The sequence below is a fragment of the Streptomyces sp. NPDC001709 genome (genome assembly GCF_053596375.1).
In genome coordinates this window covers 113,116-226,228 of the sequence record NZ_JBSFGB010000013.1, presented here as the reverse complement: position 1 = coordinate 226,228, position 113,113 = coordinate 113,116, and the positions used below count along the sequence as shown (strand labels likewise).

Genomic DNA, 113,113 nt, shown 5'->3' with positions numbered 1-113,113 from the left:
TGGCCGTCGGCACCCTGGTCTTCGACAAGTCGTCGTACGAGAACGTCGTCTGCCTGGGTCACATCCTCGCCGAGGACGGCCGCAAGATGTCCAAGCACCTGGGCAACATCCTGCAGCCGATCCCGCTCATGGACCAGCACGGCGCGGACGCGGTGCGCTGGTTCATGGCGGCCGGCGGCTCCCCGTGGGCGGCCCGCCGGGTCGGCCACGGCACCATCCAGGAGGTCGTCCGCAAGACCCTGCTGACGTACTGGAACACGGTCGCCTTCCAGGCGCTGTACGCCCGTACGTCGAACTGGGCGCCCAGCGCGGCGGACCCGGCCCCGGCGGAGCGTCCGCTGCTGGACCGCTGGCTGCTGTCCGAGCTGCACGCGCTGACCGACCAGGTGACGCAGTCCCTGGAGGCGTACGACACCCAGCGCGCCGGCAAGCTGCTGTCCGCCTTCGTCGACGACCTGTCCAACTGGTACGTCCGCCGCTCCCGCCGCCGCTTCTGGCAGGGCGACAAGGCCGCGCTGCGCACGCTGCACGAGGTGCTGGAGACGGTCACCAAGCTGATGGCGCCGATCACCCCGTTCATCACCGAGCGGGTGTGGCAGGACCTGGTCGTGCCGGTCGCCCCGGGCGCGCCGGAGTCGGTGCACCTGACCGCGTGGCCGGAGGCGGACCTGTCCGCGATCGACCCGGAGCTGTCCAGGCAGATGGTCCTGGTCCGCCGGCTGGTCGAGCTGGGCCGGGCCACGCGCGCGGAGTCGGGCGTCAAGACCCGTCAGCCGCTGTCCCGTGCGCTGATCGCCGCGACCGGTTTCGAGTCCCTGGACCCCGAGCTGCACACCCAGATCACCGAGGAGCTGAACGTCTCGTCGCTGGCGTCGCTGTCCGAGGTGGGCGGCAGCCTGGTGGACACCACCGCCAAGGCGAACTTCCGTGCGCTGGGCAAGCGGTTCGGCAAGCGGGTGCAGGACGTGGCCAAGGCGATCGCCGGTGCCGACGCGGCGGCCCTCTCCCTCGCCCTGCGTGCGGGCACGGCCACGGTGGAGGTCGACGGGGAGACGGTCACGCTCGCTCCCGACGAGGTGATCATCACCGAAACCCCGCGCGAGGGCTGGTCGGTGGCCTCCGACTCCGGTGCCACGGTCGCCCTGGACCTGGAGATCACCGAGGAGCTGCGGCAGGCCGGTCTGGCCCGTGACGCGATCCGGCTGATCCAGGAGGCGCGCAAGAACAGCGGGCTGGACGTGGCCGATCGGATCGCCCTGCGCTGGGCGTCGACCGACCCTGCGGTGATCGCTGCGCTGGCTGAGCACAGTGAGTTGATCGCCGACGAGGTTTTGGCCACCGACTTCGGGCAGGGTGAGGGCGACGACAGCTTTGGTGACACGTTCACCGAGGAAGGGCTGTCCCTCACGTTCCGGCTGCGGAAGGTGTAGGCGCCGAGTGGTGTGAGGAGGGCCCGGTCTCCGGTGGGAGGTCGGGCCCTCCTCATAGGGGTGCCGGTCGGTCACCCCGTCCGGCACCAGCAGGCTCAACACGCGTAAAAAGGGCGGGCCCCCGGACCGAAGTCCGGGGGCCCGCCCTATTGAACGCTGCCGACGCCGTTGTCGTACTAGTGTCCGCGGCCCGTCAGTTGTCGTCCTCGTCGATCAGGAACCCGCGCATCGGCGAGGGTGCCTGGCCCATCGGGGACGGACCCTGCGGACGAACCGGGGCCATGGGCTGGGTCATGGCCGGGGTCATCTGCTGCTGGCCACCGTACGACGGGGCGGACGGAGCGGGGTTGCCGCCCATCGTCTGGTTGCCGCCGTAGGACGGGGCGCCGGCGCCGGCCGGAGCCATGGAGGGCGCCGGGGACGGCGGCAGGGACGCGGTGGCCGGGGTACGCGGCGGGGCCAGGGAGTCGTCGGCCTGGGTCTCCAGCTGGCGCAGCTGGGACTCGAGGTACGACTTCAGGCGCGTGCGGTACTCGCGCTCGAAGCCGCGCAGGTCCTCGACCTTGCGCTCCAGCGTGGCGCGGGCGGACTCCAGGGAGCCCATCGCGACGCGGTGCTTCTCCTGCGCGTCCCGCTCCAGGGCGTCGGCCTTGGCACGGGCGTCACGCTCCAGACCCTCGGCGCGGCTGCGGGCCTCGCCGACGATCTTGTTGGCCTCGGAGCGGGCCTCGGCGATCGCCTGGTCGGCGGTCTGCTGGGCCAGCGAGAGGACTCGGGCGGCGCTGTCGCCACCAGGGCCCTGACCGGGCATGCCGGGTCCACCCATGGGACCACCCATGCCCATCGGCTGCTGCATGGGCGGCTGACCGCCCATCGGGCCCTGACCCATCGGACCCTGGCCCATCGGGCCGGGACCCTGCGGGCCGCCCTGACCGCCGGGGCCGGCGGGCAGCTGCGGGGCGCCGCTGGGCAGCTGGGGCGGGCCTCCCATGGGGCCGCCCATCTGCTGCTGCGGCGGGCCCGATATTCCGGCGGGCACCGGCGCGCCGGGTCCTCGCATGCCCTGCTGCTGCGGGTGCTGCTGCTGGTCCTGCTCCGGCGGACCCTTGCGCATGTTCTGCTGGTTCTGCGCGGCCGCACGGGTCGCCGCGGCCAGCTTGGCACGCAGGTCCTCGTTCTCGCGGAGCAGACGGGTCAGCTCGGCTTCGACCTCGTCGAGGAAGGCATCGACCTCGTCCTCGTCATAGCCTTCTCGGAGGCGGACGGTCGTGAACTGCTTGTTCCGCACGTCCTCGGGGGTCAACGGCATCTCTTCACCTCAACGTAGTCATCGGCAGTCGGCAAGACCGTATCGTCCATGCTCATCCTCCAAAGTTCCCCGTGATGGTGAGGAGGATGTAGACGATGATCATCAGCACGAAGAAGGACAGGTCGAGCGCCACGCCCCCGAGACGCAGCGGCGGGATGAACCGCCGCAGAAGCTTCAGCGGTGGATCGGTGACAGTGTAGGTGGCCTCCAGTACGACCACCATCGCCTTGCCGGGTTGCCACGAGCGGGCGAACTGGAACACGTAATCCATGACCAGCCGGAAGATGAGCACGGCGAGGAATGCCAGCAGCGCGGTGTGCACCACCAGAACGAACACGCTCATGGCCTGCGCTTCCCTCTCCCCTGTTCCGTGTCTTCCGAACTTCGATCCGGTTCTTGTGTCTCAGCTCTGGTTGAAGAACCCGCCCTCTGCGATGCGGGCCTTGTCCTCCGCCGTGACATCGACGTTAGCAGGAGACAACAGAAACACCTTCTGCGTCACCCGCTCGATGCTGCCGTGAAGACCAAACACCAAACCGGCCGCAAAGTCGACAAGTCGCTTCGCATCTGTGTCGTCCATCTCAGTCAAATTCATGATCACCGGGGTGCCCTCACGGAAGTGTTCCCCGATGGTACGGGCCTCGTTGTAGGTCCGGGGGTGAAGCGTGGTGATCCGGTAAGGCTCTCGCTCGGACACAACCTTGGGCATGATCACCGGTGCGTTCTTCTCGAGGGACTGACGTTCTTGTGTGATGGATGCCACGGGCGCGATGCGCGCCGGACGTCCGGATTCCGCGGCGAGCGAAGTCGAACGGGCCACCGGCTCGCGCGGCGCAGGCGGTTGCACGATTCGCACCTCTTCGTCCCTTTGGGACTGATGTGCGCCGTGCGATTGGTGTGAAGATTCATGCCGTCGGTGGTCCCGCTCGGGCTCCGGGTCCAGCTCCGGCTCGAAGTCGTCGTCGGGGTCGAAACCGCGGCCGTCGTACCCATCGTCCTCCACGAGGCCGAGGTAGACCGCCATCTTGCGCATCGCGCCGGCCATTCTCTGAGTCCTCCGCTCTGTGGTGGATCGGCTGACGACTGCCAAGTGCCCGCGATCCACGAGGTCGTTGCGCCCGCCTTGACAGGCACTGACCATATTTTCTGCTGTGGTCCGACTTCCTGGCGACGTTACCCGAGCCTGGGGCGGACTCCGAGTACCGCAGTGCCGACGCGCACATGTGTCGCACCGGCGGCCACGGCCTGTTCGAGGTCCGCACTCATCCCTGCCGACACCATGGTTGCAGCCGGATGGGCCCGGCGCAGGTCAGTCGACAAATCCATGAGCCGCTCGAACGCCGCCTGTTCGCGTCCCGCGTACTGCCCGGTGAGCGGAGCGACGGTCATCAGCCCGTCGAGCCGTAGTCCCGGCGCCCGGCCGACGAGGTCGGCCAACTCTTCGATTCCGCCCGGGGCCACGCCTCCGCGTTCGCCCCGGCCGCTCACGCCCGCGTCGAGCGCCACCTGGATCAGGCAGCCCACCTCACGCTCCGCCCGCACCGCTTCGTTCGACAGCGCGGTGACGAGCCGGGCGCGGTCCACGGACTGCACGACATCGGCGTAACCGACCACGGAACGGACCTTGTTGGTCTGCAATTGACCGACAAAGTGCCATTTCAGCGGCAGATCCGCACACGCGGCGGCCTTCGGCGCCGCGTCCTGGTCACGGTTCTCGGCGACATGACGCACACCGAGTTCCGACAGGATCCGCACATCGCTCGCCGGGTAGGTCTTGGTGACCACGATCAGGGTCACCTCCTCCCGCTTGCGCCCGGCCGCCACACACGCGGCGGTGATGCGCTCCTCCACTTTCGCCAGATTTCCGGCGAGTTCGGTCTTACGGTCCGTCATGCCTCATCAGTCCAGCCACACATAGCCCGCGAGCCGCCCCGTCGTGCGGTCCCGGCGGTACGAGAAGTGATCGTCCGACTCCAGCGTGCACTCCGGCGCCTGCGCCCGGTCGCGCACCCCGAGCCGGTCGAGCTGCGCGTGCACCCCGGCGCTCACGTCGAGCGCCGGCGTGCCCCAGCTCGTTTCAGCGTGCGCCGCCGGCTCTACGGCCGCCACCTCGGCGCGCATCGTCTCCGGCACCTCGTAGCACCGCCCGCACACGGCCGGTCCGGTGCGGGCGACGATCCGGCCCGGTTCGGCGCCGAGTTCGGTCATGGCCCGTACGGCCGCCGGGACGACCCCCTTGACCATGCCCGGCCGGCCCGCGTGCGCCGCCGCAACGACCCCGGCGACGGGATCGGCCAGCAGCACCGGCACACAGTCGGCGGTGAGGACGGCGAGGGCGAGCCCCCGGCGGGCGGTGACGATCGCGTCGACCTCCGGTACCGGGCTCCCCGTGCCCCAGGGGGCGTCCACCACGGCCACGTCGGCACCGTGCACCTGGTTCATCCAGACGACCTGGCCCGGGTCCAGGCCGAGCGACTTGGCCGCGATGTCCCGGTTGGCCCGTACGGCCTCGGGGGCGTCGCCGACCGCGCCGCCGAGGTTGAGCTCCTCATACGGAGCGGCGCTCACCCCACCCCACCGGTCGGTGAAGGCGAAGTGCGCGCCGCTCACGCTCTCGCGCCGTCCTATCACTTCAGGAAGTCCGGGACGTCCAGCTCTTCGGCCGCGCTGTCCGAGTAGGTCCGCGGCGACGGCGTCACCGGCGGGGCGGTCGGGACGTCGGCCACCGGCTCGGGCGCCGGCTCCGGCTCCTCCTTCGGCGTCACGCTGCCGAGCGAGCCGAAGGTCGGCCGGCTGGGCTCGGTCTGCCGCGCCGCAGGCTCCTCGCGGCGGGAGGACGTCGAAGTCGAGGCCGAGCCGAGGACGTTGTCCCGGCGGGCGGGTGGCTGGCCGCCGTCGAAGCCGGCCGCGATCACGGTGACCCGCACCTCGTCACCGAGGGCGTCGTCGATGACCGCGCCGAAGATGATGTTGGCCTCGGGGTGGGCGGCCTCGCTGACCAGCTGGGCGGCCTCGTTGATCTCGAACAGGCCGAGGTCGGATCCGCCGGAGATGGAGAGCAGCACACCGCGGGCACCGTCGATGGAGGCCTCCAGCAGCGGCGAGGAGATCGCCATCTCGGCCGCGGCCACCGCGCGGTCGTCGCCGCGGGCGGAACCGATGCCCATGAGGGCCGAACCGGCCTCGGACATGACCGACTTCACGTCGGCGAAGTCGAGGTTGATCAGGCCGGGGGTGGTGATGAGGTCCGTGATGCCCTGGACACCGGAGAGCAGGACCTGGTCGGCGGACTTGAAGGCGTCAAGGACCGAGACCTGGCGGTCCGAGATGGACAGCAGCCGGTCGTTGGGGATCACGATGAGGGTGTCGACCTCTTCGCGCAGCTCGGCGATGCCGTCCTCGGCCTGGTTCGCGCGGCGCCGTCCCTCGAAGGTGAACGGGCGCGTGACCACGCCGATGGTGAGGGCACCGAGGGAACGCGCGATGTTGGCCACGACGGGTGCGCCGCCGGTGCCGGTGCCGCCGCCTTCACCGGCCGTCACGAAGACCATGTCGGCCCCCTTGAGGACCTCCTCGATCTCCTCGCGGTGGTCCTCGGCGGCCTTGCGGCCGACGGCCGGGTTCGCTCCTGCGCCGAGTCCTCGGGTGAGTTCCCGGCCGACGTCGAGCTTGACGTCGGCGTCGCTCATCAACAGCGCCTGCGCGTCGGTGTTGATGGCGATGAACTCGACGCCCTTGAGACCGACCTCGATCATCCGGTTGATGGCATTGACACCACCGCCGCCGACACCGATGACCTTGATGACTGCGAGGTAGTTCTGCGGTGCTGCCACGTCGAAGGCCTCTCGCCTCGAATTACGTTGTCGCCGCCGGGCGGTGCCCCGCGCCGGGACGACGGATGCCGAATGGGACGGTCCGTAGCGCCGACCCGAACCCTAACCCTGAAGTTTAGGGTTACCAGTGTGTCTGTTCCCTGGAGTTCTCTGAACAGGACACTAAGTCGACAAGTGGCGCCCGTTCAACGAACACGCCGAACCTCCCGTTTTTCTTTTCACCCTATGTGATCAGCCGTAGCAGTGCCCAACCAGGGTGCTGGCCTGCGCTGATGTGCGTCAACTCCCCGATGACGCCGGGGCGGTGGGAACGCCGACGTCGAAGTGCCGCGCGCCGGGAGCTGCTTTCATGAGTGCCGTGAGGGCCCGTGCCTTGGCGCGGCCGTTTTCGGCACTGCCCCATGCCACCGTGCGGCCGTCGGCCAACTCCAGCGAGATGGCGTCGTAGGAACGGACTTGAACGCTCCGGGTGGCCTTCGCCACGGCGCCCGGGAGATCGCCGGCGACCCGGACCGCCTCGCGCACCAGCCGGTCGGCACCGAAGCGCCGGTTGCTCGCGGCACCCGAACCCGACCGGGAAAGGGACAATTCCAGCAAAGGAACGCCGTTCGGCGCCTGCGGGACCGTGGCGAAACGGACACCGTCGTCATCGACTTCGACGAAGCCCTCATCGTCTCGGACCAGCAGCACCGGGGTGCGCTCGGTCACTTTCAGACCGATTCCATGCGGCCAGGCGCGGACGACGTCAACGGTGTCAATTCTGGGCAATTTCCGGCGAAGTCGGGCTTCGATGGCATCCGTGTCGACGGAAATCATGGGTGCCCCGACCGGTACGTCGGCCGCCTCGCGGACCTCTGCCGGAGTCAGCACCCGCGTGCCGGACACCGAGACATGCCCGACGCGCAGCCATGCCGAGCCGTACAACACCCAAGTGGTACCGGCCCCGAGGAGCACGAGAACGACGGCCAGGATGACCATCGCACGAAGGCGGGGTCGTCCCAACCGGCGGGCGGACGGCGGGCCGGACGACTCCTGCTTGCGTTCACCGCGCTCGGCGGTGGAGGGTCCGGCCACGCTCACTGCCCTTTCGTCATACGGTCCTAACGGCGCGAGGCGATCGCCTCGTACACCATGCCGACGAGCAGCTCGTCGGCGTCCCGGCGGCCGAACTCGCTTGCCGCGCGGGACATCTCGTACAGCCGGTGCGGGTCGGCGAGCACGGGCAGGACGTTCTGCTGCACCCACTCGGGCGTCAGCTCCGCGTCGTCGACGAGGAGTCCGCCGCCGGCCTTCACCACCGGCTGGGCGTTGAGCCGCTGTTCGCCGTTGCCGATGGGCAGCGGGACGTAGGCGGCCGGGAGTCCGACGGCGGAGAGTTCGGCGACGGTCATCGCGCCCGCGCGGCAGAGCATCATGTCGGCCGCGGCGTACGCGAGGTCCATCCGGTCCAGGTAACTTACCGGGATATAGGGGGGCATTCCCGGCATCTGCTGCACCCGCGGCAGTTCGTTCTTCGGGCCGACCGCGTGCAGGATCTGAATGCCGGCCTGCTGGAGCCACGGCGCGACCTGCTGGACGACCTCGTTGAGGCGCCGGGCCCCCTGCGAGCCGCCGGTGACGAGCAGCGTCGGCAGGTTCGGGTCGAGCCCGAACATCGCGCGGGCCTCGGGACGGGCGGCGGCGCGGTCCAGGGTGGCGATGGACCGACGCAGCGGGATGCCGATGTAGCGGGCGTCGCGCAGCTTGCTGTCCGGAGTGGAGACGGCGACCCGGGCCGCGTACCGCGAGCCGATCTTGTTGGCCAGGCCGGGACGGGCGTTGGCCTCGTGGATCACGATGGGCACACCGAGGCGCTTGGCAGCCAGATAGCCGGGTAGGGCGACATAACCGCCGAAACCGACCACCACGTCCGCCTTGGTGCGTTCCAGGATCTGCTCGGCGGCCTTGATCGTGCCGCGCAGCCGGCCGGGAACGGTGATCAGCTCTGGGGTGGGCTTGCGGGGCAGCGGCACCGCCGGGATCAGCGCCAGCTCGTAGCCGCGCTCCGGGACGAGCCGGGTCTCCAGGCCGCGCTCCGTGCCCAGGGCCGTGATCCCCACGGTCGGGTCCTGCCTGCGCAGGGCGTCCGCGAGGGCGAGCGCGGGCTCGATGTGGCCGGCGGTCCCCCCACCGGCGAGTACGACATGCACCGAAATTCACCGCTCTCCGGACGAACGCGCCACCGAGGCACGCCGTCGCATCGTGTTCCATCTCCGGGGACTCCGACCGGACCCGGAGCCCCCAGTACCCCGCTTTCTACCAAAGCGGGGTTGCCGCATCGCAAGCGCCGCCCGCGCAGCGGGCTCGTCGCGCGCGAAAGCGATCAGCAGCCCGATGGCGAACATGGTCGGCAGCAGGGCGGACCCTCCGTAGGAGAACAGCGGGAGGGGGACGCCGGCGATCGGCAGCAGGCCGAGCACCGCACCGATGTTGATCACCGCCTGGGCGGTGATCCAGGTGGTCACGCCTCCCGCGGCGTACCTCACGAAGGGGTCCTCCGTGCGTCCGGCCACGCGGATACCCGCATAGCCTAGAGCCGCGAACAGGGCCAGTACCGACAGCGTCCCCGCCAGGCCCAGTTCCTCACCGGTGACCGCGAAGATGAAGTCGGTGTGGGCTTCCGGGAGTTGCCCCCATTTTTCCACACTTGCGCCGAGACCGGAGCCGAAGAGTCCGCCGGAGGCGAGAGCATAGATGCCGTGCACGGCCTGCCAGCAGTCGGCGCCGCCCGTCCTGGGCTGCGTGGCGCCGATGCAGGCGAGCCGGGCCATCCGGTTGGGGCTGGTCTTGATCAGGACGAAACCGATCAGAACGGCGATCTGGAGGACCCCGACGAACAGTCTCGTCGGCGCCCCGGCGAGCCACAGCAGGCCGAACAGGATCGCCGTGAGAATGATCGCGGTGCCCATGTCGCCGCCGAGCATGATCAGCCCGAGCAGCAGGAAGGTGACCGGCACCAGCGGCACCAGCATGTGCTTCCACTGGGTCAGCAGCTTCCGCTCCTGCTTGCGCGCGATCAGGTCCGCACCCCACAGCACCAGGGCCAGCTTGCCGAACTCGCTCGGCTGGATCTGGAAGGAGCCGCCGAGGGAGATCCAGTTCTGGTTGCCGTTGACCGCCATCCCTATCCCCGGCACCTGCACCAGGGCCATCAGGAAGACGGCACCGGCCAGCATCGGGTAGGCCAGCGCGCGGTGCAGCTTCACCGGCATGCGGGAGGCCACGAACAGCAGTACGCCGCCCATCACGGCGGCCAGCAGCTGCTTGCGGAAGAAGTACGACCCCGGCAGCGACATCTGCAGCGCGGTGACCTGGGAGGCCGAGTAGACCATGACCAGGCCCAGCACGGTGATCAGCACGCTGCCGCCGAGGATCAGGTAGTAGGCGGTCAGCGGGCGGTCCCAGGCCTTGCGGGCACGGTCGTAGAGCCGTTGGACGGCACTCTCGCGCGGGGGGACGGCGGGACGCGGACGGGACGCCCCCCGTGCGGGCGGCTTTCCGGTACGGCTACTGGGCATCGGCGCCTCCACCGAACGTCGACCGTCCCACGCGTCCCTCCCAAGATCCGCCCGGCAGGCGGCCGGGGTCAGGCTCCGAGTTCGCGGACCGCCGCCGCGAACGCGTCACCGCGCTGGTTGTAGTTGGTGAACATGTCCATGGAGGCGCAGGCCGGGGCGAGCAGCACCGTGTCACCGGGCTGCGCGAGCCGCTTGGCTTCCGTCACCGCCTGCAGCATCGCCCCAGTGTCGGTCCGGTCGAGGTCCACGACGGGTACTTCCGGGGCGTGTCGCGCGAGGGCCTCGCGGATCAGGGCACGATCGGCGCCGATCAGGACGGCGCCGCGAAGTCGCTTCGCCGACTTGGCGACCAGCTCGTCGAAGGCCGCGCCCTTCGCCAGACCGCCCGCAATCCATACAATCGACTCATATGTCGCCAACGAGGCTTCGGCGGCATGTGTGTTGGTGGCCTTGGAGTCGTCCACGTATGCCACGGAGTCGATGTCGGCGACGTGCGCGATGCGGTGGGCGTCCGGCCGGAAGGCCCTGAGGCCCTCGCGTACGGCCTTGGCCGGTACCCCGAAGGCGCGCGCGAGGGCCGCCGCGGCAAGGGCGTTGGCGATGTTGTGCGGGGCCGGCGGGTTGATGTCGGAGACCTCGGCCAGCTCCTGGGCGTTCTTCTGCCGGTTCTCCACGAAGGCGCGGTCGACCAGGATCCCGTCCACGACGCCGAGTTGGGAGGGCGCGGGGGCGCCGAGGGTGAAGCCGATCGCCCGGCAGCCCTCCTCGACATCGGCCTCGCGCACCAGCTCCTCGGTGAGCTTGTCGGCCACGTTGTAGACGCAGGCGACCCGATTGCCTTCGTAGATACGGCCCTTGTCGGCGGCGTAGGCCTCCATGGAGCCGTGCCAGTCGAGGTGGTCCGGGGCGAGGTTGAGGACGACCGCCGAGTGGGCGCGCAGCGAGGGCGCCCAGTGCAGCTGGTAGCTGGAGAGCTCGACCGCGAGAACGTCGTACCGCTCCTCGCCGAGGACCACGTCCAGCAGGGAGACGCCGATGTTGCCGACGGCGGCCGTGCGCAGGCCCGCGGCCTTCAGGATGGACGCGAGCATCTGCACGGTCGTGGTCTTGCCGTTGGTGCCCGTCACGGCCAGCCAGGGCGCCGCGTCGGGGCCGCGCAGGCGCCAGGCCAGCTCGACGTCGCCCCAGACCGGCACGCCCGCCTCGGCCGCCGCGGTGAACAGGGGCTTGCCGGGCTTCCAGCCGGGCGCGGTGACGATCAGCTCGGTGCCCTCCGGCAGGGTCGCCCCGTCGCCGAGGCGCACGGTGATCCCGAGCGCCTCCAGCTCCGCGGCCTGCTCACGCGCGCGTGCGTCGTCGCCGTCGTTGACGACCGTGACGATCGCCCCGCGCGCGTGCAGCACCTTGGCCGCCGGGACGCCGGAGACACCGAGCCCGGCGACGGTGACGTGCTTGCCCTGGAAGTCGAAGAGCTCCGAGGTGGAGGTCACTTGTCCGCTGCCCATCCTGCATAGAAGAGGCCCAGTCCGACAATCACACAGATGCCCTGGATGATCCAGAATCGGACCACCACCAGGACTTCGGACCAGCCCTTGAGTTCGAAGTGGTGCTGGAGTGGCGCCATCCGGAAGACGCGCTTGCCGGTGAGCCGGAAGGAGCCGACCTGGATGACGACCGACATGGTGATCAGGACGAACAGGCCGCCCATGATGGCCAGCAGCAGCTCCGTGCGGGAGAGGATGGCCAGACCGGTCAGGACACCGCCGAGCGCGAGCGAACCGGTGTCGCCCATGAAGATCTTCGCCGGCGAGGTGTTCCACCACAGGAAGCCCAGGCAGGCGCCCATCAGCGCGGAGGCGATCACCGCGAGGTCGAGCGGGTCGCGCACCTCGTAGCAGGCGGCCGGGTTGGTCAGCGTCTGCGCGTTGGCGCAGGACTCCTGGAACTGCCACACGCCGATGAACGTGTAGGCGCCGAAGACCAGCACGGAGGCTCCGGTGGCCAGACCGTCCAGACCGTCGGTGAGGTTCACGCCGTTCGACATCGCGAGGATCATGAACAGCGCCCAGACGACGAACAGCACCGGGCCGATCGTCCAGCCGAAGTCGGTGATGAAGGACAGCTTGGTGGAGGCCGGGGTGTGGCCGCGCGCGTCGGCGAACATCAGCGACAGCACGGCGAAACTGATGCCGACGATCAGCTGGCCGGCCATCTTCGCCTTGGCCCGCAGGCCCAGCGAACGCCGCTTGACGATCTTGATGTAGTCGTCGAGGAAGCCGACCAGGCCCATGCCGAACATCAGGCCGAGGACCAGGATGCCGGAGTAGGTGGGCGGGTAACCCGTGATGAGCTTGCTCAGGAAGTACGCGGCGATCGTCGCCAGGATGAAGGCGATGCCGCCCATGGTCGGCGTACCGCGCTTGCTGGCGTGCTCGCGCGGGCCGTCGTCACGGATGTACTGGCCGTAGCCCTTGCGGGCGAGGAGCTTGATCAGCAGCGGCGTGCCGATCAGCGTCAGGAAGAGGCCAATGACTCCTGAGAACAGGATCTGCTTCATCATCGGGCGGCAACCTCGCCCTCGGCACCGGTCTCGACGAGCGCCTGGGCAACGCTCTCCAGACCCACCGAACGGGACGCCTTCACGAGCACGACGTCCCCCGGGCGCAACTCGCTGCGCAACAGGTCGATCGCCGCCTGTGCGTCGGACACGTGCACCGACTCCTCACCCCACGAACCCTCGTTATATGCGCCCAGTTGCAGCCAGGAGGCCTCAATCCCCCCGACGGCGACGAGCTTGCTGACGTTGAGCCGGACGGCGAGCCGTCCGACGGCGTCGTGCTCGGCGAGCGCCTCGTCCCCCAGCTCGGCCATCTTGCCGAGCACCGCCCACGTGCGGCGCCCCTTGCCCATGGCCGCGAGCGCCCGGAGGGCGGCCCGCATGGACTCGGGGTTGGCGTTGTAGGCGTCGTTGACGATGGTCACGCCGTCCGGCCGCTCGGTGACCTCCATGCGCCAGCGGGAGAGGGAGCCCGCCTCGGAGAGCGCGGTGGCGATCTCTTCCGCGGACATGCCCAGCTCATGGGCGACGGCGGCCGCGGCGAGCGCGTTCGACACGTGGTGCTCACCGTACAGGCGCATGGTCACATCGCATGCACCGGAGGGTGTGAGAAGCCTGAAGGAGGGCTGTCCGCTGTCCGTGAGTCGCACGTTCTCGGCGCGTACGTCCGCTTCGGCCGACTCTCCGAAAAGGACCACCTTCGCCTTGGTACGGGAGGCCATGGCCCGGACCAGCGGGTCGTCGGCGTTGAGGATCGCCGCACCGCCGTCCTCGGCCGGAGGCAGCGCCTCGACCAGCTCCCCCTTCGCCTGGGCGATCTGCTCCCGGCCGCCGAACTCGCCGATGTGGGCGGTGCCCACGTTGAGGACCAGGCCGATCCTCGGCGGGGTCAGGTCGGTCAGGTAGCGGATGTGCCCGATGCCCCGGGCGCCCATCTCCAGCACGAGGAACTGCGTCTCCTCGGTGGCCGACAGGGCGGTCAGCGGCAGGCCGATCTCGTTGTTGAGCGAGCCGGGCGTGAAGACCGTCGGCGCCTTGCGCCGGAGCACCTGCGCGATCAGGTCCTTGGTGCTGGTCTTGCCCGCCGAGCCGGTCAGGGCGACCAGGGCCGCGCCGAGCCGCCGTACGACGTGCCGGGCGAGGGCACCGAGGGCGGTCTGGACGTCCTCGACCACGATCGCGGGCACGCCGACGGGGCGCGACGCCAGTACGGCGACCGCGCCCGCCTCGACGACCTGCGGTGCGAAGTCGTGGCCGTCCACGCGCTCGCCGGCGAAGGCGGCGAACAGGCTGCCGGGCACCACCTCGCGGGAGTCCCGGACGACCGGTCCCGTGACCTGGACGGACGGATCAGGTATGTCGTGCGTCTGCCCGCCGACGACTGCTGCGATCTCGGCGAGGGAGAGGGCGATCACAAGTTCATCCCCTGGGTCTTCTGGATTTTCATCCCTGGGTCTTCTGGATGGCTTCGCGGAGCACCTGGCGGTCGTCGAAGGGACGGACCACGCCGGCGATGTCCTGGCCCTGCTCGTGGCCCTTGCCCGCGACCAGCAGGGTGTCGCCGGCCTGGGCGCGGCCCACGGCGGCGGCGATCGCCGCGGCCCGGTCCTCGAAGAGGAGCACCTCGCCGCGCTCGTGCGCGGGCACGGAGGCGGCGCCCTGGAGCATGGTCGCGAGGATCGCGAGCGGGTCCTCGGAGCGGGGATTGTCGGAGGTCAGTACGGCCGTGTCGGCGAGCCGGGCCGCGGCGGCACCCATCGGTGCGCGCTTGGTCTGGTCACGGTCGCCGCCGCAGCCGAGGACCACGTGCAACCGGCCCTTGGTGACCTTGCGCAGCGCCTTGAGCACGGACTCGACGGCGTCGGTCTTGTGGGCGTAGTCCACGACGGCGAGGTAGGGCTGCCCGGCGTCCACGCGCTCCAGACGGCCGGGGACGCCCGGGACGGCGGCGATGCCGTCGGCGGCGGTCTGCGGGTCGAGACCGGCCGCGGCGAGGGCGACGACGGCGGCGAGGGTGTTCGCCACGTTGAAGGGTCCCGGCAGCGGCGACTTGGCGTGGATCCGCTCGCCGTTCGGGCCGAGGACGGTGAACGTCGAGTCCATGGGGCCGACCCGGACGTCCTCGGCGCGCCAGTCGGCGTCGGGGTGGCCCTCGGCGGAGAAGGTGACGACGGGGACCGTGGCCTCCTTCGCGAGCCGACGGCCGTACTCGTCGTCGGCGTTGATCACGCCCAGCCTGCTGCGTTCCGGGGTGAACAGCTGCGCCTTGGCCCGGAAGTAGTCCTCCATGTCGGAGTGGAACTCCATGTGCTCCGGGCTGAGGTTGGTGAAGACGGCGATGTCGAAGACACAGCCGTCGACCCGGCCGAGGACCAGGGCGTGGCTGGAGACCTCCATGGCGACCGCCTCGACACCGCGTTCGCGCATGACGGCGAAGAGTGCCTGGAGGTCGGTGGCCTCGGGGGTGGTGCGCTCGGACTTGATGCGCTCGTCGCCGATGCGCATCTCGACCGTGCCGACCAGGCCGGTCGACCTGACCGTCTTCAGGCCGCCCTCGACGAGGTAGGCCGTGGTGGTCTTGCCGGAGGTGCCGGTGATGCCGATCTGGAGCAGGTCGCGGCCGGGGCGGCCGTAGATCGTCGCCGCCAGTTCGCCCATCCGCGCGCGCGGGTCGTCCACGACGAGGACCGGCAGCCCGGTCGCGGCGGCGCGCTCGGCGCCCGTCGGGTCGGTGAGCACGGCGGCCGCGCCGAGGCCGGCGGCCTGGGTGACGAAGTCCGCGCCGTGCAGGCGGGCGCCCGGGAGGGCGGCGTACAGGTCGCCGGGGCGGACGGCGCGCGAGTCGTGGGTGATCCCCGTGATCTCGGCGGCGGCCCCCGCAGCGGCGGCACCCAGCTGATCGGCCAGTTCCGCGAGGGGTGTGGCGGAGACCTGAGCCGGTCGCGGCGGTCCCGGATATGTCACGGAAGCGCCCTTCTGGGTGGTTTGGGACTGATCAGCGTGTGGCACGGCGGTGAGCGTACCGGGCGCAGCCGCTCCGGGGCGAAGCGAGGGGCTGTCGGCCCCTTGGTTCCCGGCGTCGGGGGTGATCGTTGTCACGAGTTCGTTCCTGGTGTTCCGGTGCTGATCAGGGCTTGTAGTCGACGGGCAGGGCGGCGGCCGGCCCCCCGGTCGGCGGGACCTGGAGAGTCTTCAGGGCGAACTCCATCACCTGCTTGTAGATGGGACCGCAGATCTGGCCGCCGTAGTAGTTGCCCGAGGTGGCGTTCTGGATGGCGCAGTAGACGGTGATCCGGGGGTTGTCGGCGGGGGCGAAGCCGGCGAAGGACGAGGTGAAGCCGCGGTACTTGCCGGTGGCCGGATCCACGCGGTTGGCCGTGCCGGTCTTACCGGCGACGTTGTAGCCGGGGATACGCGCCTTGGCGCCGGTGCCCTGCTCGTCGTCCACGACGGACTCCAGCATCTGGGCGAGCGTCTTGGCGGTCTTCTCGCTGACGACCCGCGTCTCCTTGGCCTTGGGCGCCGGGGTGAAGCGCCCGTCGGCGCCCTTGGTGCCGCGCACCAGGGTCGGCTGGATCCGGACCCCGCCGTTGGCGATGGTCGAGTACACGGAGGCGGCCTGCATCGCGTTGAGGGAGAAGCCCTGGCCGAAAGGAATCGTGTACTGCTGCGAGGTGGACCACTTCTGGTACGGCGCGAGGATGCCCGGCGTCTCTCCCGGGAAACCGAGCCCGGTGGAGCTGCCGATGCCGAACTTGCGCAGATACGAGTAGAGGACCTTGTTGGCCTCGGGCTGGGTCTTGCCGAGCTGGCCGGTGGCGAGGATGGTGCCGATGTTGCTGGACTTCGCGAGGACGCCGTTGAGCGTGAGGTACCAGGTGCCGTGGTCGACGTCGTCCGAGAAGAGCCGGTCGCCGCGGTGCAGCCGGTTGGGTACGACGACGTGGGTGAGCGGGGTCGCCGCGTTCTCCTCCAGCACGGCTGCCATGGACATGACCTTGGCGGTGGAGCCGGGTTCGTAGGCGTCCTGGAGGGCCGCGTTGCCCATGGCCGCGCCGTCGGCCTTCGACAGGTCGTTGGGGTTGAAGCCCGGCGAGTTGGCCATGGCCAGGATCTGCCCGGTGCGGGTGTCCTGGACGACCACGTAACCGCGGTCGGCCCTGGACTTCTGCACCTGCTCGGTGATCGCGTTCTGCGCGGCCCACTGGATGTCGCGGTCGATGGTCAGCTCGACGTCGGAGCCGGGCACGGCGGGGGTCTCCGCCGATCCCGCGGTGGGCACCTCACGCCCGCCGGACTGGGCATAACGGATCTTGCCGTCCTTCCCGGCCAGCTGCCTGTTCAGCTGCTGCTCGACGCCGCCGCCGCCCTGGCCGTCGGCGTTGACCCAGCCCAGTATCCCGGCGGCGAGATCGCCGTTCGGATACACCCGCTGGCTGCTGGGGTCGGCGAAAACACCGGCGAGCACGTTGGCGGTGTTGTTGTCCGTCCCCGCCTTCTTGGCGAGGGCGTTCTTCAGGTCCTTGATCTGCTTCCAGACCTGCGGGGTCTGCCGGGTGGCGAGCCGGGCGTACCGGGAGTTCTTGTTCTCGGGCCGCAGCTTCTTCACGATCGCGGCCTGGTCCTGCCCGAGGATCGGCGCGAGCAGCGCGGCGGCCTGCTCGGGCCCGTCGTCGATCTTCAGCTGCTTCCTGCCGAACATCGTCGGATCGGCCGTGATGTCGTACGCGTCCTCGCTGATGGCGAGGGCCACGCCGTTGCGGTCGGTGATCCCGCCGCGCTCGGCGGCCAGCGTGTGCACGACATACCGGTTCTGCTCGGCCCGCGCGGCGTACGCGCTGGCGTCGACGGCCTGCACCTGGAGCAGCCGTACCACGAAGGCGAGCAGCACCAGGGTCAGCGTGAGGCTGACCATGCGCAGCCGGGGCCGCGGGCTGCCGAGCCGGAGGGGCCGGTAGGCCGGCGGCCGCGCACCGCTCGGCCGCCGCACCGGACGCGCACCGGGCCCCGGCTGCCGGCGCACGGCAGCACTCCTGGGCCGCGGCGGCCTGGCAGGCCCGGGCACCCGGCGGCGCGGCGGTTCCCTGTCGGACACTTCCGTCACCTGCCGGGGGTCGGGGTCGGAATGGACTGGACGATCGAACGCGGCACCACAGCACCCGCCGGAGCACAGCACCGGACCGGCCGGCACCACCTCACGCGCACCTCACGGCCACGGCCACCGCTCCCCGCACCCGAGTCACTCGAGCAGAGCGCAGACGCAGGCCCGGGCACCCGGCGGCGCGGCGGTTCCCTGTCGGACACTTCCGTCACCTGCCGGGGGTCGGGGTGGGAGTGGGGGTGAGCTGGAGGTTGGCCGGTGGCGGGGGGACGGCCACGGCCGGATCGGGGGTCGCGGGGGCGGGCTGGGGTGTTGTGGCGGCGGGCTGCGGCTGGGGGGTTACGGCGGCGGGCTGCGGCTGGGGCTGGCCCTGGGCCGCCGGGACGGGCGCGGGGGTCGCGGGGAGGGCGGTGGGCGGAGTCGGGGTCCCGGTCGCGACCGAGGCGGTGAGGGCGGCGGGCTCGGGGCTCGCGGCGCTCGGGACGCCCTTGATCTTGCCGTCGGAGCCGAGGAAGGCCGGGTCGCCACCGGGGACCATGCCGAGTTCGCGGGCGCGGCGCTGGAGGGCGTCGGGGGACGAGTAGGCGTCGATGTCCCGCTGGAGGGCCTGCTCCTCGTCGGTGAGGCTCTTCGTCTGCTTCTGCAGGTCGGCGAGTTTGAACGAGCCTTCGCTGAGCGCGGAGTTCAGCACCAGCAGACCGATGAGGCCGCCGCTGAGGAGCAGGACGACCAGGAGCACGAACGGCGCGCGGGCGGCCCGCGCACGGCCTGCCGGGAAGAGCCGGGCGAGCCGCGCGGCCCGCCCCCTCAGTACGGGTTTCCTACTCACGGCTCCCCCGATGAACTCGGAAATCCGCACGACCCCCTACGTGAGTCCGGGAATCCAACCGACCCGTCTCCCTCACTCGGCGTCCTCCCTGATGCGCTCGGCACCGCGCAGCCGGGCCGGTGCGGCCCGGCGGTTCTCGGCGACCTCTTCCTCGGTGGGAAGTTCGGCACCCCGGGTGAGCAGCTTGAGCCGCGGCTGGTAGCGCTCGGGCACCACCGGCAGCCCGGGCGGCGCGGTGGACGCGGCACCGGCCGCGAACACCTGTTTGACCAGCCGGTCTTCGAGCGAGTGATACGACAGCACGGCGATCCGCCCGCCGACGGCGAGGGACTTCACCGCCGCCGGGATCGCCCGCTCCAGGACGGCCAGTTCACCGTTGACCTCGATACGCAGCGCCTGGAAGGTGCGCTTGGCGGGGTTGCCGCCGGTGCGCTTGGCGGCCTGCGGGAGGGCGTCCCGGATCAGCTCGACCAGGCGCGCGCTGTTGCTGAACGGCTCCTTCTCGCGCTCCCGGACGATCGCGGCCACGATCCGCTTGGCCTGCTTCTCCTCGCCGTACGCGCGCAGGATGCGCACGAGTTCGCCCGCCGGATAGGTGTTGAGGACCTCGGCGGCGCTGATGCCGGTCGTCTGGTCCATGCGCATGTCCAGGGGCGCGTCCTGGGCGTAGGCGAAGCCGCGGTCGGCCTCGTCCAGCTGCATGGAGGAGACCCCGAGGTCGAACAGAACGCCCTGCACGCGCGCGATGCGCAGCCGGTGCAGTACCTCGGGCAGTTCGTCGTAGACGGCGTGCACCAGCGTGGCGCGCTCACCGAAGGGCGCCAGCCGCTCGCCGGACAGCCGCAGCGCCTCCTTGTCCCGGTCGAGTCCGATCAGCCGCGCCTCGGGGAACCGGGCGAGCAGCGCCTCGCTGTGTCCGCCGAGGCCGAGGGTGCAGTCGACGACCACCGCTCCCGGGCGCTCCAGGGCGGGCGCCAGCAGGTCCAGGCACCGCTGGAGCATCACCGGGACGTGTCGACTCTGGCTCAAGGGGGCCTCTCATCTTCCGGCAGGGCCGTACGCACCGCCGGGTCCCCGCCAGCTCGTGAGGGGGAGGCCTGCCGGCGCCGGAAGCGTCTGCCGGACCGGGAGCGGGAGGAGGCCGAGCCGTACGTACGCGCCGCGCACGTGGGGAGACGGTCCGGATGCGGTCCGGGGTCTCCGGGGGTTTCACCAGCAGGGAGAGCCGCGTCTCCCGCTTCGCGCCACTTTAGTCCACCCTGTCTCGCGGTCAATCAACCGGCCTGCGCGTCGCCTACCGCATCGCGGCGGGGACCGCAATTCGGCGGGATTCACCCGCCCGGAGCAGGTTTGCCCTCCCTGTGGGTTAGCTCACAACAAGCCGCGATGACGTTCTTTGTCCCCTCTCACAGAGAGCCAGGACCGGGCGTGACCAGTAACGTCATGAGTATGACGACTTCCGCAGCAGTTCCCACTGGATCCGAAGGCGCCATACCCGACAGCGGCACCGTGACGGATCGCCTGGTGGAGTCCAACCAGACGTACGCCGCCGAGTTCACCGACCCGGGCATGGACGCCCGTCCCGTCCTGAGGGTCGCCGTCGTGGCGTGCATGGACGCCCGCCTCGACCTGCACGCCGCGCTCGGCCTGGAGCTCGGTGACTGTCACACCATCCGCAACGCCGGTGGTGTCGTCACCGACGACGTGATCCGCTCCCTGACCATCAGCCAGCGGGCGCTCGGCACCCGCAGCGTCGTGCTCATCCACCACACCGGCTGCGGCATGGAGTCCATCACCGAGGACTTCCGGCACGACCTGGAGATGGAGGTCGGCCAGCGGCCGGCCTGGGCGGTGGAGGCCTTCCGGGACGTCGACCAGGACGTCCGCCAGTCCATGCAGCGCGTGCGCACCTCGCCGTTCCTGCTGCACACCGACGACGTGCGCGGTTTCGTGTTCGACGTGCGCACCGGTCTGCTGCGCGAGGTCGACCCGGCCTGACCGGGCGAACCGGCCGGCCACCCCGAAAGCATCCCGCCACCCCCGTATCGAAAATGCGGTCGAAAAAGACGTAAGACCGACATCGTGCGGGCAGTTGTCCACAGGCGAGTGACACGAATCGGTAACGGCGGCAAGAATGCGGGTGTGACGTCACGCGGAACCTTTCCGGCGTGGTGTCCGTGTTTCGGGGTGGGCCGGTTTCGCAAGCAGCGTCGGCCCGGAAAGAACGGGCCGAGGAGGGCCGGGTGACGACCTATGACGATCGAGCGAGCCTCACTGATCTGACCGCCACGGTGGAGCGGGTGCGCGGTTCGGTGGAAGGCGTGATCGAGGGCAAGCCCGAGGTCGTACGGCTCGCGCTGACCGTGCTGCTCGCCGAGGGCCACCTGCTGATCGAGGACGTCCCCGGCGTGGGCAAGACGATGCTGGCCAAGGCGCTGGCACGGTCCATCGACTGCTCTGTGCGGCGCATCCAGTTCACGCCCGACCTGCTGCCCTCGGACATCACCGGTGTGTCCATCTGGGACCAGCAGCGCCGGGACTTCGAGTTCAAGCCGGGCGCCATCTTCGCGCAGATCGTGATCGGCGACGAGATCAACCGCGCCTCGCCCAAGACCCAGTCGGCGCTGCTGGAGTCCATGGAGGAGCGGCAGGTCACCATCGACGGGCAGACGTACGAACTGCCCAGCCCGTTCATGGTGGTGGCCACGCAGAACCCCGTCGAGATGGAGGGCACCTACCCGCTGCCCGAGGCCCAGCGCGACCGTTTCATGGCCCGCGTCTCCGTCGGCTACCCGAGTGTGGAGGCCGAGCTGCAGATGCTCGACATCCACGGCGGAGCGAGCCCGCTGGAGGACCTGCAGCCGGTGGCGCACGCGCACGAGATCGTGAAGCTGATCGAGGCGGTGCGCGGGGTGCACGTCTCCGAGCCGGTCCGGCGGTACGCGGTGGAGCTGGTCGCCGCCACGCGCACCCACCCCGACCTCAGACTCGGCGCCTCCCCGCGCGCGACGCTGCATCTGCTGCGCGCGGCGAAAGCCTCCGCGGCCCTGGCCGGCCGGGAGTACGCCCTGCCGGACGACGTCCAGGCGCTCGCCGTCGCCGTCCTCGCGCACCGCCTGCTGCCCACGGCCCAGGCCCAGCTGAACCGCCGTACGGCCGAGCAGGTCGTGCGGGAGATCCTCCAGCACACCCCGGTGCCCGCGGCTCCGGGACAGCAGTCACCGGGCTTCGGCGGCCTCGGCCGGAACGTCCCGGCGTATCCCCAGCAGCCCCCGCGGAGTCTGTGATGAGTGCCGGGGGGACCGGGCAGGCGGAGTCCGACCGCGGGGAGACGGGCGGCGTCCGTACGGCCCTGGAGGGCCTGACGACCCGTGGCCGTTCCTTCCTGGCGGCCGGTATCGCAGCCGCGATCTGCGCGTACGTCCTGGGCCAGAGCGATCTGCTGCGGGTCGGCCTGCTGCTGGCCTCGCTGCCCCTGATCTGCGCGACGGTGGTGTACCGCACGCGTTACCGGGTGGCCGGCACCCGCCGCCTCGCCCCCGCGCGCGTGCCGGCCGGCAGCGAGGCCCGGGTGCACCTGCGGATGGACAACGTCTCCCGGCTGCCCACCGGCCTGCTGATGCTCCAGGACCGGGTGCCGTACGTCCTCGGGCCCCGTCCCCGGTTCGTGCTGGACCGGGTGGAGCCGGGCGGCCGCCGCGAGGTGTCCTACCGGGTCCGCTCCGACCTGCGCGGCCGCTACCCGCTGGGCCCGCTCCAGCTGCGGCTGACGGACCCGTTCGGGATGTGCGAACTCACCCGTTCCTTCTCGACGTTCGATACCCTCACAGTCATCCCGCGCGTGGAGCCGCTCACACCGGTCCGCTTCAGCGGCGAGGCGAAGGGGTACGGCGACGGGCGGCAACGCTCGCTCGCCCTGGCGGGCGAGGACGACGTGATCCCGCGCGGCTACCGCTACGGCGACGACCTGCGCCGGGTGCACTGGCGGTCCACCGCGCGCTACGGCGAGTTGATGGTGCGGCGCGAGGAGCAGCCCCGGCGCTCCAGGTGCACCGTCCTGCTGGACACCCGGGGCGGCGCCTACGAGGGCGCGGGCCCCGACTCGGCCTTCGAGTGGGCCGTCTCCGGCGCCGCCTCGGTGCTGGTGCACATGCTCGAACGGGGCTTCTCGGTACGGCTGTTGACCGACAGCGGCAGCATGGTGCCCGGCGAGGGTGCCGACGGGTTCGCCGGCACCGGCCAGGAGAGCGCGGAGGCGGCCGGGCTGATGATGGACACCCTCGCGGTGATCGACCACTCCGACGGCACGGGCCTGTCCCGGGCGTACGACGTGCTGCGCGGCGGCAACGAGGGGCTGCTGGTGGCCTTCCTGGGCGACCTGGACGAGGAACAGGCCGCGAGCGTCGCCAAGATGAGCCGGCGCAGCGGCGGTGCCGTCGCCTTCGTGCTGGACCCGGACACCTGGGTGCGGGAGGCCACCGACGTGCCCCGGCCGGGCGACCGGCACGCCGAGCGGCTGCGCATGCTGCGCGAGGCGGGCTGGACGGCGCTGAGCGTGCCGCGCGGCGCCGCACTGAACGCGCTGTGGCTGCAGGCGGACCGGGAGCGGTCGGGTCTGGCCGCCGTGAGCGGGGAGGCGACGGGATGAGCGGGCGGGCACGACTGGCACTGTGCGCGGCCGCGGCCACGCTGATGGCCTCCTGCTCGCTGCTGCCCCTGGTGGCCGAGCCGACCTGGCTGCTGCAGCTGGTCCCGCTGGTGGCCGTGCAGACCGGGGTGGGCGCGGCGGCCCGCCGGGTGCCGCTGGGCCGGCCGCTGACCGTGGCGGCACAGGCGCTGGTCACCCTGGTGCTGCTGACCCTGGTCTTCGCGCGGGAGTACGCGATCATCGGGCTGGTCCCCGGCCCGAACGCCATCCGGCACTTCGCCGACCTGCTCCAGCAGGGTTCCAACGACGTCAGCGAGTACGCGATACCCGCGCCGCTCACCGATGGCATCAAGCTGATGCTGATCGGCGGCGTCCTGCTGATCGGCCTGCTGGTGGACACCCTTGCCGTCACGTTCCGCAGCGCGGCCCCGGCCGGACTGCCGCTGCTCGCGCTGTACTCGGTGGCCGCCGGGCTGTCCGACGGCGGGGCCGACTGGCTGTGGTTCCTGGTGGCTTCGGCCGGCTATCTGATGCTGCTGCTCGCGGAGGGCCGGGACCGGCTGGCGCAGTGGGGCCGGGTCTTCGGCGGCGCCGCCCGTTCCCCGGGCTCCCCGGAGGCGGGGGCGGTGGCCCCGGTGCGCACCGGACGCCGGATCGGCGCGGTCGCGCTCGGCGCGGCCCTGGTCGTGCCGCTCGCTCTGCCCGCGATGCAGGGCGGCCTGCTCGACGGCGCCGGCACGGGCATAGGAACGGGCAACGGCAACGGCGGCACGATCTCCGCAGTCAACCCGCTGGTGTCGCTGCGCGACAGCCTGAACACGGACAACGACCGCCAGGTGCTGTCCCTGAAGACCAGCACGAACGACATCTCGGACCTGTATCTGCGGATCGTCTCCCTGGACGACTTCGACGGCACCAGCTGGAAACCGGCCCAGCGGCACATCGTCGGCGTACCGGACAAGTTCCCCACACCCATCGGCCTCGCCGCGGACGTCAAGCGCGGCGCGGTGACGACCACGGTCTCGGCGTCGGACTGGTACGCCCAGGACTGGCTGCCGATGCCGTACCCGCCGAGCGAAGTGAGGATCGGCGGCCGCTGGCGCTACGAGCCGGTCGGCATGACCCTCGTCGGCGACCGCGGCCAGACCACGCGCGGTGCGACCTACCAGGTCACCAGCCTGGACGTGCGACCCACGGCCGAGCAGCTGGCCACGGCGCCGGAGCCGCCGGCGGCCCTGAAGCGCGAGTACACGAAGGTGCCGTCCGCGCTGCCGCAGGTGGTGGCCAAGACCGCCAAGGAGATCACGGCGGGCGCCCGCAACCACTACGAGGAGGCGGTCAAGCTCCAGGACTACTTCGCCGTCTCGGGCGGCTTCCAGTACGACACCCAGGTGGAGGTCGGCCGCGGTCCGAACGCCATCGCGAACTTCCTGAAGAAGAAGCAGGGCTTCTGCGTCCACTTCTCCTTCTCCATGGCGGCGATGGCCCGCACCCTCGGCATCCCGGCCCGGGTCGCGGTGGGCTTCGCGCCCGGCACCCCGCAGGCCGACGGCACGGTCGCGGTGAACCAGAAGGACGCGCACGCCTGGCCCGAGCTGTACTTCGAGGGCGTGGGCTGGACCCGCTTCGAGCCGACCCCGACCCGCGGCACCACGCCGTCGTACACCGTTTCGAACACGCCCGGCACCTCGCTGCCCGATCAGGGCCTGCCGTCGCACCAGTCGTCCACGGCACCCTCGGCGGCGGCCTCGCCGAGCCAGAGCTGCACGCCCCAGCTGATCAAGGTGCAGGGCTGCGACACCGCCTCCGCCGTGGCGGCCCCGCACAGCGGCGGCGGTGGCACGGGCCCGTGGTGGTATCTGCTGATCGGCCTGACCGCGCTGGTGGTACTGGCGATTCCGCTGTCGCCGCTGCTGTGGCGGATGCGGGTGCGGTCGGTACGGCTGGGCGCGCACGCCCGGACCGAGCAGGGCGCGGCGGCGCACACCCTGGCGGCCTGGCGGGAGCTGACGGACAGCGCCTGGGACCACAGCATCACGCCGGACGACTCGCTGACCCCGCGCAGGGCGGCCGCCCGGATCGTCGACCTCGGGCGGTTGGATCCGGCGGCGGGTGCCGCGGTGCACCGGGTCGCGGACGCGGTGGAGCAGGTGCTGTACGCGCCTCGGCCGCGCCCGGCGGCGGGTGCGGCGGAGGATGTGCGCAGGGTGATCGAGGGGCTGCGCGGCACGGTGGGCACCGGCACACGGTTGCGGGCACTGTTCCTGCCGCGCTCGTCGGTGCGGGTGCTGTGGGCGGTGTCGGGTCGCTGGTCGGCCCTCAGGACCCGGGTGACGGCGACCAGGCCCAGCCTGCGCCGCCCGTCGCAACAGCAGGGCTGAGACAACGTGTGAGGGGCGACCACCTGGTGGTGGTCGCCCCTCACACGTTGTCTGTCGGCGTCCGCGGAAACCGCCGGACGGCTACCGGCCTTGTTCGTCCCGGCGGCGCTGCCAGCGCTCTTCGATCCGGTCCATCATGGAGCGCTTCGGTCGCGCCGGGCGGCGGACGGCGCCCGCGGGCTGCTCGCCCGGCTTCGGGGCCTTGCGCCAGCCGGTGACGGCGAGTACGGCACAGCCCAGCATGACGAGGAAACCCACCACGCTGACCCAGATCAGCTGCGCGACCATTCCGGCCATGAGGAGCGCGATACCCACGAGGAAGCCTGCGACCGCCTGGTAGACCCGCCGCCGGGTGTACGTACGCAGCCCGCTTCCCTCAAGCGCCGACGCGAACTTGGGATCTTCGGCGTACAGCGCTCGCTCCATCTGCTCGAGCATGCGCTGCTCGTGCTCCGAGAGCGGCACGGAGTCCTCCTCATCGTGCAGTCGCCGGGGCGACCCGGGGGGTCCCTTCAGGATAGGCAGGGAATCGCCCCCGTGAAACCCGCCCCTCTACGCCAATTGGCCAACCGGAGTCCGTCATGGCCGTCCCGGCTCGCTGAGGCTTCCATTCCCCGGCGGCCGACCCGTCATGCCGGGTGGTGTACCTCGATCATACGGCGCAAACCCCTCGATCGGGGGTCTTGTGGCGTACTCCATCCGCTGCCAAGGCCCTGATCAGCGGCGGGTCACGGCAATGCGCTCAGGCCTCGCCGGCACCCGGCGTCTCGCCGAGGACATGCAGCTGGGTGGCGACGGAGTGGAAGGCGGGCAGCTCGGCCGCGGCGGCCTCCAGCTTGAGCAGCGCGTCGAGGGCGCCGGGCTCGGTGTCCACGAGGACGCCGGGGACGAGGTCGGCGAAGACCCGCACGCCGTGCACGGCGCCGACCTTCAGGCCCGCGCCCTCGACCAGCGCGGTGAGCTGCTCGGCGGTGAACCGGCGCGGCATCGGGTCGCCCGTGCCCCAGCGGCCGTCGGGGTCCTGCAGCGCCTGCCGGGCCTCGGTGAAGTGACCGGCGAGGGCGCGGGCGAGCACGGCACCGCCGAGACCGGCGGCGAGCAGGCTGAGGAGACCCTCGGAGCGCAGCGCGGCGACGGCGTTGCGGACGCCCTCGGCCGGGTCGTCCACGTACTCCAGGACGCCATGGCACAGCACCGCGTCGTAGCCACCGCGCTCGACCACGTCGAACAGGCCGTGCGCATCGCCCTGGACGCCGCGGACCCGCTCGGCGACACCGGCCTCGGCGACCCGGCGCTCCAGCGCGAACAGGGCGTTGGGGCTGGGGTCGACGACCGTGACGCGGTGGCCGAGCCGGGCGACGGGCACGGCGAAGTGGCCGCTGCCGCCTCCGGTGTCGAGGACGTCCAGCGACTCCCGCCCCGTGGCCTTGACCCGGCGGTCGAGGGCGTCCTGAAGGACCTCCCAGACGACGGCGGTACGGAGAGAGGCGCGGGGTCGCATCGGGTCCGACACGGCAGTTGACTCCTCGGCAGAGCGGAAGGCTGAAGGCTTCAGTCGTCCTCCACCCTATTGCCTCCGCTGCCCTACCCGGTCACCGCGGGCGGGTGCGGTCGACGCGTCTCGCACGGCGGACTCGCCCGCGCTCAGCCCGCGTCCGGCAGGTCACCGCGCGCTCTGGGGCCGTCCTGGTCACGGGTGTCCTGGCGGGGCTGGGGCAGGACCGGCTGGAGGACGAGCATCCGCTCGACGATGCGCAGGAACATCGCCACGTCCCGTATCAGGTCGTCGGCGTCCCGCCGGCTCGCCGCGCCCTGGATGCCGGCCTCGGCGCGGGCGCGGCGGGCGGCGCCGGAGGCGAACAGCGCGCTCCACTCGGTCAGTTCGGGGGCGATCTCGGGCAGTACGTCCCAGGCGCTGCGGATCCGGGCGCGGCGGCGCGGGGAGGTCTCGGGGCGCCCCAGGGCGGCGAGCACGGCGGCGGCGGTGCGCAGGGCGGCGAGGTGGGCCGTCGCATAGCGCTCGTTCGGCGTGTCCAGGACGGTGGCCTCCTCCAGCCCGGCGCGGGCCTGGGCGAGCAGGTCGAGGGCGGCGGGCGGGGCCGTGGCCCGGCGGAGCACGGGGTGCACATCGCTCGCCGGGCCGGTCAGTGAGGGGGCAGGGCCGGTGGCGCGGCGCCGGCGTGCGGCGGCTGCGGACGGGTTGGCCATGACGAACCTCCTGTCGTCTGGGTGACGGCACGGGTGCCGTATGTGCCCATCGTGAGGTATGGCACTGACAATCCGTTCTGACCTGGGGCTTTGCCTCGATCGTAGGTTCGGGCGTATTTTTGCACTGACCAGTCAGTTCAAAAATACGGTTCGAACACCGAAGGGGCAGGGGGGCTTGTGGACGGCGTGGACGGCGTCGGCGTCAGGGCCGAGGGTCTCGGGCTCAAGGGGCCTCGGGGGTGGGCTTTCCGCGGCGTCACCCTCGACGCGGAGCCGGGCTCGCTCATCGCGATCGAGGGACCGTCCGGCTCCGGCCGCACGTGCCTGCTGCTCGCGCTCACGGGACGGATGAAGCCCACCGAGGGCGCGGCCACCGTCGGCGGGTTCGGACTGCCCCGGCACATGGCCCGGCTGCGCCGCGTCAGCGCGGTGGCCAACATGGCGGGGGTGACCGACCTGGAGCCGGCCCTGACCGTGGGCGAGCACCTGCGTGAACGCGCCCTGCTCCAGAGCCGCTTCGGCGACTCCCTGCGCGAACTGCTGCGCCCCCGCACCCAGCGCACGCACGAGGCACGGCTGCGGGTCGACGCGGCCCTGGCCGCCGCCGGACTCGACCTGGAGACGCTGCCCAAGGGCTCCCGGACGGCCGTCCGCGACCTGGAGCGGCCGCAGGAGCTGCGCCTGTCCATCGCCCTGGCCCTGCTCGGCCGGCCCGGACTGCTCGGCGTCGACGACCTCGACACGAAGCTCTCGGACGCCGAACGCGCCGAGTTGTGGGACCTGCTGCGCTCGCTCACGCGCGCGGGGACGACGGTGGCCGTCGTCTGCCGCACCGCCCCCGGTGACTGCGTGGTCGTACCGACCGGCCCCGAGGACACCGCGGCGGGGGCCGGCCGGGGCGACAGCCGGAGCAACGACGAGAAGAGCGACCCCAAGGAGGACGTCGATGCGCTCGCCTAGGCTGGCCGCGCTCGAGCTGAGGCGCTTCGGGCGGGGGAGGCTGCCGCGCGCCGCCCTGGTCGCGCTGCTCGTGCTGCCGCTGCTCTACGGCGCCCTGTACCTGTGGTCGTTCTGGGACCCGTACGGCCGTCTGGACCGCATCCCGGTGGCCCTGGTGAACGACGACAAGGGCGCGACCGCGGCCGGCAAGAAGATCACCGCCGGCGACGACATCGTCGACGGGCTGCGCGACAGCCGGACCTTCGAGTGGCACGAGGTGAGCGACGAGGAGGCCCGCAAGGGCGTCGAGGACGGCACGTACTACCTGTCGCTGACCATGCCGGACGACTTCAGCCGGCGGATCGCCTCCAGTTCCGGCGGCTCCCCGGAGACCGGCGCCCTTCAGGTGCGCACCAACGACGCGAACAACTACATCGTCGGGCAGATCTCGCGGACCGTGTTCAACGAGGTCCGCTCGGCCGCCTCCACCAAGGCCTCGCGCACCTTCCTGGACAAGATCTTCGTGTCGTTCTCCGACATCCACGACAAGACGGTCACGGCCGCCAAGGGTGCCGACAGGCTGAACACCGGCATCGGGAAGGCGGAGAAGGGCTCCAAGGACCTCGCCGACGGGCTGAAGGACGCCAAGAGCGGCAGCGGCAAGCTGGCCGACGGCCTGAAGAAGCTGAACACGGGCGCCGGTGATCTCCAGGACGGCTCCCGGCAGGTCGCCGACGGCACCCAGGCGCTCGCCGACAAGGTCGACGGCGTCTACGGCAAGGCCGGCTCGTTCCTGAAGGACAACGAGAAGACCATCGGGGACACCGCCCGGCTGGTCGCCGACTCGGCCAAAACCGTCAAGGACAATCTCGACGAACTGGTGAAGCTCGCCCCCGGCACCGCGAAGATCGCCCACGCGAACTCCGCCGTCCTGGAGGAGATCTACAAGACGCGCTGCGAGAACGCCACGATCCCCGACGCGATCTGCCCCGACCTCAAGCGGGCCAAGACGGCCGCCGCCGAGGTCGCCACCGTCGCCGACGACCTCAACACGCTGATCGCCGACCAGGACGGCGACCTGAAGACGATGCGGGACAACCTCGGCACCCTCCAGAAGCAGGCCGACGCCCTCGAAGCGCGCGCACCGCACCTGTACGAGGACGTCGACGACGCCGTCAAGAAGATCGACAAGCTGAACACGGGCGCGCAGAAGGTCGCCGCCGGAGCCAAGAAGCTGCACGCCGGGCTCGGCACCGCCAAGACCGGCGCCGACACGCTCGACACGGGCATCGGCACGGCCGCGTCGGGCGCCCAGACCCTGAACGGCGGCCTGTACAAGCTGTCCGACGGCTCCGGGAAGCTCGCCGGCGGACTGCACGACGGCGCCGGGAAGATCCCGGACTACGACAAGAAGGACCGCGACCAGCGCACCGGCGTGATGGCCGACCCGGTCCAGCTGGCCTCCCGTGATCTGCACAAGGCGCCGAACTACGGCACCGGCTTCGCCCCGTACTTCATCCCGCTGTCCCTGTGGGTGGGCGCGATGGTCGCCTACATGCTGATCCCGCCGCTCAACCGGCGTGCCCTGGCGGCCGGTTCGCCGGCCTGGCGGATCGCGCTCGCGGGCTGGCTGCCGGTGGCCGCGGTGGGCGTGCTCCAGGTGGGCGCGCTGATGGCCGTACTGCACTGGGCGATCGGTCTGCAGATGCTGCGCGCGGCCGGCACGATCGGGTTCCTGTGCCTGGTCACGGCGTGCTTCGCGGCGATCGTGCAGTGGCTGAACGCCCGCTTCGGCGCGGCGGGCCGGATCCTCGTGCTCGCGCTGCTGATGCTCCAGCTGACCTCGGCGGGCGGCACCTATCCCGTGCAGACCAGCCCGGGCTTCTTCAACGCCATCCACCCGTTCCTGCCGATGAGCTACATCGTGGGGGCGCTGCGCCGGCTGATCACCGGCGGCGGGCTCGGCCCGGTCTGGCAGGCGTGCGCCGTGCTGGCCGCGTTCACCGCGGGCGCGCTCGCGCTGACCGCCCTCGCGGCCCGGCGCCGCCAGGTGTGGACGCTCGACCGGCTGCACCCGGAGCTGAGTCTGTGATCCCCGCGCGGCCACCGCACGCGCGCGTACCTGTGAGAATCGGGGCCATGGAAAGCAGCAGCGCCAGGTCAGGCGGCAGCACACGCCGGGAGGCCACCCGGCAGAAGCTCTACGAGGCGGCCGTCACGCTCATCGCCGAACAGGGCTTCTCCGCCACCACGGTGGACGAGATCGCCGAGCGGGCCGGAGTCGCGAAGGGCACGGTCTACTACAACTTCGCGAGCAAGTCGGTCCTCTTCGAGGAACTGCTGCGGCACGGCGTGGGCCTGCTCACCGCCTCGCTGAAGGAAGCGGCGGAGCACACCGCGCGCGCGGGCGGCAGCAAGGTGGACGCGCTGGACGCGATGATCCGCGCGGGCCTGGTCTTCATCGACCGCTACCCGGCCTTCACCCAGCTGTACGTGGCCGAGCTGTGGCGCACCAACCGGGCCTGGCAGTCCACGCTGATGGTGGTCCGGCAGGAGGCGGTCGCGGTGGTCGAGGGGGTGCTGCGCGAGGGCGTCGCGGCCGGCGAGTTCAGCGACGAGATCGATGTCCAGCTGACGGCGGCCGCACTGGTCGGCATGGTCCTGGTGGCCGCGCTGGACTGGAAGTCCTTCCAGCCGGAGCGCTCCCTGGACGACGTCCACGCGGCCCTGTCCCGGCTGCTCCAGGGACGTGTGAGCGGAAAGGGCTGAGCGCATGGGGAAGGCGCCGGTCCGCTGCCGGACCGGCGCCTTCCCACTCCCCGTACTCCCCCGTACGGTCCTCCCCCTGTGGTCCCCCGCGGGTGGTCGTCCCCCCGGGTCCCCCGACTCGCTTCCGCCGACGGATCGGCGGAAGGAGCGGCCTGGTGACGGGCGCCGTTCCGCCGCCCCGTGCCGGCGGTGCCGGGCCGCGCCCCCTTGCCGTGCCTCCACTCTCCCGTTCACCCGGGTCGCGGCCCATCCGCGCAGGTACTCATCTCGCGGCCTAGGTACGGATACTCAGCCATACGCACGCGTGCCCACGCCGGCCGGGGTCGTGCCCCGCCCGCCGGGCCGGACTGTCAGTGGCGGTCGATAAAGTCGCAGGCATGGCACGGATTGCGGTGATCGGCGCCGGGATGGGCGCGATGGCGGCCGCTGCCCGGCTGGCCGTCGCGGGCCACCGGGTGGCGGTGTACGAGCGTACGGACACATACGGCGGCGCGGTGCGCCGCTTCGAGCGGGACGGGTTCGGTTTCGACACCGGCCCGGGGTTGCTGACGCTGCCCGCCGTGTACCGCGATCTGTTCCTCAAGACCGGCAAGGAGCCCCTGGAGGACTGCGTCGAGCTGGTCCAGGTCGACCCGTCCGCGCGGCATGTCTTCGCGGACGGCACGGAGGTGTCGCTGCCGAACGCCTCGCGCGCGGGTGTGGTCGCGGCGCTGGACGAGGCGCTGGGCACGGGCGCGGGCGAGCGCTGGGGCGCGTTCCTGGTGCGGGCCCGGGAGGCCTGGGACCGCACCCGCAGACCGCTGCTGGAGGAACCGTTGTGGCCCAACTGGCAGGTGCTGGCCGAGAAGGAGCCGTATCCGGGCGTCCCGCACAAGCGGATGCTGCGCACGCGGCGCGCGAGCACGCTGGCCGAGATCGGCGCCTGGGAGCTGTGCGACGAGCGCCTCACGGCCCTGCTGGAGAGTTCCGCGCTCGCCCACGGCCTCGATCCGCGGACCGCTCCGGCGAGCGCGGCCGTGCTGCCCTACATGGAGCACGCCTTCGGCACCTGGTATGTGCGCGGCGGCATCCGGGAATTGGCACGCGCGCTGTACGAGCGGTGTCTGCAGCGGAAGGTCGAGTTCGTATTCGACGCGGAGGTCCTGCGCATCCTGGACAAGGACGGCCGGGCCGTGGGCGTGGAGTTGACGGACGGCACGGTGGCCGAGGCGGACCATGTCGTGGCGGACGTGGACCCGGCGCGGTTGAAGGCGCTGACCGACCGGCCACTGGACAGGAACGGGGATGTGCGGGCCGATCCGTTCATGACCCGTCCGGGGCGGTTCGTCGTGCTGCTGGCCCTGCGCGGCGGGCGCGAGGCCGGTGCCGCACATCGTACGGTCGTGCACGCGCCGGACCCGGAGTCCGAGCTGGACTTCCTGGCCTCGGCGGACGGAGCGGAGCCGCCACCGCCCACGGTGACCGTGCTGCGCCCGGACGACCCCGCGCTCAGACCGGACGACGGGCACGAGTCCGTGGTGCTGTCCGCGGTGGTGCCGAGCGCCGCCGACTGGGACGAGGAGGGCATGGTCCGGCAGTACACGGAGCATCTCCTCGAAGCCGCCGAGGCCGCGGTACCGGGGCTGCGGGACCGCGTCCTGTGGCACGAGGTGCGCACACCCGACGACACCGACGACGAGACGAGTGCCTTCCTCGGCGCGGTGCCGGCCCCCGCACTGGCCGCCGGCCGCGGCCGTTTCCTGCACCCGGCGAACACCACGCGGCTGCCCGGTCTGTACCGGGTCGGCGGCTGGTCCCACCCCGGTGGCGGTCTGCCGCACGCGGGCATGTCGGGCGCGCTGGTGGCGGGGCTGATCGTGGAGGGCCCGGAGTTCCGCGGCTCCCAGTGAGCCGGCCTCGGGCCCCGGAACCGGAAGCGGTCAGGCCTCAGAAACGGTACTGCTCGTCGTATCCGGAGCCGGGCTGCGGTTGCTGGGCCTGGCCGTGCCCCTGGCTCTGGTACGGGTAGGGCTGCTCCTGCGGGAGTTCGCCGCCGTAGGTCTCGTCGGTGCGCTGCTGCGGCACCCACACCCCGCCCGCCGGGGTCTCGCCGTAGCCGCCGGCGTACGGGTCCTGGGCGTAGCCCTGCTGGCCGTACTGCCCGGCATAGCCGGTGTCGTACGAGCCGCCGCCGTAGGGCTGGCTGCCGATGTACGGGTCGGAGTAGTTGGCGTAGGCCTGCTGGCCGGCGGCGTCGTAGCCGTAGCCCTGCTGGGCGTAGCCCGAGTAGTCGTAGGCGTAGGCCTGCTGTCCGGTGTCCTGGTGCTGGGCCGCGGCCGCGTGGGTGGCGGTGTCGCCGTAGACGCCGTAGGAGCCGGTGTCCTCGGGCATGGGCTGCGGCTCGTAGACGGCGGTGGTCTCGGCGGCGGTCGGGTCGGCGGGGCGGGCCGGGGTGAAGACGTCGTCGCGGTCGTAGTCGTCGTAGGAGCCCTGGCCCTGGTGGTAGACGGACTGGTCGGCGTCCCGGTCGTCGGCGGTGCCGTCGAGCTCCGGGGCCGCGTCGTCCAGCTCGGGGTCGCGCCGGTCCGCCCTGCCGCGGCGGCGCTTGCTGCCGCCGCCGGTCTCGGCCCCGGCATCGGGGCGCTTGACCGCCCATCCGGCGGCGAAGCCACGGCGGAACGAGAGCGTGACATACGTCTGGCCCACCGCGAAGGCGATGGCTCCGACGCCGATCACGATCACGGACGGCATCAGCACGCCGAGGACGACGCCGAGGAAGCCGGCGAACGCGAGCAGCCGCCAGCGCAGCCGCGCCTTGTACTGCAGCAGCACCTCGCCCAGCAACCACAGTGCGACGATGCCGAACGCGATGTAGAGGACCGTCCAGCCCATGTACGCCCCTCTCCCAGTGGCCGCTACGCAGTGTGTCGTATCGCGGTGCGGCCGGTCTAGGCCTGCGGGGGGTGGTGCAGGCCCAGGTTTTCGTAGATTTCCAGGGTCGCCGTGGAGTTGTTGAGCGTGATGAAGTGCAGTCCTGGCACCCCCTCGGCGAGCAGCCGAGCGCAGAACTCCGTGGCGAAGTCGATACCGATGGAGCGTACCGCCGCCGGATCGTCCTTCGCTGTGAGGATCCGCTCTTTCAGGGCGTCCGGGAAGACGGCGTTGCTGAGTCTGGGCAACCGTTCCAGCATCTTCACGCTGGTGACAGGCAGGACCTCGGGGATCACGGGGGTGTCACACCCCGCGGCCACCACGCGGTCGCGCAGCCGGAGATACGACTCCGGCTGGAAGAACATCTGTGTGATGGCGTAGTCGGCGCCCGCGCGGCACTTGTCCACGAAGTGGGACACGTCGGTGTCCCAGTCCAGGGAACGGGGGTGCATCTCCGGGAACGCGGCGACACCCACACAGAAGTCGCCCGACTCCTTGATGAGCCGGACGAGTTCGGCCGCGTAGGTCAGGCCCTTGGGGTGCCGGACCCACTCGCCCATCGGGTCGCCGGGCGGGTCGCCGCGCACGGCGAGCATGTTACGGATACCGGCGTCCGCATACTGGCCGATGATGTTCCGCAGTTCGGCGATGGAGTGGTCGACCGCGGTGAGGTGGGCGACCGGGGTGAGCGTGGTGTCGGCGACGATCTGCTCGGTCTCCTTGACCGTGCCGGCCCGGGTGGACCCGCCGGCGCCATAGGTCACGGAGACGAAGTCGGGCGCGACCGCCTCGACCCGCCGGAGCGCGCTCCACAGGTTCCGCTCGCCCTTGGGGGTCTTCGGCGCCGAGAACTCGAACGAGTACGTCGTCTTGCCAGTGGCGAGCATGTCGCGCACGGTGCGTGCGCGATCAGTCCTGGTGGATGGGGTTCCGAGGGCCATACCCGCAGGTTAGCCAGGGGTGGGCGGTCACCCAACCGGAGGACGGAGATTTGCCTGATTTGCCGGGTTCCTGTCCACCCCTTGGACAAAAACCTGGACGACAGGGCCTAGCCCTGCCGCAGCCGCTTCGCGAGCTCGGCCGCGGCCGCACCCGGATCGTCGGCCTCGGTGATCGCGCGGACCACGACCACCCGGCGGGCACCCGCCTCCAGCACCTCGTCCAGGTTGGAGAGGTCGATACCGCCGATCGCGAACCAGGGGCGGTCGGTGCCCAGGCCGGCGGTGTACCGCACCAGGTCCAGGCCGGGCGCGTGCCGGCCGGGCTTGGTGGGGGTGGGCCAGCAGGGGCCCGTGCAGAAGTAGTCCACGCCGTCCTGCACGGCGGCCGCGGCGGCCTCGGACTCGGCGTGCGTGGACCGGCCGATCAGCACCCCGTCGCCGAGGACGGCACGGGCCGCGGGCACCGGCAGGTCGCCCTGGCCGAGGTGCAGCACATCGGCGCGGGCGGCGTGGGCGACGTCCGCGCGGTCGTTCACCGCGAGGAGCTTGCCGTGCCGGGCGCAGGCGTCCGCGAAGACCTCCAGGTGCGCCAGCTCCTCGGCGGCCTCCATGCCCTTGTCGCGCAGCTGCACGATGTCGACACCGCCGGCCAGGACCGCGTCCAGGAACTCGGGGAGGTCCCCCTGGCGCGTGCGCGCGTCCACGCAGAGGTACAGGCGGGCGTCGGCGAGCGCGGCGCGTGCGGTGTCGGACATACGTGGGTCCCCCTGGTCGGTGTCCCTGGCGGCTGCAGCGGGTGGCGTACGGGCCGCCACGGCCCGTACGCCATCCCTGGTGGTGCGGTTGGGTTCAGACGGCGAGCGCCTGGGCGCGGCGCTTCACCTCCGTGCCGCGATTCTCGCTCAGGGCCTGCGCGGGGGTGCCGGGCAGGGTGTCGTCGGGGGTGAAGAGCCACTCGATCATCTCTTCGACCGTGAAGCCGTCGTCCCGCAGGAGCGTCAGGGTGCCGGACAGGCCCTTGACGACCTTGTCCCCGTCGATGAAGGCGGCGGGGACGTGCAGCGCGCGGTTCTCACCTCGGCGTACGGCGATGAGCTGGCCCTCCTTGACCAGCTGCCGCACGCGCGTCACCTCGACGCCGAGCTGTTCGGCGATGTCGGGGAGGGTGAGCCAGGCGGGGACGAGAGCATCAATCTTTGCGTCAATCTCGGTCACGTCACCAAGAGTAGGCGCTCCGTCGGTTCGGCCGCGATGTGGACGGTGCCGGGTTGTGTCGTCCGTCGGGTGCGGGTTCGTCGTGGCTGCCCGCGCCCACGCGGCGGTAGCCGCATAGTCAGACACAGCCCCGCGCCCCTTGGGGGCGCTGCTCCTGAGCCCCCCGACTAGGCGATCGCGGCATCCTTCAGGGGCTTTCCAGGGTCGGCCACAGCCTCCGGGTCCATGGCGCGGCCCGCCTCGATCAGGCGGCGGCCCTGGGCCAGGTCACGCGGGCGGCCTACCGCCAGCAGGGCCACCAGGCGGTCCTCGCGCAGCCAGCACACCGTCCAGGCCGGGCTCGTCGGGTCGCCGCGCCAGATCATGTGGTCGGCCGTGGCGTGGTGGCCGGCGTACTGGACGAAGCGGCCGAACTGCTCGGACCAGAAGTAGGGGACCGGGTCGTAGGCCGCGGGGGCCGCGCCGAGGATGTTCGCGGCGACCGTGCGCGGGCCCTGCAGGGCGTTGTCCCAGTGGTGGACGAGCAGCCGTTCGCCGTAGCGGGCCGAGGGGAAGGAGGCGCAGTCGCCGACGGCGTACACGTCCGCGACGGAGGTGCGCAGGTGGGCGTCGGCCAGGACGTCCCCGTGCGGCCCCAGCTCGACGCCGGAGCCGGCCAGCCAGGCGGTGGCGGGGCGGGCGCCGATGCCGACGACGACCGCGCCCGCGGGCAGCCGGGTGCCGTCGGCGAGGACCACCGCGCCGGGCTCGACGCGCTCCACGCGCGCGTGCGTGCGCAGCTCGGCACCCGCGTCGGCGTACCAGGCGGCCATGGGGGCCGCGACCTCGGCGGGCAGGGCGCCGGGCAGCGGCCGGTCGGCGGCCTCCACGACGGTCACCGCGCAGCCCGCCTCGCGGGCGGCCGTGGCGAACTCGGCGCCGATCCAGCCGGCCCCGACGACCACGATGTCGTGCTGCCGGGCGAGCACGGGCCGCAGCCGCTCGGCGTCGTCCAGGGTGCGCAGCAGATGCACCCCGGGCACGCCCTCGGTGCCGGGCAGGGTGATCGGCTCGGCGCCGGTGGCGAGGACCAGGACGTCGTACGGCACCGGGCCCGCCTCGGTGTCCAGCTCGTGCTCGGCGGGGCGCAGGCCCAGCACCTCGCAGCCGAGCCGCAGGTCGACGCCGAGGGATTCGAAGTCCACGTCGAAGGCGGAGTCCTCGGCCTTGCCGAGCAGTACGGCCTTCGACAGCGGCGGCCGGTCGTACGGCTGGTGCGGTTCCGCGCCGATCACGGTGACGGGGCCCTTGAAGCCCTGTTCCCGCAGCGCGACCGCGGTCTGCACCCCGGCCATGCCCGCACCGACGACGACCACGCGCCGCGCCGCCGACGTGCCCCCTTGCGCTGTCTGCTCGCTCACCCGATCACCATAGACACGTGACGGCGCGTCAGTCAGCGGGCGGGCCCGGTGACCTGTTCCACAACGCTCGTACCGGCGCCCGCCTGGGACTCCCACTCCCAGGTCTCCTCCAGCCGCACCCGCCCGTCCGGCAGTTCCACGACCGTGGACACACAGTGCCCCGAGGAGGTCGTCCCGTCGGTCTTCAGCTGCACGTAACGGAAGTCCAGCCGGTCGCCCTCCCGGGTGCCGACCAGATGACCGCGTACGACATCGCCGCCCGCGTACTCGGCCCAGATCTCGCCGTCCTTCTCGTGGTAGGCGAACCGGGTGCGGGTACCCACCTGGCCTGGGGCTTGGTCCGCCACCGGGGCGAGGATCAGTCCGTCGAGCGACCGGGCCATGGGCAGGGGCTCCCTTACGGGTGACGAGCGCGGCGGGCTAGGGTGGCCACCGTACAAGCACTCGCGGGAGCCCGGACGCACCGGGCTGAGAGGGAGGCTGGCGGCCTCCGACCGTACGAACCTGATCCGGGTCATGCCGGCGAAGGGAGGGGCTGGACGCCCATGTCGTCACGTACGTCCGACGTCCTCGTCATCGGGGGCGGAATCATCGGCCTGGTCACGGCCTGGCGCGCGGCCGGGCGCGGGCTCACCACGGCCGTGGTGGACCCCGAGCCCGGCGGCGGGGCCGCGCGGGTCGCGGCGGGGATGCTGGCCGCGGTCACCGAACTGCACTACGGCGAGGAGACCCTGCTCGCCCTGAACCTGGAGTCGGCCCGCCGCTACCCGGACTTCGCGGCCGAGCTGACCGAGCTGACCGGGCACGACCTCGGCTACCGCCGCTGCGGCACCCTCCAGGTCGCGCTCGACGCCGACGACCGCGCGTATCTGCGTGAGCTGCACGCCCTTCAGCGGCGCTGCGGCCTGGAGTCCGAGTGGCTGTCCGGGCGGGAGTGCCGGCGCCTGGAGCCGATGCTGGCGCCCGGGGTGCGCGGCGGGCTGCGGGTCGACGGCGACCACCAGATCGACCCGCGGCGGCTCGCCGCGGCCCTGGTGGCCGCGTGCGAGCGGGCCGGCGTGGTGTTCCACCGCGCCTGGGCCGAGCGGCTGGACGTCGCGGGTGACCGGGCCGCCGGGGTCACCACGGCGGACGGCACCGAGCTGCGCGCCGGGCAGGTGGTGCTCGCCGCCGGCAGCCTGAGCGGTCGGCTCGCGGGGGTGCCGGAGGCGCTGCTGCCGCCGGTGCGGCCGGTGAAGGGGCAGGTGCTGCGGCTGACGGTGCCGCGCCGGTACGCGCCGTTCCTGAGCCGTACCGTACGGGCCGTGGTCCGCGGCGGCCATGTCTACCTGGTGCCCCGGGAGAACGGCGAACTGGTCGTCGGCGCCACCAGCGAGGAGCTGGGCTGGGACACCACCGTCACCGCGGGCGGGGTGTACGAACTGCTGCGCGACGCCCATGAGCTGGTGCCGGGCATCACCGAACTGCCGCTCACCGAGACCCGGGCCGGGGTGCGCCCCGGCTCCCCCGACAACGCGCCGCTGCTCGGCCCGTCCGGGCTCGACGGGCTGCTGCTGGCCACCGGGCACTACCGCAACGGCGTGCTGCTCACGCCGGTCACCGGGGATGTGCTGGCCGAGGTGCTGTCGAGTGGCCAACTGCCGGAAGAGGCCCGTCCGTTCACGCCGCAGCGCTTCGGCGCCGTCCTCCTGGAGCAGCCCGCATGAGCATCTCCGTCACTCTTTCGATCTCCGTCAACGGCGAGCGCCGGGAGGTCGCGGCGGGCACCGCGCTCGACGCCGTCGTACGGTCGCTGGTCGCCGCGCCCTCCGGCGTGGCCGCCGCCCTCAACGAGACCGTCGTCCCGCGCGCCCAGTGGGCGAGTACGGCGCTGGCCGAGGGCGACCGGGTCGAAGTCCTCACCGCCGTCCAGGGAGGCTGAGCCATGGCCGACGATCCCTTGGCCCTCGGGGGTACGACCTTCTCGTCACGGCTGATCATGGGTACGGGCGGTGCGCCCAGCCTGGAGGTGCTGGAGCGGGCGCTGGTCGCCTCCGGCACGGAGCTGACGACGGTCGCGATGCGGCGGGTGGACCCCTCCGTGCACGGTTCGGTGCTGTCGGTGCTGGAGAAGCTGGGCATCCGGGTGCTGCCGAACACGGCGGGCTGTTTCACCGCCGGCGAGGCCGTGCTGACCGCGCGGCTGGCCCGGGAGGCGCTGGGTACGGACCTGATCAAGCTGGAGGTCATCGCCGACGAGCGGACGCTGCTGCCGGATCCGGTGGAGCTGCTGGAGGCGGCGGAGACGCTGGTCGACGACGGGTTCACGGTGCTGCCGTACACCAATGACGATCCTGTGCTGGCGCGGAAGCTGGAGGACGTGGGCTGTGCCGCGGTCATGCCGCTGGGGTCGCCCATCGGATCCGGGCTCGGGATTCGCAATCCCCACAACTTCCAGCTGATCGTCGAGCACGCGCGCGTGCCGGTGATTCTGGATGCGGGGGCCGGTACGGCGTCGGATGTGGCGCTGGCCATGGAGCTGGGGTGTGCGGGGGTGATGCTGGCCTCTGCGGTGACGCGGGCGCAGGAGCCGGAGGTGATGGCCGCCGCGATGAGGCATGCCGTGGAGGGGGGTCGGCTGGCTCGGCTGGCCGGGCGGATTCCACGGCGGTATCTCGCGCAGGCGTCGTCTCCTGCGGAGGGCTTGGCGGTGCTGGATCCCGAGCGTCCGGCGTTCTGAGCCTGTGCTGCGGTTGCCCGCCGTCGGCGGCCACCGGTGCGTGGGTGGTGTGGGAAGCGTTACAGGTCGGCTTCAGTGCCCGGCGGAAAGCGGTCTCGGCGGGGGACGTGTCGGTCCGTCCTCGTAGACTCCCCTGCGTGGATACGACCCTTCAGGACCCCCTCGTCGGGCAGGTGCTCGACGGCCGTTATCGCGTCGACGCGCGGATCGCGGTCGGCGGGATGGCCACGGTCTACCGGGCCCTGGACACCCGTCTGGACCGCGTGCTCGCGCTGAAGGTGATGCACCCGACGCTCGCCGCCGACGGATCCTTCGTGGAGCGGTTCATCCGGGAGGCGAAGTCCGTCGCCCGGCTCGCGCACCCGAATGTGGTGCAGGTCTTCGACCAGGGGACCGACGGGTCGTACGTGTACCTGGCGATGGAGTACATCGCCGGGTGCACCCTGCGGGACGTGCTGCGCGAGCGCAGGGCGCTGCAGCCCCGCGCCGCCCTCGACATCCTCGAGCCCGTCCTCGCCGCGCTCGGCGCCGCGCACCGGGCCGGTTTCGTGCACCGGGACATGAAGCCCGAAAACGTGCTGATAGGCGACGACGGGCGGGTCAAGGTCGCCGACTTCGGGCTTGTGCGGTCCGTGGACACGGTGACCAGTACGACCGGTGCCGTCCTCGGGACCGTGTCGTATCTCGCGCCCGAGCAGATCGAGCAGGGCACCGCCGATCCGCGCGTCGACGTGTACGCCTGCGGTGTCGTTCTGTACGAGATGCTGACGGGTGGGAAGCCCCACTGCGGGGACTCCCCCGCCCAGGTGCTCTACAAGCACATCCACGAAGACGTGCCGCCGCCCTCGGCGTTGGTGCCGGGGCTGCCGTACGAGCTGGACGAACTGGTCGCGTCGGCCACCGCGCGCAACCCGGACCTGCGGCCCCACGACGCCGTGGCGCTGCTCGCCCAGGTGCGCGAGGCGCGCCAGGGGCTGAGCGACGAGCAGCTGGACACGGTGCCGCCGCAGGCGCTGTCCGCGGAGCACGACAACGCCGAGGACCGCACGAGCGTGATACCGCGCTCGCTGACGGTGCCCCGCCCGCTGCCCGTGAACGAGGACGAGCCCGCCGTCCGGCACACCAGCCGGCTGCAGGCGCCCCCGGTGCCACCCCGGCGGCCGAGGCGCCTGGTGCTGACGATCGTCGCCGCCGTGCTGGTGGTGTTCGGTGTGGGCGCCGGGGTCTGGTACATCAACTCGGGCCAGTTCACGAAGGTCCCGCCGCTGCTGTCGAAGACCGAGGCCCAGGCGCGGGACCGGCTGAAGTCGGCCGGGCTGGAGGTCGGGCAGGTCAAGCGCGAGTACAACGACGCCGTCGCCCGGGGCACGGTCATCGGCACCGACCCCCGGCCGGGCGCGCGGATCCGCGACCACGACTCGGTGACGCTGACCATCTCGCTGGGCCCGGAGACGGTGAACGTGCCGGATGTGACGGGCCGGACGCTGGCCGAGGCGCGGGCGCGGCTGAAGGCGGACGGGCTGGAGCCGGGCATGGTCACCCAGGAGTTCAGCGAGGACGTCGCCAAGGGCTCCGTGATCGCCACGGCACCGCAGGCCGGCACCAAGCGGCACGCGGGCTCGGCCATCGCGCTGACCGTCAGCAAGGGCAGCCCGATCGACGTGCCGGACGTGACCGGTGACGATCCGGTGGATGCCAAGCAGGAGCTGACGGACGCCGGGCTGAAGGTGAAGATCGCCCCCGAGCAGGTCAACTCCGAGTACGACAAGGGCAAGGTGGCCCGGCAGAGCCCCGGCGACGGCAGCCGGGCCGCCGAGGGCGACACGGTGACTCTGACGCTGTCCAAGGGCCCGGAGATGGTCGAGGTGCCGGACGTGGTCGGCGACAGTGTCGACGACGCCCACAAGGCGCTGGAGGGCGCCGGGTTCAAGGTGGAGGAGGACCGCGGGATCCTCGGGCTGTTCGGTGACACGGTGAAGAAGCAGTCGGTGCGGGGCGGCGACAAGGCGCCCAAGGGGGCGACCATCACGATCACCATCCGGTGACCGGGGTCACCGGGACCGTGGTCCGGCGACCGGTGCGGGCATGACACCCTGAACGGGTGAGTCCCGATCCCTCGCTGTCCCGTCCGCGCAATCCCGTCGGCGGTCATGTCCCCGTGGCCGGCGGCCTGCATTCGGTGGGGCTGTCGTACGCCCGTGACCTGAAGGCGGAGACCGTGCAGGTCTTCGTGGCCAACCCGCGTGGCTGGGCCACGCCCGCCGGGAACCCGCGGCAGGACGAGGCGTTCCGGGAGGCCTGTGCGCAGGAGTCCGTCCCGGCGTACGTCCATGCGCCCTATCTGATCAACTTCGGCTCGCACACCGAGGCGACCGTGGAGCGGTCGGTGGAGTCGCTGCGGCACTCGCTGCGGCGGGGGCGGGAGATCGGTGCGCTGGGTGTGGTGGTGCACACCGGGAGCGCGACCGGCGGGCGAGCCCGGGCGGTGGCGCTGAAGCAGGTGCGGGAGCACATGCTGCCGCTGCTGGACGAGCTGACCCACGACGACGATCCGTTTCTGCTGCTGGAGTCGACGGCGGGCCAGGGTGCCTCGCTGTGCTCACGCACCTGGGACTTCGGCCCGTACTTCGAGGCGCTGGACGCGCACCCGAAGCTCGGGATCTGCCTGGACACCTGCCACGTCTTCGCCGCCGGGCACGATCTGACCGGGCCGAGCGGGATGCACCAGACGCTGGACCTGCTGGTGGACACGGTCGGCGAGGGCCGACTGAAGCTGATCCACGCCAACGACTCCAAGGACGTGGTCGGCGCACACAAGGACCGCCACGAGAACATCGGCGCCGGCCACATCGGCGAGGACCCGTTCCGCGCCCTCATGACCCACCCCGCGACCGCGGGCGTCCCGCTGATCATCGAGACGCCGGGCGGCAAGGAGGGACACGCGGCGGACGTGGAGCGGCTGAAGAAGCTCAGGGACGGCTGACACCCGGTCCGTCGCCGGAGGGCTACAGCTCCGGCCCCTCCCCGGGCTGCTCCTGGTAGGAGTAGCGCTGTTCCTTCCACGGGTCGCCGATGTTGTGGTAGCCGCGCTCCTCCCAGAAGCCGCGGCGGTCGGCGGTCATGTACTCGACGCCGCGGACCCATTTGGGCCCCTTCCAGGCGTAGAGGTGGGGGACGATCAGGCGGACCGGGAAGCCGTGCTCGGCGGTGAGGAGTTCGCCGTCCTTGTGGGTGGCGAAGATCGTGCGGTCGGAGGCGAAGTCGGACAGGCGGAGGTTCGAGCTGAAGCCGTACTCCGCCCAGACCATCACATGGGTGACGTCCGGCGCCGGCGGGGCGAGGTCGAGGATGGCGCGGGCGGGGATGCCGCCCCACTCCGCGCCGACCATGCTGAACTTGGTCACGCAGTGCAGATCGGCCACCACGGTGGTGTACGGCAGGGCCGTGAACTCCTCGTGGCCCCAGGTGTGCTTGTCACCGTCGGCGGTGGCGCCGAAGACCCGGAACTCCCAGCGCTCGGGGCGGAACTTCGGGACGGGCCCGTAGTGCGTGACCGGCCAGCCGCGCTGGAGCCGCTGCCCCGGCGGGAGCTCGGACCCTGCCGTTGCTCCAGACTCGCGCTCCACCGGATGACCCATGTATCCATCCTGACAGACCTCGGGCAGTGCCCTTGACCACGAGTCCGCGAACCGGACACATCACATCAAGCAAGCACTTACTTACTAAGTGCCCACTTACTGGACGATCTTTGTCGCCGATGCAATCATGCGGCCGCAACCTCTCCCGTTTCCCGTGTGGAAGGAGCCGCTGCGATGCAGGGCGACCCCGAGGTCATCGAGTTCCTCAACGAGCAGCTCACCGGCGAGCTGACCGCGATCAACCAGTACTTCCTGCACGCGAAGATGCAGGAGAACTTCGGCTGGTACAAGCTCGCCAAGTACACGCGGCACGAGTCGTTCGACGAGATGAAGCACGCGGAGGTGCTCACCGACCGGATCCTGTTCCTGGAGGGGCTGCCGAACTACCAGCGGCTGTTCCACGTCCGCATCGGGCAGACCGTGAAGGAGATGTTCGAGGCCGACCGGCAGATCGAGGTCGAGGCGATCGACCGGCTGCGGCGGGGCATCAAGGTGATGCGCGAGAAGGGCGACATCACGTCCGCCACCATCTTCGAGGACATCCTCGCCGACGAGGAGCACCACATCGACTATCTCGACACCCAGCTGGAGCTGGTGGAGAAGCTGGGCGAGGCGCTCTACATCTCCCAGATCATCGAGCAGCCCGAGAGCTAGGCGGCTTCCGGCAGCTCGGTGAGGACCGGCTTGCCCTGGTCGGCCAGTTCACGCCGGGGGCAGGCGCCCCGGCCGAGCAGCGCCTGAATGCGCCGTACACAGTTTCCGCAGTCCGTGCCCGCCTTGCAGGCGGAGGCAATCTGGCGGGGGGTGCAGGCGCCGTCCTCCGCGTGCTGCTTGACCTGCGCCTCGGTGATACCGAAGCAGCTGCACACGTACACGCGGATTCACCTCCCGACGGGGTCGCTGTATGACTGCCATCCCCTTGATCGGTGAGGCAAACCTAACCTTACCCGCCGCATAGGGTCGGCAAAAGTAGGGAGGGGCGCGGATCGTATGTGATCCGCGCCCCAGATCGCCCCACCGGTCCGGCCGGGTCCTACTGGTCCCGGTACATCTCCGCGACCAGGAACGCCAGGTCCAGCGACTGGCTGCGGTTCAGCCGCGGGTCGCAGGCCGTCTCGTAGCGCTGGTGCAGATCGTCGACGAAGATCTCGTCGCCGCCGCCCACGCACTCGGTGACATCGTCGCCGGTCAGCTCCACATGGATGCCGCCCGGGTGGGTGCCGAGCGCCTTGTGGACCTCGAAGAAGCCCTTGACCTCGTCGAGCACGTCGTCGAAGCGGCGGGTCTTGTGCCCGGAGGCCGCCTCGAAGGTGTTGCCGTGCATCGGGTCGGTCACCCAGGCCACCGTCGCACCGGACGCCGTGACCTTCTCCACCAGCTCGGGGAGCTTGTCCCGGATCTTGTCGGCGCCCATCCGGACGATGAAGGTCAGCCGGCCCGGCTCCCGCTCGGGGTCGAGGCGGTCGATGTACTTCAGCGCGTCCTCGGCCGTCGTCGTCGGGCCGAGCTTGATGCCGATCGGGTTGCGGATCTGCGAGGCGAACTCGATGTGCGCGTGGTCCAGCTGCCGGGTGCGCTCACCGATCCACACCATGTGCGCGGAGACGTCGTACAGCTTGCCGGTGCGCGAGTCGACCCGGGTCAGGGCGGACTCGTAGTCCAGCAGCAGCGCCTCGTGCGAGGAGAACAGCTCGACGGTCTTGAACTCCTCCGGGTCCGTGCCGCAGGCCCGCATGAAGTTCAGCGCGTTGTCGATCTCGCGCGCGAGCTGCTCGTAGCGCTGGCCCGACGGCGAGGTCTTCACGAAGTCCTGGTTCCAGGCGTGCACCTGGCGCAGGTCCGCGTAACCGCCGGTGGTGAAGGCACGCACCAGGTTCAGCGTGGACGCCGACGCGTGGTACATGCGCTTCAGCCGCTCGGGGTCCGGGATACGGGACGCCTCGGTGAAGTCGAAGCCGTTGACGGAGTCGCCCCGGTACACCGGGAGCGTCACGCCGTCGCGGGTCTCGGTCGGCTTGGAGCGCGGCTTGGAGTACTGCCCCGCGATACGGCCGACCTTCACCACGGGCACGGCGGCCGCGTAGGTGAGGACAGCACCCATCTGGAGCAGCGTCTTCAGCTTGTTGCGGATGTGGTCGGCGGACACCGCGTCGAAGGCCTCGGCGCAGTCGCCGCCCTGGAGGAGGAACGCCTCTCCCTTGGCGACGGCCGCCATCCGGGCGCGCAGCTGGTCGCACTCGCCCGCGAAGACGAGCGGCGGATACGACTCGAGGTCCGCGATCACTGCGCGCAGAGCCTCGGCGTCGGGGTACTCGGGCTGCTGCGCCGCGGGCAGGTTTCGCCAGGTGTTGCCAGCGCTCGGGCTGGTCTTAGCGTTCACGGTCACCTCGTAAACATTACGGGGTCGTGCCGCATGCCCCATCTTCTTGCTCGATAGGTGAGACGCGACGGTTGTCCTGTGGACGACGGGCGGCCCGGTGGACGGGTGCGGTAGGGTTCCCCGCATGTTCGCGCTTTCGATCCAGAACTGGTGGTGGACCGCTTCTCCGGCGGCCCGCTGATCGCGCGTACCCAGAACTTCGCGAAGGCCGCCCGAGGGGCGGCCTTCGGCGTTTCCGGGCCGTTCCTCACCGACATCGATCAGCCCCATCGACGGAAGAGGAACCATGGACCTGTCACTGCTGCCGCACGACGACCGCCCCTTCGCCCTGCTCCGCCGTCGCACCCCGGGCCGCGACGAGCACGTGGTGGAGGTCCTGCTCGGCCCGGTGACCAGCCACGACCGGCTCGCCGATCTGCCCGGCGAGGGCCTGGCGCTCGTCCCGTTCCGGCAGATCCGCGAGCGCGGCTTCGACGTCCGCGACGACGGCACCCCGCTGCTGGTACTGACGCCCGAGGAGTCGTACGAGATCCCGCTGGACGAGGCCCTCACCCAGCTCCCGACGCACGAGGTGCGCGTGCGGGGCGGAGGCTTCGACGTCGGCGACGAGGCGTACGGCGAGATCGTCGGGCGGGTGCTGGACGAGGAGATCGGCCGGGGCGCGGGCGCGAACTTCGTGATCCGGCGCACGTACGAGGGCGAGATCCCGGGGTTCGGCCGCGCCGACGCGCTCGCGCTGTTCCGGCGGCTGCTGGAGGGCGAGCGGGGCGCGTACTGGACGTTCGTCGTGCACACAGGGGACCGCACGCTGGTGGGGGCCAGCCCCGAGGTGCATGTGCGGATGTCCGGCGGGACGGTCGTGATGAACCCGATCAGCGGGACCTACCGCTATCCCGCCGAGGGGCCGACACCCGAGCACCTGCTCTCCTTCCTCGCCGACGGCAAGGAGATCGAGGAGCTGTCGATGGTCGTCGACGAGGAACTGAAGATGATGTGCACCGTCGGCGACATGGGCGGGGTGGTCGTCGGGCCGCGTCTGAAGGAGATGGCGCACCTCGCGCACACCGAGTACGAGCTGCGCGGGAAGTCCTCCCTGGATGTGCGGGAGGTGCTGCGGGAGACCATGTTCGCGGCGACGGTGACCGGCTCGCCGGTGCAGAACGCGTGCCGGGTGATCGAGCGCCACGAAGTGGGCGGCCGGGGCTACTACGCGGGTGCGCTGGCGCTGCTGGGGCAGGACTCCGGGGGCGCGCAGACCCTGGACTCCCCCATTCTGATCCGCACGGCGGACATCTCCGCCGAGGGACGTCTGCGCGTCCCGGTCGGGGCGACGCTGGTGCGCGGCTCGGACCCGGCGAGCGAGGTCGCGGAGACACACGCCAAGGCGGCGGGCGTACTGGCGGCCCTCGGGGTACGGCCGTCCCGGCCGCGCGGGGAGCGGGAGCGGCCCCGGCTGGCCGACGACCCCCGGGTGCGCGCGGCGCTGGACGGGCGCCGCTCGTCGCTGGCGCCGTTCTGGCTGCGGATGCAGGAGCGGTCGGCGGCCCTGGAGGGGCATGCCCTGGTGGTCGACGGCGAGGACACCTTCACGGCGATGCTCGCGCACGTGCTGCGGTCGAGCGGGCTGGACGTCACCGTCCGGCGGTACGACGAGCCCGGGCTGCGGGAGGCCGTGCTCGCGCACGGGGGGCCGGTCGTCCTCGGTCCCGGCCCGGGTGACCCCGGCGACCTGGACGATCCCAAGATGCGCGTCCTGCGCGCCCTGACCGCCGAGGTGATCCGGGAGCACCGGCACGGTGTCCTCGGGGTCTGCCTCGGGCACGAGCTGATCGCGGCGGAGCTGGGCCTGGAGATCGTACGGAAGGAGGTGCCGTACCAGGGTGCGCAGACGGAGATCGACCTGTTCGGGCGGAGCGAGACCGTCGGCTTCTACAACAGCTTCGCAGCGCGCTGCGACGACGAGGGGGCGCGCGAGCTGGCCGCGCACCAGGTCGAGGTGAGCCGGGCCGCGAACGGCGAGGTGCACGCGCTCCGGGGCCCCGGGTTCGGCGGGGTGCAGTTCCACCCGGAGTCGGTGCTGACGCTGAACGGGGCGGCGATCGTGCGGGAGCTGGTCGCCCAGCTGCGCCGCACGACCGTGTAGCGCTCCAGGGGCCGCCGTCAGCCGAAGAACACCCCGACCTCCTCGTACAGCTTCGGGTCCACCGTCTTCAGCTTGGCCGTGGCCTCGGCGATCGGGACGCGCACGATGTCGGTGCCGCGCAGGGCGACCATCTTGCCGAAGTCGCCCTCGCGGACGCAGTCGATGGCGTGCAGGCCGAAGCGGGTGGCGAGCCAGCGGTCGAAGGCGCTGGGGGTGCCGCCGCGCTGGATGTGCCCGAGGACCGTGGTGCGGGCCTCCTTGCCGGTGCGCTTCTCGATCTCCTTGGCCAGCCACTCGCCGACGCCGGAGAGGCGCACGTGCCCGAAGGAGTCCAGCGACTCGTCCTTGAGGACCACGTCGCCGTCCTTCGGCATGGCGCCCTCGGCGACGACGACGATCGGGGCGTACGAGGCCTTGAAGCGGGAGGTGATCCAGGCGCACACCTGGTCGAGGTCGAAGCGCTGTTCCGGGATGAGGATGACGTTGGCGCCGCCGGCCAGGCCGGAGTGGAGGGCGATCCAGCCGGCGTGGCGGCCCATCACCTCACAGACGAGGACCCGCATATGGGACTCGGCGGTGGTGTGCAGGCGGTCGATGGCCTCCGTGGCGATGCCGACCGCGGTGTCGAAGCCGAAGGTGTAGTCGGTGGCGGACAGGTCGTTGTCGATGGTCTTGGGCACGCCGACGACGGGGACGGCGTACTCGTCGGTGAGGCGCGCGGCCACGCCGAGCGTGTCCTCGCCGCCGATCGCGATGAGGGCCTCGACCTCCAGCTTGGCCAGGTTCTCCTTGATACGGCGGATGCCGTTCTCCTGCTTGAGGGGGTTGGTGCGCGAGGAGCCGAGGATGGTGCCGCCGCGCGGCAGGATGCCGCGCACCGCCGGGATGTCGAGGCGGACGGTGTCGCCTTCGAGGGGTCCGCGCCAGCCGTCCCGGAAGCCGACGAAGTCGTATCCGTACTCCTGAACGCCCTTGCGGACGATGCCCCGGATGACGGCGTTGAGCCCGGGGCAGTCGCCGCCTCCGGTCAGTACTCCGACCCGCATGGAAATGTCCCTTCGTCGCAGTTGCCTGACGCTCAGTCACGGTAAGGGTGATTCGCGTCACACAGCGAGAGGTGGGAAGGGTGATTCCGGTGAATTGTCAGGAGAGCGCTTGACCAGGCGGTTTCACGCGTCGTCGAGGCCCCGCTCTATGGCATACCGCACCAACTCCACCCTGTTGTGCAGTTGGAGCTTGCCCAGGGTGTTCTGCACATGGTTCTGGACCGTGCGGTGGGAGATGACGAGGCGTTCGGCGATCTGCTTGTAGCTCAGGCCCTTGGCGACCAGGCGCAGCACCTCCGTCTCCCGGTCCGTCAGCCGGGGCGCGCCGGGCTCGTCGGTGTCGGGGGCGGGCGCGGGCTCGGAGGCCAGGCGGCGGTACTCGCCGAGGACCAGCCCGGCGAGGCCCGGCGTGAACACCGGGTCGCCGACGGCGGTACGGCGCACGGCGTCCAGCAGCTCCTCGGTGGAGGCCGACTTCAGCAGATAGCCGGTCGCGCCGGACTTCACGGCCTCCAGCACGTCGGCGTGCTCACCGCTCGCGGACAGGACGAGGACGCGCAACGCCGGGTTGTGGCCGACCAGTTCCTTGCACACCTGGACCCCGGGCTTGGCGGGCAGGTTGAGGTCCAGCACGAGGACGTCGGGGGCGGCGGCCTTGGCGCGGCGGACCGCCTGCTCGCCGTCGCCGGCAGTGGCGACCACCTCGAAGCCGGACTCGGTCAGGTCCCGGGCGACCGCGTCGCGCCACATGGGGTGGTCGTCCACCACCATGACCTTGATCGGGTCCTGCTGCTCGCTCATCGACGCCCCGCCTCCACGTTCTTCGGTACCTTCAGTTCCACTTCCGTGCCCTGCCCGGGGACGGAGATCAGCTCGGCGCTGCCGCCCAGGTCGCGCAGCCGTCCGCGGATCGACTGGGCGACCCCGAGCCGGCCCTCGCCCTCGGCCTGGGCGAGCCGGCCCTCGGGGATGCCGGGGCCGTCGTCCCGGACGGTCACGACGACCTCGTCCGGCTCGTCCTCGACCAGGATCCAGGCCCGGGCCCCGTCGCCCGCGTGCTTGCGTACGTTGTCCAGGGCGGCGCCGACCGCGGCGGACAGCTCCCGCGCGGCCGGCCGGGGCAGCCGCACCGGCGCGCCGGGCTCGGCCAGGCTCACCCGGGCACCCGCGTGGGGCGCGAGCAGGGAGCGCAGGTCGAGCGGGCCCTCGTCGTCGGGCTCTTCCACCGCGCGTACGAACGCCCCGGCGGCGGCGTCCTCCGACACCCGGGACACCGGCACCAGACCGCCCGAGACCAGGGTGCGCAGCGCCACCTCCTGCTCCCCCGCGAGCCGCCCCAGCTCCGCCGCCTCGCCGCCGATGACCGCGCCGCGCCGCTGCACCATCGCCAGCACCTGCAGGACGCCGTCGTGGATGTCCCGGGCCAGCCGCTCCCGCTCCCGGGTCGCGGCCTCGATCTCCAGGGCGCGGGCGAGGGTCGCCTCGGAGGCGCGGGCGACCTCCACGACGTACCCGATGGCGATCGAGGCCACCCAGACCAGGATCACGTTGTGCACGGTGTCCCGGGCGGGGTGGCCGCGCTCGACCAGATTGACGGCGGCGACCGCCGTGGAGGCGACGGCCGCCCAGCGCCAGCCGCCCTTGAGGGCGAAGGCCAGCACCGGGCCGGCGGTCCATATCGACGGCAGGGTGGGACCGCCGCCCGCGATCCGCTCGTGGTTGTCGGCGAGCGGGGTGAGCAGGATCCCGGTGAGCGCGAGGGTCAGGTCGGCCGCCAGGAAGCGCTTGGTGCAGCTCGCCGCGTTCCGCACCCAGGGCAGGGTGGCCAGGGTCCACACGAAGAGGACGGCGTAGTAGGCGACGGCCACCCAGGGGCGGACGAAGTGCGGGTACGCGGTGGCGCACAGGCCGATGGCGTACAACATGGTCAGGACGCGGTAGCCGGAGAGCGCGCGCCACAGCGGCAGCTCGACCGACATCCTCATCACGCGCTCGCGCCTGGGCATCTCCCCCCGTCCCCCCGGCCCCTCCGTCAGGCCTCTCCAGGCCCGTTCAGGCCTCTGCCTTCTTCTTCTCGGCGTCCTTCTTCTCGGCGTCCTTGGCCGCCTTCGCCGCCTTCGCCGCCTCCGCGATCTGCCGCTTGGCCGCCGTCGCGTACATGTCGACGTACTCCTGGCCGGAAAGCTTCATGATCTCGTACATGACCTCGTCGGTCAGGGCGCGCAGGACGAAGCGGTCGTGCTCCATGCCCTGGTAGCGCCTGAAGTCCAGCGGCTTGCCGATGCGGATGCCGGGCCGCATCAGCTTCGGCATCACCTTGCCGGGCGGCTGGATCTTCTCGGTGTCGATCATGGCCACCGGGATGACCGGCGCGCCGGTGGCGAGGGCCACGCGCGCGAGGCCGCCGGGCTTGCCCCGGTAGAGCCGGCCGTCGGGCGAGCGGGTGCCCTCGGGGTAGATACCGAACAACTCGCCGCGCTCCAGCACCTCTATGCCGCTCTTGATCGCGGCCTCGCCGGCGCCGCGCGCACCGGAGCGGTCCACCGGGAGCTGTCCGACGCCCTTGAAGAAGGCGGCGGTCAGCCGGCCCTTCACACCCGGCGTGGTGAAGTACTCGGCCTTCGCGATGAAGGTGACCTTGCGGTCCAGGACCGCGGGCAGGAAGAACGAGTCCGAGAAGGACAGGTGATTACTCGCCAGGATCGCGGCGCCTTCGGCCGGTATGTTCTCCAGGCCCTCCACCCAGGGCCTGAAGGCGACCTTCAGCGGACCCCCGATGGCGACCTTCATCGTGCCGTACAACACCCGCTTGCCTCCTGTTTCCGTCGAACAGACCTTAACCCTTCAGGACCGTCAAAGGGCCCGACGACCCTGGTCGGTGTCGGTGCCGTCGCGTACGGTGAAGCACATCCGCACGTTTCCCTCACGCCTTCGCCGGTCACCGGTGGGGCCCCGTCAGGAACAGGAGCGTCGAAGGTGCCGGTCCTCCCCGGAGCCGAGCCGTACCGCCACGAGGGCGGGGAGGTGGGGGTCCTCCTCTGCCACGGCTTCACCGGCTCGCCCCAGTCGCTGCGCCCCTGGGCGGAGCACCATGCGGCGCACGGTCTGACCGTGTCGCTGCCGCTGCTGCCCGGCCATGGCACCCGCTGGGAGGACATGCAGGTCACCGGCTGGCAGGACTGGTATGCGGAGGTGGACCGCGAGCTGCGCCTCCTTACCGAGCGCTGTTCGCGGGTGTTCGTGGCGGGCCTGTCGATGGGCGGCGCGCTGGCACTCAGGCTGGCCGCCCGGCACGGGGAGAGGGTCACGGGCGCGGTGGTCGTCAACCCGGCGAACAAGGTGCACGGCCTGTCGGCGTACGCCCTTCCGGTGGCCCGGCATCTCGTTCGGACGACGAAGGGCATCGCCAGCGACATCGCCAAGGAGGGCGCGGCCGAGCTGGGGTACGACCGGGTGCCGCTGCACGCGGCGCACTCGCTGCGGGTGTTCCTGCGCCACCTGGACGGCGAGCTGCCCCAGGTCACCCAGCCGTTGCTGCTGCTGCGCAGCGCCCAGGACCATGTCGTGCCCGCGGCCGACTCGGCCCGGGTGCTGAGCCGGGTTTCGTCCACGGACGTACGGGAGATCGTGCTGGAACACAGCTACCACGTGGCGACGTTGGACCAGGATGCGGACCGGATCTTCGAGGAGAGCCTCGCCTTCATGGGCCGGCTCGCACCCAGTCTCGGCAAGGAAGGGACGGCCACAGGTGGCTGAGCACGAGTCCGACCGCGAGGACCGCGAGGACCGCGAGCCGGACGAGCAGGGGCTGCCCTTCGACGAGGACGCCGCGTGGCGGGCCATCGTCGCCGGGTACGGCGTGGAGCCGCCGGACCCGCCGGGCGCCAGGCCCTTCAAGCCGGTGGAGGACCTGGCCCTGCCGGAGAACGACACGCTGCCGGAGAAGGACACCGGGAGCGACACCGACAAGGCGCCGGTCCGGCCGCTGGGCAGCTCGGTGTCCTTCGCACCCGGTGTCGGGCCGCGCGACTACAGCCCGCCCGAACCCTCCGAGGAGGACTTCGACGAGGACGACGAGGGCCACTTCGTACCGCCTGAGCCGCCGCCGCTGCCGGCCGCCGACGCCGCCGCGAAGTTCGCGTGGCTGGGTGTCGTCGGCGGGCCGATCCTGCTCCTGCTGGCGGTGGTGCTCGGCTGGGAGATGACGTGGTGGCTGACGACCCTCGGCATCGGCGGCTTCCTCGGCGGGTTCGCCACGCTGGTGATGCGCATGCGCACGGACGACGAGGAGGACGACGACCCGGGGCGGGGCGCGGTGGTCTGAACTTTGTACGAGTTCTGCGGGGCTCACCTATCGTGAGCCCATGCCGCGCGATTCCCTCACCCAGGAACAGATCGTCCGGACCGCCGTGGAGCTGCTGGACGACGAGGGCCTCGAAGGCCTGAACATGCGCAGCCTGGGCAAACGGCTGGGGGCCGCGGCGACCGCCGTCTACTGGCATGTGAAGAACAAGGACGACCTCGTGCTGCTCGCCGCCGACCGGGTGTGGCACGAGGTGGAGCTGCCGGCGCTCGACGCGGACGACTGGCGGGGCGCGGCCACGGCGATGGCCGACCGGCTGCACGCGATGCTCGCGCGGCATCCGTGGCTGGTGCAGGCGATCGGCTCCCATCTGCTCTACGGCACCGGCAAGGCCCGTTACGACGACCATCTCCTCGGGGTCTTCGAGACGGGCGGGTTCACGCCGCAGGAGGCGGATCGGGCGGCCGGTGCGGTGGTGACGTACGTGCTGGGCAGCTCGCTCGGCACCTCGGCCGTCGCCTCCCTGACCCGGAAGCTGCGGCGGGCCGGGGAGGACGCGGAGGGCATGCTGTCGCAGACCCTGGCCAAGGCGGCCGAGGTGGCGGAGCCGTTTCCGCGGTTGCGAGAGCGGCTCGGGACGCCGGCGGCCGCGGAGTACGGGGAGGCGCCCGACGGCAGCTACGCGGCGGGGTTGCGGGCACTGCTCGACGGACTGCGGCCGGGTGGAACGGACACCGCGCCCGGTACCGCCCGAACGGCCGGGGACGCTGCTCGCTGAGAGGCGCCTCCCCCAGAGGGAGCGCCTCGGTCAGGACCGGGTGAAGAGGCGGCCGGCCAGGTCGACCCCCGTCACCGTGCCGTCGTCCGCACGTGAGAAGAAGCCCTTCTGCCCCTTCAGGCCGCCCTCCATGACGATGTACTCGTCACCGTCCCCCGGCAGGAAGCCGATCTCCGCGGCCGGATAGTCCGGCGGCATCTCCACGTCCGACGCCGCGCGGAGCTCCGGCTTGATGCCGACGGCGAGTGTGAGCCGGCCGCCCTCCGTCGCGATGTCGAGGTTCAGCGCGTCGATCTCGTACCGCCCGGCGACCTCCCGCGCCCGCTCCTCGTCGTACGGCAGCGGCTCCGGTTCCCGCTCGACCACACCGAGGTACAGCTCAAGCGCCCGCTTCAGCACCGCCTGATTGAACTGGTAGCCGTCCGGGCCGGCGTTGGCCAGCGAGACGACGGCGAAGTCCCGCTCCGGCACGAGGAGCAGCTCGGCGAACTGCCCGTTGCCCGAGCCGCCGTGTCCGACCGTGCGCACGCCCTCCACGTCCCGCAGGAACCAGCCGATGCCGAACGCGTCGCCGAGCGTGCTGCCCCGCAGCTCGACGCTCGGCTCCCGCATACGGCGCAGCGTCCCGGCGGCCAGCAGGCCCGCCCCGTCGCCCAGCTGGAACCGCGCCCAGCGCAGCAGATCGCTCGCCGAGGAGACGACACCGCCGCCGGGGTTGTTGCCGCGCAGTCCGGCCCGCCGGGACTTCCAGGGGCGGGCCAGGGTGAAGGAGCCGTCCGCGGCCCGGTTGTGGCCCACCGCGAAGCGCCGGACCACGACGTCGTCCAGGTCGAAGACGGTGTCGGTCAGGCCCAGCGGCTCCAGGACCAGCTCCGCCAGCGCCTTCTCGAACGGCAGGCCGGTGACGTTCTCCACCACCCGGCCGAGCAGGTTGTAGCCGGCCTGGCTGTAGGAGGCGCGGGCGCCGGGCGGGCCGATCAGCGGGAGCCGGTCGAGTTGGTCCACGAAGGCGGCCAGTGAGCCGTCGCCCTCGTCGGCGTCGATCAGGTTCCAGTCCAGGCCCGCCGTGTGGTTGAGCAGGTTCAGCACGGTGATCCGGGCGGCGGTCTCCTCGTCGGCCAGGCGCAGCTCGGGGACGTACCGGCGGACCGGCGCGTCGAGGTCCACCCCTCCCCGCTCGACCAGGCGCATCAGCGCGGTCGCCGTGAAGCTCTTGCTGACCGAGGCCAGGTGGAAGAGCGTGTGCTCGTCGATCGGCAGGGGGTGCTCCACGTTCGTGACGCCGTGGCCGACATGGATCTCCTCGCCGCCGGTCAGCACGGCCACGGCGGCCCCCGGCACCCCGTACTCCTTCGCCGCCGTCTCCACGAACGCGGCCAGCGACTCCCGCTTCCCCGACATCAGGGTCCCCCTCCTGGGCGTATGCAGTACTTGAACTAAGTACAGGAAGGACTGTAGAGCGGGCTCGGCAGGGCCCACAAGGTGTTTGCTGTACTTAGTTCAAGCGGAAGCCACGCCACCGGAGCGGAACTCACGCCACCGGCACGCGCAGTGCCGCGAGGACCGGGAGGTGGTCCGTGGCCGCGATCAGGTCGGCCCGGGTGACGCCCGGCTGGTCCAGGGGGACCCCACAGCCGAGCACCTCGATGTCCTTCGTCGCGAAGACGGCGTCGATGCGCTCGGGAGGGTCGCTGTGCGGCCAGGTGGTCTCGCCGCCCCAGGGGGACACGGCCCGGCAGTCCTGGAGCCGGGCGGAGAGCAGCCGGAAGGTTCGGCCGCCGGGGCCTTCGTTCAGGTCGCCGCCGGCGACGACGTGCTCGACGCCGAGTCCGGCGACGCGGTCGAGGAACATGGCGCCCTGCTCGTACCGCTCGTTCTCCTCGAGGCTGAGGTGGCAGCTGACCACGCCCAGACGGGCGGCGCCGAAGCGGACCACCGCCGTGGCGAGGCCGCGCCGGTGGAGGCCGGGGGTGAGGGGCAGGAGGACGTCTTCCGTGCGCTCCACGGTGGCCCGGAGCGAGCAGAGGATCGCGGGGCCCGCGGCGGTGGCCCCACCGGTGAGGACGACCTGGCCGGAGGCCTTGGCGAGGCGGGCGAGCTTTTTGCGCCAGCGGAAGAAGAGGGGGGCTTCCTGGATGAGGACCAGGTCGGGGGCGCAGGCGGTGATGATCCTGGCCAGGGCGTGGGTGTCGTCGCGCATCGAGCGGATGTTGTAGCTCAGGACGCGGATCACGGCTGAACCGTCAGGGTCCGTGCGGGAGTTGGGAAGCAGCTCCATGTGGATCAATGTACGCCCAACAGCTCGGGGCGCGGGGATCGTACGCGACTGCCGGTGCGTTGTGGCTTGTCGCGCGGTTCCTCGCGCCCCTGGGTAAGTACAGTGAAACCCTCTTACATGATCGGGTCGGGCTCCCGCGCCAGGTCCGCCGCGCCCACCAGGCCCGCCTTGTTGCCGAGCTGGGCCGCGATCACGTCGGCGACCGGGCGCCAGTTGCCGCCGACCAGCCAGCGCTTGTAGGACTTGCGGATCGGGTCGAGGACCAGTTCGCCCTCGTCGGAGAGGCCGCCGCCGACGATGAATGCGGACGGGTCGAAGAGGGAGGCCAGGTCGGCGAGGCCCGCGCCGGCCCAGCGGGCCAGCTCGCGGTAGGAGTCGACGGCGACCGGGTCGCCCTGGCGGGCGGCCATGGAGATGTGCTTGCCCTCGATGCCGTCGGGGGTGCCGTCGCCGAGCGAGAGCAGCAGCTCGGCGCTCTCGGGGGTGGCGTTGGCGCGCTGCTTGGCGTATCTGACCAGGGCGCGGCCGGAGGCGTACTGCTCCCAGCAGCCCTGCGAGCCGCAGCCGCACAGCAGGCCGTCCGGGACCATCCGGATGTGGCCGAACTCGGCGGCCACGCCGAAGTGGCCGCGGCGCAGCTTGTTTCCGATGATGATGCCGCCGCCGAGGCCGGTGCCGAGCGTGATGCAGATGACGTTGCGGTGGCCCTTGCCGGCGCCGAACTTGTACTCGCCCCAGGCGGCAGCGTTGGCGTCGTTCTCGACCACGACCGGGAGGCCCACGCGGGCCTCGACCTTCTCCTTCAGCGGCTCCTGGCGCCAGTCGATGTTCGGCGCGAAGTACACCGTCGAGCGCTGCCGGTTCACGTAACCGGCCGCACCGATGCCCACGCCGACGATCTCGTGGCCGGCGCGCGCGCCCTCCACTGCCGAGGCGATGGCGTCCACGATGGCCTCGGGCGTGGTGGGGGTCGGCACCTTGAAGGTCGAGAGGATGTTGCCTTCCTCGTCGACCACGCCGGCCGCGATCTTGGTGCCGCCGATGTCGACGCCGATGGTGAGTCCCATGAATCCCTCAGTTTCGGTCGAGCCCCGCTACGGCCAACCGTACCCGAGGCCCTGCCGTGCAAGGGCTTCAGTCCAGGTCGATGCGTTCGCCCGGGCCGGTGCCCTCGCCCCGGTCGCGCCGGCCTTTCGGATCCTCGCGGGTGAGGTCGTCGGCCGTGCGGGCGGTCCAGCGGCGCTCCTGGGCCTGGATGGCGGAGCGGTAGGCGGCGAGCAGTTCGCCGCCGGCCGCGGCCAGGTGGTCGAAGACGTCCGGATTGCGGTCTATGACGGGCTCGACGGCGGCCTTGGCCTGCTGGACGACCTGGCGCACCATCTGCTGGGCGGCGGGTCCGGCGAGGCCGCCGAGGAGCGGTGACTGGAGGCCGGACAGCTTGTCGGCCACCGTGTCCACGAGCTTCTTCAGTTCCTCGGCTGCCGAGCCCGGCTGCGGGCCGTGCTCGGTGCGGCGGCGGGCCTTCTCGGCGGCGAGGTCCTCGGCGCAGGCCGTGGCCCAGGCGTCGGCGTCGGTCGCCCGCCCCTGTTCCTCATGCTCCTCGGGATACTCCTCGGAGTATTCCTCGGACGAGTCGGATGCGGGACGCTCTTCGCTCATGGCGGACTCCTGACTACGGTTCGCCTTTACGACGTTACCCGAACGGGCGTACCCGGATCACCGTGCCGTGGCGGGCCACAGGTCGGGGTCCGGGGCGAAGCGGATGCGCAGCTCGCCCTCGCGCAGGGCGGCCCCGGCGACGGTGCAGCGACGCAGGGCCGAGGGCAGCGGCACGATCCGCCGGAAGGGGCCGGCGGTGAGGACGAGTTCGTCGCCGCGCCGGACCAGGTCCAGCTCGTCCCGTATCGCGCCGGGCAGCGGGATGTGCCAGACCAGTACGCCGTCCTCGCCCCTGTGGTCGGTGACGGGCCACTCGACGGGGGCGGGCGCCGGGTTGACGGGCGGCACGGCGAGGACGGTGAGGTCGTCGCCGCCGCGCGGGTCGCGGCCGAGGTGGGGGACGGGGTGGACGTCGTACGGCTGCTCCTGCCAGTCGGCGAGTGCCTTGCGCTGCTGGGCGAGGAGGGAGGAGAGCCAGCTGTCCGGGGCGGTCTCGGGCAGGGTGCGGTTGGCGATCAGGGCCTCGGTGCGCAGGCCGCGTACGGCGAGGCCGAGGGCGGCGGTGCGTACGGCGTCGGCGCCGGCCGGGCCGGGTTCGGCGACCAGGCGTACGGCGGTGTTCCGGTCGGTGAGGACGGCCTCGACGGCGGCCAGTTCGACGTCCCAGCGGGCGGCGGTCTCGTACAGCCAGTCGGACGGCATGGGCACGCCGGCCAGCCGGCCGAGGACCGGGCGCAGGGCGCGGGCCGCCTGCCGCTCGGGCGGAAGCAGGCGGCGCAGATAGCGGCGCAGCTCCTCGGGGAGGGCGAGCAGGGCGAGGGCCTGCGGGAGGGGCGGGAGGTCTACGACGAGGAGGTCATGGCGCTCGGACAGCGCCGCGTCCCTGACGGCCCGCAGGAAGGACAGCTCCTCGGCGCCGGGCAGCGGGGTGACCTCCTCAGCGTCCAGGCGGGCGGCGCCGAGCAGGTCGAGGACGTTCGCGGCGCGGGCCTGGAAGCCGGTGAGGTCCTCACGGAACCGGGCGACGGCGTCGGGCCGCCAGGCGGTGAGGTTCGGTGCGGCTTCCTCGGGCACCGGTCCTGTCGCGGAGCCGAGCGCCGAGCCGAGGGTGTCGGTGCGGTCGGCGCTGAGCAGGAGGGTGCGGGTGCCCTCGCGGGCGGCGCGCAGTGCGGTGGCGGCGGCGATCGTCGTACGACCGCCGCCGCCCGGGCCCGTGATCAGGATGGTGCGCATGAGGGTGAACGGTAACGGAGGGCCGGGTGCGGCCGACGCGGCTGCACCCGGTACTGCGGACAGCCGGGGGTCGGTCGCGCGACCCGGCGCCGACGGGTTGCCGCCTGCGCCCACCCGTGCCGCCCCAGCGGCACGACTGCGGAGGGGTGGGGGGAACTACTGGTCCGACTCCACCCTCTTCTTCAGGCCCGCCAGTGCTCGGTCGATGATGACCTTCTCGGCCTTGCGCTTGATCATGCCGAGCATGGGGATCTTGACGTCCACCGTGAGGAGGTAGGTGACCTCCGTCGTGCCGGGGCCGGTGGGCTTGAGGATGTAGGAGCCGTCCAGGGAGCGCAGCATCTGGGACTTGACCAGGGTCCAGGAGACCTCGTTGTCGCCGGTCCAGGTGTAGGCCAGCGTCTGGTCGTCCTTGATCGCCCCCGCGTCCATGACGAGGCGGACCTGCTCGGCGCGGCCCTGGTCGTCGGTCTCGAGGACCTGCGCCTCCTTCACCTCGCCCGTCCAGTCCGGGTAGCGGGCGAAGTCGGCGATCACCCCCATGACGTCGGCCGGTGCCGCCTCGATCGTGATGCTCGAGCTGGTGTGTTCCGCCATCGCCGTGGCTCCTCCAGATGCGGGCCGGTACAGAGGTTGTCGTGCGCACGTGTGTGCAGCGTGAAGGCTACCGCGCCGCCGACCTGCCGCCTTCACCCCAGGTCCCCCCACCGTCAACCGGTCACCATTCGAGCGCCCAGGGGCGGCCCGTCCCGGCGAAGTGGCCCACGTTCACGCACTCGGTCGCGCCGATCCGCATCCGGCGCGCAAGCGGCTGATGGACGTGCCCGAAGAGCGAATAGCGGGGCTTGGTGCGGCGGATCGCGGCCAGCAGCGCCCGGCTTCCGCGTTCGAAACGGCGCGCCACCGTGTCGTAGACCAGCTCGGGAACCTCCGGCGGGATGTGCGTGCACAGCACGTCGACCTCGCCGACCGCCTCGATCTTCGCCGCGTACTCCTCGTCGCTGATCTCGTACGGCGTCCGCATGGGCGTCGTCAGGCCGCCGCCCACGAAGCCGAAGGTCCGGCCGCCGATCTCCACCTGCTGGCCGTCGAGGACCGTGGTGCCGGGCCGGGCGTACTCGTTCCACAGGGTCGGCATATCGACATTGCCGTACGTGGCGTACGTCGGGTCGGGGAACGCCGCGAACATCTCGGCGTACTGCCTGCGCACCGCCTTCTCGATGGCCCCGGCCCGGTCCGCGCCGATGCCGGCCCACAGCCGCGCGCCGAACTCCCGGGCCTCCTCGAAGCGGCGGGCGGTGCGCAGCTCGACGATACGGTCGGCGTTCTCCTTGCCGAACAGGTCGGGGAAGATGCCACGGGAGTGGTCGGCGTAGTCGAGGAAGAGGACCAGGTCGCCCAGGCAGATCAGGGCGTCGGCACCCTCCCCGGCCCGGGCCAGGTCCCGGGCGTTGCCGTGCACGTCACTGACCACGTGGATGCGCGTTCTTCGGTTACCGGAGGGTGTGGATGCCATGGCGATCAAGCGTAGGCGTGTGCGGTGTGCGTGAACAGTGTCGGCCATGCCTGCGGTTACTCGCCGGTCGGTTCAGCCGTGGACTACTGTGCGCGAAGGAACGCCAACATGTGTGACGCAGCGAACATCTCACCGGGAACCCCTGTCGGGAACGCCATACCGGCGGGTAACGTCCGGGCCGTCCAGTCGTGCTCTGGATTTCAACAGCTGAATTCCCCGAGCACTTGCCCGAGCCTTGGACCGCACCGTCGCATCACACAGTGTCGTGGCGTCGGCGCCCTATGAGGAGCAGCAGTCTTGCGCGAGTTCAGCCTTCCGGCTTTGTACGAGGTCCCCGCGGACGGCAATCTGACCGACATCGTCCGCAGAAACGCCGCGCAGCATCCCGACGTCTCCGTCATCGCCCGTAAGGCCGGCGGTGCCTGGCAGGACGTGACCGCCCGGGAGTTCCTGGCCGAGGTGCACACTGCCGCCAAGGGCCTCATCGCCGCCGGTGTGCAGCCGGGCGACCGGGTGGGCCTGATGTCCCGCACCCGGTACGAGTGGACGCTCCTGGACTTCGCGATCTGGAGCGCGGGCGCGGTCACCGTGCCGGTGTACGAGACCAGCTCGCCGGAGCAGGTGCGGTGGATCCTGTCCGACTCGGGCGCGACGGCGTGCATCGTGGAGCTGGACAACCACGCGGCGGCCGTGGAGTCGGTGCGGGAGTCGCTGCCCGCCCTCAAGCACGTCTGGCAGATCGAGGCCGGCGGTGTGGAGGAGCTCGGGCGGCTCGGACAGGACGTGTCGGACCAGACGGTCGAGGAGCGCAGCTCGCTCGCCAAGGCCGACGACCCGGCGACCATCGTGTACACGAGCGGTACCACCGGCCGCCCCAAGGGCTGTGTGCTCACCCACCGCAGCTTCTTCGCCGAGTGCGGCAACATCGTGGAGCGGCTGCGCCCCCTGTTCCGTACCGGTGAGTGCTCGGTGCTGCTCTTCCTGCCGCTCGCGCACGTCTTCGGCCGGCTGGTGCAGATCGCCCCGATGATGGCGCCGATCAAGCTGGGCTGCGTCCCGGACATCAAGCACCTCACCGACGAACTGGCCGCCTTCCGCCCGACGCTGGTCCTCGGCGTCCCGCGGGTCTTCGAGAAGGTCTACAACTCCGCGCGGGCCAAGGCGCAGGCGGACGGCAAGGGCGCGATCTTCGACAAGGCGGCGGACGCCGCGATCGCCTACAGCAAGGCGCTGGACAGCGCTTCCGGCCCGTCGTTCGGCCTGAAGGTCAAGCACAAGGTCTTCGACAAGCTGGTCTACAGCAAGCTGCGCGCGGTCCTCGGCGGCCGGGGCGAGTACGCCATCTCCGGCGGTGCCCCGCTGGGCGAGCGGCTCGGCCACTTCTTCCGGGGCATCGGCTTCACGGTGCTGGAGGGCTACGGCCTGACCGAGTCCTGTGCGGCGACCGCGTTCAACCCCTGGGACCGGCAGAAGATCGGCACGGTCGGGCAGCCGCTGCCCGGCTCGGTGATCCGGATAGCAGACGACGGCGAGGTGCTGCTGCACGGCGAGCACCTGTTCAAGGAGTACTGGAACAACCCGGGCGCGACCGCGGAGGCGCTGGCCGACGGCTGGTTCCACACCGGTGACATCGGCACCCTGGACGAGGACGGCTACCTCAGGATCACCGGCCGCAAGAAGGAGATCATCGTCACCGCGGGCGGCAAGAACGTGGCCCCGGCCGTGATCGAGGACCGGATCCGGGCGCACGCGCTGGTCGCGGAGTGCATGGTGGTGGGCGACGGGCGGCCGTTCGTGGGCGCGCTGGTCACCATCGACGAGGAGTTCCTGGGCCGTTGGGCCGCCGAGCACGGCAAGCCGGCGGGTTCCACCACGGCGTCGCTGAAGGACGACCCGGATCTGATGGCGGCGATCCAGGCGGCGGTCGACGACGGCAACGCCGCGGTGTCGAAGGCGGAATCGGTGCGGAAGTTCCGCATTCTTCCCTCCCAGTTCACGGAGGAGTCGGGCCACCTCACCCCGTCGCTGAAGCTCAAGCGGAACGTGGTGGCGAAGGACTACGCGAACGAGATCGAGGCGATCTACGCGAAGTAGCGTGCCTCCGGCCGGATGTGACGGAGTGTCATGGCGCGGTGTCCTCGGCGAGGACCCGCGCCATCGTGCGTTCGGCGAGCGCGGTGATGGTGACGAAGGGGTTCACGCCGATGTTGCCGGGCACGAGCGAGCCGTCGGTGACGTACAGCCGCGTACAGCCCTTCACGCGGCCGTAGTCGTCGGTGGCCCGGCCGAGGACACAGCCGCCCAGCGGGTGGTACGTGAAGTCGTCCGCGAAGATCTTGCTGGTGGACCCGAAGAGGTCGTACCGGTAGATGGTCGCGTTGGCCAGGTTGATCCGGTCGAACAGCTTCTTCGCCATGGCGACGGACACCGCGCTCTGGGCGGCGGTCCAGCCCAGCTTCACCGAACCGGAGGCGGAGTCGTAGGTGAACGACGCCCGTTCGGGGTTCTTGGTGATCGCCAGGTAGAGACTGATCCAGTGCTCGAAGCCCATGGGCAGCGGGGCGATCTCGGCGAAGACCGGGTTGTCGGCGTTGGCCCAGTCGTCGATGCCCATCACGGGCATGGTCGCCTGGTTGGCGCCGACGGTGTCCCATACGTGGTTGGCGCGGCCGAGCATGGTGTTGCCGTTGGTGCCCCAGCCCGCGCCCACGGCGGAGTTCAGGTCGGGCAGGGTGCCGGTGTCCCGGGCGCGGACGAGGAGTTCGGTGGTGCCGAGGCTGCCGCCGCCGAGGAACAGGTAGGTGCAGCCGTACTGCTTGCTCTCCACGACGGTGCCGGTGGGATCGATCCGGTCGGCGGTGAGGACGTACGATCCGTCGCTCGCCCTGCTGATGGACTTCACCTTCTCCAGGGTGTGGATGGTGACGTTGCCGGTGCCGAGCGCCGCGGCGAGGTACGTCTTGTCGAGGCTGCGCTTGCCGTGGTTGTTGCCGTAGATGACCTCACCGGCGAGCGCTGACTTCGTCGCCGTACCGGCGGCTTCCTGCTGCATGTAGCCGAAGTCGTACACGTTCGGCACGAAGGTGGTCTTCAGGCCCGCGTTGCCGGCGGCCTTCCGGGAGGTGCGGGTGAACCGGTACCACTCCGTGGCCTCGAACCAGGACGGGTCGATGGTGTTGACGCCCAGCATGGCGCGGGCGCGCGGGTAGTAGGTGCCGTACATCTCGTCGGCGTCCACGGTCGGGAACTGCTCGGTGAAGTACGACTTCAGCGGGGTGACCGCCATGCCGCCGTTGACCAGTGAGCCACCGCCGACGCCCCGGCCGACGTACACGGACATGCTGTCGTAGTGCACCCGGTCGAGGACGCCCGGGTAGGCGCTGATGGCCTTGTTGACCACGTCCAGCCACAGGAAGGTGGCGAGCGGGGCCTCGGTGCGGGTGCGGAACCACATGGAGCGCTGGTCGGGGGCGCTGGTGGAGCAGAACACCTTGCCGTCGCCGCCGGCGGTGTTCCAGAGGCGGCCCATTTCCAGGACGAGGGTACGGATGCCGGCCTGGGCGAGGCGGAGGGCGGCCACGGCGCCGCCGTAGCCGGAGCCGACGACTATCGCCGGGGCGTGTTCGACTGCGTCGGGCTCGGCGGCTTTGGCCGACTGGAGTCCGATGCGGGTGAAGCCGAGGGTGGCCGCGGTCTGGAGTGCGGCCATACCGAGTATGTGACGTCTTGTCAGCTGACGTCTCATCAGGTTTGGGGTCATGTCCGCAGCATGGGCGGATTACGGGATTCCGCCAAGGGCTCCGCTGTAGGTTGTCGCGCAGTTCCCCGCGCCCCTTAGGGGGTTTCCCTACAGCAAGTCTTTGAGTTTCTCGGCGAGTAGGTCCCAGCGCCAGCGCTCTTCCACCCACTGGCGTCCCCGCTCCCCCATCCTGCGGCGCAGTTCGGGGTCCTGGAGCAGGGGGATGATGCGGTCGGCTGCCGCTGCCGGGTCGCCGCCCCGGACCACCCAGCCGGTCTCCCCGTCGAGTACGGCGTCGGGGGCGCCGCCCGAGTCTCCCGCGACCACCGGCAGGCCGGTTGCCGACGCCTCCAGGTAGACGATCCCCAAGCCCTCCACGTCCAGGCCGCCTCGCCGCGTTCGGCAGGGCATGGCGAAGACGTCGCCCGCGCCGTAGTGGGCCGGCAGGTCGGACCAGGGGACGGAGCCGGTGAAGCGGACCGACGAGTCCACGCCCCTCTCGTGGGCGAGGCGGCGCAGGTCCTGCTCGTAGGGGCCGCCGCCGACGATGAGCAGGACGGTGTCGGGCTCGGCGGCGAGGATGCGGGGCATGGCCTGGATCAAGGTGTCCTGGCCCTTGCGCGGGACCAGGCGGGAGACGCAGACCACGACCGGGCGGTCGGTGAGGCCGAGGCGGGCGCGGACCTCGTCGCCGCCGGAGCCGGGGTGGAAGGTCTTCTCGTCGACTCCGGGCGGCAGCTGGACCATGCGGCTCGCCGCCGCCGGGGTGAGCGCCGTGGCGATGCGTGAGCGCGTGTACTCGCCCAGGTAAGTGATGGTGTCCGTCGACTCGCCGATCCGGCGCAGCAGTTGCCGGGCGGCGGGCAGCTGGGCCCAGCCGGCCTCGTGGCCGTGGGTGGTGGCCACCAGCCGCTCGGCGCCCGCCCTGCGCAGGGCCGGGGCCATGAGGCCGAGCGGTGCCGCGGCGCCGAACCACACCGAGGTGCAGCCGTGCTCGCGCAGCAGCCCGGCCGCCCGCCGGGTCGCCTGCGGGGTCGGCAGCAGCATCGTCGTACGGTCGCGTACGACGGTGAAGGGCTGCTCGGCGTCGAAGGCGGCCGTGGCCTCGATACCCTCCCTGCCGCGCTTCCAGGTGGAGGCGTAGACGACCAGCCGGCCGGGGTCCAGGCGGAGGGCCATGTTGTGCAGGAAGGCCTGGATGCCGCCCGGCCGGGGCGGGAAGTCGTTGGTGACGATCAGGGTCTTGTGCATCGCCGCCGACCCTACCGAATCGGCCGGCCCCGGCCGCGACCGAATGGGCCGTCCCCGGCCGGGCGCGGCCGGGTCTGTGGCATGCGCACGGCCGGTCGGGTCATCATGGTCACGCGAGAGCGGACGAACACGGAAACGAACACCGGCGCGGACACCGACGCGGGAATCGAACGGCAAGGGGAGCACGTGGAGACCAAAGGCGCCGGGCGATCCCTGGCATGGCTGCTCGCGACCTGGGTCGTCACCCGTGCGGTGCTGCTGCTGTTCGCGTTCCAGGTGTACACCTTCCCCGGGCCGGACGTCACCTCCGACGTCTCGGTGATCTACCGGGGGTGGTACGAGGTGCTGCGCCACGGAACGTTTCCGTTGGACGACGTGACCTGGCAGTACCCGCCGGCCGCCGCCCTCCCGGTCCTCTCCCCCGCCCTCCTGCCGTTCCTGTCCTACGCGCACGCCTTCTACCTGCTGGCGTTCCTCGCCGACGCGGTCGTGCTGGCGCTGCTGCTGTATCCCCGCCGGCGGCCCGGCCGGTCCCTGCGCGGTGCCTGGGTGTGGGTGGCGGGCGCCCCGCTGCTCGGCCCGACGGTGTACGCCCGGTACGACGTGATGGTGACCGCGGTGGCCGTGGCGGCACTGATCGCCGGGGCCCGGCATCCGCGGGTGATGGGCACGCTGACCGCGTTCGGGGCCCTGCTGAAGGTGTGGCCGGTGCTGCTGCTGGTCGGTGCCGTGCGGCGGCGGGCCTGGGCGTCGGCCGCGGTGACCGCCGCCGGGCTCGCGGCGCTGTTCGCGGTGTCCATGCCGGGCGCCTTCGCCTTCCTGACCTTCCAGCGGAACCGGGGCACCGAGGTGGAGTCGCTGGGCGCCCTGGTCTTCCATGTGGCCCGGCACTTCGGCTGGCACGGCGAGGTGCTGCTGAACTACGGGTCGATCGAGTTCCTCGGCCCGCATGTGACCCAGGTCAGCTCGGCGGCGCTGGCGCTGACCGTGGGCGCGTTCGGCTGGCTGCTGCTGTGGCGGCTGCGGGTGACCCGCAGGGCCCCGCACACGCTCGCGGAGGCGGCCTTCACCGCCGTTCTGCTGTTCACGGTGACCAGCCGGGTGATCAGCCCGCAGTACCTGGTGTGGCTGATCGGCCTGGCCGCGGTCTGCCTGTCGTACCGGGCGAGCCGGATGGGGGCGCCCGCGCTGATGGTGGTGGCCGCGTCCTTCGTGACGGTCCTGGAGTTCCCGCTCGGCTTCTCGCACGTGGTGCTGAGCGACCGCTACGGCGTCCTGCTGCTGGTGCTGCGCAACGGCCTGCTCGTCGCCGCCTCGGTCACGGCGGCCCGCCGCCTGTGGCGCTCGACCGTCACCCCGACCCCCACCGCACCCCTACCCCCCGAACCGGCCCGCCCACGGCAGACCCCGGTCTCCTCCTGACCCAGCCACCCACGACAGCCCCCGCCTACGGGAAAACGCCGGCCACCACACCACACCCACACCACCAGCCTGGCGACACGGCCCTGGTCTTCTCCTGACTCAGCCAGCCCACGACACCCGGCAAGCCACGACAGCCCCCGGCCTCCGGGGAAACGCCGGGCGCCGCACCACACCCGCACCGCCCCACCGACCCGGCAACGCGACCCCGGTCCCTCCCGGCTCAGCCGGTGTGGGACAGGGACGGCGCCCCGGCTTCCGCGGGGCGGTCGGTTCTTCGCAGCAGGGCTGCCGCGGTCGCGCATTGCACGGCCATCGCGAGCGCCAGCGCCAGGCACACGCCGGGCAGGCCCAGGCCGCCGAGTGCGTACACGAGGGGCAGCTGGACGGCCGTGCCGAGCAGCGTGACCCGGAGCAGGGCCGGGGCTCTGCCGCTGCCCTCAGCACACCGAGGAGGGCGCGAGCGCCGCCCCGCGCCGGGTGCTGTCCCTGACCGGCGAGGGCCGGGCGGAGCTGCTGGAGCGGCTGCGCCACCCCAAGCAGACGGAGATCACCGACCAGGTCCGCTTCAACACGCTCCTGGCCTTCCTGCGGCACCTGGACGACCCCGCCGAGCAGGCCGCCGTACTGCGCCGCCGGCTGGACTTCCTGCAGACCCCCGCGAGCTTCTTCTACCGGGCGGGCGAGCCGGTGCGCGCGGAGGAGGCCGGGGATCTGTTCCGGGAGGGCATGCTGCGGGTCGCCCGGGCCACCGGGAAGGCGGAGCGGGCCTGGCTGCGCGAGGCCGTCGAGACGCTCAGCGCATCCGACTGACCTGCCGGGCAAGGGATTTGTCGGTCACTCGGTCCGGCTCAGCTGCGCCCGCACATACTCCCGCCACTGCTCGGTGAACGCCCCCGGCGTGGTGCCGAACACCTTCTCCAGCGCGTCCTCGACCGCGCCCGCCCGTTTCCCGTGGGCGCCGACGGCGCGGTAGAAGGCGTCGAGCCGGGCCGTGCCCCAGTGGTCGGCGATCATCCGGCAGGCCAGCCAGCCGCCCTCGTAGGCCCGCGCGAGCTCGGCCGGGTCGCTGGTGAAGCCGAAGTCCTTGTCGGCCGGGAGCGCGGTGGGGGCGTGGCCGTCCTGGACGGCGCGGGTCAGTTCCGGCGCGACCTCGGTGGGAGTGCGGCCGGTGCCGAGGTAGCCGATCCAGTCCGCGTAGCCCTCGGAGAGCCACAGCGGGGTCGCGGCGGTGGTGTGCGCACGGGTGGCCACATGGGTGGTCTCGTGGGTGAGCACCACCTGTTTGCCGAGGTCACCGAGGATGGCGTAGGCCTCCGGGTTGACGACCACCCGGTCCGCCGGTGCCCGGCCGGAGCCTCCCGCCTCACCGGTGGTGACGGCGGCGATGCCCCGGTAGTTGGAGGCGGGCGAGCCGAGCAGTCCCGCCATGCCCCGCAGGGACCGCGGGACGAGGACGACGACATGGCGGGTCCAGTCGGTGCCCCAGGCCCGGGAGACGGCCGGGACCGCGTGGTCGGCCAGCGTGGCGTACACGCGCAGCTGGGCGGCCGTCCGGCCGGTGCCCAGCACCAGGCTGTGCGCGCCCTTGACTGCGGTCACCGGGCCCTGGTCCCACAGCTGCTGTCCGGCCTTCTCGGCCGGCTCGTCGGCGGTGACGTACCACCTGCCGGCGGCGGTGCGGCCGAGGGTGAAGGTGCGGCGGGCGTCGACCGGGGCCTTGTCGTAGCCGGCGACGCGGTAGCTGAGGTCGGCGTCGGCGGTGGCGCCGGAGGAGGTGCGGCGTACGGCGGTGACCCGGTAGGACCAGGAGGCCAGCGGGAGGGCGCGCAGCCGGGTGTACTCGGTGCGGGCGCCCGTGGCGTCGTACGCCCGCTCGTCATGGCCGAGGAGGGCCGCGGAGCGCCGGTCGAGCAGATGCTGCACCTCGGTACGGACGGAGCCGGCCGTCGTGCCGCCGCCGCATCCGGCCAGCGGCAGCAGCAGCCCGAGCCCTACGGCTCCCATGCTCCACGCCCGCCTGCGACCAGCCACTTCCCGATCGTAACGGCGAGCGGCGCGATCAGGGCCGGGTGACCGAGGAGATGGGCATCATCCCGACCGGGTCGTAGCGCACCGCCGCTCCCGGATAGGGCGCGTGGATGACCTGCCCGTTGCCGACGTACATCCCCACATGGCTGGCGTCGGAGCGGTAGACCACCAGGTCACCGGGGCGGGCCTGGGAGAGCGGGATCTGCCGGCCGGCGAAGCGCTGCTCCTGCGAGGTGCGCGGCAGCTCCATCCCGGCGTGCGCGTACGACCACTGCATCAGGCCCGAGCAGTCGAAGCCGGAGGGGCCGCTGGCGCCCCACACGTACGGCCGGCCGAGGGCGGAGCGGGCGGCGGCCACCGCGGCGGCGGCGCGGGCGTCCGGGGCGTCGGAACCGAGGGCGCCGGTCAGGCCGGGCAGACCGGCGAGGTCGGCCAGATCGGCGCGGCCGGAGTCGTCGGAGCGCGAGGCCCGGCCGAACGCGGCGCGCTCGGCGGGCGGGAGCGCGTTGAGCAGGTGCCGGGCCCTGGCGAGCTTCTTCTCCACGGTCCGCTTGTGCGCGGCCACGGCCTTGCGGCTGTTCGCCAGCTCGGCGAGCTTCCCGGCCGCCGCCACACGCTCCCCGACGAGTTCCCGCATCGCCGACTGCAGCTCCCGCAGCTGCCCGGTCTGCTGGGCGCCGATGCGGTCGAGGGTGGAGGCCCGGTCCAGGTAGTCGCCGGGGTCGTCGGAGAAGAGCAGCGCGAGGGCCGGGTCGATGCCGCCCGCGCGGTACTGGGCGCCGGCCAGCGAACCGAGCTGCTCCCGCAGGGTGTTGATGCGCTCCTGCTGCCGGGCGATGCGGTCCTGGGCCGCGCGTACCTCGCGGCGCAGCGTGCCCGCCCGCTCCTGGGCCTTGTCGTAGTCCTGGGTCGCCTGCTCGGCCTCCTGGTAGAGCCGGTCCACCTCGGCGCGGGAGTCGCCGTGCGGGGCCGCGTGCGCCGGTACGGCGCCGAGCGCGGCGGCCGCGGCCGACAGCAGGCACAGGGCGACGGCGCCCCGGTCGAATCCGGAGGAGGCAATACGGCGGTGAGAGCCCACGGCAGTCCTTCTGCTGGCGGACAAGACTGCTTCCCCGGCGCCTGGGGACGGGGAGGCCCCGGCGCCGGGGAAACGCGGCAGACAGTAGCCGTGCGGAAAGGCCGGGACCAAAGCGCCCAGTGGTGACACACAGTGACGCCCCGCCGGTTACGCAGGTAACTGGCGGGGCGTGGAGTCAGTTCCGGTACACGGGATTCGCCCGTTCGGGCGCCCCCGTTGCAGTGTTTCTCGCGGAGGACGAGGTCAGACGCGGACGCCGAACTGGAACGGCATGTCGGACATCGCCTCGTAGCGGACCACCGCGCCGGTGTGCGGGGCGTGCAGCACCTGGCCGTTGCCCGCGTACAGGCCCACGTGGTGCAGGTCGCCGTAGAAGAACACCAGGTCGCCGACCTGCAGCTGGTCGACCGAGCTGATCCGGGTGCCGATGTTGGCCTGGGCCTCGGAGGTGCGGGGTATGGAGACGCCGGCCTGGGCGTAGGCCCAGGAGGTCAGACCCGAGCAGTCGTAGGAGGACGGGCCGGTGGCACCGTAGACGTAAGGCTTGCCGATCTGGCTCTGGGCGGCGGAGAAGGCCGCCCCGGCACGGCCGGAGGCCGGCGGGGTGTCACCGAGGTGCACCCGGTCGCTGGAGGAACGGTCGGCGCGCTGCTGCTGGGCGGCCAGCTCCTGCTTCTCCTTGGCCGTCAGGGTGTTGAGGAGCTTCTGCGCGTCGGCGAGCTTGCCCTGGACTTCCTTCTTCTTCTGCTCCAGCTCGGTGCGCGTGGAGGAGAGGTCCTTGAGCTTCTGGCTGGCTTCCGCCCGCTCCTGGGCCAGTTCGCGCTGTTTGTCCTGAATCTTCTTCAGTGCGTCGACCTGCTGGGCGCTCAGCTGGTCGAGCGTGGACGCCTTGTCGAGGAAGTCGTCCGGGTTGGAGGACAGGAAGAGCTGGACCGAGGGGTCAATGCCGCCGGAGCGGTACTGCGAGGTGGCCAGCGAACCCAGGCCGTCGCGCAGCTTGTTGAGGTCCTGCTGACCCCGGGCGACATTGTCCTGGATGGTGGATATTTCCTTCTGCAGCTTCTGCTGCTTCTCCTTCGCCCCGTTGAACTTCTCGGTGGCCTGCTCGGCCTCCTCGTAGAGCTTGTCGACCTTGGCCTTGACCTGGTCCTTGCTGAGCTTCTGGCTCGGCGCGGCGTTGGCGGCATTGGCGCTCAGCACGACGGCGGCGGCGGCCGCGGTGGTCAGGACGGTCACGCGGGCGCGACTCTGCTGCTTGGGTCGACGGTGGGACGCCACGGAGGACGAACTCCTTCTTGTGAGTGAGTGAGCGATCACCCGTTCGGAGGTTCGGACCCAGACCCTAGTGACCTTCTTGTGATCAGTTCAAATCCTCACACCAGAAAATCCCATCACGCAATGCAATCTTTGCACTTGACTCACATGCAGTGATCCACGATCGACACTACGTTGCGTGGCGATACGCCCAATTCGGGCATTGCCTATGCCCGTTGGACCTTCAGGACAGTCGCTTGAGAAGCACCGCAGACGCGACCGGACGGGCACCCGCCTTGGCGACCCCGTCGGCCACCTCCCGGTCGGTGGAGGCGACGATGACCGGACGGCCCGGCGGCTCCGCGCGCACGAGCTGGCGGATCAGCTCGTCCGCCGTGACGCCCGGCTTGGAGAACAGCACCCGCACCCCGCGCGGCGGTGCGAGCAGCACCGGCGCGGCCAGTTCGGCGCCGTCGAAGACACACGTCACCTCGGCGCCGGTCTGCGCGGCGAGCGCGGAGAGCTGGCCGAGGAGCCTGAGCCGCTGCTTCTCCAGCGGCATCTGGGGATAGCCGGTCTTGGTGACGTTGTAGCCGTCGACCACCAGATGCGCCTGCGGCAGCGCGAGCAACTGGTCGAGAATGGCCGGATCATGCTCGGACAGGGCGCGCGCCGCGATGTCCTTCGGTGTCATTCGTCCCGGTTCGACCGCGTCCACGGTCTCGGCGGGCCGCACGGACACCGGCGGCAGGGCGAGTTCGCGCCTGAGCCCCTGGGTCGCGTCCAGCAGGGTGTCCAGCAGCAGCCGTACCCGCATGTCCTCCACGCTGCGGCCCTCGCGGGCCGCCCGGCGGGTGGCCTCCAGCGTGGCCTCGGCCTCGCCGAGCCGGGCCTTGAGCCGGCGGGACTCGCTCTCGGCGGCCGACACCTGTCGGTGCGCCTCGGCACGTACGGCGTCCATCTCGCCGTGAGCCTTGCGCAGGGCGGCCTCGCCGCGCTTGACGTCGCTCAGGGCGGCCCGGAGCTTGCGCTGAAGCGATTCCGCCTCCCTCTTCGCCGACTCCAGCTCCGCGCGCAGCCGTTCGGTCTCGGTGCGGGTATGGTCGCGGGCCTGGGCCAGCTCCGCGCGCAGCCGCTCCAGCTCGGCCCGGCTCTCCTCGTCGGCGCGCTCGGCGTCCGCGCGCTGGGCCTCCTCGCCGGCCGCGGTGACCAGCTTCACCCAGCCCGCCGGGCGCAGTACATAGGCCGCGGCCGCCACGTCGAGCGGGTCCGCGGCCGGGGGCGGCGAGCCGGAGTCGAGGGCGCCGGAGAGTTCCGGCTGGGCCTCTCTGAACTTCTCCCCGATCCGCTGCCGGAACAGCGCGTCGGTCTCCAGCGCCGCCGCCATCGCGTTCCCGGCGAACTTCGCCCGGCGATTGGGGGCGAACCGGGCGTACTGCCTGAGCTGGGCGGGCAGTTCCGTCACGGTCAGCGAGCCGAAACTGTCCGAGACGATCTGTACGACTCTGCGGCGCACCCCGTCGGGCAGCGGACGGTCAAGCACCTCAGCGGTGCCGTCGCCCGGCCCCCCGCCTGCGGTCTCCACCATCCGTCACACCCCACTACGTCACTTCTTCGGGGCCGCTCCGCTCAGGAGCCGGCGCCCGGCCTGTCCACGAGTTCCACCTGGTCCACCGCGTTGCACCAGCGGCACCGCACCGATTCGATGGTCTCACTGACCACCTCGCGCTCCTCCACCGTCGGCTCGCCGGCCAGATCGAGATGGAGGTACTCGACGACCTTCGAGGAACGCGTCACGTCGAACCGGGTGAGGTTGCCGCACAGGGTGCAGCGCCATCGGGTGGTGGCGGTCGGCAGGGGAACCGTCATCGTGGCTGTCCGCTTCCTTCTCTCGCTCATGCTCGCTCCCGCGCCGCCGGGCGACGCGTGTGGCCGTAACCCTACGGCCTGGCAGGGACTCGCCGCTGGTCCGTTCATGGCGGCGAGGCGGTCTGTGAGCTTGCGTCCCGTTACGTCATGCTCTGTGTTCATGATCAGCGAGTGGAGCACGGCGACCGGCAGGGCCCTCAGAGCGGTCCGGAGCGCATCCGCACCCGTGACGTACGGCCTCCTCGCCCTGTGCTGTCTGCTCTTCGTGCTGGGCCCGGCCTCGGGGCTCACGCCCGGATACGGCTCCGGGGACGCCCTGCTCGCCGCGCAGCGGGCGTACTTCCGGCGCTGGGGCGTGGTCCCGGCCGAGCTGTTCGCCGGACCGGTGCGCGAGGCCCTCACTCCCGCCACGGCCCTGTTCGTGCACGGCAGCTGGGTGCATCTGCTCGGCAACATGCTCTTCCTCTTCGTCTTCGGCGCGATGACCGAGGAACGGATGGGCCGGGTGGAGTTCACCCTCTTCTACGTCGGCTGCGGCTATCTGGCACTGCTGGGCTACGCGGCCGCCAATGCCACCTCCACGCAGTCGCTGGTCGGCGCCTCCGGGGCGATCTCGGCGGTCCTCGGAGCGTTCCTCTACCTGTTCCCACGCGCCCGCGTGACCAGTCTTCTGCCGTTCCTGTTCTTCCTGCCGGTGCGGTTCCCGGCGTGGGTCGTGCTGCCGTTCTGGGCGGCACTGCAGTGGGCGGCGGCGCGGCAGAGCTCGGGCGGCCCCGGGGTGGCGTACCTGGCCCACCTCGTCGGCTTCGGGCTCGGCTTCGGCTACGCGTGGGTCCGCTACGGCCGTGCGACTAGAGTGAAGTCCGCCCCAGCTCCGGCACCCGAGGGAGAGAACCAGCCGTGATCACCGCGATCGTCCTCATCAAGACCAGCGTGGACCGGATCCCCGAGATCGCGGAGCAGATCGCTTCGCTGGAGTCGGTGAGCGAGGTCTTCTCCGTCACCGGTACGTATGACTTGATCGCGATGGTCCGGGTGCGGCAGCACGATGATCTCGCCGATGTCATCCCCGGGCGGATCAGCAAGATCCCCGGTGTGGAGGGTACGGACACGCACGTGGCGTTCCGGACGTACTCGCGGCACGATCTTGAGGCGGCCTTCTCGATCGGCCTCGACAACTAGGCGGACCGGGGGGCGCCGGTCGCCTTCTCGTCTGCCGGGTGCGGTACGCCGGCGGGCGCGGGTTCGTTGTGGCTTGTCGCGCAGTTCCCCGCGCCCCTTCGGGGCGCTGATCACACCGCCGGGACGCAGCGGCCTTCCTCCGTCCTGTACGACCACTTGGCACCCTCGGTCACCAGTTCCCTCACCGCGGTGACGAAGCGCTCGACGTGCTCGTCGGGGGTGCCCGCGCCGAAGCTCACCCTGATCGCGTTCAGGGACTTCTCGCCCGGCGCGGCCTCCGGGGCGCCGCATTCGCCCTGCGACTGGGGATCGGTGCCCAGGAGGGTGCGGACCAGGGGGTGGGCGCAGAAGAGGCCGTCGCGGACTCCGATGCCGTACTCGGCGGAGAGCGCCGCGGCGAAGTGGGAGCTGTTCCAGCCCTCGACGACGAAGGAGATGACGCCGACGCGCGGGGCGTCGTCGCCGAAGAGGGAGAGCACCTTCACCTGCGGGACCTCGGCCAGGCCGGCCCGGACCCGGTCGATCAGGTACTGCTCGCGCCCGACCAGCGTCTCCCAGCCGGCCTCGGTGAGCGCCTTGCAGGCCGACGCGATGGAGTAGGCACCGATCACATTGGGCGACCCCGCTTCATGCCGCGCGGCGCTCTCGTGCCACTCCACGTCCACGCCGCCGTCCTGACGCCGGGTCACCTTGCGGCTGGCGCCGCCGCCCGCGAGGTACGGCTCGGCCGCGCGCAGCCAGTCGGCGCGGCCGGCCAGGACACCGGAGCCGAAGGGCGCGTACAGCTTGTGGCCCGAGAAGGCGACCCAGTCGACGTCCAGGTCACGGACGGACACGGGGTGGTGGGGGGCCAGCTGGGCGGCGTCCAGGACGATCCGGGCACCGTGCGCGTGCGCCGCCGCCGCCAGTTCGCGCACCGGCCACAGCTCGCCGGTGACGTTGGAGGCGCCGGTGACGCACACCAGGGCCGGACCGTGGGGGTCGCGGTCGGCGAGGGCCCGCTCCAGGGTCGTGACGGCCTGCTGCGGGGTGCGCGGGGCGTTGAGGTAGGTGACCTTCGCGTCCTGCCAGGGCAGCAGGGAGGCGTGGTGCTCGGTCTCGAAGACGAAGACCTGGCAGTCGGCGGGGAGCGTGCGGGCCAGGAGGTTCAGGGAGTCCGTGGTCGAGCGGGTGAAGATCAGCTGGTCGTCGGGGCGGCAGTCCAGGAACTCGACGACCGTCTTCCGGGCGTTCTCGAACAGGTCGGTGGAGAGCTGGGAGAGGTAGCCGGCGCCGCGGTGGACGCTGCCGTAGTACGGCGCGTAGGCGGCCACGTCGTCCCAGACGCGCTGCAGGGCTGGGGCGCTGGCCGCGTAGTCGAGGGCGGCGTAGGTGACCTCGCCGCCGGTGACGAGCGGGACGGTGACATCCCGCCCCAGAACGGGCAGCGGGGCACAAACGGACTGGTCGGCGGCAACAGTGGAGACGGACATGGCTCAACTCCCGTGAAAGCAGGTGTCATTCACCGCGTGAGCAGAGAGCGCTCGAACGCGGGTGAAGGAAAAAAGGGGGATGCGGAGGCGGGGCTCTGCGGCCCTATCGCATTCGCTTGCTCACGGAAGGCTCCCTCGACGACCAGGACCCCTGGTCCCGCGCTCAGTCAGAAGCGCGCGAGGGGTCCGCGCTTGCCGTAGACCTCGCTGCCTACGACCTGGTCTTCACCCGGGGCACCCCGCCACGGACGGAGGGTTGCCGGACAGCCGGCCGGGGCCGAATGACTGTCGCTCATGACCTGGTTCAGTATCCTGCCATACGATCTTCGACGCGCAAGGCGCAGTCCGCCATCTGGACTGCGCCTCGCGTCACACCGTGCCGGTGTCAGCGGTTGGTGGCGGCCACCCAGCGCTCCAGCGTCCGCTTGGCCGCACCCGAGTCGATGGACTCGGCGGCCCTCACCATGCCGGCCCTGAGCTGGTCGGCGAGCGGGGCGTCGGTCGGCGTGAGAGCGACCAGTGCCGCCGCGGAGTTCAGCAGCACGGCGTCCCGCACCGCGCCCTGTTCGCCGTCCAGCAGGCGGCGCGCCACGTCCGCGTTGTACGCCGCGTCGGCGCCGCGCAGCGCCTCCACCGGGACGAGGTCGATGCCGACGTCCCGCGGGTCGAAGGTCTCCTCCGTTACCTTGCCGTCCCGGACCACCCACACCCGGGAGGTGGCTGTCGTCGTCAGCTCGTCCAGGCCGTCGTCGCCGCGGAAGACCAGCGAGGAGTTGCCCCGCTCGGCGAGGACGCCGGCCACGATGGGCGCCATCCGGGGGTCGGCCACGCCGACGGCCTGGGAGCGCACCTTGGCCGGGTTGGTCAGCGGGCCGAGCACGTTGAAGGTGGTCCGGATGCCCAACTGGCCGCGCGCCGGGGCGACATGGCGCAGGGACGGGTGGAACCTCACCGCGAAGCAGATGGTGATGCCGGCCTCTTCGGCGACCTCGGCGACCCGCTGCGGGGTCAGGTTCAGATTGATCCCGAGCTTCTCCAGGACGTCGGAGGAGCCCGAGGCGGAGGACGCGGCGCGGTTGCCGTGCTTGACGACCTTGGTGCCCGTGCCCGCCACGACGATCGACGACATCGTGGAGATGTTCACCGTCTTGGCGCCGTCGCCGCCGGTGCCGACGATGTCGACGGCCGGGCCGGGCACCTCGATCACGTTGGCGTGCTCGTACATCGTGCGGACGAGCCCGGTGATCTCCTCGACGGTCTCGCCCTTGGCCCGCAGCGCCACCATGAATCCGGCGATCTGCGCGTCGGTCGCCTCGCCGCGCATGATCAGGTCCATCGCCCACGCGGTGTCGTCGGCGGACAGGTCCTGGCCGTTCAGCAGGCCGTTCAGCAGGGCGGGCCAGGAGCGGCCCGCCGCGGTGTCGCCTCCAGCGGGGGTCACAGCGCTCATATGCCGCTCCTGTGTCGATGTCCCGCAGTACGGGATACGAATCTCGAACAGGTCCACCCTATCGAGGCCGGGGCACGGCGAAGGGCCCCGTCCGTAACCCGGACGGGGCCCTTCGTCGTGGCGTGGCGACGCGGGATCAGTGGTGGCCGTGGCCGCTCGTGATCTCCTTGTACTCCTCGACGGTCGGCTTCGGGATCTGGTTGTCCTCGCCGTAGTAGGCGTTGTTCAGCTTCACCCGGAGCTTCTCCGTGGCCGGGACCTTGCGCTCGACACCGTTCTCGTCGACCAGCGGGCCGATCTCGGCCGGCTCGTACTGGTGGTGAGCCGTGAGGGTGTGCAGCTGCTCCTGGCTGAGCGGCTCGTGCACCTCGATGAACTCACCGTGCGGCAGGCGCTTGATGATGCCGGTCTCGCGGCCGTGCAGCACCTTGTCGCGGTCGCGGCGCTGCAGGCCGAGGCAGATCCGCTTGGTGACGATGAACGCGACGACCGGTCCGACGAAGAAGCCGATCCGGACGAACCAGGTGACGGCGTTGATCGACAGGTGGAAGTGGGTGGCCCACAGGTCGTTGCCACCGCCGACCAGGCCGATCATGTAGACCGTCACCCAGGCGACACCGAACGCGGTACGGGTCGGGGCGTTGCGCGGGCGGTCCAGGATGTGGTGCTCGCTCTTGTCGCCGGTGACCCAGGACTCGATGAACGGGTAGACCGCGATCGCCGCCAGGACGAGACCGAAGAGCACCAGCGGGATGAACACGCCCAGGACGAGCGTGTGGCCCCACAGGTTGATCTCCCAGCCCGGCATGTAGCGGACCAGACCCTCGGCGAAGCCCATGTACCAGTCGGGCTGGGCGCCGGTGGACACCTGGTCCGGACGGTAGGGGCCCATGGCCCAGATCGGGTTGATCTGGGCGACCGCCGCGATGGCCGCGATGACGCCGAAGACCAGGAAGAAGAAGCCTCCGGCCTTGGCCATGTAGACCGGCAGCAGCGGCATGCCGACGACGTTCTTCTCGGTCTTTCCGGGACCCGCGAACTGCGTGTGCTTGTGGTAGAAGACCAGGATCAGGTGCGCCACCATCAGGCCGAGCATGATGCCCGGCAGCAGCAGGATGTGGATCGAGTAGAACCGGGCGACGAAGTCGTGGCCGGGGAACTCGCCGCCGAAGAGGAACATCGAGATGTACGTGCCGACGATCGGCATCGACAGGATCGCGCCCTCGGTGAAGCGGACACCCGTGCCGGAGAGCAGGTCGTCCGGGAGCGAGTAACCGGTGAAGCCGGTGAACATGCCGAGGACGAACAGCAGGAAGCCGAACAGCCAGTTGATCTCACGCGGCTTGCGGAACGCGCCGGTGAAGAACACGCGCATCATGTGCACGAACATGCCGGCGAGGAAGATCAGCGCGGCCCAGTGGTGGATCTGCCGGACCAGCAGGCCACCGCGCACGTCGAAGGAGATGTGCAGGGTCGAGTTGAACGCCTCGGACATCAGCTGTCCCTGCAGCGGGACATAGCTGCCGTGGTACTCCACCTCGTTCATCGACGGGTGGAAGAACAGCGTCAGATACACACCCGTCAGGATGATGATGATGAAGCTGTACATGCACACTTCGCCCAACATGAACGACCAGTGGTCGGGGAAGATCTTGCGCATGTTGGACTTGGCCAGGGAGTAGATCCCGAGCCGGCCGTCGGCCCAGTCGGCGATCCGCTCGCCGGCCGGTGCCTTCCCGCGAGAGCGGGGCGTCTCGTTCGCTGCAGTACTCATCCGCGCTCCCAGAATGCAGGACCGACGGGCTCCTCGAAGTCGCCGAGCGCCTGGAGGTAACCCTCGCTGTCCACACCGATGCGCAGCTGCGGCAGGGCGTGGCCGGCGGGGCCGAAGATCACTCGGGCACCGTCGGAGAGGTCGAAGGTGGACTGGTGGCACGGGCACAGCACGTGGTGCGTCTGCTGCTCGTACAGCGAGATCGGGCAGCCGACGTGGGTGCAGATCTTGGAGAAGGCGACGATGCCTTCGTGCGACCAGTCGAGCTCGCGCTTGTCCTTGATGTTGCCCGGCTGGAGCCGGACGATCATCAGAGCCGCCTTGGCGATCTCGTTCTGGAACTCCTCATCGGTCTCCTCCAGGCCGTCGGGCTTGGCGAAGGTGAGGGAGCCGACGGCGACGTCCTCGGGGCGCAGCGGCTGGTTGGTGTTCATGTTGACCAGGCGCTTGCCCTTGGCCCACAGGGTGTGCCGGAGCATGGTCCCGGGCTTCGGGCCCAGGCCGCCGAGCAGCATGACGCCGGAGAGCGGCACCAAGGCCAGCGCGCCGAACATCGTGTTGCGAACCAGCTTGCGGCGGCCGATCGCCGACTCCTTGGCACCCTGGCGGAAGTCCGCGTGGACCTTCGCGCGGACCTCGGGCGAGGCCTCGATCGGGTGACGGTCGTCGGCGACCTCCACGTCGGACATCAGGGTGCGGGCCCAGTGGACCGCGCCCGCGCCGATGCAGAACAGCGCCGCGCCGAGGGTCAGCCCCAGCGCGAAGTTCAGCGCGTTGATGTGCCCGATCGGGAAGACGAAGATCGCCTTGTCGTGCGGGATCGCGAAGTACGAGGCGATGAAGCCGACGGTGGCCAGCATCGACACCGTGAACAGCAGGGCCACCATGCGCTCGGACCGCCTGGCGGCCCGCTCGTCGATGTCCTGGATCCGGTGCTCGTGAGGCGGCAGCCCCGGGTCGGCGAACGGGTTCTCCTCGTCCGCGACCGTCAATGCGCCGTGCGCGTGGTCCTGCTCAGCGGGCAGGTTCTCTTCTGGAATGTCTTGGCTACTCATGACTTCTTGGCCTTTGCGGTCCGAGCGGCGACCCAGACGGCGACCACGATCAGCGCGCCGAGGCCGAAGATCCAGGCGAACAGACCCTCACTGACCGGCCCGAGGCCGCCCAGCTCCAGACCGCCCGGGTTCTCCGTCTTGTCGCCGTTGACCGCGTTCAGGTACGCGATGATGTCCTTCTTGTTCTTCTCCGACATCGTGGTGTCGGGGAAGGACGGCATGTTCTGCGGGCCCGTCTGCATGGCCTCGTAGATGTGCTTCGGAGCGACACCCTCCAGGCTCGGCGCGTACTTGCCCATGGTCAGGGCGCCGCCCTTGCCGGTGAAGTTGTGGCACTGCGCGCAGTTGGTGCGGAAGAGCTCGCCACCCTTGGCGATGTCCGCACCGTCCGGACCGTACTGCTCCTTGGTGGGCACGCTCGGGCCGGCGCCCAGCGAGGCGATGTACGCCGCGAGCTGGTCGATCTGCGTCTGGTCGTAGACGACCTTCTTGCGCGGGACCTGGGCGCCCTGCGAGGTGGCAGCGGGCATACGGCCGGTGCCGACCTGGAAGTCCACGGCCGATGCGCCCACGCCGACCAGGCTCGGCCCGTCGGAGGAGCCCTGGCCACCGGTGCCGTGGCAGCTGGCGCAGCCGACCTCGTAGAGCTTCTTGCCCTCCTTGATGGTCAGGGACTGGGAGGTTTCATCGGCCTGCGCCTTGCTCGCGGGTGCGAACGCGGCGTACAGCCCCCCAGTGGCCGCCAGCGCGAGGAGTAGGACGACGACCGCCGCCAGCGGATGGCGTCGTCGTGCGGAGAGCTTTTTCACGGATTACCCCGGTGTCAGGATCTTCTGCGTCGGTGCTTCTGGATGTGCGGGAGCCGGTCCCGGCTACTTGATCAGGTAGATCGTGGCGAAAAGGCCGATCCAGACCACATCGACGAAGTGCCAGTAGTAGGACACGACGATGGCGGCGGTCGCCTGCTCGTGGGTGAACCTCTTGGCCATGTAGGTGCGGCCGAGGACCAGCAGGAAGGCGATCAGACCGCCCGTCACGTGCAGGCCGTGGAAGCCGGTGGTCAGGTAGAACACCGAGCCGTACGGGTCGGAGGACAGCGAGATGCCGTCCTTCTTCACCAGCTCCGTGTACTCGTAGATCTGACCGCCGATGAAGATCGCACCCATGATGAAGGTGAGGATGAACCAGCCACGGAGCTTCTTCACGTCACCGCGCTCGGCCGCGAACACACCGAGCTGGCAGGTGAGCGAGGAGAGCACCAGGATCGTGGTGTTCGTCGCCGAGAAGGGCACATTGAGCGCCTCGGCCATGTGCTTCCAGTGCGCCGGACCCGTCACCGATCGCAGGGTGAAGTACATCGCGAAGAGGGCCGCGAAGAACATCAGCTCGGAACTCAGCCAGATGATGGTTCCGACGCTGGTGAGGTTCGGCCGGTTGACCGACGGGTGCGCGTGCCCGGTTTCTACTGTCGTTGCTGTCGCCACGACCGACATTATGTCGGTCGCTTATCCCGCCCTCACTCCGGGGGGTGCCGTTCGGAGTGTTGCCGCCCGCCGAACCGGTGTTGACATGGTGTTCATGGGGACTTCTACGGGAGTAACATCCGCCCCGAACGGCCCTGTCCTTCCCGTCCGTACGACGCTGACGTCCCGGAGGAACCATGCAGCCGACCGCCACGGTGCTGGTCTACAGCGACGACTCCAACACCCGCGAGCAAGTACGGCTGGCCTCCGGCCGCAGGCCGGCTCCCGATGTCCCCTTCGTCGAGTTCGTGGAGTGCGCGACGCCCGACGCCGTCCGGCGGGAGCTGGACAAGGGCGGCATCGATGTGTGCGTGCTCGACGGTGAGGCCGTGCCGATGGGGGGCATGGGGGTGTGCCGGCAGATCAAGGACGAGGTGTTCAACTGTCCGCCGGTGCTGCTGCTGATGGGGCGGCCTCAGGATGCGTGGCTGGCGACCTGGAGCCGCGCCGACGCCGCGGTCACCCTGCCGGTGGATCCCGTCGAGTTCGCCTCCGCGCTTGCTTCGCTGCTCCGCCGGAAGGGGCTGGTGGGCGCCTGAGAGCCCCAGGGCGCATGGTTCGTGCGCGAGTACGGCCCTGCGCCCCTCCGGGACACTTACAGCGCCGTCGGCTGAAGCCTCACCGTGTCCGCCTCCGTTGGGCCGTCCGGCTTGTTGTTCGTCAAGGCGCTGCCCTTGCTCCACTTCTTCCAGTCGACGTTCCAGTCGCCGAAGCCGTTGCCGAAGGGTTCCATCTGCGGGCCGTTGGAGTTGACGACCCTGACGATGTCGCCTTCGTGGATGTGGTTGAAGAACCACTGGGCGTTGCCGGTGCTCATACCGGTGCAGCCGTGGCTGACGTTCGCATAGCCCTGTGAGTCCACCGACCAGGGCGCGGCGTGGACGTACTCGCCGGACCAGGTCACCCGGGTGTCCCAGTAGACCGGCAGGTCGTAGGAGTCGGAGTTGCCCGCGGCGATGCCGAGCGTGGCGCTGCGCATGCGTACGAAGTACTGCTTCTCCAGTACGACCTTGACCCCGTTGCGGGTCTCCCAGCCGGGCTTGCCGGTGGTGACGGGGAACTGGTTGATCACCTGGCCGTCCTTGTACAGGGTCAGCCGGTGCGCCGCGGCGTCCGTGAGGGCCTCGATCCGGTCCCCCGTGGTGATCTTCAGCGGCTTGGACGTGCCGCCCCACAGCCGGTCGCTGATCTTGATGCCCTCCAGGTTGCTGTGCACCGTGATGGTGGCGTGGATGGGCCAGTACTCCTTGGGCCGGTAGTGGAGTTCCTTGTCCCCCACCCAGTACCAGGAGCCCTGCACGGCCGGCGTGGATTCCACCCTGAGGGCGCGCTCGACGACGGCACGCTGCGTCTTGTCCTTGACCGGCTGGTCGAGTTGGGCGGTGATGGGCTGCCCGACGCCGTACTCGCCCGCGTCCGGCCCGAAGGTGACGTTCAGCCGCTTCTTGTTCGTGGGCCTGCTGGTGTCGAACGCGAGGACCTTGCGGCCGGGCGCGCCGTCCTCGTCCTCGGTGCTCACCGTGACCGTGTAGTGGGCGTTGGCGGCCAGCGCGGAGGTGCTGTGCCAGCGACTGCCGTCGGCGGCGAGTTCGCCCGCCACATAGCGCCCTGTGGAGTCCTGGGCGGTGACGTCCGTGATGCGGTCGTCATCGCTCGTGGCGGTGATCTCCAGGGGCTTGTCCGGGTCGGCGCGCTTGCCTGCCTCGGTCGGGCCGTTGAAGGAGATCACGTCCGCCGCGTCGTACGGCTTGGCCGACAGGGGGTTGCCGTCCGAACCGCAGGCGCTGACGCCCGCGCCGAGGGCGGTCACCAGCAGCGCGCAGCCGACGACGGTGCGGGTCCGCGGAGTGTGGTTCATACGATCACGCTATGAGGCACCGACCCCACTGGCGCGGCAGGTAATCCGTACGAGTGAGCGACACTGCGGCAAGAGGGCGACAGCGGACGGGTGACCCGGCGAAGTGATCACCTGAACGGCCGGAAGCCCGGACCCTCCTGATGGAGTGTCCGGGCTTCCGGTGCGTGCTTTCGTGTGCTACTGGGTGCGGTTCTCACCGTGGTAGTACTCGAACACCCAGCCGAACAGACCGACCACGATGAACGGGGCCGAGAAGTAGATCAGCCACCAGCCGACCGCGATGCTGAGGAAGGCGATCGCACCGCCGAAGCCCAGCATGAGCGGCTGCCAGCTGTGCGGGCTGAAGAAGCCCAGCTCGCCCGCGTCGTCCGCGACATCCGCCTCCTTGTCGTCCTGGGCGCCCGCGTCGACCCGCCGGGCGGTGAAGCCCAGGTAGAAGCCGATCATGACGCTCAGGCCGAAGGCCAGGAACAGTGCGGTGGTACCGGCCGGCTCCTTCGACCACACGCCATACACGATGGCCATGATCAGGATGAAGACGCTCAGCCAGATGAACATCCGACCCTGGATCTTCACTTGCCGGCCTCCTTGCTGCCCGCGATGGCGGTGCCGTGACCGCTGTGCGCGAGCTGTTCGAGCGCGGCGATCTCAGGGTGATGCAGGTCGAACGCCGGGGATTCGCTGCGAATCCGCGGCAGGGTGAGGAAGTTGTGCCGCGGCGGCGGGCAGGAGGTCGCCCACTCCAGCGAGCGGCCGTAGCCCCACGGGTCGTCCACGCCGACCGGCTTGCCGTACTTGGCCGTCTTCCAGACGTTGTAGAGGAACGGCAGGATCGACAGGCCGAGCAGGAAGGAGCTGATCGTCGAGACCGTGTTCAGGGCGGTGAAGCCGTCGGCCGCCAGGTAGTCGGCGTACCGGCGCGGCATGCCCTCGGCACCCAGCCAGTGCTGGACCAGGAAGGTGCCGTGGAAGCCGATGAACAGCGTCCAGAAGGTGATCTTGCCGAGGCGCTCGTCCAGCATCTTGCCGGTCATCTTCGGCCACCAGAAGTGGAAGCCGGAGAACATGGCGAAGACGACCGTACCGAAGACCACGTAGTGGAAGTGGGCCACCACGAAGTACGAGTCGGAGACGTGGAAGTCCATGGGCGGCGAGGCCAGGATGACACCGGTCAGACCACCGAACGTGAAGGTGATCAGGAAGCCGGTCGCCCAGAGCATCGGGGTCTCGAAGGACAGGGAGCCCTTCCACATCGTGCCGATCCAGTTGAAGAACTTCACACCGGTCGGTACGGCGATCAGGAACGTCATGAAGGAGAAGAACGGCAGCAGCACACCGCCGGTGACGTACATGTGGTGGGCCCACACCGTCACGGACAGACCGGCGATCGCGATGGTGGCCGCGATCAGACCCATGTAGCCGAACATCGGCTTGCGGGAGAAGACCGGGATGACCTCGGAGATGATGCCGAAGAACGGCAGGGCGATGATGTACACCTCTGGATGGCCGAAGAACCAGAAGAGGTGTTGCCAGAGCAGGGCTCCGCCGTTGGCCGCGTCGAAGACATGGGCACCGAACTTGCGGTCCGCCTCCAGGGCGAACAGCGCGGCCGCGAGGACCGGGAAGGCCAGCAGGACCAGGACACCGGTCAGCAGCACGTTCCACACGAAGATCGGCATGCGGAACATGGTCATGCCCGGGGCACGCATGCAGATGATCGTGGTGATGAAGTTGACCGAGCCGAGGATGGTGCCGAAGCCGGAGAAGGCCAGACCCATGATCCACATGTCGGCGCCGATGCCCGGGCTGCGGACCGCGTCCGACAGCGGGGAGTAGGCGAACCAGCCGAAGTCGGCCGCGCCCTCCGGGGTGAGGAAGCCGCCCACCGCGATGGTCGAGCCGAACAGGTAGAGCCAGTAGGCGAACATGTTCAGCCGCGGGAACGCCACGTCCGGCGCGCCGATCTGCAGCGGCATGATCCAGTTGGCGAAACCGGCGAACAGCGGCGTCGCGAACATCAGCAGCATGATCGTGCCGTGCATCGTGAACGCCTGGTTGAACTGCTCGTTCGACATGATCTGCAGGCCCGGACGGGCCAGCTCGGCGCGCATGAGCAGCGCCATCACGCCACCGATCAGGAAGAACGCGAACGACGTAACCAGGTACATCGTCCCGATCGTCTTGTGGTCGGTGGTCGTCAGCCACTTCACCACGACATTGCCGGGCTGCTTGCGCCTGACCGGCAGCTCGTTCTCGTACGAGTCCTCAGCTGCCGCGGCACCCTGGGGTTCGTTGAGGATGCTCACAGGTTGTTCGTCTCCCGGTTCTTCTCGTGGCTCGTCTGCGCGATGCCGGCGGGAATGTAACCGGTCTGCCCCTTCTTGGCGAGGTCCTGGAGGTGCTTCTGGTACGCCGCCGGGGAGACGACCTTCACGTTGAACAGCATCCGGGAGTGGTCGACGCCGCACAGCTCGGCGCACTTGCCGAGGAAGGTGCCCTCGTGGTTGGGGGTCACCTGGAAGGCGTTGGTGTGGCCCGGGATCACGTCCATCTTCATGAGGAACGGCACCACCCAGAAGGAGTGGATGACGTCACGGGACGTGAGGACGAAGCGGACCGTCTTGCCCTTGGGGAGCCAGAGCGTCGGACCGGGGTTGCCCGTCTGCGGGTTCCGCGTGGCGGGCGTACCCGCGTCGTAGACACCGCCGGCGCCTGCCGGGAAGTCCTTCTTGAACCGGTCCGGAATGGCGTCCAGGTTCTTGTCGGTCTTGGCGTCGCCGGGGACACCGGGGACGCTCTCGACGTAGTTGAAGCCCCAGCTCCACTGGTAGCCGACCACGTTGATGGTGACGTCCGGCTTCTTGGAGGTGTCGAGGAGCTTCGACTCGTCCCGGGCCGTGAAGTAGAAGAGCACCGAGATGATGATGATCGGGACCACCGTGTACAGGGCCTCGATGGGCATGTTGTACCGGGTCTGCGGAGGTACCTCGACCTTGGTGCGGCTGCGCCGGTGGAACATGGCGCTCCACAGGATCAGGCCCCACACCAGCACGCCGGTGGCCAGCGCGGCAGCCCAGGAGCCCTGCCACAGGGAGAGGATCCGCGGAGCCTCTTCCGTGGTCGGGGTGGGCATACCAAGGCGGGGGAAGTCCTTGTATGTGCAACCGGTTGCGGTCGCCAGGACCAGGCCCGCGGTCAGTGCCTGCAGCAGCTTCCGCCGCATCGGGCGCCGCGGCGAGCGGTCGGAGCCGTTGGGACTCACGTAGCGCCTTCCCGAGAGTCTCGCCCGCGCGGTTCGGCTGCGGCCTTCTTCTCGCTGGTCGGTCGCCGCCCTGCGTCGGGCAGGGGTTTGGATGTTTATGCGGACCAAACCCTAGCCGACGCCCTCCGGGGGTTCGCGGGGAGGGGTGCCTACTAACTCGGGAGGTTCGCTGAATTGGCGGCTGCGGCCTCCTTGTGGCTGGTCGCGCCGTTCCCCGCGCCCCTTTGGGGCGCTGCCCTGACCGGCGGTTTAGCGTTGCCGTATGGCCTACTTTGATGCTGCTTCCGCCGCTCCCCTCCATCCCGTGGCCCGTCAGGCGCTGTTGGCCTCTTTGGATGAGGGGTGGGCCGATCCTGCACGGCTGTACCGGGAGGGACGCAAGGCCCGGATGTTGCTGGATGCGGCGCGGGAGGCGGCTGCTGAGGCCGTGGGCTGCCGGGCGGACGAGGTGGTGTTCACGTCGTCGGGGACCCGGGCCCTGCACATCGGGATCGCGGGGGCGTTGGCCGGGCGTCACCGGGTGGGAAGTCACCTGATCGTGTCATCCGTCGAACACTCCTCTGTGCTCCATGCGGCGGAGGTGTTCGAGTCGGGCGCGGGGACGGTGACGCGGGTTCCGGTGAACCGGGCCGGCGCCGTGGATCCCTCGGCGTACGGGGCCGCTCTTCGCCCGGACACCGCGCTGGCGTGTCTGCAGTCGGCCAACCATGAGGTGGGCACCGTGCAGCCGGTCGCCGAGGTGGCCGAGGTGTGCCGGGCCGCCGGGGTGCCGCTGCTGGTGGACGCGGCGCAGTCGCTGGGGTGGGGGCCCGTCGAGGGCGACTGGTCGCTGCTGACGGCCAGCGCGCACAAGTGGGGCGGGCCGTCCGGGGTCGGGCTGCTCGCCGTGCGCAAGGGGGTGCGGTTCGCCCCCCAAGGCCCCGTCGACGAGCGGGAGTCGGGGCGGGCGCCCGGGTTCGAGAACATCCCGGCGATCGTGGCCGCGGCGGCCTCCCTGCGGGCGGTGCGGACCGAGGCGGCCCAGGAGGCGGTACGGCTGCGGGAGCTGACGGAGCGGATCCGGGCGCGGGTGCCGCGGCTGGTGCCGGACGTGGAGGTCGTCGGCGACCCCGAGCGGCGGCTGCCCGGGATCGTCACCTTCTCCTGTCTCTACGTCGACGGCGAGGCGCTGCTGCACGAGCTGGACCGGGAGGGCTTCTCGGTCTCCTCCGGTTCCTCCTGCACGAGCAGCACCCTGACACCCAGCCATGTGCTGAGGGCGATGGGCGTGCTGAGCGAGGGGAACGTACGGGTGTCCCTGCCGCCGGGGGCGGCCGAGGAGGACGTGGAGCGGTTCCTGGCCGTGCTGCCGGGGGTGGTGGCGGGGGTCCGGGAGAAGCTGGGCGCACCCGCGGCTCCGGCGACCGTGGCGGGCCCGGAGGCACTCGTCGTCGACTCCCTGGGCAAGCGCTGCCCGATCCCGGTCATCGAGCTGGCCAAGGTGTTCGGCCGGGTACCGGTCGGCGGCACGGTCCGCGTCCTGTCCGACGACGAGGCGGCCCGCCTGGACATCCCGGCGTGGTGCGAGATGCGGGGGCAGGAGTACGTCGGGGAGGAACCGGCGGAGGGAGGTACGGCGTACGTGGTACGCCGGGTGTCCTGAGGGGCGGCCACGACGGGCCCGCGGTCGACGGCGGGCCCCTCGTGGCAGACGAACAGCCGGCCCCGGCGTCAGCTCAGGTGGGAGCGGACCTCCTGCCCCGCTTCATCCCCGTACGCCTTCACGAACCGCTCCATGAAGTGCGCCCGCCGCAGCTGGTACTCCTGCGTACCCACGGTCTCGATGACGAGCGTCGCCAGCATGCAGCCCACCTGGGCGGCACGCTCGAGCGAAACACCCCAGGCCAGACCCGAAAGGAACCCGGCACGGAAGGCGTCGCCGACACCCGTCGGGTCGGCCTTGCGCTCCTCCTCCGGGCATCCCACCTCGATCGGGTCCTCGCCGGCACGCTCGATCCGGACACCCCGCGAACCCAAGGTGGTGACCCGGTGGCCGACCCGGCCCAGGATCTCGGCGTCGCTCCAGCCGGTCTTGGACTCGATGAGCCCCTTCTCGTACTCGTTGGAGAACAGGTACGTCGCCCCCTCCAACAGCACCCGGATCTCGTCGCCGTCCATCCGGGCGATCTGCTGGGAGAAGTCGGCGGCGAAGGGAATCGAGCGGGAGCGGCACTCCTCCGTGTGGCGGAGCATCGCCTCCGGGTCGTCGGCGCCGATGACGACCAGGTCGAGGCCGCCCACGCGGTCGGCGACGGTCTTCAGCTCGATGAGGCGGGCCTCGCTCATCGCGCCGGTGTAGAAGGAGCCGATCTGGTTGTGGTCGGCGTCGGTGGTGCACACGAAGCGGGCGGTGTGCAGGGTCTCGGAGATCCGGACCGAGTCGGTGTCCACGCCGTGCCGGTCGAGCCAGGCCCGGTACTCGTCGAAGTCGAAGCCCGCGGCACCGACCAGGATCGGCCCGGTGCCGAGCTGGCCCATGCCGAAGGCGATGTTCGCGGCGACGCCGCCACGGCGCACGTCCAGGTTGTCGACGAGGAAGGAGAGCGAAACCGTGTGCAGCTGATCCGCCACGAACTGGTCGGCGAAACGGCCGGGGAAGGTCATGAGGTGGTCGGTTGCGATGGAGCCGGTGACTGCGATGCGCACGACGGGGAATCTCCTGCGGAAGGGTGGATTGACAGTTCACGCTACCCCGCTCGGCACGTGCGCTGTAGCTGGCGAAACTACCCGATAGTAGATCTTTCTTCGCGCCCGGAGCAGGCCTACGGTGCGGTCATGACGAACCTCAAGTCTCGCCCCACCGTCCCCGCCGGCCTCGGGAGTGACCTCGAGGGCGATCTCGCCGTGCTGCGCGGCGACTGCGCCCGGATGGCTCCGCACTGGACGGTTCCCGAGCGCGCCGAGTCCCGGCAGCCGGTGCCGCTGTCCCTGATCCACGGGGTGACCGTGCCGGCGAGGTCCGCGCGGCTGCTGGACGCGATGTCGGACTACGGCGACTGACGCGCGGGCGCGTAGCGCAGGGAACCGCACGCTCCCCTCCCGCGTCCCATCGCCGTCCCCCACGCAGGGGATGCGGGATACGACCAGCGAGGAGCGATGCGGTGAACACCGAGCGACCCGAGGACCGCGAGCACCCCGAGGGCTCCGAGCACACCGAGAGCGCGGGAGGGGCCGGGAGCGCGGCGAGCCCGGAGCCGGGTCCCGGGGACTCCGGGAAGTCCGAGTCGGCGAGCACGCCGACACCTGGCCCAGATGGCACGGAGGGCGCCGACGGCACGGAGGGCGGGCCGGGCGGGCGGCGCCGGTCGCGGCTCGCCGTGGTCTCCGTCGCCGCCGCTGTGCTGCTGGTCGGCGGCGGTGGCGCCTATCTCACGGCGAGCGGTCGTACGACCGGGGCCGGAGCGGACGGCGGCGGCGCCACTCCCCCGCCGCTCGCGCTGGACGCTCCGGGCGAGCCGGACCCGTACGGCGCGACGTACGTCGCCCACGGTGACCTTCCGGCCGGCCCCGGCTCCGCGCCGGTGTACGTACCGAAGGGCGAGGTCGGCAAGGACGCGGTGGCCCGGCTGGCCAAGGCGCTGGGCGTCGACGGCACGCCGGTGGCCGAGGGAGCGATCTGGCGGGTCGGCGGCAAGGACGGCTCCGGCCCCAGCCTCCAGGTGAACCGGGACGCGCCGGGCAGCTGGACCTACAGCCGGTACGCGCCCGGCACCGACGACTGTGGGAAGGGTGTCCTGTGCGCGCATGACCCGATGGCTCCCGCCGGGGCTCCGGTGAGCGTGGCGAAGGCGACCGAGGCCGCCACTCCGGTGCTGAAGGCGGCGGGGCTGGACGACGCGAAGATCGACGCCAGCCAGGTCATGGGCGCCCAGCGGGTGGTCAACGCCGAGCCGGTGGTCGGCGGGCTGCCGACGTACGGCTGGACGACCGGCCTGACCGTGGACCGGCAGGGCGAGCTGGTCGGCGGCCACGGGCTGCTCGGGGCTCCGGTGAAGAGCGACACGTATCCCGTGCTGAGCGCCGCGAAGACGCTGAAGCTGATGAACGCGGCGCCGAAGGGCGACCACCGGATGGGCATCGGCGGCTGTGCCACTCCGATGCCGCTGAAGGACCGGCTGGAGCAGCCCTGCGGGGCGTCCACGGGGGCGCCGGAGCGGGACACGGTCACCGTGGGGAAGGCGGTGTTCGGGCTGGCCTCGCGGTCCGTGGCCGGGCGGCAGACGCTGGTGCCGTCCTGGCTGTTCGAGGTGCGGGAGCCGGCCGGCGAGGGCGCGTCGACGGTTTCGTATCCGGCGGTCGATCCGCGGTACGTGGCGTCGGCGAAGACGGCTGCCCCCGGCGGGCCGAGCACGGCTCCGAAGCCGCACACCGTGAAGGTCACCGGCTACACGGCCGAGGACCGGGAGCTGACCGTGAGCTTCTACGGCGGGGTGTGCGCGGATTACTCGGTGGCGGCGAAGGAGAGCGGCGAGCGGGTGACCGTGACCGTCACCGAGCACCCCTGGCCGGACAAGGTGTGCGTGCTGATCGCCAAGGAGTACGTGAAGACGGTACGGCTGGCTGCGCCGCTCGGCGGGCGGAGCGTGGTCGGCGCGGATGGCCGGCGGATTCCCCAGGCCGCTCTGCGGGGAGGGCGGTGACGGGCGCGCCGCGGCCCGCGCGGGACGAAAAGGCGGCCCCCGGTGCGGGGGCCGCCTTTCTCAAACCGTCAGGCCGTAGCCCTCGGCTCAGCTGAAGGAGTCGCCGCAGGCGCAGGAGCCGGTCGCGTTCGGGTTGTCGATCGTGAAGCCCTGCTTCTCGATCGTGTCCACGAAGTCAACGGTGGCGCCGCCCAGGTACGGAGCGCTCATGCGGTCCGTGACGACCTTGACCCCGCCGAAGTCCTTCTCCACGTCACCGTCGAGCGAGCGCTCGTCGAAGAAGAGCTGGTAGCGCAGGCCGGAGCAGCCGCCGGGCTGGACGGCGACACGCAGCGCGAGGTCGTCGCGGCCTTCCTGGTCGAGCAGGGCCTTGACCTTGGCCGCGGCGGCGTCGGTCAGGATGATGCCGTCGGTGACGGTGCTGGTCTCGTCCGATACGGACATCTACATCTCTCCCGGGTTGTACGGAGACTGCTTGCCGACGAGTGCAACCGGCGCTTCCGCGGATTCATTCCGGGCCGGGCAGTCACGTTGTCGCGTTTTGCTTCGTTCTTCATGCTCGCACATGGCCGGGAAGGCGGACAGCGGCCTGTAGAGGGAGCCGGGCGGGATTCACGTCACATCGACGTTATGGCCATCGTCAAAGTGACGTGAACCAGTTATGATAGATAGCGTCAGTTAGACGAAAAGTAGAAAGGGTGCGTGTCGTGACCACCGCCCAGACCCAGGAGCTCGACGTACAGCCGACTCCGCTCGCCCTGCTGCTGCTCGGCCGCGAGGCCGACCCGAAGAGCGAGCGGGGCGTCGAGTGTCCCGGTGACCTGCCCTCGCCGTCCGACCCCGACCTGGTCGAGCGCGCCCGCGCGGCCAAGGAGAAGCTCGGCGACAAGGTCTTCGTGCTCGGTCACCACTACCAGCGCGACGAGGTCATCCAGTTCGCCGACGTCACGGGTGACTCCTTCAAGCTGGCCCGGGACGCGGCCGCGCGGCCGGAGGCCGAGTACATCGTCTTCTGCGGTGTGCACTTCATGGCCGAGTCCGCGGACATCCTCACCTCCGACGAGCAGAAGGTCGTCCTGCCCGACCTCGCCGCCGGCTGCTCGATGGCCGACATGGCGACGGCCGAGCAGGTCGCGGAGTGCTGGGACGTCCTGACGGAGGCCGGGATCGCCGAGCAGGTGGTCCCCGTCTCGTACATGAACTCCTCGGCCGACATCAAGGCGTTCACCGGCAAGCACGGCGGCACCATCTGCACCTCGTCCAACGCCAAGCGCGCCCTCGACTGGGCTTTCGAGCAGGGGGAGAAGGTCCTCTTCCTGCCGGACCAGCACCTCGGCCGCAACACCGCGGTGCGGGACATGGGCATGTCCCTGGACGACTGCGTGGTCTACAACCCGCACAAGCCGAACGGCGGTCTCACGGCCGACGAGCTGCGGGCCGCGAAGATGATCCTGTGGCGCGGCCACTGCTCGGTCCACGGCCGCTTCAGCCTGGACTCGGTCAACGACGTGCGCGAGCGCATCCCCGGTGTGAACGTGCTGGTGCACCCGGAGTGCAAGCACGAGGTCGTGGCGGCGGCGGACTACGTCGGCTCCACCGAGTACATCATCAAGGCCCTGGAGGCCGCCCCGGCCGGCTCCAAGTGGGCCATCGGCACCGAGCTGAACCTGGTCCGCCGGCTGGCGAACCGTTTCGCGCCCGAGGGCAAGGAGATCGTCTTCCTCGACAAGACGGTCTGCTTCTGCTCGACCATGAACCGCATCGACCTGCCCCACCTGGTCTGGGCCCTGGAGTCCCTCGCCGAGGGCAACCTGGTCAACCGGATCGAGGTCGACAAGGAGACGGAGGCGTTCGCCAAGCTGGCGCTGGAGCGGATGCTCGCCCTGCCGTAGGGCTTCGGCAGCACGAACACCGAGGCTCGGCCCGCGGGAAGCGGGCCGAGCCTCGGTGTTCGCGGGGGCGCTAGACGCCGGCCGACTCCAGGACCTTCTCCTGCTTGGCCTCCCTCTTCGCCGCGCGCTTCTTCGCCCGGCGCTCCTTGCGGAGTTCGAGCATCGCGTACAGCGTCGGGACCAGGAGCAGCGTGAGCAGCGTGGACGTGATCAGGCCGCCGATCACCACCACGGCCAGCGGCTGGGCGATGAAGCCGCCCTCGACGACGGCTTCCACGACGCCGTAGCCCTGCCTGCGGTACTGGTTGATCAGGTCGATCAGCACGATCGCGTTGGTCACCACGATGCCGATCAGCATCAGCATGCCGATCATCGCCGGGACGCCCATCGGGGTGCCGGTGGCGACCAGCAGGCCGATCGCGCCCGTCGCCGCCCTCGGTGGAGGCGAGCAGCTTCTCGACCCGCTTGGCCTGCCTGTCCGTCTCGGCGAGGCCGGTGCCGGGCTTCAGCTCCTGCTTGACCGTGACGACCTCCTGCTCGCCCTGGTCGAAGAAGTTCGTCTTCAGCAGGCCGCCCATGCCGAACGTGCCCGCCAGGACCACGATCGCGATCAGCACGCTGGTCAGGCGGCGGCGCGTGGCGAAGCGCAGGACGGGGACGTAGGCGCGCCGGAGGCGGCTCCTCGCCTCCTTCTCCTCGGTCCGGCGGCGGGCCTCCGCCGCGTCCTCGGGGGCCGATCCGTAGGCCCTGGGTCCATTTCCTTATCCGGGTCCTACTCCGCCCGCAGTACGCCGGGGTGGAGACCCGCAGTACGCGCGGGTGGAGATCACTCCGTCCTCGGACGTACCAGCCCCGACTCGTACGCGATCACCACGAGCTGCGCCCTGTCGCGCGCGCCCAGCTTGGCCATGGCCCGGTTGACGTGCGTCTTCACCGTCAACGGGCTGACCTGGAGGCGCTCGGCGATCTCGTCGTTGGAGTGGCCGCCGGCGACCTGGACCAGCACCTCCCGCTCCCGGCCGGTGAGCGCGCCGAGCCGCTCGGAGCGGGCGGGGTCACGGCCGTCGTCGCCGTCGCCCTGGGCGAGGAAGCGGGCGATCAGGCCCTTGGTGGCGGTGGGGGACAGCAGGGCCTCGCCGCCCGCCGCGACCCGGATGGCGTTCAGCAGCTCCTCCGGCTCGCTGCCCTTGCCGAGAAAGCCGGAGGCGCCCGCGCGCAGCGCCTGGACGACGTAGTCGTCCACCTCGAAGGTGGTCAGGATGACCACGCGGACCTGAGCGAGGGATGGGTCTTCGCTGATCATCCGGGTCGCGGCGAGCCCGTCCGTGCCCGGCATCCGGATGTCCATGAGGACGACGTCGGGGCCCTGCTGCTTCGCCAGCCGAACCGCCTCGGCCCCGTCGGGGGCCTCCCCGACCACCTCCATGTCGGGCTCGGAGTCGACCAGCACCCGGAACGCGCTGCGCAGCAGTGCCTGGTCGTCGGCGAGCAGGACACGGATCGTCATACGGGCTCCCCCGGGGCCGTCGTACGGGTCTCAATCGGTACGGGTCAATCGGTACGGGTCTTGAGGGGCAGGATCGCATGGACGCGGAAGCCGCCGCCGTAGCGGGGTCCGGTGGTGAGGGTGCCGCCGAGGGCGGTGACCCGCTCACGCATGCCGAGCAGCCCGTGCCCGCCGCCCGCCCCGGGCCGACCGTCCGCGCCCGCGCCGTTGTCCAGCACGGTGACCTCGATGTCCGTCCCCACCCGTACGACGCTGACCTCGGCCTTGGCCTCGGATCCGGCGTGCTTTTGCACGTTGGTCAGGGCCTCCTGGACGATCCGGTAGGCGGCCAGGTCGACGGCGGCGGGCAGTTCGGTGCCCTGGTCGGCGCGGGCCACCTCCACCGGCAGGCCCGCGTTGCGGAAGGTGTCGGCCAGCTCCTCGAGGCGGCTGAGGCCGGGAGCGGGTTCGGTCGGGGCCTCGGGGTCGCCGGACTGGCGGAGCAGGCCGACGGTGGCGCGCAGTTCGTCGAGGGCGGAGCGGCTGGCCTCGCGGACGTGGGCGAGGGCCTCCTTGGCCTGGTCGGGCCGCTTGTCCATGACGTGTGCGGCCACGCCTGCCTGCACGTTCACCAGGGCGATGTGATGGGCGACGACATCGTGCAGATCGCGGGCGATGCGCAGCCGCTCCTCGGCGACCCGGCGGCGGGCCTCCTCCTCCCGGGTGCGTTCGGCTCTCTCCGCGCGCTCCCGGATGGCCTGGACGACCGCGCGCCGGCTGCGTACGGCGTCCCCGGCGGTGGCACCGATGCCGGTCCAGGCCAGCACGCCGATGTTCTCCTGGGCGTACCAGGGCAGCGGTCCGCCGAGCATGGCGGCGGCCGTCAGCACGGTCATGGTGAGCAGGCCGACGCGCCAGGTGGTGGTGCGGTCGGTGGTCGCGGCGACGGTGTACAGGGCGATGACGGCGGACATCGCGACGGGGGCGCGGGGGTCGCCGGTGACGCTCTCGATCACGGAGAGGGTTCCGGTGACGGCGAGGACCGTCTTCGCCGCGCGCCGACGGAAGACGAGGGTGGCCGCGGAGAGCAGCATGAGCAGGAGGCTGAGGGGGTCCGGGGTGCGGATGCCCCAGGTGACGCCGTTGGTGCCCCGGGGGGTCACGAAGGACCCCGCGATCATGCAGACCAGCACGCCTGCGGCGATGGCCGCGTCCAGCGCGAGGGGGTGCGCTTTCAGGCTGCAGCGGGCGCGGTCGAGAGTGCTCACGGGTGGAACAGTACGGGTGCTGTGCGGTGCCCCGGAACGGCGAGCACCCCGACGGTGCTACCCCGGAATCAACCCGTCGTCGGCGAGCATCTCCCGTACCTCCGCCAGCGACGCGTCCGGGGACGGGAGAATCAGCTCCGAGGGTTCCAGCGCGTCGTCCGGAAGCGGCGTGCCGAGGCGGCGGACGGCGTCCAGGAGCGCGGCGAAGGTGCGGCGGAACGCCGCCTCGTCGCCGCTTTCCATCTCCGCCAGCAGCTCGTCGTCCAGTTTGTTCAGCTCGACGAAGTGGGAGTCGTCCAGCTGTACCTGGCCCTCCCCCATGATCCGTACGATCACGTCGGCCTCCTCGGCTCGGGGTCCCGGCGCCGGACTACTGCTTGTCGAAGCGCGGGGTGTCCTGCGGCTGCTGCTGGGACTGCCCCTGCCCGGTGCCGCCCTCGATGGCCTGCTGCGGGGAGCCCCCGGCCAGCTCGGCCTTCATGCGCTGCAGTTCCAGCTCTACATCCGTACCACCGGAGATGCGGTCCAGCTCGGCGGCGATGTCGTCCTTGGCCATGCCGGTCGGGTCGTCCAGGGCGCCGGAGGCGAGCAGCTCGTCGATGGCGCCGGCCCGGGCCTGGAGCTGGGCGGTCTTGTCCTCGGCGCGCTGGATGGCCAGGCCGACGTCGCCCATCTCCTCGGAGATGCCGGAGAAGGCCTCGCCGATGCGGGTCTGGGCCTGGGCGGCGGTGTAGGTGGCCTTGATGGTCTCCTTCTTCGTACGGAAGGCGTCCACCTTGGCCTGCAGGCGCTGGGCCGCCAGGGTGAGCTTCTCCTCCTCGCCCTGGAGGGTCGTGTGCTGCGTCTCGAGGTCGGTGACCTGCTGCTGGAGGGCGGCGCGCCGGGACAGCGCCTCGCGGGCCAGGTCCTCGCGGCCGAGCGCGAGCGCCTTGCGGCCCTGGTCCTCCAGCTTGGTCGACTGCTGCTGCAGCTGGTTGAGCTGGAGTTCCAGGCGCTTGCGGCTGGTCGCCACGTCGGCGACGCCGCGGCGGACCTTCTGCAGCAGCTCCAGCTGCTTCTGGTACGAGTAATCGAGGGTCTCGCGCGGGTCCTCGGCCCGGTCAAGGGCCTTGTTCGCCTTCGCGCGGAAGATCATCCCCATACGCTTCATGACACCGCTCATGGGCTTCGCGCGCCCCCTTCTGACGGACTCCAGCTCACAGATCCTGCGACAGGACCCACAGTACGGGCCCTGACTCCATTACCGCACCGTTCGGGGAGTGATGCGCTCATCCCCAAGAACGACTGCGGACCGTATCGCTCCGGCGCAAGGAGTAGGTGAACCCCTGGCGGAACGCCCCCTCTGTCCCCCTACAGACGTCCGGTGTTGCCGGATCGTTCCCCGTCGGGCTGGGGTCCATGCCGGTGAAGCCCTTACCCTTGGGTTTTGTGTTCCGTAGCCGTGCCAAGGAAGAGAAGGCCCCCGCCGACAAGGCGCAGGTGACCCTCTCCAAGCAGCCCCGTGACCCGCAGGCCAAGAAGGGCAGGCCCACGCCCAAGCGCAGTGAGGCCCAGTCCCAGCGGCGCAGCGTGGCCAACACGCCCACCAACCGCAAGGAGGCCGCCAAGCGCCAGCGCGAGGAGCGGCGCCAGGCCCTGCAGCGGCAGCGCCAGGCGCTGGCCACGGGTGACGAGCGCTATCTGCCCGCCCGGGACAAGGGCCCGGTCCGCAAGTTCGCCCGCGACTGGGTGGACTCCCGGTTCAACGTGGCGGAGTTCTTCCTGCCGCTGGCCGTCGTCATCCTCGTGCTGAGCGTGGTGCGGGTGCCGGCGATCCAGTCGATCGCGCTGCTGCTGTGGCTGGTGGTGATCGTGCTGATCGTGGTGGACGCGGCGTTCAGCGGCTTCCGCCTCAAGAAGCGCCTCAAGGAGCGCTTCCCGGACCAGAACACGCGCGGCGCGGTCGCCTACGCGCTGATGCGCTCCCTTCAGATGCGTCGGCTCCGGCTGCCGAAGCCGCAGGTCAAGCGCGGAGAGCGGCCCTGAGCGCAGAGCCGTTCACCGGGGGCGCGGCCGACGCCTGGCTGAACAAGCTGGGCAGGCTGCGTGATGTCGTACGCCAGGAGCTGGTGGCCCGGCAGCTGGACGAGCAGATAGCCGGGCGGTTCCCGGTCGGGCAGCGGCTGCGGGTGCTCGACGTGGGGATGGGCCAGGGCACGCAGGCGCTGCGGCTGGCCCGGCTCGGCCACCAGGTGACGGGGGTCGAGCAGGACGCGACGATGATCGCCGCCGCCCGCGAGGCGCTGGCCGCGCAGCCGGAGGGCATCCGCGAGCGGGTCCGGCTGGTGCAGGGCGACGGGCGGGACACCGGTGTGCACTTTCTGCCGGGCAGCTTCGACGTGGTGCTGTGCCACGGCGTGCTGATGTACGTCGAGGAGCCCGACCCGCTGGTGGCGGGCCTGGCGAGGATGCTCGCGCCCGGTGGGCTGCTCTCCCTGCTCGTCCGTAACGGCGACGCGCTCGCCATGCGGCCGGGCCTCGCCGGGGACTGGGCGGGCGCGCTGGCCGCCTTCGACACCACCGCGTACCTCCCCCATTCTCGAATTGACTCGAACGGGGGGACCCCCATCCGCCTCGGCCTGGACGTACGGGCCGACCGGCTGGACTCCCTCACCGCCACGCTCGCCGGGATCGCGGCCCCACTGCACGCCTGGTACGGCGTCCGGGTCTTCACGGACACGGCGGCGGACGACGCCGGGATCCCCGCCGACCTGGAGACGCTGCTCGCGGCCGAGGAGCGGGCCGGGCGGACGGATCCCTACCGCGGGGTCGCGGCGCTGCTGCACCTGTGCGGCGTACGGGGCTGAGGCCGTTCGGGTCAACAGCGCGGGCCGGGTGACCGGCGCGCGGTGAGACTCGGGGCATGGACGCTTCCCTCCGTGCCCTCCGCAGGGGCGCCGCCGCCGCACTGGTGTGCTGCGTGGCCGCCGGCTGTACCGGCACGACTTCGCAGGCCCGGCAGGACTCCGCGACCGAGCGGGCGGCCGTGCCGATGGCCGCGGGCGATCTGCAGAGCCAGTACCAGAAGGTGATCAAGGAGGTCCTGCCGTCGGTCGTGCAGATCCAGGCGAGCCATGAGCTGGGCTCCGGGGTGGTGTACGACGGCAACGGGGACGTCGTCACCAACGCGCACGTCGTCGGGTCGGAGAAGACCTTCAAGGTGACCACGGCCAACAACGAGGCGCCGCTCACCGCGCACCTGGTGTACTCCTATCCCGAGCAGGACCTGGCCGTGATCAAGGTGGACCAGGTGCCGGACGGGCTGCGGGCGGCCGCGTTCGGCGACACCGAGAAGGTGGAGGTCGGCCAGATCGTGCTGGCCATGGGCTCGCCGCTCGGGCTGTCGTCCAGCGTGACCCAGGGCATCGTCTCGGCGACCGGGCGGACCGTCAGCGAGGTCGGCGGGGGCACGGGCGCGACCATCGGGAACATGGTGCAGACCTCGGCCGCCATCAACCCCGGCAACAGCGGCGGCGCGCTGGTCAATCTCGCCGGGCAGGTCATCGGCATCCCGACGCTCGCCGCCGCCGACCCCCAGCTCGGGGGCAGCGCGGCGCCCGGCATCGGGTTCGCCATCCCGGCGTCGATGGTGAAGACGATCGCCGACCAGGTCATCAAGCAGGGCAAGGTCGTCGACTCGGGGCGGGCCGCGCTCGGCATCACCGCGCGGACGGTCGTGGACGACCGCTACCAGCCCGCCGGGGTGGCGCTGGTCAGCGTCAAACGCGGTGGCGCGGCCGACAAGGCGGGGCTCAGGCCGGGCGACATCATCACGAGGCTGGGTGACGAGCCGATCACCACCATCACCTCCCTGTCGGTGGCGCTGGCGGCGGACAAGCCGGGCCAGAAGACGTCGGTGACGTACCAGCGGGGCGGCAGCGAGAAGAAGGCGGAGGTGACGCTGGGCGAGCAGTGAGGAGGGGTTACGACCGCGGGCCGCACCCCTCCGCACCCGGCTGCGGGGTTACGCCGCGTCGGCGTGCAGGCTCATCGGCCCGTAGATCTCCTTGTTCTCCTCGAACAGCCGCACCTGGTCGGCGCCGCCCTCCAGGAGCGCCTTCCAGTGCTCGCCGATCCAGGACTCGGCATCCCCCTGCGTGGTGAACTCCTCGGGCTGCACAGCGGGCTGGACCTCCGTCCCGTCGGCCTTCTCGAACCGCCACGTCCATGCCGTCATGTGGGCCTCCTTTGATCCAACACCTGCTGGAAGGGTATTCGCTCCGCGGGTTTGGCCGTTAGAGGCTGTGGATCAAGCGCGGGCCGGTGGGGGGCTCGCGCCCACGCGGCGGAGCCGCATGTCGATACAGCCCCGCGCCCCTATCGGGGCGCTGTGGTGAGCGGTGCCTGCCGGCACAGGTGAGAATCGGTGCGTGGAAGTGACTCTGCTCGGTACTGGTGCCCCCGCTGGGCTGCCCCGCCCCGATTGCCCCTGTGCCGCCTGTGCGAGCGCGCTCGGGCCGGACGCGCGGGCGGCGACCGCCGTGCTGGTGGACGGGGCGCTGCTGCTCGATCTGACGCCGGGTGTGGCGTTCGCGGCGGCGCGGGCCGGGCATTCGCTGGGCGGGGTACGGCAGGTGCTCCTGTCGCATCCGCACGACGGTCCGGCGGTGGAGGTGCCGGCCGGGCTGCCGCACCCCGGGCGGGTGCCGGACGGGCGGGAGTTGGCGCTGCTGACGGGGCATCGGGTGCGGGCGGTGGCGATGGACGCGGGCGGCACCGGGTACGCGGTGACCGGCCCGGACGGGCAGCGCCTGCTGTATCTGCCGCCGGGCGGCGCCCCGGCCGGTCTGGAGGAGCCGACGGCGGAGTCGTACGACATGGTCCTCGCGGACGTGGTGGGCCGCCCGGACGCGCTGGCCCGGCTGCGGGCGGTGGGCTCGGCCGGCCCGACGACGGACGTGGTCGCCGTCCACCTCGACCACGACGTGCCGCCCGGCGCGGAGTTGCGGCGCCGGCTGGCGGCGGCCGGGGCGCGGGCGGTGCCGGACGGTACGACGCTGGCGGTCGGCGCGTACGAGGACGTGCCGGACGTGCCGCGCCGGACGCTGGTGCTGGGCGGGGCGCGCTCGGGCAAGTCGGTGGAGGCCGAGCGGCGGCTCGAGTCCTTCCCGGAGGTGCTGTACGTGGCGACCGGCGGGACACGGGGCGGGGACACCGAGTGGGCGCAGCGGGTGGCCGCGCACCGGGAGCGGCGGCCGGGGTCGTGGCACACGGCGGAGACGACGGACCTGGTACCGCTGCTGGGCGAGGACGGGCCGCCGTTGCTGATCGACTGTCTGTCGCTGTGGCTGACGGATGTCATGGACCGCGTGGGGGCGTGGGACGACGCGGAGTGGGCGGGCGGGGGTGAGAAGTCGCTGCGGGAGCGGGTGCGGGAGTTGACGGAGGCGGTGCGTGGTACTCGGCGGACCGTTGTCGCCGTGTCCAACGAGGTGGGCTCGGGGATCGTCCCCGCGACCGCCTCCGGCCGCCGGTACCGGGATGAACTCGGGCGCCTGAACGCGGCGTTCGGGGCGGAGTGCGAGCAGGTTCTGCTGGTTGTCGCCGGGCAGGCGCTGGTACTGCGGGGTTGAGCGGGTGCCCCGTGCGCAGTCAGCGGACGGGCTTGCGAGCCACGATTCTGTAGGCGTTGGAGAAGGGCGAGCGGCGGACGAGCGGCGCCAGGATGTGGTCCAGTGCCGACGCCGCGGCCAGCGCCGGCGCCGCGGCGGTCCTCACCAGGGGCAGGGGGGCCAGGGCCAGGGCGACGGCGCCCGACAGGTCGTAGGGGATGTGTGGGCTGTGGCGGTCCGTGACGAGGATCGTGCAGCCCAGGGTCTCCAACTCCGCGCGTAGGTTGCCCGGCGGCAGCAGGTGCAGGTGGCGGGGCTGGCCGTACGGGAGCCACCGTCTGCCGAGCAGGGTGGCGAACGCGCAGCGCGGATCGGCGGCTTCCACGACGAGGTGGCCGCCGGGGCGCAGCACCGTCAGGGCCGCGCGGAGTTCGGCGCGCGGGTCGGGCGTGTGCTCGATGTGGCGGAACATGCTGACCACGTCGTAGCGGGCGCGCAGCCGGGCCGCCATTCCGGGGGTGGCGAGGTATCCGTGGTGGGCCTCCTCGACCCGCTCCTCCAGCTGGGCCTGCCGCACCCGGGCCGTCGGGTCCAGACCGTCGAAGCTCGTGTACGGGAAGAACTCCTTCGCCGCCTCGGGAAAGCCGCCGTGGCCCGTACCGACGTCCAGCCAGCTCTCCGGCTCGGCCAGCGCCGACAGCTTGTGCGCGAGGGCGCGGTGCCGGTGGCGCACCGCGGCGGCGGACAGGACGCGGGCGGTGAACTTCTCCAGCTGCCGTTCGTAGACGTCCCGGTGGAAGAAGGCGTGCCCTTCCGCCGTGAGCCGGGGGTTCTGGAAGGTGTGGCCGCAGTCACGGCACCGGTCGACGGCGAACGTGCCCCGGCGCTGTCGCAGGGGGTCCCTCACCCGCACCCGGGTGCGCAGCCGTGCGGAGCCGCACCAGGGGCAGTTCTCGCGGCGCGGCTCGAGAAACGGGTCGGAGGACCTCGGCATGGTGTCTCCCTGGGCGACCGACATTTCACTGCAAAACGGAACGTATGGGATCCCGATCTTGGGTGCAATGACGTTGTGGGGGTGTGGTGACCCTGTGGCGCGGAAGCGTTCGTTCTCTGGCGGTACTGTTCGGCGAATGAGCAGGCTTAATCTGGACGACTTCACCGATCTGATCGAGCGCCCGGACGGGGGCGTGCGCCGTGACGCCGAGGCCCGGCGGGAGCGCCAGATCGTGCCGCCCGGGGCGCTGGGCCGCCTCGACGAGCTGGGCGAGTGGCTGGCCGCCGCGCAGGGTTCCGTACCGGTACGGACCGTGGAGCGGCCGCGGGTGATCCTCTTCGCCGGTGACCACGGAGTCGCCGAGCTGGGCGTCTCGGCCCGGGCGGCGGGCAGTGCGGAGCAGCTGGTGCGGGCGGTGCTGGAGGGCGCGAGCCCGGTGTCCGTGCTCGCGCGGCGGCTGCAAGTGCCCGTACGGATCGTCGACATGGCCGTGGACTGCGCGCCGGACGCCTTCCCGGAGGACGTCGTACGACACCGGGTGCGGCGCGGCAGCGGCCGAATCGACATCGAGGACGCGCTCACCCTGGACGAGGCCGAGGCGGCGCTGCGCGCGGGCATCGCCGTCGCCGACGAGGAGGCCGACTCGGGTACGGACCTGGTGGTGCTCGGTGACATCAGCGTGGGCGGCACCACGGCCGCGGCGGTGCTGATCGCCGCGCTGTGCGGGACCGACGCGTCGGTGGTGACCGGGCGGGGCGGGCTCGCGATCGACGACCTGGCGTGGATGCGCAAGTGCGCGGCGATCCGGGACGCGCTCAGGCGGGCTCGGCCGGTACTCGGGGACCAGTTGCAGCTGCTGGCGACCGTGGGCGGGGCGGACCTCGCGGCGATGACCGGGTTCCTGCTGCAGTGTGCGGTGCGGAAGCTGCCGGTGATTCTCGACGGGGTCGTGGCCGCGGCGTGTGCGCTGGTCGCCCAGCGGGTCGCCTTCCGGGCGCCGGACTGGTGGCTGGCCGGGCACGACAGCGGGGAGCCGGGCCAGGCGAAGGCGCTGGATCGGATGGCCCTGGAGCCGCTGCTGGAGCAGGGGGTGAAGGTCGGCGAGGGCGCGGGTGCCTTGCTGGCGCTTCCCCTGGTGCGGAGCGCTGCCGCGCTGGCCGCCGAGTTGCCGGAGAAGCCGGAGACCGAGAAGGAGCCGGAGGAGAAGGAGTAGGTGGGTTTCGGCCGGTTCGGCACGGCCGGATTCCGCCATCCCGGCTGAGCACCGTTGCGGCGCAAAGGAGTTACCGGCCGAGTCGGCCATAAAAGAGTACGCACACCGCAGAGGCCAGAATAGTGCGGTTGGCCCGGGCGGCGCCCATATGATCCTGACCCATGGGAGATGCCCGAATTGCCGTGCCGCACCAAGCCGAGCCGGGGCGTCCGGGTGAGGAGGGGCGGCGGGCCACCGGGGCCTCCCGGCGGGCCGCCGCCTTCGCCGTCTGGTATCTGCGGACCGTCGCCTTCATCAACTTCCTCAGCGCGGTCTGGGTCTCGCTCGGGCAGGACGTGCGCCGGCACAACCAGGACGACTTCTTCACGCCGTACCTGCTGACGGCCGGCTTCGCCTCGGGCGTGTTCACCGCGTTCCTGGCGATCACCATGCGGCGCAGAAAGCGGGCCGCCTGGATCCTCAACCTCGTGCTCAGCGGGGCCTTCCTCGCGCTGTTCGCGTTCGCCATGGCGTTCCCGGAGATCCGGCGGTACGCGCAGAACTGGATCTCACTGGCGCTGACGGCCGCGTTCGTCGCCGCGCTGCTCGTGGGCCGCCGGGAGTTCTACGCCAAGGGCGACCGGTCCAACCCCCGGCTCGCGGCGACGGTCGCCATCGGCGGCGGGCTGGTGGCGAGCCTGCTGGCTGCGCTGCTGGTGACGGTCACCAACCAGGCGCCGGACGCGGCCCGTTCGACCTTCCTGGAGCGCTGGCACTACGGCGCCCTGCGCCTGGTGTCGGTGGCCGCCGACGAGTCCCGCTTTCCCGGGATCGACCCGCCGAACTGGGCGAACGTCGCGATCAACGTGCTCAGCACGATCCTCGTCCTCGCCGTGTTCTACGCCGCCTTCCGCTCCCGGCGTGCCGTCGACCCGCTCACCGAGGACGACGAGAAGGAGCTGCGGACCCTGCTGGAACGGCACGGCGAGCGGGACTCGCTGGGCTACTTCGCGCTGCGCCGGGAGAAGAGCGTGGTGTGGTCACCGACCAGGAAGGCGGCCGTCGCCTACCGGGTGGTCGGCGGGGTGAGCCTCGCCTCCGGGGATCCGCTCGGGGATCCGGAGGCGTGGCCGGGCGCGATCACGCCGTGGCTCGCGGAGGCGCGGGCACACGGCTGGATCCCGGCGGTGATGGGGGCGAGCGAGGAGGCCGGGACGATCTACGCCCGGCACGGCCTCGACGCCCTGGAACTCGGCGACGAGGCGCTCGTGGAGGTCGCCGACTTCACGCTGGAGGGCCGGGCGATGCGGACGGTCCGGCAGGCCCACAACCGGGTGAAGCGGGCCGGGTACGAGGTGCGGATCCGGCGGCACGAGGAGATCCCGGCGGACGAGATGGCGTATCTCGTCGGGCGTGCGGACGACTGGCGGGACGGGGCGACCGAACGCGGGTTCAGCATGGCGCTCGGCCGGCTCGGGGACCCCGAGGACGGTCGGTGCGTGATGCTGGAGTGCACCGACGCCGAGGGGAAGCTGCGGGCGCTGTTGTCCTTCGTGCCGTGGGGGCCGCACGGGCTGTCCCTGGATCTCATGCGCCGCGACCGGGACTCCGACAACGGGCTGATGGAGTTCATGGTCATCGAGCTGCTGCGCCGGGCCGACGAGATCGAGATCACGCAGGTCTCACTCAACTTCGCGATGTTCAGGTCGGTCTTCGAACGTGGCGCGCGCCTCGGTGCCGGACCGGTGCTGAGGCTGTGGCGGTCGCTGCTCAGCTTCTTCTCCCGCTGGTGGCAGATCGAGTCGCTGTACCGCGCCAACGCCAAGTACCGGCCCATCTGGGAGCCGCGGTTCCTGCTCTTCGAGAAGAGCGCGGACCTGCTGCGCATCGGCCTCGCCTCGGCCCGCGCGGAGGGCTTCCTGACGACAGGCCCCGCGGCGCCGGGACTGCCGAAGTGGCTGCATCGCAGACACCTGGACACGCACCGATGAGGAACGTCTATGAGCACACTGGTCCGCTGGGCCCGTGAGGAGTGGGGGCTGCTGTACGTCACCGTACGGGAGTCCCTGCTGAAGCGGCACCTGCGGGCGGTGCCGATGACGAGCGCCGCGGTGTGCCTGACGTCCCTGCTGCAGTACGTGCAGAACCGGCCGTGGGGCTATCAGTTCGTGCAGAACGTGGGCGCCGTACGGGCCGAGGACCCGCTGTGGCTCGCCCTGCTGCGCACTCCCCTGTCGTTGTTCGTCCCCGCGCTGGATCTGCCGGTGTGGGGCGCGCTGGCGCAGATCCTGCTGGTGTTCGGGATCGCCGAGATGTGCATCGGCTGGTGGCGGACGCTGGTCATCGCGTACGTCGCCACACTCGCCGGGACCCTGCACGCGCGCATCGGCATCTCGCTGGGCGCGCACGCCCCGTTCGGGCTGCCGTGGACGGACGCACAGGTCGTGGACACCGGTCCGTCGGCGGCCGTGGTGGGCCTCGCCGTGTTCGTGAGCTGGCGGTACGGCGCCTACCTCACCTCCGGCGCGGTGACCCTGGCGATGGTGGTCGAGGTGCTGGTCAAGGAGAACCTGGCGGGCAAGGAGCACCTGGCCGCGCTGATGGCGGTGGGGGCGCTGTGCCTGCTGGTGGCGGTACGGCATCGCCACGGGCACCGGCTGCGCCGCAAGCCGCCTGCGGACGTACGGCCGGCAGGTGCGGCAGGTGCGGCAGCGTCAACGGCGGTCGGACAGCCGGGCCGGGCGCGGATCGGGCCTGCCGCCGATCAAATCCTGAAGGACGCGGCGCGGCCGGGCCCAGCGGCGGTCGTGGCGGTAGGCGCGCAGGGCGGCCTTGGCGCGGGCACGGGGACGGCGGCCGTAGAAGCGGCGGGCCCACGGGGAGTCGGGGCGGGCCAGCCGGACGGCGCCCACCAGCGCGACCAGCGGCACGATCGCCCCGAAGACCGCGAGGCGCGCCTTGCCCTTGCTCAGGGCGATCAGCGCGAAGAGGAAGTTCATGCCGAGGGTGCTGAGGGCGCTGCCCCGGTCCTGCAGCTCCTGCGGACTCAGGTCGTTGACACCGAACGGGGAGAAACCGGCGAGCAGCAGCCCGACGAGCGCGGCGGTGAGCACGACGACCTCGACGCTCTTGCGGCCCTCCTCGCTCCAGTAGACGTCGTCCAGGTGCAGGATCAGCGCGAACTCGTCCAGGACCAGCCCGGCACCCATGCCGAACAGCACGGCGGCGACGGCACCGCCCACGCCGTGCCGGTCGCTGGCGACCGCGCCGAACCCGCCGACGAGGGTGAGGACGATCCCGGGCACGACGTGGTGGATGTGCAGCCCGCCCGCCCTGACGTTGCGGAACCGGCCCTTGCCAGCCCGGATCAGCCGGGTGATCGCCCGGGTGACCGCGAACGTGAACACGAAGGCGGCGAGGGCGAGCAGCAGCGGGAGCTTGCCCGGTTCGACGATGTTCCGTAGCCACCAGTGCCCCATATGCGCACCATATCCCTGGGTGCGGACAGCGGCTCCGCGACCGCCGGGTAACCTTCGCCGGTGCCCAAGTCCTCCCCCCTCGACGGCCTCCGCTTCGCCTTCGGCACCCTCACCGTGCTGCCCGTACGCGTGCGCCGCTGGGACCGGCAGGCGGCACGCGGCGGAATGCTGAACGCCCCCGTGGCCGGGCTGGTCGTCGGAATCTGCGCGGCCGGCCTCGGGCTGCTGCTCCTCTTCCTGGGCGCCGGCCCGCTGCTCGCCGCCGTCGCCTCGGTCGCCGTACCCGCCGCCCTGACCCGCGGGCTGCACCTGGACGGACTCGCCGACACGGCCGACGGGCTGGGCAGCGGCAAGCCCGCGGAGGACGCGCTGCGGATCATGAAGCAGTCGGACATCGGGCCGTTCGGGGTGCTCACCCTGGTCCTGGTGGTGCTGGCTCAGGTCGCCGCGCTGGCACAGCTCTACGGCGGCTCCTGGGCACGCGGTGCGATGGCGGCCGTCGTCTCGGCGGTCGCGGCCCGCCTCGCCCTCACCCTGGCCGCCCGGAGCGACGTACCGGCCGCCCGCCCGGAGGGGCTGGGGGCGGCGGTCGCCGGGGTGGTACCGGTAGCGGGCGCGCTGGCGGTCACGGCGGCCTCCACGATCGGTTCGGCGGCCTGGGGAACGGCCTTGAGCCCCTACGACGCCCTGCACGCGGCGGCCGCGGTGCTGTTGTCCCTGGCCGCGTCGGAACTCCTGCTGCGCCGCTGCGTACGCCGGTTCGGCGGGGTGACGGGGGATGTCTTCGGCGCGCTGGAGGAGACGGCGGCGACAACGGCGCTCGTGGTGCTCTCCCTGAGCCGTTAAGCTGCTCGGCCGTACACGGACAAGTAAGTTGTGATTCGGGGGACATCCGTGCTCAAACTGCGCCGCACCCTGGCCTGGTTCATAGATTTCGCGCTGGTGGTGGCGGCGGCCTCGCTGCTCGCCGTGCTCACCTTCCACCGGATCAGCGCGCTCGTCACCGATGTCCCCGAGCTGGCCACGAAGGGCGGCCTCGACCTCGTGACCTCGCGGGGTGACGTCATCGGCGCCTCCGAGCACCTCGGCCTGTCTCTGTGGGACAAGGTGGTGCTGGACGTGGAGGAGGCCTTCGGCGCGCTCGTGGCCGTCACGTTCCTCTACCAGTGGGCCTGCCTCACCTGGCTCGGCCGCACCCTCGGCAAGGGCCTGCTCGGCCTGCGGGTCACCCCACGGCTGTCCCGGCACGCCCTGCGCCGGGCCGCCGTCACGACCGCCGTCGACGTCGCCGTGTACGCGCTGGCCTGTGTGCTGCTGATCGAGGGGAAGTTCGGGCTGTCGGTGCTGGTGTGGGCCATCGCGGTGGTGCTGTTCCTGGTCAACGCGCTGACGGTGGTCTTCCCCGGCCGCCGCTCGCTCGCCGACCGGCTGGCCGGCACCTCCGTCGTCGGCGCGTTTCAGCGGGCGGAGTCCAGCCCGATGGGCAGCGTGCCCCAGGGGTGGTGAGCGCCCGCGCTTCAGGCCGGGGCGACGACCCACGCCTCGGAGGACTGTTTCGAGCCCCGGCGTGACCACGACGCCACGCACCGGTGAACGCCCGTAGGAATGAGCGAACGCGCGCACGCGCGTAGTCTCGTCCCGGGGGTTCGCCGACAGGGTGAAGGCCCCGGTTGCCACCTGCGCCCAGGTATGGACCTAGGGTCGGCTCTCGGGCCCGGTCGACCCACCCCACTCGGCCACAGCAACTTCACATCGGAAGCGAGATTTCACCACCGTGACTGCTCTGACTCTCAGCACCTCCGCGGCGCCCGGCCTGCGGGCCGACGCGATCGTGATCGGTGTCGCCAAGGGCACCAAGGGCCCCGTGGTAGCGCCGGGCGCCGAAGCCGTGGACAAGGCGTACGACGGCAAGCTGGCCGGCGTCCTGGAGACCCTCGGCGCCTCGGGTGCCGAGGGCGAGCTGACGAAGCTGCCCGCTCCGGCCGGCTTCAAGGCACCGATCGTCGTGGCGGTCGGCCTGGGCGCGGAGCCGGACGCCAAGGGCGAGAACGAGGGCGACGAGGCCTACGACGCCGAGGCGCTGCGCAAGGCCGCCGGCGTGGCCGCCCGCGCGCTCGCCGGCTCGAAGAAGGCGGCGTTCGCGCTGCCCGTCGACGGCCCGGGCGCCGTCGGCGCGATCAGCGAGGGCATCCTGCTCGGCGCGTACTCCTTCGACGCCTACAAGGAGGAGGGCCGTCAGGCCACGGGTGCCACCAAGGCCAAGAACGGCAAGGCGCCGCTGGCCGAGGCCGCGCTGCTCGGCGGCAAGCCGCGTGACGCCGCCCACAAGGGGGCCCTCGCCCGCGCGGTCGCCGTCGCCGAGGAGCTGAACCGCGCCCGCGACCTGATCAACATGCCGCCGAACGACCTCACCCCGGCGGCGTTCGCCGCCGAAGCGCAGGAGGCGGCCAAGGAGTACGGCCTCAAGGTGCAGGTGCTCGACGAGAAGGCCCTGGCCAAGGGCGGCTACGGCGGCATCCTCGGCGTCGGCGGCGGCTCGGCGGCGACCCCGCGCCTGGTGAAGCTGTCGTACAAGCACCCGAAGGCGGACCGGCACCTGGCCTTCGTCGGCAAGGGCATCACCTATGACTCGGGCGGCATCTCGCTGAAGCCGGCCGGGCACAACGAGACGATGAAGTGCGACATGAGCGGTGCCGCCGCCGTGTTCGCGGCCGTCGTCGCCGCCGCGCGCCTCGGCCTGGAGGTCAGTGTCACCGGCTGGCTGGCGCTGGCCGAGAACATGCCGTCCGGCACCGCCACCCGCCCCGGTGACGTGCTGCGCATGTACAGCGGCAAGACGGTGGAGGTCCTCAACACCGACGCGGAGGGGCGCCTGGTGCTCGCCGACGCGCTGTGGGCGGCCTCGCAGGAGAAGCCGGACGCGATCGTGGACGTCGCGACCCTCACCGGTGCGATGATGCTGGCGCTGGGCAGCCGGACGTTCGGTGTCATGGCCAACGACGACGCGTTCCGCTCCGCGGTGCACGAGGCGGCGGAGGAGGTCGGCGAGCCGGCCTGGCCGATGCCGCTGCCGGAGCACCTGCGCAAGGGCATGGAGTCCCAGGTCGCCGACCTCGCGAACATGGGCGAGCGGATGGGTGGCGGGCTGGTCGCCGGTCTCTTCCTGCGCGAGTTCGTGGGCGAGGGCATCACATGGGCGCACCTCGACATCGCCGGCCCGGCGTTCAACGAGGGTGGTCCGTTCGGGTACACGCCGAAGGGCGGTACGGGGTCCGCCGTGCGTACGTTGGTGCGGCTGGCGGAACTCACGGCCGCGGGTGACCTGGGCTGAATCGCCTGAGAGCTCGGTCGCTTCCGTAGTACGGCTCCGCCGCGTGGGGGTTGTTCGCGCCCACGCGGCGGAGCCGCAGATCAGACACAGCCCCGCGCCCCTTGCTCACGCGCGCCTTCGTCTTCAGCTGTACGTGGGGTGTCTCACACTCCAGCCCGGCGTCTCGTCCGCCTCGAACAAGTGCAAAGATGGAGCCCGGCAGGACAGGGCCCCCACCGAAGGGCCGAAGCATCAAGCGGCCGGACACCAGCCGCCCGCCGGTCACAGGAGATCGGCGTAAGGCGCACATGCATGGAGGACGTGACGTGGCGAACGACGCCAGCACCGTTTTCGACCTAGTGATCCTCGGCGGTGGTAGCGGTGGTTACGCCGCGGCCCTGCGCGGGGCGCAGCTGGGCCTTGACGTCGCCCTGATCGAGAAGGACAAGGTCGGCGGCACCTGCCTGCACCGGGGTTGCATCCCCACCAAGGCCCTGCTGCACGCGGGCGAGATCGCCGACCAGGCCCGCGAGAGCGCGCAGTTCGGTGTGAAGGCGACCTTCGAGGGCATCGACGTCGCGGCCGTCCACAAGTACAAGGACGGCGTGATCTCCGGCCTGTACAAGGGCCTGCAGGGTCTGATCGCGTCCCGGAAGGTGACGTACATCGAGGGTGAGGGCCGGCTGTCCTCCCCCACCTCCGTCGACGTGAACGGCCAGCGTATCCAGGGCCGCCACGTCCTGCTGGCGACCGGCTCCGTGCCGAAGTCGCTGCCGGGCCTGGAGATCGACGGCGACCGCATCATCTCCTCCGACCACGCCCTCGTCCTGGACCGCGTGCCGAAGTCCGCGATCATCCTGGGCGGCGGCGTCATCGGCGTCGAGTTCGCCTCGGCGTGGAAGTCCTTCGGCTCGGACGTCACGGTCATCGAGGGCCTGAAGCACCTCGTCCCGGTCGAGGACGAGAACAGCTCGAAGCTTCTCGAGCGCGCGTTCCGCAAGCGCGGCATCAAGTTCAACCTGGGCACCTTCTTCCAGAAGGCCGAGTACACCCAGGACGGCGTGAAGGTCACCCTCGCCGACGGCAAGGAGTTCGAGGCGGAGGTCCTCCTCGTCGCCGTCGGCCGTGGCCCGGTCTCCCAGGGCCTGGGCTACGAGGAGCAGGGTGTCGCCATGGACCGCGGCTACGTCCTCGTCGACGAGTACATGCGGACCAACGTTCCGACCATCTCCGCCGTCGGTGACCTGGTCCCGACGCTCCAGCTCGCGCACGTCGGCTTCGCCGA

Annotated in this window: 104 protein-coding genes, 4 pseudogenes and 2 riboswitches (2 of these 110 running past the window's edge); of the genes and pseudogenes, 41 read left to right on the top strand and 67 right to left on the bottom strand. The window is 71.2% G+C overall.

All coding sequences use genetic code 11. The features are described from left to right. A protein-coding gene (ileS, locus tag ACWC0C_RS21030) for an isoleucine--tRNA ligase (protein ID WP_450865217.1) crosses the window boundary here: on the top strand, window positions 1-1,430 show its end. It extends 1,714 nt beyond the left edge of the window; 1,430 of the gene's 3,144 nt are visible here — the last part of the coding sequence; its start codon lies off the left edge, out of view; its stop codon occupies window positions 1,428-1,430. Between the two features lie 193 nt (window positions 1,431-1,623). Here the strand turns inward: ileS and ACWC0C_RS21025 are convergent, their stop codons facing one another. From ACWC0C_RS21025 to rsmH, 16 genes are all read right to left on the bottom strand, one after another. Then, window positions 1,624-2,739: a DivIVA domain-containing protein gene (locus ACWC0C_RS21025; RefSeq protein ID WP_449196060.1), complete on the bottom strand. Its 1,116-nt coding sequence runs from the start codon at window positions 2,737-2,739 to the stop codon at window positions 1,624-1,626. A gap of 52 nt (window positions 2,740-2,791) precedes the next feature. After that, entirely contained in the window at window positions 2,792-3,082 is a 291-nt protein-coding gene (locus tag ACWC0C_RS21020; protein WP_449196061.1) for a YggT family protein, read from the bottom strand. Window positions 3,083-3,142: 60 nt separating this feature from the next. Further along, window positions 3,143-3,784 (bottom strand): cell division protein SepF, encoded by a 642-nt coding sequence (locus ACWC0C_RS21015; protein ID WP_066992671.1) that lies wholly within the window; start codon window positions 3,782-3,784, stop codon window positions 3,143-3,145. 128 nt (window positions 3,785-3,912) lie between these two features. Beyond that, complete coding sequence (locus ACWC0C_RS21010; protein ID WP_450865216.1) at window positions 3,913-4,632, bottom strand: YggS family pyridoxal phosphate-dependent enzyme; 720 nt, start codon at window positions 4,630-4,632, stop codon at window positions 3,913-3,915. Window positions 4,633-4,638: 6 nt separating this feature from the next. Then, window positions 4,639-5,370: a peptidoglycan editing factor PgeF gene (pgeF, locus tag ACWC0C_RS21005; protein WP_450865215.1), complete on the bottom strand. Its 732-nt coding sequence runs from the start codon at window positions 5,368-5,370 to the stop codon at window positions 4,639-4,641. Further along, complete coding sequence (gene ftsZ / locus ACWC0C_RS21000; protein WP_449196064.1) at window positions 5,367-6,572, bottom strand: cell division protein FtsZ; 1,206 nt, start codon at window positions 6,570-6,572, stop codon at window positions 5,367-5,369. The genes pgeF and ftsZ overlap by 4 nt, the downstream gene beginning before the upstream one ends. Before the next feature lie 279 nt (window positions 6,573-6,851). Then, window positions 6,852-7,646, bottom strand: a complete 795-nt coding sequence (locus ACWC0C_RS20995; protein ID WP_450865214.1) for a cell division protein FtsQ/DivIB — start codon at window positions 7,644-7,646, stop codon at window positions 6,852-6,854. 26 nt (window positions 7,647-7,672) lie between these two features. After that, window positions 7,673-8,761 carry an undecaprenyldiphospho-muramoylpentapeptide beta-N-acetylglucosaminyltransferase gene (gene murG, locus ACWC0C_RS20990; protein WP_449196066.1) on the bottom strand — a complete coding sequence of 363 codons (1,089 nt, stop codon included), beginning with the start codon at window positions 8,759-8,761 and terminating at the stop codon, window positions 7,673-7,675. A gap of 6 nt (window positions 8,762-8,767) precedes the next feature. Beyond that, window positions 8,768-10,129: a putative lipid II flippase FtsW gene (gene ftsW / locus ACWC0C_RS20985; RefSeq protein ID WP_449196067.1), complete on the bottom strand. Its 1,362-nt coding sequence runs from the start codon at window positions 10,127-10,129 to the stop codon at window positions 8,768-8,770. Between the two features lie 68 nt (window positions 10,130-10,197). After that, window positions 10,198-11,634, bottom strand: coding sequence for a UDP-N-acetylmuramoyl-L-alanine--D-glutamate ligase (murD, locus tag ACWC0C_RS20980; RefSeq protein WP_450865213.1), 1,437 nt, complete (start codon window positions 11,632-11,634; stop codon window positions 10,198-10,200). Continuing rightward, entirely contained in the window at window positions 11,616-12,689 is a 1,074-nt protein-coding gene (gene mraY / locus ACWC0C_RS20975; protein ID WP_449196069.1) for a phospho-N-acetylmuramoyl-pentapeptide-transferase, read from the bottom strand. The genes murD and mraY overlap by 19 nt, the downstream gene beginning before the upstream one ends. Continuing rightward, window positions 12,686-14,101: a UDP-N-acetylmuramoyl-tripeptide--D-alanyl-D-alanine ligase gene (locus tag ACWC0C_RS20970; protein WP_450865212.1), complete on the bottom strand. Its 1,416-nt coding sequence runs from the start codon at window positions 14,099-14,101 to the stop codon at window positions 12,686-12,688. The genes mraY and ACWC0C_RS20970 overlap by 4 nt, the downstream gene beginning before the upstream one ends. 28 nt (window positions 14,102-14,129) lie before the next feature. Further along, window positions 14,130-15,785: a UDP-N-acetylmuramoyl-L-alanyl-D-glutamate--2,6-diaminopimelate ligase gene (locus ACWC0C_RS20965; RefSeq protein ID WP_450865211.1), complete on the bottom strand. Its 1,656-nt coding sequence runs from the start codon at window positions 15,783-15,785 to the stop codon at window positions 14,130-14,132. Window positions 15,786-15,813: 28 nt separating this feature from the next. Further along, window positions 15,814-17,781, bottom strand: coding sequence for a peptidoglycan D,D-transpeptidase FtsI family protein (locus ACWC0C_RS20960; RefSeq protein ID WP_450865210.1), 1,968 nt, complete (start codon window positions 17,779-17,781; stop codon window positions 15,814-15,816). A gap of 214 nt (window positions 17,782-17,995) precedes the next feature. After that, a complete protein-coding gene (locus ACWC0C_RS20955) occupies window positions 17,996-18,616 on the bottom strand; it encodes a septum formation initiator family protein (protein ID WP_450865209.1) in 621 nt (206 codons plus the stop codon). Window positions 18,617-18,688: 72 nt separating this feature from the next. After that, window positions 18,689-19,645, bottom strand: a complete 957-nt coding sequence (gene rsmH, locus ACWC0C_RS20950) for a 16S rRNA (cytosine(1402)-N(4))-methyltransferase RsmH (RefSeq protein WP_450865208.1) — start codon at window positions 19,643-19,645, stop codon at window positions 18,689-18,691. Between the two features lie 420 nt (window positions 19,646-20,065). Here rsmH and ACWC0C_RS20945 point away from each other — a divergent pair, with 420 nt between their 5' ends. From ACWC0C_RS20945 to ACWC0C_RS20930, 4 genes are all read left to right on the top strand, one after another. Next, window positions 20,066-20,614 carry a beta-class carbonic anhydrase gene (locus tag ACWC0C_RS20945; RefSeq protein WP_449196075.1) on the top strand — a complete coding sequence of 183 codons (549 nt, stop codon included), beginning with the start codon at window positions 20,066-20,068 and terminating at the stop codon, window positions 20,612-20,614. A gap of 245 nt (window positions 20,615-20,859) precedes the next feature. Next, window positions 20,860-21,903: an AAA family ATPase gene (locus tag ACWC0C_RS20940; protein ID WP_450865207.1), complete on the top strand. Its 1,044-nt coding sequence runs from the start codon at window positions 20,860-20,862 to the stop codon at window positions 21,901-21,903. After that, on the top strand, window positions 21,903-23,264 hold the full coding sequence (locus ACWC0C_RS20935) for a DUF58 domain-containing protein (RefSeq protein WP_450865206.1): 1,362 nt from the start codon (window positions 21,903-21,905) through the stop codon (window positions 23,262-23,264). Before ACWC0C_RS20940 ends, ACWC0C_RS20935 begins: the two co-directional genes overlap by 1 nt. Further along, window positions 23,261-25,645, top strand: coding sequence for a transglutaminase TgpA family protein (locus ACWC0C_RS20930; protein WP_450865205.1), 2,385 nt, complete (start codon window positions 23,261-23,263; stop codon window positions 25,643-25,645). Before ACWC0C_RS20935 ends, ACWC0C_RS20930 begins: the two co-directional genes overlap by 4 nt. Window positions 25,646-25,726: 81 nt before the next feature. On the opposite strand, the gene ACWC0C_RS20925 is transcribed toward ACWC0C_RS20930, so the two are convergent. From ACWC0C_RS20925 to ACWC0C_RS20915, 3 genes are all read right to left on the bottom strand, one after another. After that, window positions 25,727-26,110, bottom strand: a complete 384-nt coding sequence (locus tag ACWC0C_RS20925; protein ID WP_449196079.1) for a DUF3040 domain-containing protein — start codon at window positions 26,108-26,110, stop codon at window positions 25,727-25,729. A 277-nt stretch (window positions 26,111-26,387) separates the two neighbouring features. Further along, window positions 26,388-27,158: a class I SAM-dependent methyltransferase gene (locus ACWC0C_RS20920; RefSeq protein WP_449196080.1), complete on the bottom strand. Its 771-nt coding sequence runs from the start codon at window positions 27,156-27,158 to the stop codon at window positions 26,388-26,390. 131 nt (window positions 27,159-27,289) lie between these two features. Further along, window positions 27,290-27,853: an SAV_6107 family HEPN domain-containing protein gene (locus ACWC0C_RS20915; protein WP_450865204.1), complete on the bottom strand. Its 564-nt coding sequence runs from the start codon at window positions 27,851-27,853 to the stop codon at window positions 27,290-27,292. Window positions 27,854-28,039: 186 nt separating this feature from the next. On the opposite strand from ACWC0C_RS20915, the gene ACWC0C_RS20910 reads away from it, so the two are divergent. The 4 genes from ACWC0C_RS20910 to ACWC0C_RS20895 all read left to right on the top strand — a co-directional run bounded on the left by ACWC0C_RS20910 (window position 28,040) and on the right by ACWC0C_RS20895 (window position 33,450). Further along, entirely contained in the window at window positions 28,040-28,813 is a 774-nt protein-coding gene (locus ACWC0C_RS20910; RefSeq protein WP_450865230.1) for an ATP-binding cassette domain-containing protein, read from the top strand. Beyond that, a complete protein-coding gene (locus tag ACWC0C_RS20905; protein ID WP_450865203.1) occupies window positions 28,800-30,884 on the top strand; it encodes a YhgE/Pip family protein in 2,085 nt (694 codons plus the stop codon). The genes ACWC0C_RS20910 and ACWC0C_RS20905 overlap by 14 nt, the downstream gene beginning before the upstream one ends. A gap of 47 nt (window positions 30,885-30,931) precedes the next feature. Further along, the gene (locus tag ACWC0C_RS20900; protein WP_449196083.1) at window positions 30,932-31,561 is read left to right on the top strand and encodes a TetR/AcrR family transcriptional regulator; all 630 of its coding nucleotides are present in this window, start codon (window positions 30,932-30,934) and stop codon (window positions 31,559-31,561) included. A 377-nt stretch (window positions 31,562-31,938) separates the two neighbouring features. Then, window positions 31,939-33,450, top strand: coding sequence for a phytoene desaturase family protein (locus tag ACWC0C_RS20895; protein WP_450865202.1), 1,512 nt, complete (start codon window positions 31,939-31,941; stop codon window positions 33,448-33,450). Between the two features lie 37 nt (window positions 33,451-33,487). Here ACWC0C_RS20895 and ACWC0C_RS20890 read toward each other — a convergent pair whose 3' ends face one another. From ACWC0C_RS20890 to ACWC0C_RS20865, 6 genes are all read right to left on the bottom strand, one after another. Continuing rightward, window positions 33,488-34,432: an SCO2102 family sporulation regulator gene (locus ACWC0C_RS20890; RefSeq protein ID WP_450865201.1), complete on the bottom strand. Its 945-nt coding sequence runs from the start codon at window positions 34,430-34,432 to the stop codon at window positions 33,488-33,490. A 56-nt stretch (window positions 34,433-34,488) separates the two neighbouring features. Further along, on the bottom strand, window positions 34,489-35,412 hold the full coding sequence (gene metF / locus ACWC0C_RS20885) for a methylenetetrahydrofolate reductase [NAD(P)H] (RefSeq protein WP_449196086.1): 924 nt from the start codon (window positions 35,410-35,412) through the stop codon (window positions 34,489-34,491). Between the two features lie 107 nt (window positions 35,413-35,519). Next, on the bottom strand, window positions 35,520-36,167 hold the full coding sequence (gene thiE, locus ACWC0C_RS20880) for a thiamine phosphate synthase (RefSeq protein ID WP_449198350.1): 648 nt from the start codon (window positions 36,165-36,167) through the stop codon (window positions 35,520-35,522). 94 nt (window positions 36,168-36,261) lie between these two features. Beyond that, window positions 36,262-36,627, bottom strand: a complete 366-nt coding sequence (locus ACWC0C_RS20875; RefSeq protein ID WP_069781376.1) for an Rv2175c family DNA-binding protein — start codon at window positions 36,625-36,627, stop codon at window positions 36,262-36,264. 167 nt (window positions 36,628-36,794) lie between these two features. After that, window positions 36,795-38,027 carry an NAD(P)/FAD-dependent oxidoreductase gene (locus ACWC0C_RS20870; RefSeq protein WP_450865200.1) on the bottom strand — a complete coding sequence of 411 codons (1,233 nt, stop codon included), beginning with the start codon at window positions 38,025-38,027 and terminating at the stop codon, window positions 36,795-36,797. A 32-nt stretch (window positions 38,028-38,059) separates the two neighbouring features. Next, window positions 38,060-38,410 carry a hypothetical protein gene (locus tag ACWC0C_RS20865; RefSeq protein ID WP_449198348.1) on the bottom strand — a complete coding sequence of 117 codons (351 nt, stop codon included), beginning with the start codon at window positions 38,408-38,410 and terminating at the stop codon, window positions 38,060-38,062. Window positions 38,411-38,463: 53 nt separating this feature from the next. After that, a riboswitch (TPP riboswitch) is annotated at window positions 38,464-38,575 on the top strand. Between ACWC0C_RS20865 and thiO the strand changes: the two genes are divergently transcribed. The 5 genes from thiO to ACWC0C_RS20840 all read left to right on the top strand — a co-directional run bounded on the left by thiO (window position 38,573) and on the right by ACWC0C_RS20840 (window position 43,729). Then, window positions 38,573-39,733 (top strand): glycine oxidase ThiO, encoded by a 1,161-nt coding sequence (gene thiO, locus ACWC0C_RS20860; protein WP_450865199.1) that lies wholly within the window; start codon window positions 38,573-38,575, stop codon window positions 39,731-39,733. (Overlaps the previous riboswitch by 3 nt.) Then, window positions 39,730-39,948 (top strand): sulfur carrier protein ThiS, encoded by a 219-nt coding sequence (gene thiS / locus ACWC0C_RS20855; protein WP_449198346.1) that lies wholly within the window; start codon window positions 39,730-39,732, stop codon window positions 39,946-39,948. The genes thiO and thiS overlap by 4 nt, the downstream gene beginning before the upstream one ends. A gap of 3 nt (window positions 39,949-39,951) precedes the next feature. Then, complete coding sequence (locus ACWC0C_RS20850; protein WP_449198345.1) at window positions 39,952-40,746, top strand: thiazole synthase; 795 nt, start codon at window positions 39,952-39,954, stop codon at window positions 40,744-40,746. A gap of 137 nt (window positions 40,747-40,883) precedes the next feature. Then, window positions 40,884-42,791: a Stk1 family PASTA domain-containing Ser/Thr kinase gene (gene pknB / locus ACWC0C_RS20845; RefSeq protein WP_450865198.1), complete on the top strand. Its 1,908-nt coding sequence runs from the start codon at window positions 40,884-40,886 to the stop codon at window positions 42,789-42,791. A 56-nt stretch (window positions 42,792-42,847) separates the two neighbouring features. Continuing rightward, entirely contained in the window at window positions 42,848-43,729 is an 882-nt protein-coding gene (locus ACWC0C_RS20840; RefSeq protein ID WP_449198343.1) for a deoxyribonuclease IV, read from the top strand. A gap of 22 nt (window positions 43,730-43,751) precedes the next feature. Here the strand turns inward: ACWC0C_RS20840 and ACWC0C_RS20835 are convergent, their stop codons facing one another. Then, on the bottom strand, window positions 43,752-44,384 hold the full coding sequence (locus ACWC0C_RS20835) for a sulfite oxidase-like oxidoreductase (protein ID WP_450865197.1): 633 nt from the start codon (window positions 44,382-44,384) through the stop codon (window positions 43,752-43,754). A 174-nt stretch (window positions 44,385-44,558) separates the two neighbouring features. Here ACWC0C_RS20835 and bfr point away from each other — a divergent pair, with 174 nt between their 5' ends. Beyond that, entirely contained in the window at window positions 44,559-45,038 is a 480-nt protein-coding gene (gene bfr / locus ACWC0C_RS20830; protein ID WP_449198341.1) for a bacterioferritin, read from the top strand. Here the strand turns inward: bfr and ACWC0C_RS20825 are convergent. Together ACWC0C_RS20825 and ACWC0C_RS20820 are read right to left on the bottom strand one after the other, a co-directional pair. Beyond that, complete coding sequence (locus tag ACWC0C_RS20825; protein WP_449198340.1) at window positions 45,035-45,259, bottom strand: (2Fe-2S)-binding protein; 225 nt, start codon at window positions 45,257-45,259, stop codon at window positions 45,035-45,037. The genes bfr and ACWC0C_RS20825 overlap by 4 nt on opposite strands. Before the next feature lie 158 nt (window positions 45,260-45,417). Beyond that, window positions 45,418-46,770: a class II 3-deoxy-7-phosphoheptulonate synthase gene (locus ACWC0C_RS20820; protein WP_449198339.1), complete on the bottom strand. Its 1,353-nt coding sequence runs from the start codon at window positions 46,768-46,770 to the stop codon at window positions 45,418-45,420. A 118-nt stretch (window positions 46,771-46,888) separates the two neighbouring features. Between ACWC0C_RS20820 and ACWC0C_RS20815 the strand changes: the two genes are divergently transcribed. After that, complete coding sequence (locus ACWC0C_RS20815) at window positions 46,889-46,945, top strand: trp operon leader peptide (RefSeq protein ID WP_107440922.1); 57 nt, start codon at window positions 46,889-46,891, stop codon at window positions 46,943-46,945. Between the two features lie 105 nt (window positions 46,946-47,050). Further along, window positions 47,051-48,907: an anthranilate synthase family protein gene (locus ACWC0C_RS20810; protein WP_450865196.1), complete on the top strand. Its 1,857-nt coding sequence runs from the start codon at window positions 47,051-47,053 to the stop codon at window positions 48,905-48,907. 17 nt (window positions 48,908-48,924) lie between these two features. On the opposite strand, the gene ACWC0C_RS20805 is transcribed toward ACWC0C_RS20810, so the two are convergent. From ACWC0C_RS20805 to ACWC0C_RS20790, 4 genes are all read right to left on the bottom strand, one after another. Further along, window positions 48,925-49,953, bottom strand: a complete 1,029-nt coding sequence (locus ACWC0C_RS20805; protein ID WP_450865195.1) for a 6-phosphofructokinase — start codon at window positions 49,951-49,953, stop codon at window positions 48,925-48,927. A 123-nt stretch (window positions 49,954-50,076) separates the two neighbouring features. Then, entirely contained in the window at window positions 50,077-50,754 is a 678-nt protein-coding gene (locus ACWC0C_RS20800; RefSeq protein WP_449198336.1) for a response regulator, read from the bottom strand. Then, window positions 50,751-51,959: a MacS family sensor histidine kinase gene (gene macS, locus ACWC0C_RS20795; protein WP_450865194.1), complete on the bottom strand. Its 1,209-nt coding sequence runs from the start codon at window positions 51,957-51,959 to the stop codon at window positions 50,751-50,753. The genes ACWC0C_RS20800 and macS overlap by 4 nt, the downstream gene beginning before the upstream one ends. A 46-nt stretch (window positions 51,960-52,005) precedes the next feature. After that, window positions 52,006-52,758 carry a lysophospholipid acyltransferase family protein gene (locus ACWC0C_RS20790; RefSeq protein ID WP_449198334.1) on the bottom strand — a complete coding sequence of 251 codons (753 nt, stop codon included), beginning with the start codon at window positions 52,756-52,758 and terminating at the stop codon, window positions 52,006-52,008. Between the two features lie 171 nt (window positions 52,759-52,929). On the opposite strand from ACWC0C_RS20790, the gene ACWC0C_RS20785 reads away from it, so the two are divergent. From ACWC0C_RS20785 to ACWC0C_RS20775, 3 genes are read left to right on the top strand one after another with little or no spacing between them, the layout of a single operon-like run. Continuing rightward, the gene (locus tag ACWC0C_RS20785) at window positions 52,930-53,709 is read left to right on the top strand and encodes an alpha/beta hydrolase (protein WP_450865193.1); all 780 of its coding nucleotides are present in this window, start codon (window positions 52,930-52,932) and stop codon (window positions 53,707-53,709) included. Beyond that, a complete protein-coding gene (locus ACWC0C_RS20780; RefSeq protein ID WP_449198332.1) occupies window positions 53,702-54,277 on the top strand; it encodes a hypothetical protein in 576 nt (191 codons plus the stop codon). The genes ACWC0C_RS20785 and ACWC0C_RS20780 overlap by 8 nt, the downstream gene beginning before the upstream one ends. 40 nt (window positions 54,278-54,317) lie before the next feature. Next, window positions 54,318-55,034 carry a TetR/AcrR family transcriptional regulator gene (locus ACWC0C_RS20775; RefSeq protein WP_450865192.1) on the top strand — a complete coding sequence of 239 codons (717 nt, stop codon included), beginning with the start codon at window positions 54,318-54,320 and terminating at the stop codon, window positions 55,032-55,034. 30 nt (window positions 55,035-55,064) lie between these two features. Here ACWC0C_RS20775 and ACWC0C_RS20770 read toward each other — a convergent pair whose 3' ends face one another. From ACWC0C_RS20770 to ACWC0C_RS20740, 7 genes are all read right to left on the bottom strand, one after another. Beyond that, entirely contained in the window at window positions 55,065-56,435 is a 1,371-nt protein-coding gene (locus ACWC0C_RS20770) for a serine hydrolase domain-containing protein (RefSeq protein ID WP_450865191.1), read from the bottom strand. Window positions 56,436-56,565: 130 nt separating this feature from the next. Continuing rightward, window positions 56,566-57,312 carry an endonuclease/exonuclease/phosphatase family protein gene (locus ACWC0C_RS20765; RefSeq protein ID WP_449198329.1) on the bottom strand — a complete coding sequence of 249 codons (747 nt, stop codon included), beginning with the start codon at window positions 57,310-57,312 and terminating at the stop codon, window positions 56,566-56,568. A 113-nt stretch (window positions 57,313-57,425) separates the two neighbouring features. Continuing rightward, window positions 57,426-58,379 (bottom strand): ROK family glucokinase, encoded by a 954-nt coding sequence (locus tag ACWC0C_RS20760; protein WP_449198327.1) that lies wholly within the window; start codon window positions 58,377-58,379, stop codon window positions 57,426-57,428. 67 nt (window positions 58,380-58,446) lie between these two features. Then, entirely contained in the window at window positions 58,447-58,971 is a 525-nt protein-coding gene (locus tag ACWC0C_RS20755; protein ID WP_449198326.1) for a DUF5304 domain-containing protein, read from the bottom strand. 57 nt (window positions 58,972-59,028) lie between these two features. After that, window positions 59,029-60,204 (bottom strand): ArsA family ATPase, encoded by a 1,176-nt coding sequence (locus ACWC0C_RS20750; RefSeq protein ID WP_450865190.1) that lies wholly within the window; start codon window positions 60,202-60,204, stop codon window positions 59,029-59,031. A 156-nt stretch (window positions 60,205-60,360) separates the two neighbouring features. After that, entirely contained in the window at window positions 60,361-60,801 is a 441-nt protein-coding gene (locus ACWC0C_RS20745) for an SRPBCC family protein (RefSeq protein ID WP_449198324.1), read from the bottom strand. A 121-nt stretch (window positions 60,802-60,922) separates the two neighbouring features. Continuing rightward, window positions 60,923-61,720 (bottom strand): metallophosphoesterase family protein, encoded by a 798-nt coding sequence (locus tag ACWC0C_RS20740; RefSeq protein WP_450865189.1) that lies wholly within the window; start codon window positions 61,718-61,720, stop codon window positions 60,923-60,925. 297 nt (window positions 61,721-62,017) lie between these two features. Here ACWC0C_RS20740 and ACWC0C_RS20735 point away from each other — a divergent pair, with 297 nt between their 5' ends. Further along, on the top strand, window positions 62,018-63,814 hold the full coding sequence (locus ACWC0C_RS20735; RefSeq protein WP_450865188.1) for an AMP-dependent synthetase/ligase: 1,797 nt from the start codon (window positions 62,018-62,020) through the stop codon (window positions 63,812-63,814). 28 nt (window positions 63,815-63,842) lie between these two features. Here ACWC0C_RS20735 and ACWC0C_RS20730 read toward each other — a convergent pair whose 3' ends face one another. Together ACWC0C_RS20730 and ACWC0C_RS20725 are read right to left on the bottom strand one after the other, a co-directional pair. Then, window positions 63,843-65,465, bottom strand: a complete 1,623-nt coding sequence (locus ACWC0C_RS20730; RefSeq protein WP_450865187.1) for a GMC oxidoreductase — start codon at window positions 65,463-65,465, stop codon at window positions 63,843-63,845. A 102-nt stretch (window positions 65,466-65,567) separates the two neighbouring features. After that, window positions 65,568-66,710: a glycosyltransferase family 4 protein gene (locus ACWC0C_RS20725; protein ID WP_450865186.1), complete on the bottom strand. Its 1,143-nt coding sequence runs from the start codon at window positions 66,708-66,710 to the stop codon at window positions 65,568-65,570. 186 nt (window positions 66,711-66,896) lie between these two features. Here ACWC0C_RS20725 and ACWC0C_RS20720 point away from each other — a divergent pair, with 186 nt between their 5' ends. Further along, window positions 66,897-68,132, top strand: a complete 1,236-nt coding sequence (locus ACWC0C_RS20720) for a glycosyltransferase 87 family protein (protein WP_450865229.1) — start codon at window positions 66,897-66,899, stop codon at window positions 68,130-68,132. Window positions 68,133-68,352: 220 nt separating this feature from the next. On the opposite strand, the pseudogene ACWC0C_RS20715 reads toward ACWC0C_RS20720, so the two are convergent. Continuing rightward, window positions 68,353-68,571, bottom strand: a pseudogene (locus ACWC0C_RS20715) (MATE family efflux transporter); the annotation flags it as partial. Between ACWC0C_RS20715 and ACWC0C_RS20710 the strand changes: the two are divergent. After that, window positions 68,571-68,942, top strand: a pseudogene (locus tag ACWC0C_RS20710) (PadR family transcriptional regulator); the annotation flags it as partial. The pseudogenes ACWC0C_RS20715 and ACWC0C_RS20710 sit on opposite strands and share 1 nt — an antisense overlap. Window positions 68,943-68,966: 24 nt before the next feature. On the opposite strand, the gene ACWC0C_RS20705 reads toward ACWC0C_RS20710, so the two are convergent. The 5 genes from ACWC0C_RS20705 to ACWC0C_RS20685 form a co-directional block, all read right to left on the bottom strand. Beyond that, on the bottom strand, window positions 68,967-70,136 hold the full coding sequence (locus ACWC0C_RS20705; protein WP_449198356.1) for a hypothetical protein: 1,170 nt from the start codon (window positions 70,134-70,136) through the stop codon (window positions 68,967-68,969). A 55-nt stretch (window positions 70,137-70,191) separates the two neighbouring features. After that, window positions 70,192-71,238: an NlpC/P60 family protein gene (locus ACWC0C_RS20700; RefSeq protein WP_449198317.1), complete on the bottom strand. Its 1,047-nt coding sequence runs from the start codon at window positions 71,236-71,238 to the stop codon at window positions 70,192-70,194. Between the two features lie 243 nt (window positions 71,239-71,481). Beyond that, entirely contained in the window at window positions 71,482-72,516 is a 1,035-nt protein-coding gene (locus ACWC0C_RS20695) for an NlpC/P60 family protein (protein ID WP_449198316.1), read from the bottom strand. Between the two features lie 220 nt (window positions 72,517-72,736). Beyond that, window positions 72,737-74,080 (bottom strand): NYN domain-containing protein, encoded by a 1,344-nt coding sequence (locus ACWC0C_RS20690; RefSeq protein ID WP_450865185.1) that lies wholly within the window; start codon window positions 74,078-74,080, stop codon window positions 72,737-72,739. A 41-nt stretch (window positions 74,081-74,121) separates the two neighbouring features. Continuing rightward, entirely contained in the window at window positions 74,122-74,361 is a 240-nt protein-coding gene (locus tag ACWC0C_RS20685; RefSeq protein ID WP_030783292.1) for a hypothetical protein, read from the bottom strand. Window positions 74,362-74,521: 160 nt separating this feature from the next. Here ACWC0C_RS20685 and ACWC0C_RS20680 point away from each other — a divergent pair, with 160 nt between their 5' ends. Both ACWC0C_RS20680 and ACWC0C_RS20675 read left to right on the top strand, forming a co-directional pair. Continuing rightward, entirely contained in the window at window positions 74,522-75,265 is a 744-nt protein-coding gene (locus ACWC0C_RS20680; protein ID WP_450865184.1) for a rhomboid family intramembrane serine protease, read from the top strand. Continuing rightward, window positions 75,262-75,543: an Lrp/AsnC family transcriptional regulator gene (locus ACWC0C_RS20675; RefSeq protein ID WP_449198313.1), complete on the top strand. Its 282-nt coding sequence runs from the start codon at window positions 75,262-75,264 to the stop codon at window positions 75,541-75,543. The genes ACWC0C_RS20680 and ACWC0C_RS20675 overlap by 4 nt, the downstream gene beginning before the upstream one ends. A 110-nt stretch (window positions 75,544-75,653) precedes the next feature. Here ACWC0C_RS20675 and ACWC0C_RS20670 read toward each other — a convergent pair whose 3' ends face one another. From ACWC0C_RS20670 to ctaE, 6 genes are all read right to left on the bottom strand, one after another. After that, on the bottom strand, window positions 75,654-77,015 hold the full coding sequence (locus ACWC0C_RS20670) for an aminotransferase class V-fold PLP-dependent enzyme (protein WP_449198312.1): 1,362 nt from the start codon (window positions 77,013-77,015) through the stop codon (window positions 75,654-75,656). A 183-nt stretch (window positions 77,016-77,198) separates the two neighbouring features. After that, a riboswitch (SAM riboswitch) is annotated at window positions 77,199-77,315 on the bottom strand. A gap of 85 nt (window positions 77,316-77,400) precedes the next feature. After that, complete coding sequence (gene trpD / locus ACWC0C_RS20665; protein WP_449198311.1) at window positions 77,401-78,465, bottom strand: anthranilate phosphoribosyltransferase; 1,065 nt, start codon at window positions 78,463-78,465, stop codon at window positions 77,401-77,403. A 136-nt stretch (window positions 78,466-78,601) separates the two neighbouring features. Then, window positions 78,602-80,239: a cytochrome bc1 complex cytochrome b subunit gene (gene qcrB, locus ACWC0C_RS20660; protein WP_449198310.1), complete on the bottom strand. Its 1,638-nt coding sequence runs from the start codon at window positions 80,237-80,239 to the stop codon at window positions 78,602-78,604. Continuing rightward, the gene (gene qcrA, locus ACWC0C_RS20655) at window positions 80,236-81,294 is read right to left on the bottom strand and encodes a cytochrome bc1 complex Rieske iron-sulfur subunit (protein WP_449198309.1); all 1,059 of its coding nucleotides are present in this window, start codon (window positions 81,292-81,294) and stop codon (window positions 80,236-80,238) included. Before qcrA ends, qcrB begins: the two co-directional genes overlap by 4 nt. Further along, window positions 81,291-82,103: a cytochrome bc1 complex diheme cytochrome c subunit gene (gene qcrC, locus ACWC0C_RS20650; RefSeq protein WP_449198308.1), complete on the bottom strand. Its 813-nt coding sequence runs from the start codon at window positions 82,101-82,103 to the stop codon at window positions 81,291-81,293. The genes qcrA and qcrC overlap by 4 nt, the downstream gene beginning before the upstream one ends. 63 nt (window positions 82,104-82,166) lie before the next feature. Beyond that, complete coding sequence (gene ctaE, locus ACWC0C_RS20645; protein WP_365182676.1) at window positions 82,167-82,787, bottom strand: aa3-type cytochrome oxidase subunit III; 621 nt, start codon at window positions 82,785-82,787, stop codon at window positions 82,167-82,169. Between the two features lie 167 nt (window positions 82,788-82,954). Here ctaE and ACWC0C_RS20640 point away from each other — a divergent pair, with 167 nt between their 5' ends. Then, the gene (locus tag ACWC0C_RS20640; RefSeq protein ID WP_449198307.1) at window positions 82,955-83,356 is read left to right on the top strand and encodes a hypothetical protein; all 402 of its coding nucleotides are present in this window, start codon (window positions 82,955-82,957) and stop codon (window positions 83,354-83,356) included. A 56-nt stretch (window positions 83,357-83,412) separates the two neighbouring features. Here ACWC0C_RS20640 and ACWC0C_RS20635 read toward each other — a convergent pair whose 3' ends face one another. The 4 genes from ACWC0C_RS20635 to ctaC form a co-directional block, all read right to left on the bottom strand. Then, window positions 83,413-84,675, bottom strand: coding sequence for an Ig-like domain-containing protein (locus ACWC0C_RS20635; RefSeq protein WP_449198306.1), 1,263 nt, complete (start codon window positions 84,673-84,675; stop codon window positions 83,413-83,415). Between the two features lie 177 nt (window positions 84,676-84,852). After that, window positions 84,853-85,251: a cytochrome c oxidase subunit 4 gene (locus ACWC0C_RS20630; protein ID WP_023551358.1), complete on the bottom strand. Its 399-nt coding sequence runs from the start codon at window positions 85,249-85,251 to the stop codon at window positions 84,853-84,855. Continuing rightward, entirely contained in the window at window positions 85,248-86,981 is a 1,734-nt protein-coding gene (gene ctaD, locus ACWC0C_RS20625) for an aa3-type cytochrome oxidase subunit I (RefSeq protein ID WP_449198305.1), read from the bottom strand. Before ctaD ends, ACWC0C_RS20630 begins: the two co-directional genes overlap by 4 nt. Beyond that, window positions 86,978-87,937: an aa3-type cytochrome oxidase subunit II gene (gene ctaC / locus ACWC0C_RS20620; RefSeq protein WP_449198304.1), complete on the bottom strand. Its 960-nt coding sequence runs from the start codon at window positions 87,935-87,937 to the stop codon at window positions 86,978-86,980. Before ctaC ends, ctaD begins: the two co-directional genes overlap by 4 nt. A gap of 262 nt (window positions 87,938-88,199) precedes the next feature. Here ctaC and ACWC0C_RS20615 point away from each other — a divergent pair, with 262 nt between their 5' ends. Continuing rightward, window positions 88,200-89,579: an aminotransferase class V-fold PLP-dependent enzyme gene (locus ACWC0C_RS20615; RefSeq protein ID WP_450865183.1), complete on the top strand. Its 1,380-nt coding sequence runs from the start codon at window positions 88,200-88,202 to the stop codon at window positions 89,577-89,579. A 68-nt stretch (window positions 89,580-89,647) separates the two neighbouring features. Here ACWC0C_RS20615 and ACWC0C_RS20610 read toward each other — a convergent pair whose 3' ends face one another. After that, complete coding sequence (locus ACWC0C_RS20610; RefSeq protein WP_450865182.1) at window positions 89,648-90,622, bottom strand: carbohydrate kinase family protein; 975 nt, start codon at window positions 90,620-90,622, stop codon at window positions 89,648-89,650. Window positions 90,623-90,751: 129 nt separating this feature from the next. Here ACWC0C_RS20610 and ACWC0C_RS20605 point away from each other — a divergent pair, with 129 nt between their 5' ends. Beyond that, window positions 90,752-90,976 carry a hypothetical protein gene (locus ACWC0C_RS20605; RefSeq protein ID WP_449198301.1) on the top strand — a complete coding sequence of 75 codons (225 nt, stop codon included), beginning with the start codon at window positions 90,752-90,754 and terminating at the stop codon, window positions 90,974-90,976. Between the two features lie 101 nt (window positions 90,977-91,077). Beyond that, window positions 91,078-92,616, top strand: a complete 1,539-nt coding sequence (locus ACWC0C_RS20600) for a hypothetical protein (RefSeq protein WP_450865181.1) — start codon at window positions 91,078-91,080, stop codon at window positions 92,614-92,616. A gap of 87 nt (window positions 92,617-92,703) precedes the next feature. On the opposite strand, the gene ACWC0C_RS20595 is transcribed toward ACWC0C_RS20600, so the two are convergent. Further along, window positions 92,704-93,060 carry an iron-sulfur cluster assembly accessory protein gene (locus ACWC0C_RS20595; protein WP_076089244.1) on the bottom strand — a complete coding sequence of 119 codons (357 nt, stop codon included), beginning with the start codon at window positions 93,058-93,060 and terminating at the stop codon, window positions 92,704-92,706. Window positions 93,061-93,323: 263 nt separating this feature from the next. On the opposite strand from ACWC0C_RS20595, the gene nadA reads away from it, so the two are divergent. Beyond that, window positions 93,324-94,508 (top strand): quinolinate synthase NadA, encoded by a 1,185-nt coding sequence (gene nadA / locus ACWC0C_RS20590; RefSeq protein ID WP_449198299.1) that lies wholly within the window; start codon window positions 93,324-93,326, stop codon window positions 94,506-94,508. A gap of 70 nt (window positions 94,509-94,578) precedes the next feature. Here nadA and ACWC0C_RS20585 read toward each other — a convergent pair. From ACWC0C_RS20585 to ACWC0C_RS20565, 5 genes and pseudogenes are all read right to left on the bottom strand, one after another. Next, window positions 94,579-95,257, bottom strand: a pseudogene (locus tag ACWC0C_RS20585) (efflux RND transporter permease subunit); the annotation flags it as partial. Between the two features lie 77 nt (window positions 95,258-95,334). Next, entirely contained in the window at window positions 95,335-96,015 is a 681-nt protein-coding gene (locus tag ACWC0C_RS20580; RefSeq protein ID WP_450865180.1) for a response regulator, read from the bottom strand. Window positions 96,016-96,059: 44 nt separating this feature from the next. Continuing rightward, complete coding sequence (locus tag ACWC0C_RS20575) at window positions 96,060-97,262, bottom strand: sensor histidine kinase (protein WP_450865179.1); 1,203 nt, start codon at window positions 97,260-97,262, stop codon at window positions 96,060-96,062. Window positions 97,263-97,319: 57 nt separating this feature from the next. Then, a complete protein-coding gene (pspAA, locus tag ACWC0C_RS20570; RefSeq protein WP_450865178.1) occupies window positions 97,320-97,598 on the bottom strand; it encodes a PspA-associated protein PspAA in 279 nt (92 codons plus the stop codon). A 34-nt stretch (window positions 97,599-97,632) separates the two neighbouring features. Beyond that, window positions 97,633-98,424 carry a PspA/IM30 family protein gene (locus tag ACWC0C_RS20565; RefSeq protein WP_449198295.1) on the bottom strand — a complete coding sequence of 264 codons (792 nt, stop codon included), beginning with the start codon at window positions 98,422-98,424 and terminating at the stop codon, window positions 97,633-97,635. Between the two features lie 266 nt (window positions 98,425-98,690). Between ACWC0C_RS20565 and ACWC0C_RS20560 the strand changes: the two genes are divergently transcribed. From ACWC0C_RS20560 to ACWC0C_RS20550, 3 genes are all read left to right on the top strand, one after another. Beyond that, complete coding sequence (locus tag ACWC0C_RS20560; RefSeq protein ID WP_449198294.1) at window positions 98,691-99,287, top strand: DUF3043 domain-containing protein; 597 nt, start codon at window positions 98,691-98,693, stop codon at window positions 99,285-99,287. An 83-nt stretch (window positions 99,288-99,370) separates the two neighbouring features. Continuing rightward, on the top strand, window positions 99,371-100,108 hold the full coding sequence (locus ACWC0C_RS20555) for a class I SAM-dependent methyltransferase (RefSeq protein WP_449198293.1): 738 nt from the start codon (window positions 99,371-99,373) through the stop codon (window positions 100,106-100,108). Window positions 100,109-100,164: 56 nt separating this feature from the next. Continuing rightward, entirely contained in the window at window positions 100,165-101,217 is a 1,053-nt protein-coding gene (locus ACWC0C_RS20550; protein WP_450865177.1) for a S1C family serine protease, read from the top strand. A 48-nt stretch (window positions 101,218-101,265) separates the two neighbouring features. On the opposite strand, the gene ACWC0C_RS20545 is transcribed toward ACWC0C_RS20550, so the two are convergent. Continuing rightward, the gene (locus ACWC0C_RS20545; protein ID WP_449198291.1) at window positions 101,266-101,478 is read right to left on the bottom strand and encodes a hypothetical protein; all 213 of its coding nucleotides are present in this window, start codon (window positions 101,476-101,478) and stop codon (window positions 101,266-101,268) included. A gap of 193 nt (window positions 101,479-101,671) precedes the next feature. On the opposite strand from ACWC0C_RS20545, the gene ACWC0C_RS20540 reads away from it, so the two are divergent. Beyond that, on the top strand, window positions 101,672-102,874 hold the full coding sequence (locus tag ACWC0C_RS20540; RefSeq protein ID WP_449198290.1) for a bifunctional adenosylcobinamide kinase/adenosylcobinamide-phosphate guanylyltransferase: 1,203 nt from the start codon (window positions 101,672-101,674) through the stop codon (window positions 102,872-102,874). Between the two features lie 19 nt (window positions 102,875-102,893). On the opposite strand, the gene ACWC0C_RS20535 is transcribed toward ACWC0C_RS20540, so the two are convergent. Further along, complete coding sequence (locus tag ACWC0C_RS20535) at window positions 102,894-103,847, bottom strand: class I SAM-dependent methyltransferase (protein WP_449198289.1); 954 nt, start codon at window positions 103,845-103,847, stop codon at window positions 102,894-102,896. A gap of 136 nt (window positions 103,848-103,983) precedes the next feature. Here ACWC0C_RS20535 and cobT point away from each other — a divergent pair, with 136 nt between their 5' ends. The 3 genes and pseudogenes from cobT to ACWC0C_RS20520 form a co-directional block, all read left to right on the top strand. Further along, the gene (gene cobT, locus ACWC0C_RS20530) at window positions 103,984-105,060 is read left to right on the top strand and encodes a nicotinate-nucleotide--dimethylbenzimidazole phosphoribosyltransferase (RefSeq protein WP_450865176.1); all 1,077 of its coding nucleotides are present in this window, start codon (window positions 103,984-103,986) and stop codon (window positions 105,058-105,060) included. A 161-nt stretch (window positions 105,061-105,221) separates the two neighbouring features. Continuing rightward, window positions 105,222-107,030 carry a phosphatidylglycerol lysyltransferase domain-containing protein gene (locus tag ACWC0C_RS20525; protein WP_450865175.1) on the top strand — a complete coding sequence of 603 codons (1,809 nt, stop codon included), beginning with the start codon at window positions 105,222-105,224 and terminating at the stop codon, window positions 107,028-107,030. 9 nt (window positions 107,031-107,039) lie between these two features. Beyond that, a pseudogene (locus ACWC0C_RS20520) lies at window positions 107,040-107,684 on the top strand (hypothetical protein); the annotation flags it as partial. Window positions 107,685-107,753: 69 nt separating this feature from the next. Here the strand turns inward: ACWC0C_RS20520 and ACWC0C_RS20515 are convergent. After that, a complete protein-coding gene (locus ACWC0C_RS20515; protein WP_450865228.1) occupies window positions 107,754-108,518 on the bottom strand; it encodes a hypothetical protein in 765 nt (254 codons plus the stop codon). Between the two features lie 60 nt (window positions 108,519-108,578). On the opposite strand from ACWC0C_RS20515, the gene ACWC0C_RS20510 reads away from it, so the two are divergent. The 4 genes from ACWC0C_RS20510 to lpdA all read left to right on the top strand — a co-directional run. Continuing rightward, window positions 108,579-109,364, top strand: coding sequence for an adenosylcobinamide-GDP ribazoletransferase (locus ACWC0C_RS20510; protein WP_450865174.1), 786 nt, complete (start codon window positions 108,579-108,581; stop codon window positions 109,362-109,364). A 48-nt stretch (window positions 109,365-109,412) separates the two neighbouring features. Next, a complete protein-coding gene (locus tag ACWC0C_RS20505) occupies window positions 109,413-110,024 on the top strand; it encodes an RDD family protein (RefSeq protein ID WP_449198285.1) in 612 nt (203 codons plus the stop codon). Window positions 110,025-110,292: 268 nt separating this feature from the next. Continuing rightward, window positions 110,293-111,849: a leucyl aminopeptidase gene (locus ACWC0C_RS20500; RefSeq protein ID WP_450865173.1), complete on the top strand. Its 1,557-nt coding sequence runs from the start codon at window positions 110,293-110,295 to the stop codon at window positions 111,847-111,849. 305 nt (window positions 111,850-112,154) lie between these two features. Next, a protein-coding gene (gene lpdA, locus ACWC0C_RS20495; protein ID WP_449198283.1) for a dihydrolipoyl dehydrogenase crosses the window boundary here: on the top strand, window positions 112,155-113,113 show its 5' portion. 430 nt of this gene lie beyond the right edge of the window; the window shows 959 of its 1,389 coding nt (coding positions 1-959); its start codon is at window positions 112,155-112,157; its stop codon lies off the right edge, out of view.

Excerpts from the sequence above, each read along its gene's own strand:
- ACWC0C_RS21025 (WP_449196060.1), bottom strand. The coding sequence starts at position 2,739 with ATGCCGTTGACCCCCGAGGACGTGCGGAACAAGCAGTTCACGACCGTC.
- ACWC0C_RS21020 (WP_449196061.1), bottom strand. The coding sequence starts at position 3,082 with ATGAGCGTGTTCGTTCTGGTGGTGCACACCGCGCTGCTGGCATTCCTC.
- ACWC0C_RS21015 (WP_066992671.1), bottom strand. The coding sequence starts at position 3,784 with ATGGCCGGCGCGATGCGCAAGATGGCGGTCTACCTCGGCCTCGTGGAG.
- ACWC0C_RS21010 (WP_450865216.1), bottom strand. The coding sequence starts at position 4,632 with ATGACGGACCGTAAGACCGAACTCGCCGGAAATCTGGCGAAAGTGGAG.
- ftsW (WP_449196067.1), bottom strand. The coding sequence starts at position 10,129 with ATGCCCAGTAGCCGTACCGGAAAGCCGCCCGCACGGGGGGCGTCCCGT.
- murD (WP_450865213.1), bottom strand. The coding sequence starts at position 11,634 with ATGGGCAGCGGACAAGTGACCTCCACCTCGGAGCTCTTCGACTTCCAG.
- mraY (WP_449196069.1), bottom strand. The coding sequence starts at position 12,689 with ATGATGAAGCAGATCCTGTTCTCAGGAGTCATTGGCCTCTTCCTGACG.
- ACWC0C_RS20945 (WP_449196075.1), top strand. The coding sequence starts at position 20,066 with ATGACGACTTCCGCAGCAGTTCCCACTGGATCCGAAGGCGCCATACCC.
- ACWC0C_RS20935 (WP_450865206.1), top strand. The coding sequence starts at position 21,903 with ATGAGTGCCGGGGGGACCGGGCAGGCGGAGTCCGACCGCGGGGAGACG.
- ACWC0C_RS20930 (WP_450865205.1), top strand. The coding sequence starts at position 23,261 with ATGAGCGGGCGGGCACGACTGGCACTGTGCGCGGCCGCGGCCACGCTG.
- ACWC0C_RS20915 (WP_450865204.1), bottom strand. The coding sequence starts at position 27,853 with ATGGCCAACCCGTCCGCAGCCGCCGCACGCCGGCGCCGCGCCACCGGC.
- ACWC0C_RS20905 (WP_450865203.1), top strand. The coding sequence starts at position 28,800 with ATGCGCTCGCCTAGGCTGGCCGCGCTCGAGCTGAGGCGCTTCGGGCGG.
- ACWC0C_RS20900 (WP_449196083.1), top strand. The coding sequence starts at position 30,932 with ATGGAAAGCAGCAGCGCCAGGTCAGGCGGCAGCACACGCCGGGAGGCC.
- ACWC0C_RS20895 (WP_450865202.1), top strand. The coding sequence starts at position 31,939 with ATGGCACGGATTGCGGTGATCGGCGCCGGGATGGGCGCGATGGCGGCC.
- ACWC0C_RS20890 (WP_450865201.1), bottom strand. The coding sequence starts at position 34,432 with ATGGGCTGGACGGTCCTCTACATCGCGTTCGGCATCGTCGCACTGTGG.
- metF (WP_449196086.1), bottom strand. The coding sequence starts at position 35,412 with ATGGCCCTCGGAACCCCATCCACCAGGACTGATCGCGCACGCACCGTG.
- thiE (WP_449198350.1), bottom strand. The coding sequence starts at position 36,167 with ATGTCCGACACCGCACGCGCCGCGCTCGCCGACGCCCGCCTGTACCTC.
- ACWC0C_RS20865 (WP_449198348.1), bottom strand. The coding sequence starts at position 38,410 with ATGGCCCGGTCGCTCGACGGACTGATCCTCGCCCCGGTGGCGGACCAA.
- thiO (WP_450865199.1), top strand. The coding sequence starts at position 38,573 with ATGTCGTCACGTACGTCCGACGTCCTCGTCATCGGGGGCGGAATCATC.
- thiS (WP_449198346.1), top strand. The coding sequence starts at position 39,730 with ATGAGCATCTCCGTCACTCTTTCGATCTCCGTCAACGGCGAGCGCCGG.
- ACWC0C_RS20850 (WP_449198345.1), top strand. The coding sequence starts at position 39,952 with ATGGCCGACGATCCCTTGGCCCTCGGGGGTACGACCTTCTCGTCACGG.
- ACWC0C_RS20835 (WP_450865197.1), bottom strand. The coding sequence starts at position 44,384 with ATGGGTCATCCGGTGGAGCGCGAGTCTGGAGCAACGGCAGGGTCCGAG.
- bfr (WP_449198341.1), top strand. The coding sequence starts at position 44,559 with ATGCAGGGCGACCCCGAGGTCATCGAGTTCCTCAACGAGCAGCTCACC.
- ACWC0C_RS20810 (WP_450865196.1), top strand. The coding sequence starts at position 47,051 with ATGGACCTGTCACTGCTGCCGCACGACGACCGCCCCTTCGCCCTGCTC.
- ACWC0C_RS20805 (WP_450865195.1), bottom strand. The coding sequence starts at position 49,953 with ATGCGGGTCGGAGTACTGACCGGAGGCGGCGACTGCCCCGGGCTCAAC.
- ACWC0C_RS20800 (WP_449198336.1), bottom strand. The coding sequence starts at position 50,754 with ATGAGCGAGCAGCAGGACCCGATCAAGGTCATGGTGGTGGACGACCAC.
- macS (WP_450865194.1), bottom strand. The coding sequence starts at position 51,959 with ATGCCCAGGCGCGAGCGCGTGATGAGGATGTCGGTCGAGCTGCCGCTG.
- ACWC0C_RS20775 (WP_450865192.1), top strand. The coding sequence starts at position 54,318 with ATGCCGCGCGATTCCCTCACCCAGGAACAGATCGTCCGGACCGCCGTG.
- ACWC0C_RS20770 (WP_450865191.1), bottom strand. The coding sequence starts at position 56,435 with ATGTCGGGGAAGCGGGAGTCGCTGGCCGCGTTCGTGGAGACGGCGGCG.
- ACWC0C_RS20765 (WP_449198329.1), bottom strand. The coding sequence starts at position 57,312 with ATGGAGCTGCTTCCCAACTCCCGCACGGACCCTGACGGTTCAGCCGTG.
- ACWC0C_RS20760 (WP_449198327.1), bottom strand. The coding sequence starts at position 58,379 with ATGGGACTCACCATCGGCGTCGACATCGGCGGCACCAAGATCGCGGCC.
- ACWC0C_RS20755 (WP_449198326.1), bottom strand. The coding sequence starts at position 58,971 with ATGAGCGAAGAGCGTCCCGCATCCGACTCGTCCGAGGAATACTCCGAG.
- ACWC0C_RS20750 (WP_450865190.1), bottom strand. The coding sequence starts at position 60,204 with ATGCGCACCATCCTGATCACGGGCCCGGGCGGCGGCGGTCGTACGACG.
- ACWC0C_RS20745 (WP_449198324.1), bottom strand. The coding sequence starts at position 60,801 with ATGGCGGAACACACCAGCTCGAGCATCACGATCGAGGCGGCACCGGCC.
- ACWC0C_RS20740 (WP_450865189.1), bottom strand. The coding sequence starts at position 61,720 with ATGGCATCCACACCCTCCGGTAACCGAAGAACGCGCATCCACGTGGTC.
- ACWC0C_RS20730 (WP_450865187.1), bottom strand. The coding sequence starts at position 65,465 with ATGAGACGTCAGCTGACAAGACGTCACATACTCGGTATGGCCGCACTC.
- ACWC0C_RS20725 (WP_450865186.1), bottom strand. The coding sequence starts at position 66,710 with ATGCACAAGACCCTGATCGTCACCAACGACTTCCCGCCCCGGCCGGGC.
- ACWC0C_RS20705 (WP_449198356.1), bottom strand. The coding sequence starts at position 70,136 with ATGGGAGCCGTAGGGCTCGGGCTGCTGCTGCCGCTGGCCGGATGCGGC.
- ACWC0C_RS20690 (WP_450865185.1), bottom strand. The coding sequence starts at position 74,080 with ATGGTGGAGACCGCAGGCGGGGGGCCGGGCGACGGCACCGCTGAGGTG.
- ACWC0C_RS20685 (WP_030783292.1), bottom strand. The coding sequence starts at position 74,361 with ATGACGGTTCCCCTGCCGACCGCCACCACCCGATGGCGCTGCACCCTG.
- ACWC0C_RS20680 (WP_450865184.1), top strand. The coding sequence starts at position 74,522 with ATGATCAGCGAGTGGAGCACGGCGACCGGCAGGGCCCTCAGAGCGGTC.
- ACWC0C_RS20670 (WP_449198312.1), bottom strand. The coding sequence starts at position 77,015 with ATGTCCGTCTCCACTGTTGCCGCCGACCAGTCCGTTTGTGCCCCGCTG.
- trpD (WP_449198311.1), bottom strand. The coding sequence starts at position 78,465 with ATGAGCGCTGTGACCCCCGCTGGAGGCGACACCGCGGCGGGCCGCTCC.
- qcrB (WP_449198310.1), bottom strand. The coding sequence starts at position 80,239 with ATGAGTACTGCAGCGAACGAGACGCCCCGCTCTCGCGGGAAGGCACCG.
- qcrA (WP_449198309.1), bottom strand. The coding sequence starts at position 81,294 with ATGAGTAGCCAAGACATTCCAGAAGAGAACCTGCCCGCTGAGCAGGAC.
- ctaE (WP_365182676.1), bottom strand. The coding sequence starts at position 82,787 with ATGTCGGTCGTGGCGACAGCAACGACAGTAGAAACCGGGCACGCGCAC.
- ACWC0C_RS20640 (WP_449198307.1), top strand. The coding sequence starts at position 82,955 with ATGCAGCCGACCGCCACGGTGCTGGTCTACAGCGACGACTCCAACACC.
- ACWC0C_RS20635 (WP_449198306.1), bottom strand. The coding sequence starts at position 84,675 with ATGAACCACACTCCGCGGACCCGCACCGTCGTCGGCTGCGCGCTGCTG.
- ACWC0C_RS20615 (WP_450865183.1), top strand. The coding sequence starts at position 88,200 with ATGGCCTACTTTGATGCTGCTTCCGCCGCTCCCCTCCATCCCGTGGCC.
- ACWC0C_RS20605 (WP_449198301.1), top strand. The coding sequence starts at position 90,752 with ATGACGAACCTCAAGTCTCGCCCCACCGTCCCCGCCGGCCTCGGGAGT.
- ACWC0C_RS20595 (WP_076089244.1), bottom strand. The coding sequence starts at position 93,060 with ATGTCCGTATCGGACGAGACCAGCACCGTCACCGACGGCATCATCCTG.
- ACWC0C_RS20580 (WP_450865180.1), bottom strand. The coding sequence starts at position 96,015 with ATGACGATCCGTGTCCTGCTCGCCGACGACCAGGCACTGCTGCGCAGC.
- ACWC0C_RS20565 (WP_449198295.1), bottom strand. The coding sequence starts at position 98,424 with ATGAGCGGTGTCATGAAGCGTATGGGGATGATCTTCCGCGCGAAGGCG.
- ACWC0C_RS20550 (WP_450865177.1), top strand. The coding sequence starts at position 100,165 with ATGGACGCTTCCCTCCGTGCCCTCCGCAGGGGCGCCGCCGCCGCACTG.
- ACWC0C_RS20545 (WP_449198291.1), bottom strand. The coding sequence starts at position 101,478 with ATGACGGCATGGACGTGGCGGTTCGAGAAGGCCGACGGGACGGAGGTC.
- ACWC0C_RS20535 (WP_449198289.1), bottom strand. The coding sequence starts at position 103,847 with ATGCCGAGGTCCTCCGACCCGTTTCTCGAGCCGCGCCGCGAGAACTGC.
- cobT (WP_450865176.1), top strand. The coding sequence starts at position 103,984 with ATGAGCAGGCTTAATCTGGACGACTTCACCGATCTGATCGAGCGCCCG.
- ACWC0C_RS20525 (WP_450865175.1), top strand. The coding sequence starts at position 105,222 with ATGGGAGATGCCCGAATTGCCGTGCCGCACCAAGCCGAGCCGGGGCGT.
- ACWC0C_RS20515 (WP_450865228.1), bottom strand. The coding sequence starts at position 108,518 with ATGGGGCACTGGTGGCTACGGAACATCGTCGAACCGGGCAAGCTCCCG.